This is a genomic window from Lentibacillus persicus (assembly GCF_900112705.1).
In the GTDB taxonomy this organism is placed as follows: Bacteria; Bacillota; Bacilli; order Bacillales; family Amphibacillaceae; genus Lentibacillus; species Lentibacillus persicus.
Genome location: NZ_FOMR01000002.1, coordinates 115344 through 230686 on the forward strand (window position 1 = coordinate 115344; position 115343 = coordinate 230686).

A 115343-nucleotide genomic window follows, 5' to 3' on the forward strand; every position below is an offset into this window, starting at 1 on the left:
GCGGGATGAAAGCGGTGTTACATTTATTTCAATACTGCTCATGATCAGTATCATCTTTACAACGATTCCTTTTGCGATTTACCTTGCAAAAGCTGTGAATATCGACTCAAATTACGACGCGTTATCAGTACAGCAATTTTTCAATTACTTGCGCGATGAAGTTATCTCAGCTTCCGACTTAACCATTGAACCGCGTAAACTCACCCTGGATATGGCAGATGGCTCAACAGCAACATTTCAAAAATATGATGACCGCATTGTACGTCGGCTCAATAACGGTTTTGAAATCTATTTGCGTGAGGTTCAGAATGTAAAGTTTACTCCTTCTCCCTTTGGGGTGCGTGCTTCTATAACAACAATAAATGGTGATCAATATGAAAAAACCATTGTCGCATACAATTAATCAACAAGGCTTCATCCTTCCTTATGTTCTGTTCTTTATAGCATTTTCATTAATTATTATCAGCTCCAGTGTTAACTTGTACCAAAATGAAACGCATATAACGCATAATCAGACCGAACAAATTAAGATTGAATCATTATTTCAAATGGCACGGATTCAAGCGAAAGAAACGATCCGTGACAGGATTGAACCGTATGATGCCATTTCATACTCCTTTCCGCAAGGGGAAGTCGTGGTAGAATACGGAAAACTGAATGAACACGAATACAGACTCATCTTTACCATTGAAACAGACTCAGGTGCAATCACTGTCCTGAATGATTACTTTCATTACGAGGCAGAATAAAACAGTCATTTCGTGTTAACCTAATCGTACAGTCATATTGTGTACAAATTTCAACAATCAGAGGCAAACCACCAATTGTTCATGAATTTTCACTATAATGGAACTATCATGATTGCGAGGTGGTTCTGATGGAACAAACGTTAAAAGTAACCGGCGTACTTAGTGACCCAACCAGATTCAACATTTATCAGTATATGATCAAACATCATCAGGAAGTTTCCGTTGCCAGCATAGCTAAAGAATTTAATATACATCCCAACGTAGCACGGCTGCACTTATCTAAGCTTGAAGACATTCATATGGTGGAATCGTATTCAGAAAAAACCGGAAGAGGCGGCCGTCCCAGCAGACTTTACAAACTCTCAGATGAAGTAATTGATCTTCATTTTCCGCATCGGGATTACAAACTGCTTTCCTCAATAGCACTTGAATCATTTATTGAACTGGGAGAACCCGGCAGACAAGCGCTTTATCAGACAGGTTATAAGTATGGTGCCAAAATGATTGAGCAATATCAGCGTATACCTTCAATCAACTTGAACACCGAACAGAAACTGAAGATACTTGAAGATGCTGGAACAATGCTCGGTATGTACCCGGAATTTCAGTACGATGCGAAAGACAACAGTGTTTCATTCCAGATTAATAACTGTCCTTTTAAAGAAATTATTGATAAAAACCATGCTATGGTCTGCCGCATGCACCATGCCTTTATAAAAGGGATGTTCGAAGCCTTGTTTGATGATATTGAATTAATGGAGACTGAAAACATGTTTAACGGCTGTGAAAATTGCTCATACGTGGCAAAACTTTCAATTGTTTAGTGCGATTTGTTTACATTATTCATTAGCTCGTTTATAATAACACCTATAAGGTAACTAAAAGGAGGGGAAAATGATGGATCGGATGTTTAGGGTCCTTGCTTTTTGGACGGGTATATTTACAGTTATGTTTTACGTTGGAGAAATGGTTAACGTGGCATTGCTGTTCCTTGTTCAAACAGCATTTTTCCTGGCAGTAAGCTATCTGAAATTATCTGAACGCATGTATATGTATTTATTCGGAGCTTATTGTACCATTTTTATGGTCGGATTCACTTGGTATTCTGAGTTTATACTGGTACCGGGATTCGGGCATTAATAAGTTAATCAGTACCAAAAAAACCCTGCTTACATAAAATTTACAGGGTTTTTTTATTTTTTGGTTAACACTGTTGACATAGTGTTAACTAAATGTTTATACTAAAGACAGTAGCTTAACTTTTATCCCTAACCAACAAAAGAGCAGAGCACATCCCCCCTAAAAAGTCAGCCATTAAGAATGGCTGACTTTTTTATATTCTAAGCTTTGAAAAAAGGGTTACTTTGTTTTTCATTCTCAATAGTAGTTTCCGGGCCGTGACCCGGGTACACTGTAAAAGACCCCGGAAGCTGATACAACGAATCGCGGATGCTCCGTTCCAGCTTATTAATATCTCCGCCCGGCAAATCTGTTCGGCCGATGCCGTTATTGAATAAAACATCGCCACTCACAATACATGCGTGCTCATGAAATATGAAACTGACGCTCCCCGGCGAATGCCCTGGCGTATGCACAATCTCCATTGGAAAACCGCCTATTTGTTTATTGCCCGGAGTTAAAGATTGCTCTGCAGCATCAGTTGTAATCTCCGTCCCCATAAACATGGACGAACCGTTATATTGAGAATTCTCCAGCCATGAGGCCTCATTATCATGAAGGTATACGTCAATATTGTAATATGTTCTTAATTCGCTCACACCGCCAATATGATCAAAATGTGCGTGTGTTAAAAGAATAGCTTCAGGTACAATGGATTCAACAGTCAGATACTGAATAATTTTTTCAGGATCTCCTCCCGGATCAACAATCAGTCCGTATGTATCTTCATGCAGAATATAACAATTCGTTCCCAGCGGGCCTGCCTCAATTCGTTTTATATTAATTACGAACCCCTCCGTTTATAAATAGTTACTCATTAAACTAGGTTATATCTCGACAAAACTCATTTTATACTATAAAATAAGTATAGAAAACAGTTGATTACATAACAATACAAACAAGTTGCACGCGCTACAATAAGGAGGATGTATTTCAAATGGTTTTGGCACTTATTTTTTTGCTTGTAACACTGCTGGCAATCGTTTCTGTCATACGTCAGCTTAAAATTAAAAATTTATTCGCACTTGGTTTTTCAGCAGTAAGCGTTCTGGTTTTCGGATTCTTTTCGATTGCCACCATCATAACAGAATTAGGCAATATGTAATAAAAAAACTAACTATTATAGTTAGTTTTTTTATTTATTATTCTAATATACAAAACTGACCCTATATCGGGCCAGTTTTGGGCGTGCTTATTCATTGCTCGCTTTCTCTCCGGGAAAATCAACAAACCTGAATAAATCACCGTATATCAGTTGATCAGATAGTTCTAATTCCTTTTCGACTTGCTGTTTGATTGGCATGCATGGCGATCCTTCTTCATGTCCGGGCTGATTATTTGCTTCTGCTTCAGACTTACGATCTGTTGAAGCGTTCTTTTCTTTTTCTGTTTTTACTGGCGTGCCAGTCTCTCTGTTGTAACAGACACCACTGGTTGATACATATTCCTCGCTGATAAAATCGCCGTTTCTCAAACCGATATACCCTTTACGGTCATTAATGAACATACCATTACCGAATTGAATATCCTCTTCGGCAGAGACACCAAGCAAATTTAATATGGTCGGTTTTACATCAATCTGTCCCGTCACCTTCGACATAATTTTTCCATCTCCGTGACCTGGAATGTGGACAAACATTGGCACACGCTGCAATTGCACGTGGTCATATGGTGTGATTTCATCCTTTCCTAAAAACTCACTCATAGCTTTGTTATGGTTTTCACTTATTCCATAGTGGTCTCCCATCATAACGATGACAGAGTCTTCATAAAGGCCGGATGCTTTCAATTGGTTAAAGAATTGCTTAACTGCCTCGTCCATATAGCGAACGGTTGGAAAGTAATTATTCAATGTGCTTGAATTTGAATCATATTTTTCAATTGAGCTATCTTCGTCACTAAGTTCAAATGGAAAGTGGTTCGTGAGTGTAATAAATCTCGAATAAAACGGCTCTTCCATTGATTGCAAATACTTAATTGACTGTTCAAAGAACGGTTTGTCTTTCAAACCCCAGCCAACTGAGTTTTCATTATTAATTTCATATGCTTCTTCTCCATAAAAATGATCTACACCAAGACTTTGGTACATTTGATCACGATTCCAGAAGCTCTTGTTGTTAGCATGAAAAACTGCTGAATTATAACCTTCCTCACCTAAAAACTCCGTCATGCTATGGTACTCATTTTCTCCATGCGTAAAAAAGACAGCTCCCCGTGACAGAGGGTATAGTGAGTTCTCAATCAAAAACTCAGAATCTGACGTTTTTCCCTGCTGTGTCTGATGATAAAAATTCTCAAAATAATACGTACTATCATCACCGACCAGGCTATTCAAAAATGGTGTAATCTCTTCCCCATTCACTTCATTGTTGATAACAAAACTTTGGATCGATTCAAGCGTGATAAAGATAACATTTTTATCTTCGGCGATACCGTGCAATGGCGATTTTTCATCACTTTCTACTTTTTTATCCACATAGTCTTTTATTTCAGGCAACTCATTTCCATCGGCAAAAACCCGTTGTGTTTTAACCCGGGAATGGACGGCTGCATCATAGATGTGATAGTTAAATAATCCAATATTTTTCACAAGATATTCACGGTCGAATGCACGGGTAAACAATTGCGGACGTTCCATTTCGGCAAGGAAAAAGTTTCCCGCCAGCAACAAAAATGACATGGCTAACGCAAAGACTTTGCCGCTTTTTTGATAGCTCACTGCCATTAATTCCGGTTTTTTCTTGCTTAAATACCATATAAGCGCAATATCGAGGAAGAATAAGAGATCATAGAATTCAATCAATGTCAGGATACTTGAACCCAAATCACCCATATTGCTTGCCTGGAATAATTGCGGCATTGTAATGAAATCGTTGAATGATCGATAAAACACAAGATTAAAGTATAAAATGAGTGTTCCTATTAAAGCCGTATAGCGCAAAAATGCCATTTGACGCGACTGTTTCTTAAACCAGACACTGACTGCAAAAATTAGAAAAGCAGAGACGAATGGGTTTATGAGCAGAATAAATTCCTGCATTTGGTTTTCCAATTCCATATTGAAAGCAAAGCGGTATATTATATACGCTTTAACTCCGAATAAAAGTGTGGCAAGGATAAACAAAGGTATTTTGAACTTTTTAAAGTCCATTTTAACTTCCTCCCCGAACGACCATTTGACCTTGTATCACAAATGATTGCTATATTAAAAATTCCCAATTTAAATAAATTTAAAACATACCGTTACCCTTCACTTATATATGACGCATTCCATCAATAAATGTTTCACATAAAATTATAATGTTAACGAAATGTTATTTTAAAGAATTTTCTCAAAAAAATAAAGCCTAGAAAGTCCTATTTTCGATATTTTGTTCGACTAAGAAAGCAGCGCCTATAATCCCTGCATCATTGCCCAGTTGGGCCGACCTAAGTTCACAGCCTTCACTGACACGTCTTAACGCATACCGGCGAAAAGCCTCTTCAATAAGCTGAATGAAATCATTACCTGCTTTTGAGACGCCACCGCCGATAAGGATTTTCGATGGGTTTAGAATTACAGCAGCATTTGCAATTGAAAATCCCAGGACATCAGCAGTATATGCCATAATATCACTGCATGATTTGACGCCATTCTTTGCAAGTTCAACAATATCGCGAGTCGTAATAGATCCATTCAAACGGTATCTTTCAGCCAGCTCACTTTCAGGATTCTGTTCAATTTTTTCCAACGCTTGCCGGACCATACCGGTAGCTGAAGCAATTGTTTCAAGACATCCTCTTCGGCCACAGTTACAAAGATAACCATCAGGAAAAACTGTAGTATGACCGATTTCACCTGCTGTGCCGTTCGCACCGTCTAAAATGTCTCCATTTACGATCACACCTCCACCTACACCGGTGCCCAATGTCAGAGCAAAAAGGTTTTTTGTCCTGTTGCCGGACCCTTTCCAGTTCTCACCTAATGCAGCAACATTCGCATCGTTTGCAGCATAAACTGGAAGCCCGGAATATGAGTGCATTTCGCTCGACAAATCTATATTTTTCCATCCAATATTGACGGCTTCATAAACATGGCCGGAAGTACTGTCAATAAAACCGGGCGCTCCTATCCCAATACCTTTTATGGTACCTTTATCAACATTGCTGCTGATCGACTTCCATATATCCGAAACGATGAAAGTGCCGTTATCAGCTTTATTAGTGGGTATCTCCCACTTCGATATAATGTTTCCTTCATGATCGATGAGGCCCATTTTCACAGTCGTGCCCCCAATATCAATCCCAATGATTGGCTTTTCCATTATTATTCTCCTTTGGCCTCACGCAGACGTCTAGCCTCTCCTCGAAGCACCAACAAAGCCTTTTGATAGTCTTCAGACCCGATGAATTGCATCTGGTACAATTCTTTTATTTCACTTTCCATTAATTCAAGGTCTGCCCTTCTGTCTCCAATGTAAATAATTGTACCGAATCTTTTTAGTAATTGCCGCACATCATGTACCGTTTCCATATAAAATCACCAAATTATATTATACCAAATAAAGAGGAATTAATGAATAACTAAAACTGTTCTGCCAGTTTCTCAGTGGTCTTCCGTGTCAGAAAGGTTATAAACCCATGCTGGTCACACGATAAAAAGACCGCTGGCCTCAACGGTCAGGGTCTTTTGGGTTTAAGAAAATAGGTCTGCGATTTTTTAACGGTATTGGCGATCGGATCAAAACATCACGGAATGCTCTAAATGAAAACGGAAGCAACGGCCAAAAATAGGCAATCCCAAACGAAGACATCCGCATGATATATAACAGCCAAAGCGTAATTCCCGCGACATAGCCGGTCATACCAAACATCGCGGTCATCAATAAAAGAAACATTCTGATGAGACGGTTTGCCAGACTAAGTTCATAGCTTGGCGTGGCGTATGTCCCAATCGCAGCAATGGACAGATATAGGACTACTTCATATGAGAACAGACCCACTTCGACTGCAACTTGACCGATTAATATTGCTGCAACCAGACCAAGCGCTGTCGCCAGAGAAGAAGGCACATGGACTGCAGCGAGCCTTAACACATCAATGCCTATTTCCGCCAACAGAAACTGCACAATCAGTGGAACTGTCCCTTCTTCGTTTAAGCCGATGAATGAAAGTTCAGCCGGAAGATACTCGGGATGAACCGCGAGGAGATAGTACAACGGAAGTACAAATATTGAGGCAAAAACCGCAAAATAACGAATGAATCTTAAATATGCACCAACTAAAGGTTTCTGCCGGTACTCCTCCGCGTGCTGAAGATGGTGCCAGAACGTGGCGGGAGTTATCATCACACTTGGCGATCCATCAATAATTATCAGCACGTGCCCTTCAAATAAATGTGCGGCAGCCGTATCAGGCCTTTCGGTATAACGGACGCTCGGATACGGGTTCCAATGCCGGCCGCTTACATACTCCTCAATTGTTTTTTCCGCCATTGCCAGGCCATCTGTATCGATCTTCTCCAATACTTCTTTTGTATCGTCAACACGTTTCTGATCTGCAATGTCTTCCAAATAGCAAATCGAAATATCAGTCATCGAACGCCTTCCAATTTGCATGTACTCCATTCGCAACGAACGATCCCGCACGCGCCGTCTGATGAGCGCCGTGTTAAATACAATTGTTTCAACAAACCCATCTCTCGAACCTCTGACCACTCGTTCAAGGTCAGGTTCTTGTGGGGAACGGACAGGATAAGTCCGCGCATCAATCATGATTACTTCGTCAATACCTTCTACGATTAATGCTGCCGGTCCGCCAAGCACAAGATCTGAAGCTTGATTCAAATCTTTAACATGATCGACCTCGATATAAGGAATATAGGTTTTTAACAATTTTTCAAGTGGAGCAGGTTCCAGTTGTTCTGGTTCCAATTGTGCCAGAATACGCATTATATAATGCAAAATCTCATCCTTGGCAAAGCCATCAACCATAAATAGTGCCATATTTCGGCCCGCATACTTTAAATCCAGATGGATGATATCAAAACTTTTATCAACAGCCAGCCGTTCCTTTATGTATGACACATTTTTTGTATATGAAGAAAATAATGGTTTTTGTTCTTTTTGCATTCGATCACCTTTTTATAAGAAGTCACTCATAGTCTGGCTGAACACCTCCTTTCTATTCAAAAGGAGACATATTGGGACAAACAGTTTCATACATTATTGTGAAAAGCCATTCATATAAGACTGTGTACTAAAAAATTATTGTTTGTGACACAACATCCATAAACTGCGAACTAGTTAGTGCCTCGTCCGCCGCTTCGGAAATACACTCCGCTTTTCGCGGGCGGCTGGTGAGCCTCTTCGTGCTGGCGCACTTCAGTGTCTCACCTATGCCTTTGCTCCCGCAGAAGTCTCCGTGTATTTCCTTCGCTATGGTTGGCTTGGTCGCATAGTGCTACAGAGACAGTAAGCATCCCCAGCGTAGGCAATATGCGTAGACTCCTATGGGAACAGCACGTGTCCGAAGACCCCGCAAGAAAGCGGTCTTTGCTTTCTGAGGAGGCTGAGGCCGTGCCCATGGAAAGCGAAGTATATTGCCGGAGCGGATTTCAGCACTTACTGAAATCAAAAAAAGAATTTTCACTGGTTCGCAGTTTACTTCAACTAGAGATTAAAGAGCTGCTAAATTTGTGAAAGCCATTCATACAATGGAAGTTAAAGCTTAAAGGATGGATAAGGATGAAGAAGTATGTATTAGTTTTAATTGTGGTCAGCACATTCCTGCTACTATATTTATGGGAAGATGACGCAGCACCGGCCATTACATATTTTCCCGAAGATGCAACTGTAGACTTTGATCAGACCAGTACAGTGCTGAAGCTGATTTCTGAAACAACGCGCGACTCTTATGAAATGCTTTGGAAGAGCCAATCCGTTAGTGAACAAAAGCTTTATCTCAGACAGGACGCCTCGTTATTATACAAAAACGGCCAGCTGATGGGAATACGCAGCAAATGGAAGGAAAATACCGATCTTATTAGTATTAAAGAAAAATTCAGCGGTGAAGACAGCAATTTTTTTCAGTCAATTTCATTTCATCACGGTGAAGTTCATTATCCTGATGACCAAATTAAAAGCATTCACCAGATGACTTACGACCAACTGTATGTCATTGACTCACCAGGTACACGTCTTAAATCATTTAAATCAGCCGCAGACGATGCGGAAAAAGAATGGGCTGAGCTTTTAAATCATACGACAGAACAACAATTAAAACATCATTGGAAACAGCTTATGGAACATTATACTATTGATGAAAACGCCTACTGGAAAATTCCTCTGAGCGATCTGAACAAATTCAACAACGAGCCACTCCCTTCTCTCACTCAAGAACAAACAAACCAGATTATGGGTCAGCTGTGGGAAGGCCTTTATAAAAATTATATCCTTAAGCTCTCAAATACTGATGCCAAAAAAGTAAACAGTTTTATACCCCTGATATTATTTGATAAAAATAAAGATCATTTATTGGTGTTATTTGAATGGAACGGAAAAAAAGAAAGGTTGATTCAACAATATCCCGACAAATTTTCAAATTAAAGAGCTCCGCCTTTATTGATAGAACGGAGCTTAATCGTTTTAGTTAGGTTTATTACCGGTAATATGCTCATACAGTTCATGAAAATCTTCATTTTGGGGATTTAGTTCATATGCCTTTTCAATATGTTCTTCAGCGTTCGTTGAATCATTGTTATCGCTGTATAAAACGGCCAGGTTATAATGCGCTTCCGCTAATGAACTATTTAATTCAACCGATATTTCCAAGTCCGCTATTGCTTCTTCAGTATTTTCTAATCTGATTTGACTATAGGCACGCTGGAATAACAAATGACTTTTCAAATCACTTTCTGATCCATCTGAAAGCTGGAGACCTTCTGTTACAACAGCTATAACTCTTTCATATTGCTCCTCTGCAATCAACTGCTCAGCTTTCATTAATTGGTATTCGGCACTGCTTTCATTATGTTGAACGCCGTAGACAGCTAACCCGACGATCAAGAGACTATACACAATGAAAGCCGCTGTTTGAATAATAAGATTCTTTTTTTTCGGCAAATACAAAACAGCGGATGCAACAAATCCGGAAATCAACCCGCCCATATGGGCTCCATTATCCACTTGGGGAACACTTAATCCAAACACAATATTGATTCCTATAACAATAAGTAAATTCATCCCCATTGTCTGAAAAAAAATCCTTCTATGAATACATCCGAAAAATAATAGGGCGCCGAATAAACCAAACAGCGCGCCCGAAGCGCCTGCGGATACATTGGTGGTGAAGGCAAAACTCGCTAATCCCCCACCTATACCTGCCATAAAATAAATCACAATAAACCTGAGGGAACCATAGATCCGTTCTACCGCCGTTCCCAGATAGTATACAGCCAGCATATTCAATAGGATATGAGCAATGCCGATATGCAGGAACATAGACGAAATAATTCGCCACCATTCGCCGTCCTCGATGATAGCCGGATTATATTTCGCACCAAACTCAATCAACCTTGCGGGGGAGGTACTATCGCCGTTCATTTCAAGCAAAAAAAATAATAGAATATTGACCGCCAGGAGAATATACGTTAATAAAGGCTTTCCATATGAAAATATATCTTTGATTTCGTTCTCTTTCTGCTTGATTTTTCCTGTTAACTTTTCACGAATCTGATTAACTTCTTCTTCTTTTTCTGCGTTATCTGCACTTTGTTCAGCCGGTTCAAAAGTTCCTCCTATTGCTGTCAGAAACCTGTTCAATTCCTCTTCCCGGTCTTTATCAGATAAATAATAAACTTTCATACTGATTGGATTTTTTTCGTTCAATTGCATCTTTTTTTTCAGGATTTCCCAGTCGTCTATTGGCGTATGAGAATCAATGTAGACATTATGCACTTCAATATGCTTGCTGCGAAAGTATCGTTTCATGGCCTTTGCTTTTTGAAACGTCTGCCCGATATCTTTTTTCATATGATTTTTCCAATCAAAACCGCCATGAAATAAGCGGGCAACCCGGGACGTTTTCCCTTCAAATTTTTCCAGCCATAATTCACCGTTCTCATTTATATGTACTAATTCAAACTTATCATGTTCGATGAGATGCCATGCCAGTTTGTACATTGTATAACTTTCATCCAAATACATCTAATCCCCCCCACATCGCCATGATATCAAAAAAGAGGCGCTATTTCCCGTTAAATCGTCTTGAAACCTGCGTTTATTACGAAAGTTAATGTCTCGTGTAAATAAAAAAAGAGCTGCTACCTTACTATAACAGCTCCTTTCCATACGACTATTTAACTGTTCACCGCTGAAATAACCTAGGCATCAATTTTTCACGAATGGCTGGCATATTCATCGATAGCATAACGATCGCCTTACGCAGAAAACTGACGGCGAGAAGTGTATTCATAATTCGGAACCGCCATTTAAAAATAACGACAGCAAGTGTTCCCGCGATTGATAACAAAGCAAACATTCTCATTCCTGACACCCTTTTCTCATGTAATGTCAATTATAGTTATCTGCGGAATGGCTAAGATTATGCATTACGAACCAATATAACGGTCATACAACGTTCTTGCCTGAACAGGATCTTCTGTGCCCTGAACAAGCACACGCCCGTCCTTAAACAAAACCAGGTCCACCCCTTCATCAACTGCCGCTTTTAATAAAAATGGTGTGCGCCTCACACGGCCAATTTTCATTAATTGGCTTTCCCATTTTTCCAAATTTAATTGAGAAGTTCGATGTATTTGAACCGTATCCCGTCCGCATAAGACGGTTTCTTCGTTCTGCGCATTCTTTTTTAATGCTGGAAACGTCTCCTTCTGGCAGGTTGGACAACCAGCTTTCGGTGCTGTCAGTTTCATATCATAGTGACGATTGTACCACATATCAATCGTTTTTAACGTATTTCGCAATGCGTCTTGATTATTTGTTAAGTATTTTAACGTCTCGGTCACTTCAAAGGAAGCAATTATGTCTACTGCCGGGGCAATCACACCCACTGTATCACATGTTTGACCGTCACCTTCCCCTTCTTTTGTTATACATCTTAAGCAAGGGGTTTTCCCCGGTACGAAAAAAGCTGTCATTCCTCTTGAACTGACGACACCACCATATGAGAAAGGGAGCTGATGCTTAAAACATGCATCATTCAAAAGGTAACGGGTAGCAAAATTATCCGTGCCATCAAGCACGACATCGACGTCTTTTATTAAATCATCGATGTTTTCAGCAGTTACATTGCCAATGATTGCATCAATTTCCACTTGACTATTAATTTTTTCCAACTTATTTTTAGCTGCAACGGCTTTTGGCATTGCATCCTTAACATCCGTCTCATCAAACATTATCTGACGCTGCAAGTTGCTGAGTTCTACATAATCCCGGTCAATAAGCCGAATTTTTCCTATTCCGGCCCGCACCAGCTGATTACTTATAACTGTTCCCAGAGCACCGGCGCCCACCACAAGTGCCGAACTTGTTGACAGTGCCTTCTGCCCGCTTTCCTGAATTGGCTGAAATAGCATTTGTCTCGAGTAACGAGCAGTATCCATATTACTTCCCTCCCTTAAGCAAGAACCCGTCTTCTGTTATGACGTTATCCACTGGTATATCAAAAGATTCTGCCGGCAGTTTTTTAACTAGTTGGAGGTTTGCGGCCAATGATAATGTTCGGTTTGGAAAGTCACTCAAAAACCGGTCATAATAACCGCCGCCAAAACCGAGCCGGTAGCCTGATTCATCAAATAGCACGCCAGGCACAATGAGTAAATCTATCTTGTTTTTAGGTATTTCTTCAGTAATTTGAGGGTTGGGTTCTAAAAGGTGATGGTAAACGATTTCAAGCTGGTCAAAGTGAATAAGCTTATAGAAACTCATCTGACGTTCTTTTGGCAAGCATTTGGGAACACATACTGTTTTTCCCTCACACCACGCGGCTTCGATTATCGGTTTCGTGTTCCATTCAAATCCGTGTGAGACCGTTATGCCGATACTGTCGGATTGCTTCCATTTATCTGAGGCCATGAGGTGTTCTGCCAGTGCTTTCTCAATAGTGATCCGTTCTGATGCCGATAAATTCTTTAATTGCTCTATCATATTTTTCCGAAGTTCAGTTTTTTGCAATTCATCAACCCCTTGGCGCATGATATCCCTCCAACACATTAATAAGAAAGCTCTTGCCACATTGACAAGAGCTTTAAGCATTCACTGCATTATTTCGTCTCACGATGCAAGGTATGTTTTTTCAATCGTGGACAATATTTCATAAGCTCCAAACGTTCCGGGTTTGTTCGCTTATTTTTTGTACTGATATAGTTACGTTCGCCTGTTTCTGTACAAGCCAATGTAATGTTTACGCGCATTTTGTTTCCCTCCAGACAATAGAAAATACAATTTTAAAAGAAATCATTTATAACATTTCAGACCTTTCCTATAATAGCAGATGATTAAGGAACATTCAAGCTGACAGATTAGAAAAAATTGATTATTTCTCTTTTTTATAATCTATGTTATAACTGTATTGATAGGTGAATGGAGGGAGAAATATGATATATGCAATCATTTCCATTATCGTCATCGCAGTAGTCCTATTAATTTTATCGTTTTTTATGAACGATAAATTTGACGATTTGGAAAGCGAAGTTGAACAACTTTCAATATCAACCATGCAGGAAAACTATCAAATGAAGAAAAAAATAAAGATTTTGGAAGAAGAATTGCTGACAGACGACTTCTCCAATGACGCATTACATAATTCCGATAAATAGACAGAAAGTTAGGGGAAAAATATGAAACAAACCATTCGTTCGTTTGCAATTGGTCTGTTGACAGCCGGTCTTGTGATGCTCGGTATTTTTTACTTCGGAGATTATTCACAATCAGACGCTCAAGGCAATTTAACGACCGAAGAGATGATTAAAACCGTTGAATCGGAAGGTTATCATGTACTGACAGAGTCTGAATACATTTCCGCCTCAGTTCAATCAGAGGATAGCGCAGAAACAAATGAGGGTGAAGAGAACACCCAGGAAGACTCTTCTGATGAGGATGAGAATACTGACACAGATGGTGAGCAAGAAGAAAATTCCGGGAATGCTGAAGAAACTGAACAGACGAGCTATACACTGACAGTAGAGTCTGGTGTCATCCCATCTGAAATCAGTCAAACGCTCGAAGACAATGACATTATTGAAGATGCCGGAGCATTTACGTCATTTATGGAAGACGAAGGCTACAGCCAATTAATTCAGCTTGGAGAATTTGACCTTTCAAGCAACATGGATCATCACGAAATAGCCGAAACAATAACAAATTAACAGGCTGGGACATAACTTATATATCCAATATAAAAGACGAACTATAATCAAGGTTAGCGGAGGAAAAATGCGGAGACTCCTGCGGGAAGAGAGGCATAGGTAAGACAACGAAGTGCCTTGGCACGAGTTGGCTTAACAGCCGCCCGCGGAAAGCGAAGCATATTTCCGGAGCGGCGTATCCCGCTTCCTTTCCTAATTATCGTTCGTCTTTTCATTTATCTTTAAACCTTTTGTCCCAGCCTCTTTTTTCATTTGTCAGTATTCAATTGTTTAATTTAGTTTGTACGATTCACCTTTTACGAGATATAAAATATTTTCACCGATATTCGTGATATGGTCGGCGAATCGTTCGATGTAACGGGCACTGAAAGCCATTTGCATCACGTACTGAATTTTTTCGGGGTTTGTGGCCGTTTCATTTAAAATATCCTTGATAACCCACTCATATAATCGATCAACATTATCATCCATTTTCGACAGCTTACCGGCAATCGAAATATCATCATACTCGAACGCTCTCATTGCAATGTTATTCATTTCAACTGCCATATCCCGCATTTCCTTTATTTTTGGATGAACCGTCAGGCGATGATCTTCCCCTAAATGAAGAGTTGATTTGGCTATATTTTTTGCATTATCTGCCATCCGTTCAATATCAGTTGTGATCTGCAAAGCGATGACTAACCGGCGTAAGTCCGTTGCAACCGGCTGCTGTTTTGCAATGAGTAAGATCGTTTGTTCGTTGATAGCAAGTTCTTGTTTGTCGATCGCCTTATCTTCATCAATAATAGTGTTTGCCAATGCCAAATCCTGGTTATATAGCGCATCAACTGCTTTAAACAGGGCGTTCACTGAGGCATTCGACAATGATATGATGTCTTCCTTTAAATTGCTTAAATCTGCTTCAAACTGCTCCCGGACTACCATTAAAATCCCCCTTACTATTTAGCCAAAACGGCCGGTAATATAGTCTTCAGTACGCTTATCATCAGGATTTGAGAAAAGTTTATCTGTATTGCTGTATTCAATTACTTCTCCATTCAAGAAAAACGCTGTTTTATCTGAAATTCGCGCAGCCTGCTGCATGTTATGCGTGACGATCGCGATACTGTAATCCTTCTTGAGATTTTGCACAAGTTCTTCAATTTTAGTGGTAGAAATAGGGTCTAATGCTGAGGTCGGTTCATCCATCAAAATGACATCAGGTTCAATGGCAAGACATCTGGCAATGCAAAGACGCTGCTGTTGACCTCCTGACAATCCGAACGCATTCTCATGCAGCCGATCCTTCACTTCATCCCATAAAGCTGCTCCTTTAAGACTCTTTTCAGCAATCTCATCAAGCACTTTCTTTTTCTTGATACCGTGGGTTTTGGGTCCATAGATTACATTTTCGTAAATCGACTTCGGAAAAGGGTTCGGGTTTTGAAATACCATACCGACATTCGTTCTTAAATCTTCCACTTTATACTTCGGACTGAAAATATCTTTATCATCATATTTAATGCTTCCGCTCATTTTAACCGACGGCACTAATTCAACCAACCGGTTTAAAGCTTTGATGAATGTCGATTTCCCGCAACCGGACGGTCCAATAATTGCTGTCACTTTATTCATGGGGATATCCATTTTCACATCATAAAGCGCCTGATTATCGCCATACCACAAATTAAAATTATCCACCGCGTAAATCGTTTTCGTTTCTTCCTTATCCGGTTCATTCGTATTGAGAATTGATACATGTTTACTCTCTGATGCTGCTTGCATGATAAAAACCTCCCAATTAGTAGCGTTTTGAAAATTTATTTCGTATTAAAATTGCAACGGAATTCATGAGAAGCAATATAACCAGTAAAACAATAATGCCCGCTGAAGCCACCAAATGGAATTCTTCCTGTGGTCTCCCGGTCCAGTTGAATATCTGTATTGGTAAGACTGTGAAACCGGACCAAATATTTTCAGGCAAGTAAGCAATGAACGATAACGCTCCGATCATTAGTAATGGAGCTGTTTCGCCAATTGCCCGGGATAACGCCAAAATACCACCTGTTAAAATACCGGGAATAGCAGCCGGAAGTACGACGCGCCGAATTGTTTGCCATTTGGTTGCACCCATGGCAAACGAAGCTTCATATTGATTTTTGGGAATGGATCGTATCGCTTCCTGCGAAGATACGACAATAATTGGCAGTATCAATAGGCTCATGGTCAGACCGCCCGCAATGACACTTCTTCCCATTTCCATCAGGCGCACAAAAACGGTTAAGCCTAACAAACCAAAGACAACAGAAGGTACACCTGCAAGGTTAGAGATATTCATTCGAATAAACCGTGTAAATTTGTTCTCTTGGGCATATTCTTCAAGGTAAATCGCTGTTCCGACTCCAAGTATCAGCGAAATTGGAGCAGTAACTGCCATCAGCCAGATAGAGCCTGCAATGGCCGCCTTTATACCGGCTTCTTCAGGGAAACGTGAGGCAAAACTTGTTAAAAAACTCAAGTCTAAATACGGCAGTCCTTCCGAAAAAATACGATATAGCAATACGGCAAGAACAACAATGCCAAATACTGAAGCTAAAAAGAACAGCTGGCGCATAATCCGATTACTGATAATCCGCTTATTCATTTTATTTTGAACGACTTGTTTATCGACCAGATTCATGTTAGTAATCCTCCTTAAAACGACGGGAGATATATTGTGACAGGAGATTCATAATTAGTGTGAAAACAAAAAGCGTCATACCCACCGCATAAATGCTGTAATAGGTCGTGGACCCATATGAGGCATCACCCAGTGTCACCTGAACAATATAACCGGTCATCGTCTGTATCGATTCGGTGACATCGGTCGTAAGTTTTGGTGTTGAGCCGGCAGCGACAGAGACAATCATCGTTTCACCAATTGCCCGGGAGACCCCCAGAACAAATGAAGCTATTATTCCGGACAATGCTGCGGGAACAATGACTTTAAGAGCAACTTCCAACCTCGTGGAGCCCATCGCCAAGGCACCTTCCCTTATTGAATTGGGTACAGAACTCATCGCATCTTCCGACAGTGATGCAATCATCGGGATAATCATAATACCTACCACAATTCCAGGGCTGAGTGCGTTGAAAATTGGCAAGTCATCAATGGCGATTTGCAGCATTGGTGTCACAAAGGTCAACGCGAAGAAACCATAGACAATTGTCGGAATTCCGGCCAGAACTTCCAGAACAGGCTTGACAACTTTCCGCACTTTCGGTGGTGCAAATTCACTTAAATAAATAGCTGAAGCCAGACCAATCGGTATCGCCACAATCATTGCAATAACTGTTATCAGCAGTGTACCGGATATTAACGGAAGAATACCGTAACTGGCATTTTCTCCAAATGGCCACCATTCGGTTCCTGTTATAAACTCTACAAATGATACACGATTGAAAAACGTGATCGTTTCCACTAATAACGTAAGGATAATACCAATCGTTGTCAAAACAGATATAATCGCACACAGCAGGAAAAATACTGGTGCAACTTTCTCCAGGATACGGAGAAGATGCTGATTTGATTTCTTCTCATTCATCATTTCTTTAACATTGACCGCCATGACAATACTCCTCTTTTATATACTGGACAGTATAAACCTTGCGATAACCATCAGACTTATCATTGATACTCACATACTACAAATAATTAAACGCAGGAAAGTGAGGAAAGCCTGTCAAATCTTCCCTCACATCCATTAGTCAATTTGGAAACTTGTCAGCTTGCAATTTATTTCCCTGCAATCTCATCAAGTTTGTTTAACGCTTCTTCATAAGCACTGTCAGGTTTCGCTACATAGCCGACTGATTCAGCCATTGCACCTGCATTTTCCAATGCATATTTTGCAAAGTTGTAAACAGACTCATCTTCGAGCGTTGAATGCTTTACATAAACGAATAATGGTCTTGCGAAAGGATTATACTCACCTGACTGAACGGTTTCCTGATCCGGCTTAACGGCTTCGCCACTGTCATTAACAATCGGTACGGCTTTTAGTTGATCATCGTTTTCAGCATAATAAGCATAGCCGAAGTAGCCGATAGCATTTTTAGATCCTGTTACACCTTGTACAAGAACGTTATCATCTTCAGATAATGAAGCATCTTGACGAATATCGCCCTCTTCTCCAAAGACGACCTCACTAAAGTAATCAAATGTGCCGGAATCTGCGCCCGGGCTGTAAAATTCGATTTCTTCTTCAGGCCATCCTTCTCTGACATCCGCCCAAGTCGTCACATCACCATCTGCTGACCACATTTTATTCAGTTCTTCAACTGTTAGCTGGTCAACCCAGTCATTTTCTGTGTTAACCACAATGGATAAGCCATCAAGTGCGATTTCAAATTCAGTATACTCAATACCCGTTTCTTCAAGTGCCTGTTTTTCTTCATCTTTTATCGGACGGGAAGCATTTGAAATGTGTGTTTCACCTGCTGCGAACTTTTCAAATCCGCCCCCGCTTCCGGAGGTACCAATGTTAACACGGGCATCAGGGTTTTCTTTTTGATATTCTTCAGCAACAGCTTCCATTACCGGGAATACTGTTGATGATCCATCGACCACCACTTCGGTCATTTCACCTTCAGATTCACTGCTGCCTTCTGCACTTGTATTTTCTTCTGTATTACTATTTGCCTCTTCATCGCCACCATCTTCACTGCCCTCTGCGTTACCGCATGCTGCTAAAACAACCAGCAGCAGAGAAATCACTGCTAATAGCCATAATGATTTTGACTTCATGCTTTTGCCCCCTAATGGTTAGTGTTTGTCAGAAAAGATGTTATGTTGTCTTCCCTGCAATTCTTATAATAACCAATGAGTGTTAACTACCTATTAATTCGATGTTAATATTCTGTAAAGTTAATAGATTAATAAGGCTTTGTTTAAATCGATTAAATAAAAAAGCCTGAACACTTTAATAAGCGTTCAAGCTTTTTACGCGATGAAATTAATTTTCGTTGTCTTCATTTACATCAAAATAGGCATCCAGTATTCCTTTACCAATATTATGATTAATCGGGTAATCACTGCCTGTTCCTGTAAACGGGACATTAATCGCAAAAGCAACTTCTGGTTTTTCATGTGGTGCGTAGCCTACCAGTGATAGGTTTTCAGTCGAAGCCTTAGTGCCATCTGAGTAATATTTGTCATATTCAGCTGTTCCGGTCTTACCGGCCGCATCATATGGTTTATCAGCAAAATGGTGGTCGGCGGTTCCATTAGGTGATTGGAAAACCCGTCGGAAGCCTTCCTGGACACGGTCAATTTCACTAGTGGACATTTGCAGCTGATTCATCACATCTGTATTAAAACTTTCGTGAACAGGACCAAGGCCTTCTTCATGCGGAATAGGATTGCGGATCTCTTTCATGAAATGTGGCCGTACCCGGCTGCCGCCATTGGCGATCGTTGACACATATTGTGCCAGCTGCATCGTTGTATACGTATCATACTGGCCAATCGCCAAGTCAAGTGTACCTCCGCTCCCGTTTGGCCCCGTAAAACCTGTTGACTCCTGAGGGAAATCGATACCGGTCTCTACACCAAGACCAAACTGAGCGTAGTAATTCCGCATTTCATCATACGTACCACCTTCAACCGGCATTGGTTCATTTGGCTCATAATTAAAATAGCCACCCATTCGCATGGCGATATAGAACATATACACGTTGGATGACTGTTCCAATGCTTCGTAGTCATTGACCCACCCCAGATTTGTCCAGGAACTTTTAGGAGGTGTCGAAGCAATATTAATCGTCGTATCATAAAATTGCTGTCCCGGCTCAATCACACCCGATCCATATCCAGCCAACATGGTTGCACCTTTTATAGAAGACCCGGGCTCACTGGCATTGAAAATGGAAATCGTTTCGCTGGTGGTAAATTCATTTTCCTTATCATCATACCGTTGACCGCTTGCAGCCAAAATCTCCCCGGTATTTGGATCCATCACAACCGCTGTTGCATATTCCATATGCTTATTTTCACCCGGCTCTTGTGTGATTGCCGCTTTCAGTTCATCACGCAAAATCTTATCGAGTTCCTGCTGCAGTTCCATATCAACTGTCAACACAAGGTCTTTACCCCGCTGACCGTCCACCACAACCTCCGAGTCAACAACCGTTCCATCACTATTTGTTGTGTACTGAATTTTTTCTTTGCGTCCTCTCAGGACACTTTCGTATTGCTCTTCCAGTCCGCTATTTCCGACCCGATCATTTCGACTGTAGCCCCTGGTCAGATAATAATCCTGCTGATCAGCAGGAATGCCTTGAGTTTCGGACGTAATGGAACCCGCAAAGTCACGGAACGTATCCTCATAAGGATATTCCCGATTCCAGTCAGTCGTGGCGTTAACGCCAGGCAGCTCATCCAAATGAGCAGACACGCGTGCAAATTCTTCAGGTGACACATCTTCATTTTTAATGACTTGAGGTGTCAATGACATTGCTTTATCCATCTCTTTTTTTATCGCCATTACTTCAAGCTGCTGTTTTGAGTAGTCATCAACTTTTTCTTTATCGATACGCTTTAACGTTTCGTTGTACACTTCACCGTTATCCATTTCCTCTGTTTCAGCTTTCGACAGAAGACTTTTGGCTTCTTCTTGATTATTTAAGTACCAATATTCACGTTTGTCACGGAGTGTGACATTATCCAAATCATCTTCCGAATCCATCGAAATGTATTCAGCCAAATTCTCGGCCACTTCCAGTCTGTCTTCAGCCTGAACCCCTTTCTCAGGTGTATATGTTATGGAATAAGCGGCATCGTTTCCCACAATCAACTCATGGTTGCGATCATACATTTTACCACGGGGGACGGATACCTCTGTAAAGTCATTCGTTGTACGGTCAATTTCGGCCTGGAATGCTTCGCCATTTAAAATTTGAACAACCCCCAACTGAAGCACTAACGCCGAAAACAATAGAAAGACAATAAAAAATAATATATTCAAACGAAAGGGAAGCTGTGCTCTTTTCTTCTTTTTCTTTTTGGAAACCATTATTCCTCCCCCAATTTTTAAAGCAATTGTATCTTTTTATTATATCATTTAATGCTTGTATTTCTAAGAGGAATCAACGATTTTTTTCATCTGTAACCGGCTCGTTTGTAATCGACTGATTGTTCCCTGCGCTTCCCAAATAAATATTTCTTACAAACAAATAAATAAACAAATGGCCCAACCCGAAGAATGCAAGTAAATATGGGATAACAATTTCGGCTCGAAACAATGTAATGGCAATAAGAAAAACAGCAATCGATGTTACCCTGCCCACGTTTACAAACAATTCTCTGACAACAATATATTCAACCCGCAGTTCTTTGGCTTTCCGTGCTTTCCCGATAACATCAAATGTCAAAGATGCATATGGGACGTTTACAATCGGGTAAGCGATACCAATGAGTACAGCATAAATCATCAGCTGTGTATAGCCTAAATCAAACAAGATGATATAGACAGCAAAGTATAGGATTAGCGCACCGGTGAGAATGGCTTTTTTACGCAAAGAAGGCTTGATCCATTTTGTCACGACGAAATATAAGATAAGCGATAAGCCTGACAAAAACAGATTAAACATACCCAGTGCAAACTCACTCTGTGTCGTGACAAACACCCAAATAGAAATCACAAATAAAAAGATACCTTCGCGTACCCCCTGTGAGATATGGGCACTTAGAATTCTTTTCCAGTTCTTGTTGTGATTCCACTCCAATAATACGCGCTTAAAATGAAACAAGCCTTCAGCCTGCCGCCGTTTCAGGAAGAAACTGCAGACGACCGCAGCGATGAACAACAGAAATGAAATCGTGAAAATAACGCTATAGCCAACATTCTCCTGCATACCGGCAATGATGGTACCCGCCAGTAAAGGGCCGACCATACCTGCAAAAGACTGCAGCACACCAAGAAATCCATTAAAAAAATCCCTTGATTCCGGCTCGGTTATCTCAAACGTCAAAACATTAAATGCAAGCCAGTAAAATCCAAAGCCAATCCCCAATACACTTCCAAGCAGAAAATTATATGTGGCAGCCTTTTCAGCAATAAGTAACACACTCAAAAAAAATAGAGATAAGAATATTACCCCTAAACGCAAAACAACTACACGATCAACTTTCTTAGCTATTTTCCCTGCCAACACAAACGTAAGCGGCTGAAATAAATAAATTCCCAAATTGTAAAAAGCAATGGTAATATAATCACCTGCTTGCTTCCATAAATATATATTCACAAACGTATTGGACAGAAAAATACTGAGGGAGTACAGTCCCCCAATTACCAGCAATAAAATAAGATCGCGGCTGATTTCAATTTTACCTGCAAATTTTTCTAGGGCTTTATGCATATCGATTGCTCCTTTTCGTTCGTTTATAGTGTGAACGAATTAAAGCCATCTATGCAGTGTAAAAACCTCGATTTCCGCCGCAATCTTTGTGTTAAATCTGTTTATCAACCATTAAAAAGGCACGGGAATAATCCCGTGCCTTTTGTCACTTAGTTTATTTTGCTTCTTCGTAATTTTTTGCTACTTGCTCCCAGTTAACCACATTCCAGAATGCAGCAACATATTCAGGACGCTTGTTTTGATACTTCAAGTAGTAAGCATGCTCCCAAACGTCCAGACCCAAAATAGGTGTTTTGCCATCCATTAAAGGTGTATCCTGGTTTGGTGTATCGGTAATTTCCAGCTCGCCGTTATTGACTACGAGCCAAGCCCATCCGGAGCCAAAACGCCCTTTTGCAGCAGCTTCAAATTCTTCTTTAAATTTGTCAAAGCTTCCAAATTTATTGTTGATTTTGTCAGCTAGTTCACCTGAAGGTTCACCGCCGCCATTTGGTGACATAACCTTCCAAAACAAGCTATGGTTCGCATGGCCCCCGCCGTTGTTGCGAACAGCAGTGCGAATATCTTCAGGAACAGCATCGAGATTACCTACTAAGTCCTCAAGTGATTTGTTCTCAAGGTCTGATTTGCCTTCAATTGCAGCATTCAGTTTTGTTACGTAGGTATTGTGATGCTTCGTGTGGTGAATGTTCATTGTTTCTTTGTCGATTGTAGGTTCTAAAGCATCATATGCGTATGGTAGTTCTGGTAGTTCAAATTTTGCCATTTTTAATGTCCTCCTTTAATTTTATTTACTAAAAGGATTGAATATTCACCCTTTATAATCAAGGCTATCAAAGCCTTTATGGTCATGCAAGTTAAATGCACTAAAGGAATGTGAATGATTTAACCTCTTTTATTTCTATTCCCGGAGATATAATTTATAAACGTTCACATATAAAAAAACAAGCCATCAGCTTGTTTAAAAAAGTGGCTCGGGACGGAATCGAACCGCCGACACACGGATTTTCAGTCCGTTGCTCTACCGACTGAGCTACCGAGCCATATCTGGTTTTCATTCTAACCTTCTTTTTGCATACCGAGTGTAACTTCTCATTCGGACTTAATCAAATTATGTATGGAGGAGGTAGAGGGATTCGAACCCCCGCGCGGTTTGACCCGCCTGTCGGTTTTCAAGACCGATCCCTTCAGCCAGACTTGGGTATACCTCCGAATTCAATGGTGGACCCTGCAGGATTCGAACCTGCGACCGATCGGTTATGAGCCGATAGCTCTGACCAGCTGAGCTAAGGGTCCGTATTAAATTTACATAAGATTATGGGGCGACCGGTGGGGATCGAACCCACGAATGCCGGAGCCACAATCCGGTGCGTTAACCACTTCGCCACGGCCGCCGTCAAGATTTATTTTTGGTGGCGGCGGAGGGGATCGAACCCCCGACCTCACGGGTATGAACCGTACGCTCTCGCCAGCTGAGCTACACCGCCAAATGGCTCCACAGGCAGGATTCGAACCTGCGACCGATCGGTTAACAGCCGATAGCTCTACCACTGAGCTACTGTGGAATAATAAAAATTCTGTTTCGAACGAGTGGTTTTTAATCAGCAACGAAATATAATTTACCACGTCCGACAAAATCTGTCAATAACCCTGAGACAACGAATTTTATGTAAAACAATCAAGGCATAACCAAACGAGCGACACTAAATACTATAGCATGTTCGTAAATTGTTTTCAATATGAAATTTACTTATTATAAAATTTTTTAGATTAGAAGAAAAAGGGTGCAAGAAGAATGCACCCTTTTTAGTAATTATTCACCTAAAACAGACTCTGCAATATTTGACGCGTGATCGCCTATTCGTTCAAGGTTGCTGATAATATCGACAAAAACAATTCCTGCAGAACCGGTACACAGCCCCTCGTTCATACGAATAATATGTTTTTTACGGTAATTGCGTTCCATTCTGTCAATTTGCTCTTCTTTCTGGACAACGGCAAGCGCTTCTTCACGGTCCATGTTGTCAAGCGCCTTTACTGCCTGCTTAACCGTCATAATGGTTAAATCAAACATATTATTCAAATCTTCCTGCGCCTGTTCTGTCAGATCTACTTTGTTGGAGATTTTATAGTCAATTAATTCGATGACATTTTCAAAATGGTCACCCATCCGCTCTATATCACGAACAGAATCCATTAATACTGTGTGCTTGGCACCTTCTGCCTCGGTCATTGATTCACCGGACATTTCGACTAAATAATCCGTAATTTCACGGTCGAGATTATTTAATGCACCTTCAATTTGCATTGACATCTCGGAATGTTTTTGATTTTGAGTTGTTAAATACAAGTTCGTTTCTTCCAAGCCTTTAGAGGCATAACCGCCCATTCGAATAATCTCTGCTTTTGCTTGATCCAAAGCCAATGTTGAAGATTGTTGGATGAAAATCGGATCCAAATGCTGCGGTTTATATTCGATTACTGTATCTTCACCAGGGATCATTTTGGTCACAATCCATGCCAGTGCACCGATAAACGGAAATTGAATAATAAGGTTTGCCAAGTTAAAGCTCCCGTGTGCAAATGCGATTGTCATTTCCGGATTAAGGCCCAGAGCAGATTGCAAATATTCAACATACTGTGTAAATAAACCAAGCAGTAAAATGACAACTATGGCACCTGCAAGGTTGAAAATCACATGAACATATGCGGTGCGTTTAGCTGCAACCGTGGCCCCGATTGAAGCCAGTACAGCTGTAATCGTGGTCCCGATATTATCACCGAATAATACCGGCAGAGCCGCCTCCAGGCTAATGGCGCCTTCAGAGAAAAGCCCTTGAAGAATACCGATTGTCGCTGATGAACTCTGAACAATAAACGTAAATAATGTACCAATCACAACACCTAATATAGAGTGTTCACTCATACTGAGCGTCAGATCCTGAAATGCCTGCACTTCACGCAGCGGTGACATACCACTGCTCATAAGTTCCAAGCCTAAAAACAAGGCACCAAATCCGAAGACGGCTTGTCCTACATTATTTATTTTCTGGCTCTTAAAGAAAAACAGAAGGAAACAGCCGACTGCAATAATAGGGAGTGCATACTCGCCAAGATCAATACCAATGATGAAAGCTGTAACAGTTGTACCCACATTGGCACCCATTATGACACCAATCGCCTGCCTGAGTGTCATAAAACCGGCATTGACCAGCCCGACGGTCAAAACAGTCGTCCCTGAACTGCTTTGAATTAAGATTGTTACAACAATTCCTGCCAGCACACCAAGAAATGGATTACTGGTCGTTTTGTCCAAAATATTACGGAGACGATCGCCGGCAGATCGCTGTAAGCCTTCTCCCATATATTTGATTCCAAGTAAAAATATACCCAGACCGCCGATAAACTCAAATATCAGTGTCTGCACATCGATATCCAAAAATAATTCCACCCTTCGAACCATGCTGAAATTTGTCGCATTCCTTCCCCATTATTAATGCTCGATTGACTTTTTGTAAAGACCATTGGTAAAAACTTAACATAAAATTTACATTCATTTATAGATCATTTATTAGTTACCCTTCCAGGCGACATTTCATTCTTAAACCGGTCACTTAAATAAACTATAAAAAACTCATGAACCTTTATGATTCATGAGTTTTACCTTGCTTATTTATCTTCCGTTTTTTGAACCAGTATTTTTGTTCCATCAACGTGAATGACTTTAATACTGCTGTTCCTCGGGATCCATTCAGCATTAGAAATGGCACTGTAATTCTTATTATCAATCCTTATTGTCCCTACAGGCCGCATATCGCTAAGTGTCATGCCTTGCTTGTTAATGAGCGCTTCATAATTCTCATTCATGCTATTATAACCTTTGTCTTTTGTCAGCTGATCATGCAGCGTTATTTTTGACCACATTTCCCTGTGTTTGAATACCTTTAGAAATAATAAAGAGGAAAACCCGCCAATCAGTACGCCAACAACAGCGTATAAGCCCGCAAATAAGTTAGGTGCAGCAAGAGCTACCGCCAGGAGCATACAGGATGCGCCGATTGTGGCCAATGTGCCGTCATTAATGACCTTGCCATCAATCATAATGAGTAATATTCCCACAAGGTAAATAATAAGCATAATAATAAATGAGCCTGTTTCAAGATAAGCTGCAAAAAAGACAACGATAAAGCCCATTCCGAGTATCCCAAAAAGCCCCCGCATATTGACGAGCAACTCACCAATAAGAAATAAAGTACCCAGACCTGTCAAAACAAAACCGATCCAATCTGATGAAAATATCTCCATTCCGACTCCCCCATTCCCTTACCACACTTATACGTATTAAGTTAAATGTTAGTTTCATTTTAAGGGGGGAAGAATATGAACACAATTAATAAAGTAATTCTCTATATATTTTTATTCCTTTTCCTTTTAAGTGTCCACCATGATCTGACAGCCGGCACTTATGGAAACAACAAGCCTGAGGGGCCAAATAAAACGCAAACCCAGAGGATGATGAAAGAGGAGCAAATTGAAATTTTAAAAGTTCAGGCAGGCCATGGGGACACCGTATTATCCATAGTAGAGCGAATAAATGAGGGACACAGCGAAAGTTTGGATATTTCCCGGATTATGAAAGACTTTAAATTGTTAAATAACGATGTTAAACCGACAGAAATCCAAGCAGAAGAATATTATTACTTTCCGTTATATAAGTGAAAATAAATAATTGCGATATTGATAAAGGGGCTGAATTAATATTCAGCCCCTTTATCTCTCTAAACGTATGGAAGTATAAACAGTGTGATCAAGATTGAAATGGCACCTGCGATAATCGCGGTATTACCCAGTGTTTCCGCACCTCGGTTTCTGGATACAAATCCCATTATAATCCCTGCGCCGCCAAGAATAATCGGCATCATAAAATATGAAATAATGGACAGTGCCACCGCAATCCATCCAAAAGCACCGTTCACTTCCATGCCACCTTCATCAGTATCTGCTCTTGCTTCAACATCATCAGCGGTCATTTCATTAGCAAATTCCTCATCCCGCCTGCTTTGGGTTTCTCCTATACGTGACTGGGCACCATCAAAGTTGGTGGCGACCACATCATTTGAATCAGTGTGAGTTTCCGGTTTTGGAGCATTTTCTGCGCTTTCCAAACGGTTTTTATCTTCATCCATCAGCATGACCTCGCTTTCGTTGGTGAGGTGCAATTATAGTTTATGGATGGTCTGTCAATATAAAGCTGGTAGTTAATGGGAAAATTTAAATCTTAATAGCAGTTAATATTTCCTCCTTCCCACATATAATGGAACTAATAATTGTTTGAAAGGGACTGAGTGAATGTCAACTATTCTTAAACAGCTGATTAACAAAAAATTAAAGCAACTTTCTTCCGAGGACCTCCTTCGATACGCGCATCAGTACGGTTTTTCAATCAATCGTAAACAAGCTAAAGAGATAACAGCTTATATGCACAAAAATCCAATCAATCCATTTGAATATGAAGAGCGGATGAAAATGTTTAAGGAACTTGCACGCATCACCGATGAAAAAACAGCTGACAAAGCGCAAAAATTATTTGTGGAAATTATTAAGTCCTATGGCTTGGAAGGTTTGTTCAATTAAATAAAGATTTTTTTGGATTTGACTGTTCGTGTAAAATGTAGGGGGTTAAAATACTGAGAACAAAAGCTTCTGGACGTAGAGCTTTTTGTTCTCAGGTAACAAGCAATTACTGGTTCATTATTTTTTCTTTTAGGTCATTATCAAACTCACCATTCTTGATCATCTCAATTTCAAATTTATATGGCGGTTTTTTGTTTTTCTTATCTTCTCCTACAAAAGGTGTTTCCAATATCTTAGGCTGTTCCTGTAACTGCGGGTGGTTAATAACATAGTGCAATGCTTCAAAGCCGATGTGCCCGAACCCTATATTTTCGTGTCGGTCCTTATGTGCGCCCCGCTCATTTTTGCTGTCATTAACATGCACAACCTTAATTCTGTCCAGTCCAATAATTTTGTCAAATTCATTCAAAATACCGTCAAAGTCATTTACAACATCATAGCCGCCATCATGAACATGGCATGTATCCAGACAAACCGAAAGTTTTTCATTATGTGTTACCCCATCAATTATCTGTGCCAGTTCATCAAATGTACGACCAATTTCCGAACCTTTTCCTGCCATGGTTTCAAGTGCTATTTGTACATCCTGATTTTTGTCGAGTACTTCATTCAATCCTTCGATAATTTTCTCAATTCCCTTATCAGCTCCTGCACCAACATGTGACCCTGGATGCAATACAATCTGATTTGATCCAAGCGCGGCTGTTCGGTCGATTTCATTTCTTAAAAAATCAACGCCCAGTTCAAATGTTTCAGGTTTTGTCGTATTGCCGATATTAATGATATACGGCGCATGTACGACAAGATCAACGATGCCGTTTTCTTTCATATGGGCTTTTCCTGCTTCAATATTTAATTCATCGATTGACTTTCTTCGTGTGTTCTGTGGTGCTCCCGTATAAATCATAAATACGTTGGAATCATACGATACTGCTTGTTCACTGGAGCCCTGAAGCATTTTTTTTCCACTCATTGATACATGTGACCCAATTTTCAGCATATCCTCACCCCGTCATTATTTTCGGCGTTTATTTGATTTCGACGCCATTTGCTTTTTTATTTTTGCTTGGTCATTTTTCATTTTCTTCTTATAACCTGGTTTTACTTTCTTCGGTTTTTTAACTTTCTTCCATGCTTCAGAATCCGTGCTGGAATCTGTTTTTTGGCGATTTTTTCGTTCATTCCAAGCCTTGGCTTCTTTCCATTCTCCATCTTTCACTTCCCGGAACGAAAATGAGAGCCCTTTTTGTTTTAATTTTTCCAGAAGATGGTGATCGTGCTCATCATATAAACTAATCACTGTGCCTTCCATGCCGGCACGCGCAGTCCGGCCTGCCCGATGCAGGTAAAAATCTTCTTCCTTGGGGAGCCGGGCGTTAATAACATGACTGACGCCTTTAATATCGATGCCCCGTGAAGCGAGATCGGTTGCTACAATATATTGGTAGCGAAGGTTTTGAATATCTTTCAGTGTTCGTTTTCTTTCTCTAGGTGAAAGCCCGCCATGAATGACCCCAACATCAAGACCTTTCTGCTGTAACGAAGCCGTCAGATTGTCTGCTTCATCTTTTCCATTTGCAAAAATGATGCTTATATAAGGATGCATGGTTTTTGAAATATCGATGATTAAATCGGAAGCTTCCCGATGCCGAATCGGTACCATCACGTGTTCCATTTTTTCAGGGGCCAATTGATCGTCAATTTTGACATGCAGCGGATTTTCAAGATATTTACGATAAAATTGCTCCAACTGCTGTGGTATGGTAGCAGAAAAAGCCAGGATCTGAATCGTTTCATCTATTCGCAAAAGTAATTGGTCAACTTCCCGAATAAAACCCAGTTCCAGCATTAAATCAGCTTCATCAATTACAAATGAAGAAGCACTATAAATTGAGATTGCCTCTTCTTGGACCATATCAAGTATTCGTCCCGGCGTCCCGACAATAATGTGGGGTGGTTCTTTTAATTTATCCATCATTTTTTGTTTATCGGTTCCGCCAACCAGCAGCTTCGCAATCCATGTTCCCTGCATTCCTGCATAGTCAATAACCTTTCTGACCTCGTCATAAATTTGCCTGGCAAGCTCCCGGGTAGGCGCCGTCAGCACCAATTTGACTTCACGTTTGGTTGCATCCAGCTGGTTAAAAAGCGGCAATAAATAGGCGTGCGTTTTTCCTGAACCAGTGTGCGATTGGCCTATCACGCTTGTCCCTTTCAGAACGGGGCGAATCACCTGCTGTTGAATCGGCGTCGGAGTTTGAAATTTTAATTGCTCAATCACAGCTTTTATTTCAGGCTGAAATGAAAATTCATTAAATCGATGACTCATTAGATTAATCTCCTTTTAAATGCCGGCTAAACGATTGCTAACACAGTCTCTTCACGGTTTAGCATTAAATAAATTGAAACGGATCGGTGTTTGATTGGGAAACTGCGATATTTAAGTTTTCTTCAAAAAAGTCATCCAAAAATGATTTCGTATACGATGTCATTACTTTTTCAGCATAGTGGCCGGGATCGATAACTGACAGCCCCATTTCAGACGCATCCTGGGCTGAATGGAATGTCATATCACCTGTAATATATACATCGGCCCCCATGTGTTTTGCCTTTTTAATATATTTTTCGCCGCTGCCACCCAATACAGCCACCGTTTTGATATTTCGGTCCAAATCCCCGGTCACTCTGATATTTTGAACATCAAGTTCGTTTTTAACGCGCGTGCACAATGTTTTTAAACTAATTTGTTCATTCAATGTGCCAATTCGTCCGACCCCGTATACATTACCGCTGTTTTCAACCGGGTAAATATCATACGCTGCTTCTTCATACGGATGCGCCTCGATCATAGCATTAATAACAGGTGTCATTTTGGCTGCAGGAATGATTGTCTCGATTTTGACTTCATCGACAAATTCCAATTCTCCCTGAGCGCCAATATAAGGATCTGAACCTTCAAGCGGTTTAAACGTACCCTGCCCCTGCGACTGAAACGTACAATGGCTATAATCACCGATATGACCGGCACCTTTCCGACTCATGGCGTCACGTACCTCATCAGCATGGCTCCTTGGAACAAACACAGCAATTTTCACCAATTTCTCGGTATAGTTTTTATCAAGTACAATCGGGTTATTAATTCCGAGTAAGTTGCACATAATATCGTTCATGCCACCATCTGCCGCATCAAAATTCGTGTGAGCTGCATAAACAGAAATGTCATATTTCATCAACTTTTGAATGATGCGCCCTTTGGCTGTTTCCAAATTGATTTGGTTTAATGGTTTAAATAATAACGGATGATGCGCGATGATCAAATCAATATTATTCTCGACAGCCTCATCCACCGTTGCTTCCAATACATCCAACGTAATCATTATATTTTTTACAGGTTTACCAAAGGAACCGATTTGCAATCCGACATTATCCCAATCATAAGCAAGGTGTTTCGGCGCCCATGTCTCCATAGCTTTGAAAACCTCTGCATTACGTATCTCTGCTGCCATCGTGCAAAACCTCCTCTATCCAGTCTAATTCATTTTTGAACATATCAAGTTTGCCATAATTTGGCGATTCTGCCCGTTTCATCTGTTCGATAACCCGCATACGTTTTTTATATTCATGGTTCCACTTTATTTTAAACAGGTCCGTCTTCGCGTTCAAGAGACATGGACCGAATAATAATTGCCTTTCCGTCAGTTCCTGAGAAACATCATGTTTATCAGCGATTATTATTTCGTAAATATGCCCATTTTCTTCGATTATCTTTTCCTTTGAAATCGAATAACCATTCGTACTGAACCAATAACGAACATTCCGTTCATCAACATTCGGCTGAACAATTATTCGCTCTACACTGCCTAAACGGGATTTGCCTTCTTCCAATATTGTCTTTATCAGTGCGCCGCCCATACCGGCAATAACCACCAGGTTCACTTCATTATTATTTAAGATTTGAAGTCCGTTTCCAAGCCTGACTTCAATTCTATCTTGGAGATCAAAACGCTGCACTGCATTTTGAGCACTTTGCCAAGGCCCTTCATTCACTTCACCGGCTATCGCTTTTGCGTGCTTATCGTTTAAACAGACAAAACAAGGAAGATATGCATGGTCTGAACCGATATCAGCAAACTTAGTGCCTTCCGGAATAAACGCAGCGACTTCTTGCAGTCGCCTGGAAAGTTTAACTGTACTAGTCATGGGAGTCTCCTTATGAATCCATACCTTTATAAGAGCATAAAAGAGCAAGCCTGCTGCAAGTCCAGTAAGCTTACTCTTTTAGCATTAACATTAAAATTTATTGTCTCATGATTATTGCTGCTCGGACAGCCATTGTGCTACAGCTTCAGCGTCTTCACCCTGAACCAGACCTGCAGGCATTCCGGCATCAGGGAAGCCATCTGCAATAATTTGCTTAATCTCATCTTTGGAATAAGTGCTTCCGACCGAATCAAGAGCTGGTCCGGCGCCGCCGGATAAGTCTCCTCCATGGCAGCTTGCACAGTTATTCTGATAAACTTCTTCACCGTTTGCAGCTGTTTCACCGTTACCGGAACCGTCACCATCGCCGGATCCGTCTTCTTGCTGTTCGTTCTGTTCTCCGCCGCCGCTTTCTTCTTCTTGAATAGCTTCTTGCTGATCAAGACCGACAACTGACACGACAATAACTAACAGAATGCCTATGCCGGCAATCAGAGCATATGGTATGACTGCATTTTTACCCATCGTAGTTCCTCCTTATGTATAATCCTTTTCAGTTAAAAATGCATAACTATTTATAGTTTACTCCAAAAACAGCTATAATGAAAGCAAAATATTTATAGCATTTTTAATCCCCATCTTTTTAATGGCCATCCATATTATGTATGGTAGTCATTGCACACAACGATTGTGTTCAATGACTGTAAAGACTATTCGAGAAAATCTTTCAAACGCTTGCTCCGGCTTGGGTGCCGCAGTTTTCGCAATGCTTTGGCTTCAATTTGGCGAATTCTTTCGCGTGTGACACCAAATACTTTGCCGACTTCCTCCAATGTCCTTGTTCTTCCATCATCAAGCCCAAAACGAAGACGCAACACATTCTCTTCCCGATCGGTAAGCGTATCGAGAACATCTTCCAATTGCTCCTTCAGCAATTCATACGAGGCGTGGTCTGAGGGTGACACGGCTTCCTGATCTTCAATGAAATCACCCAAATGTGAATCATCTTCTTCCCCGATTGGTGTTTCCAGTGAGACAGGCTCTTGCGCAATTTTTAGAATTTCCCGCACTTTGTCCGGTGAAAGCTCCATTTCTTGTCCAATCTCTTCAGGGGTTGGTTCCCTGCCAAGATCCTGCAGAAGCTGCCGCTGAACACGGATAAGTTTGTTTATCGTCTCAACCATGTGCACCGGTATTCTAATTGTACGTGCTTGGTCCGCTATAGCACGTGTAATGGCCTGACGAATCCACCAAGTAGCATACGTACTGAATTTGAATCCTTTTCGGTAATCAAATTTCTCAACAGCTTTAATTAAACCCATATTGCCTTCCTGAATCAAGTCAAGAAAAAGCATGCCGCGGCCGACATAACGCTTGGCAATACTGACAACAAGGCGCAAGTTAGCTTCTGACAGCCGTCTTTTTGCCTCTTCATCACCGTTTTCAATACGCGTAGCCAAATCGATTTCTTCAGCAGCCGATAATAAATCGACCCTGCCTATTTCCTTCAAATACATTCGAACAGGATCATTTATTTTGATGCCAAGCGGAACACTGAGATCATTTAAATCAAATTCTTCCTCTTTGGCAATTTCCTGCATTTTCGGATCCTCTTCTGAATCACCGATAATTTCTACACCTTGCTCTGTCAGGTACTCATAAAATTCATCCATCTGCTCTGATTCAAGTGCAAAAGCAGACAGACGATCTGCAACTTCTTCATAAGCCAATGCGCCGCGCTTTTTCCCCATTTCAAGCAATTGATCTTTCGCTTGCTCAAGGGTTAATTCAGTATTATTGTTTTCTTTTGTCTGTGAGGGCTTATTTTCAGCCATGAGTCCCCCTCCTTTCCAACTGCAGTCATTTTATCTTCTTCCATTGCTTTTGAATTTCAATAATTTGCATTGCTATCTCAGCAGCTTTTATTGGGTCATTTTGTTGTTCTGCAATTTTTTGGTGCTCTTTTAGTGTCTGAATATCCTGCTTCTTGTAATTTTCAGCAAGAATTGTTTTAATATAATCATTAATCTCTTCGTTTGTAATACTATCCTGTACGGGCATCATTGCAATTTCTGTAACCAGCTGTTTAAGCCTGTCATCATTCAGCATTTCAAGAAACATGCTCACATCAGGCTCTTGGTGGGCTTCAAAATAGGCGTATAAATTAGTTGCAATGATTTTATGATCGTCCATATTAAAGGACGCACCTATTTCCTCCTGCACTTTATCAGTAATAACCGCATCTTGCAACATATATGCAAGCAGCTGTCGTTCGGCGTTTTGAAAAGCCGGCAGCAATTTTTTCATATAATTATCATTTGGTGCCCTATTAGTATATCTGTTCTTATTTATCTTATCCTTGCCAGTTCCCAACTTTTGGCGGTAATTCGCTATTTCCTGTGTTAATGAATCCATTGATACACTAAAGGAATCACTTATCTCTTGTAGATAATATTCCCGTTCAATGGAGCTATCAATCGTTGCAAGAAATTCCAGTACTTTTTCAATATATTGGATGCGGTCTCCTTCAAGTGTCAAATTGTAGTCTTTCTTAAGATACCGCATATAAAAGTTAGTGAAAGTTAAGCTTGACTCGATAACTTCTTTTTGGAATGCTTCAGCACCAAACGCCTTAATAAAATCATCGGGGTCCATGTTGTCGCGCAAGTTCGCTATCTTAACGTGACAACCAGTCTTCTTAAGCAAAGTCGCAGCTTTATAAGCCGCTTCATTACCCGCACTGTCAGCGTCATAACAAATAATAACTGTATCGACATACCTTCTGAGGAGTCTTGCCTGTGCTTCTGTCAGCGATGTGCCTAACGTAGCTACAGCATTTTTAACGCCGGCCTGAGAGGCTGATATAACATCCATATACCCTTCAAATAAAACAGCTTCACTTTGCTTGCGAATATGCTTTTTGGCTATATCAAAGTTATACAGAAGCTTTCCTTTTTGGAAAATTTCACTTTCAGGACTATTTAAATATTTTGGTTCCTGCTCCGTTATGGATCTTCCGCCGAACGCAACTGTTTTGCCAAGATGATTCCGGATTGGGAAAATAACTCTGCCACGGAATCTGTCTGAAACAGTATTGTCCTCAGATAACGATAATAGCCCTGCTTTAACTAAAAGTTGCTGGTGAAACCCTTTTTTCTTTAGAAATTCAGCAGTAAAACCTTTAATGTTCGGCGCAAAACCAAGCTGAAATTCATCGATGGTCGCATCTTCTATTCCCCGGTCCTTAAAATACTGGTAGCCTTCTTTGCCATCTTTTGTGAAACGGAGCAGATGATGGTAAAGTTTTGCAATCCATTCGGACGCTGAGAGAATACTTTGGCTTTCCTGGGAAGCAGAGGATTCCCGCTGATCAGACAGTTCCGGCAACTCAACACCGCTCTTGCCTGAAAGCAGCCTTAAAGCCTCATAAAAAGAGTAACCTTCTATTTCCATGACGAATGTTATGACATTTCCGCCTTTTCCACATCCGAAACAATGAAAAATTTGTTTTTCCTGTGTAACCGAAAACGACGGTGTCTGTTCGCCATGAAATGGACAAAGCCCAAAAAAATTACGACCTTGTTTTTTCAATTGGATATACTCACCAATGACATCAACTATGTCGTTGGAACGACGAACTTCTTCTATAATCTCTTCAGATACCTGATTGGGCATTTGTACCACCATGCTTATATTATTCGATATTCAGGAAGAAAATCCTTCATGTTTCGACAATCTTTTTGGCAAAGTCGAAAAAAATTCCTCCCATTGGTAAGAATAAAATAGTCTGTCCGAAATTTTCGGCTCCCTGATTAACCATTAGAAGGGCGTTATACTGTATTATTGTACCTCTGGAAGCACTTATATAAACGTACTTTGCGAGCAATTACCCACATACCTTTTATTCTACATTGCTGCTGGTTATTCCTCCTTGGGAAATAATGTTTTATTTTTCTGAATTGTGATCTGTGGAAAAATGAACGATTAATACATTTTTTACACAAATTATAATTATAATATAAAAGCCTGAAATATGCCATGAAAATGTAATGAGAAAAAGGAGATTTCCAGAACACTTCTGTTTCAAGACAAAATCCATAAACTGCGACGTACTTTAAATAGAAGTTGGGTCTTCAGCTACCGCTCCGGAAATACACGCCGCTTTCCGCGGGCGGCTGGTGAGCCCACGGAAAGCGACGAGCAAATCTTCCACCGAATCCGCTACGAGTTGCGAGGAGTGCTGCGTACAAAAGAGCATGCAACACGACGAGCACCATGTATATTCCAGCTGCGTCGCTCGAGAGGCTAATTAATTTTCACTAGTTCGCAGTTTACATCAATTGCGTAATTGCGCCGATTGAGGATCGGTCGTTTATTGGAAAGCGTACCAAAGCAAAACATCCCGCGTTTACCTGCAGGATGTTTTGCTTTCTTTGGTCAAGATTTATTCTTAATCATGCGCATAATTGTGTTGGCTGTCTCTTCCACAGCTTTATAGGATACATCGACAACGTTGCAGCCAATTTTTTCAACAACTTTATCAAAGTATTCCAATTCCTGATGAATACGTTCCAGATTGGCATAAGATGCCTGATCGCCAAGACCTAAGGCCTTAAGGCGTTCTTTTCTAATATCGTTCAGTTTTTCTGGATTAATCTTGAGTCCAATACATTTATCAGGGTTTACTTCATACAGTTCTTCAGGAGGCTCAACTTCCGGCACGATTGGAACGTTGGCAACTTTCAACCGCTTATGAGCCAAATATTGTGATAAAGGTGTCTTAGAAGTACGGGAGACCCCGATTAAAATGATATCTGCTCGATTAATACCTCTGGGGTCCCTGCCATCGTCGTACTTAACCGCAAATTCGATAGCTTCAACCCGCTTGAAATAATCTTCATCGAGCTGGTGCACAAGCCCTGGCTCTAATCGAGGGCTCCTGCTGAAAGCACGCTTCATTGCATCCATCATCGGGCCCATAATGTCAATAGCTTCCATACTCATTTTACTTGCCTGACGATTAATATACTTTCGTAATTCAGGGTCGACAAGGGTGAAGCCGACGACTCCCTGTTTTTCTTGAGCAAGCTGCAATGTTTCATCGATTGTTTTCTTATCTTCAACATAAGGGACCCGCTGAATTTGATATTCCCCATCATTAAACTGACTTAAGCCTGCTTTAATGACTAATTCAGCCGTTTCACCTACCGAATCGGAGAGAACGTAAACGAGTTTTTTCTCTGCCATGGCTAATGCTCCTCCTCTTAAAAGTGCTCCTCCATAATAAGTTCAACAAATATTTTAGTGATTGTTGTTTTGGTTATCCGGCCGACAATCTCAGTACCTTTTTCTGTATCTTTGACAACCGGAAGACCATCAATTTGATTATCCATCAATTTCTTGGCAGCTTCAACAATCAGGTCATCACGATAGCAAACAGTGATATTAGGCATTCGGGTCATTATAATATGTACCGGAATGGCGTTTAAGTCCTGGTTGCCAATGCTAGCCCGCAGTAAATCTTTTCTGGAGAGAACACCTGTCAATCGCGAATTTTCATCTGTAACAAAAAGCGTACCTACATCTTCCAGAAACATTGTCGAAATAGCGTCATAAACTGACGCGCCTTCTTTAACAACAATGGGTACTGACTGATATTCATAAACTTTAAATTTCTTAATTGTCTCAGTAAACAGCTCTGCCCCGGTCTTCCCTGTGTAAAAATAACCAACACGGGGTCTTGCTTCCAAAAAGCCTGCCATTGTAAGAATAGCTAAATCAGGACGAAGTGTAGCCCGTGTCAAATTTAGCCGTTCTGCAATATTTTCACCGGTTATCGGACCATTTTCTTTAACAATTCCGATAATCTGTTCCTGTCTATTTGATAACTCCACTTTTCCACCACCTGCAAGCTAAATGTGTCATACCACTTTCCAATATTATACACGCTATATGGTGAAAAAGAAAATAATGATAACATTAAAAATGTTGTTTCCATTCAATTGCCGATAGATCTGCATAATCATAAATGAGTGATGCAATGTTATGAAGTAACGCCAACCGATTTCTTCGCACCGCTTCATCATCGGTCATCACCATATTATAATCAAAAAAGTCGTGTATCGGCTGTGCAAGACGACCTAGTTCATCAAGTGCATTTCTGGCTTCTTGCTGCTGATTAATTTTTGTATAAGCTTTTTCCACGGATAGATACGTATCATATAGCTTTTGTTCAGATTCTGTTTTGAAAACCGATTCAGAAATTGTCATTTCCTCTGTCTTAGCCGCCAGATTCAATACGCGGACTAATGCTTCCTGAACTGGCTTAAAATCGGGATTATTCCGCTCGTAGGATAATAGTTCAGCTTTTTGCGCTGTATAAGGAATTACGCCAATCTTATTATATAACACAGCTTCTATAACATCTTGTTCAATCGAAGTTTCTTTTAAAAGATATGTGACACGGTGTCTGAAAAACTGTGCCGTTTCTGTTCTTGCTTGAACTTTTTCTGTTTCACTGAACTGATCATACTGCTGTTCAGCCAAATCGAGCAAAGACTCAACGCTAATATCCCATTCATAAGCGTTAAGAATTCTTAAAACACCGGTTGCTTGCCTTCTCAGTCCATATGGATCCTGAGAACCCGTTGGAATTAATCCTGCTGAAATACAGCCGGCTATCGTATCCAGCTTATCAGCAACACTGACAATCGCGCCTTCAACTGTTTGTGGAAGCTCTCCATCAGCCTGAACAGGCAAGTAATGCTCAGCAACGGCTCTTGCAGAAGCCTTGTTTTCACCCGCGTTCAACGCATATGTTTCACCGATAATCCCTTGCAGTTTCGTAAATTCGTTCACCATATTTGTCGGCAAATCAAATTTGCAAATTTCAGCTGCCCTAATAGTGTTTGACAGCGTTTCGCCATCCAGCTCAAGCATATCAGATAACGCTTTGGCAATCGCGGTAATACGGCGCACTTTATCAGCAATCGTCCCCAATTTTTCCTGAAAAACAATCCGTTGCAACTTTTCCAAATAAAAGTCAATGGACTGTTTTTGATCTTCTTCATAGAAAAACTGTGCATCCGACAACCTTGCCCGAAGAACCTTTTCATTCCCTTTGACAACCGTCTGGAGGGCATAATCGTCCCCGTTCCGAACACCTGCAAAGTACGGAAGCAGCTTTCCATCCATTGATTTGACAGGAAAGTAACGCTGATGCTCTTTCATCGATGTTATCAAAACATCCGGCGGCAAATTGAGATAGGAAGGGTTGAAAGAACCAATGAAAACTGATGGATATTCCACCAGATTTGTCACTTCCTGCAGTAATTCACTATCTTCAGGGATGTAAAAATCATGATTACTTGCTGCCGCTTCCATTCCATCGACAATCATTTGTTTGCGTTTTTCCGGATCGGCGATAACAGACTGCTTTTCCAACGCAGCTTCATAATCAGCTGGTACTTCCAATGTCACTGCCTCGCCGAGAAACCGGTGGCCAAACGTTCTATTACTGCTACTGACGCCTGCAATCTCAAAAGGGATAATCTCGTCCCCAAATAAAGCAGCCATCCACCGTATAGGCCGGGCATAGCGCAGTGTTTGTTCGCCCCAGCGCATACTTTTCGAAAATTGAATGGATGTGATTATTTGACTTAACTCTGGCAATAACGCTCTCGTTGGTTCGCCGATAATCTGCTTGGTAACAAAAATATATGAAATTCCTTTAACATCCTTGATGTAAATATCATCTACTGTTTTACCCTGGCCTTTTGTAAAGCCAATTGCGGCTTTTGTCCAATTGCCTTCTTCATCCTGAGCAATTTTTAACGCCGGACCTTTAATTTCTTCTTCAAGTGACGTCTGTTTCTCAGCGGCCTCTCTGACAAGTACGGCCAGTCTGCGGGGCGTTGAGAAGGACAAAATCGACTCATAAGCTATCCGTGACTGATTAAACCATTCTTCCGTTTTGTCAATCAGCTGTTTTTCTGCGTTGTTTACAAAACGGGCCGGAAGCTCTTCCAGGCCTATTTCAATGAGTACATCTTTTGCCATTATTCTGCCTCCTCCTTCTTCAGCATCGGAAACCCTAATCGTTCCCGTTCTGCCACATAAGTTTTGGAAATGCTTCTGGCCAGATTACGGATTCTCGAAATGTAACCTGTCCGTTCTGTTACGGATATGACGCCTTTTGCATCCAGTAAATTGAATGTGTGCGAACATTTCAATACATAATCGTACGCAGGGAAGACCAATCCTTTTTCCATCGTCTGTCTTGCTTCATTCTCATACATCGTAAATAATTGAAAAAGCATATCAGTATCGGATTCTTCAAACGTATATTTCGAATGCTCATATTCCGGCTGAAAGAAAATATCGTTAACCGTGACGCCGTTTGTCCACTCCAGATCAAAAACATTTTCTTTATCCTGAATATAAGAAGCCAGTCGTTCGATTCCATACGTCAGCTCAACCGAGACGGGATTTGCTTCAAGTCCGCCTATTTGCTGAAAATAAGTGAACTGAGTGATTTCCATCCCATCAAGCCAGACCTCCCAACCGAGACCGGCTGCACCGAGCGTAGGGTTTTCCCAATTGTCCTCAACAAACCGTATATCGTGTTCCAATGGATTAATTCCAAGTACCTTAAGCGAATCCAAATACAAATCTTGAATATTATCCGGTGAGGGTTTCATAATGACTTGAAACTGATGATGCTGATACAACCGGTTGGGATTTTGCCCGTATCGCCCGTCTGCAGGCCTTCTTGATGGCTCTACGTAAGCCACATTCCATGGTTCCGGTCCTAAACTTCTGAGCAGTGTCATCGGTGACATTGTCCCTGCTCCCTTTTCCACATCATACGCCTGCATCAGTATGCAATTCTGATCTGACCAATGTTTTTGCAGTGCTAAAATCATTTCCTGAATTGTCATAATTTTATCCTCCATATCTTTGGAAATAAAGTGAAACTCCAATCAGTGGGGTTAAAAAGGAACAAAGGCTAAGTTCGTCATGTCAATAGCAGCGCCTTTGTGACCCGCATTCGCAGGCCCGAAACGAATCGGACATTTACTGGCACTTAGCTTTCGTACTTTGAAAGATTAGTACCAGTTAAACGCGGGATAAAAAAACCGTCCCTATACCGGTATGCTGCCGGTATAGGGACGGAGAATAATCCGCGGTTCCACCCTACTTGCTCCTTTTATGAAAGAGCCACTTTATCGCAATTGCTCCGGAGCGCCGTTCCTTATCTCCTGTTATCCGGCTCCCACCATTCCGGATTCGCTTTTAACATGACCAATAAGTACTCTTCTCCGTCAATGCAACTGATATTTGTTAATTATGTATCAAAATATTACGATACGCGTGATCAGTTGTCAAGAAAACAAATCTACTTCAATTTATCCAGCTGCTTCAAAAATCGTTTTGATTTTAAATAATAGCCGCCATAACGATCATAGTAAGCATCTATAATATCACGCAGTAATTTTTTATTTTCTTCCTTTACCGAAATGGTCCCTACCCGTTCCAGCCCGATCTCTGAAAAAACATAAAATAAACGCGCCATTTTATCAGACAGTCCAATCGAACCTGAATCAATTTGCCGGCAATTCACACAAAGGAGACCACCTTCTGCTATCGAGAAAGCAAAAGGCGTTTCCCTGCTTCCGCAGTTGACACACCTGTCAACAGCAGGGGCAAATCCGCCTTTTTTAAACAATTTCAATTCATACATAATAATCGGTATGTCAGCATCAGTATTATCAGCTATCCAGTTCATCGTCCTGTACAGCTGTTCAAACAAATAATAATCAGCTAAATAAGCATCGGTCAGCTTATCTGTCAATTCAGCAATATAAGAGGCAAAAGCAGTTTTAATGATGTCTTCGCGGATGTTTCGGAATGAATCGATAACGTCACCCTGCTGGATGGTGCTCAGCCCTGATTTCAGGTAGACAAAAAAGTCACCATATATGAATGGCTGCGTAACAGCAGCCATTCGGCTTTTCGGTTTTTTTGCACCTCTGGCAATTGCAGTAACCTTTCCTGCTTGTTTCGTAAATATCGTAACAATTTTGTGTGTTTCACCATAATCTTGCGTCTTTAAGACTACACCCTGCAGTTTCTCAAGCAAACAGTATCACCTTCTTACAGGTTACAAAAGGTATTCTAAGATTTTATATTGAGCGATGTACGCCCATTCAGCTGCTGGTGATTATCATCAGCTTCTACTGATTCGTTCTTTTCCAGTTCTTTTAATAATAAATAGGTTTCAATGTTTCCTGTCTGACTAAATAACTTCCACGTAAAGTCGATCACAAGAAACCCCGCCTTTCTTTGCATGATTGTAATGTAACCTTCATTATTAGATTTTCCATAAGGCACTGAATGAATGAGTATTAAAATTTACCAAGCGTTAATACTCATCATGTCGGAAGCCGAATTCATGCAGCTGGGATTCTTTATTGCGCCAATCTTTTCGCACCTTAACCCATAGTTCCAAATAAACTTTCGAACCAAGCAGTGTTTCAATATCTTTACGGGCATGTTTTCCAATATTTTTCAGCATCGATCCTTGTTTTCCAATAATAATACCTTTTTGTGTTTTTCGCTCGGTCACGATTGTCGCCTGAATCAAGATTTTCTCTTTCTCTTTTTCTTCAATGTTTTCAATAACAGCTGCGATTGAATGGGGAACTTCTTCCCTTGTAAATTCCAGCACTTTTTCACGAATTAATTCACTGATTATAAATCGCTCCGGGTGATCAGTCACATGATCTTCAGGGTAATATTGCGGTCCCTCCGGAATATGCTCTTTAAGCTTATCAAGCAAATTTTCCATATTATTTCCCTCAAGAGCTGAAATAGGAAAAATTTCTTCAAAATCATATTTATCCTTATATAAATCAATTAAGGGCAACACCTCTTCCGGTTGAACAAGGTCGGTTTTGTTAATGAGCAAAAACACAGGCCGATTGACTTGCTTAAGCCGTTCCAGTATGTATTGGTCACCTTTGCCATAGCCTTCCTTCGCATTGACCATAAACAGGACGGCATCAACTTCATTCAGTGTATCCTCTGCGACCTTAACCATAAAATCACCTAAACGATGCTTTGGTTTGTGGATGCCCGGCGTATCAATAAAAACAATCTGGGCATCATCGGTCGTCAAAACACCCTGTATCCGGTTCCGGGTAGTTTGTGCTTTATCGCTCATAATTGCAATTTTTTGACCAATCATTTGGTTCATAAATGTTGACTTCCCAACGTTCGGCCTGCCAATAATCGCAATAAATCCTGATTTAAATATATCTGTCATGCTTTTCCTCCGATGTAAATTACGAGTTATATTTTTTATCATACTATAAACCCAGGCTTGTTTCATGCAATTAGACAAAACTTTTAAAAAGAACTATCATTTCAGCATAAAGTGACATAAACACTTAAAACCCGTTGATCCAACGAAAAAATTCCGGAATAAAAATAAGAACACCAACAGCTGCAGCAATTACGGAAGCAATCAAAACCGCGCCAGCAGCGATATCCTTAATCTCTTTGGCTCGCGGGTGTATGTCCGGTTTTACATAGTTAATCATTTTTTCGATGGCTGTATTTAGAAATTCAGCCACGAGTACAAGTCCTATTGCCAAAATGATAACCGTCCATTTTATAATTGATAAACGAAAGATAATACCTCCTGCAATAACGCAAATCGAGGCTAAAACGTGTAACCTTAAATTCCGTTCACTATTTATTGCCTTTTTAACCCCATACCAAGCATGGGCAAAGCCAATCAAAGGTTTTCCGTTCTTATCGTTCAAGTCCGAATTCTCCCAATATCATATTTTGTCGACCAAACATCTCGGCTTCATCCTTTTCGTTCATATGATCGTAGCCGAGCAAGTGAAGAAACCCGTGCACCGTTAAGAAGCCAAGCTCCCGTTCCACTGAGTGCCCATACGCTTCGGCCTGTTCGTATGCTTTATCGACAGAGATAACAATATCACCAAGAATAAGCGGCAGATCCTCACCAATTATTTCCGGTTCTTCACCAACTTTTTCCTGCATTGCAAAGGAAATAACATCAGTCGGTCTGTCCTGTTGACGATAATTTCGATTGATTTCTTGAATTTCCTGGTTGTTTACAAATGTAACAGATACTTCAGTTTCACTTGATATAGCTTCTTTTTCTCCGGCGAAAATAAGTAACCGCTGCATTAAATCAATGTAATCCACCGGTACGGAATTGGTCTGATCATGAAAATCGATATGCATTATTTAGCCTCCTTGATTGGGTATTGAATTCTTGAATGAAACATGCCTTTTAAGGTTTCACAGATTGTTCGATGTACCTTATCCAAATCCTTCAACGTAAGCGGGCATTCACTAAGCTGGCCATCCATCAGGCGGTCTTCAACAATCGATGCAACAAGCTCATCAATTTTCCTTTCAGTTGGTTCATTTAAAGATCGGACTGCAGCTTCCACAGCATCGGAAATACATATAATGGCAGCTTCTTTCGTCTGCGGCTTAAGTCCTGGATATCTGAAATCCTCCTCCTTCGTGTGTTTATTTTTGTCCTGTTCTTTATAATAGAAATACTTTAATAACGACGTGCCGTGATGCTGCTCGGCAATATCAATAATCGGTTGGGGAAACTTATGATTTTTTAGAATATCTGCGCCTTCATACGGGTGGCTGATAATAATTTCAGCACTTTCTCTTGGCTGTAACCTATCGTGAGGATTAGTTGCGCCCATTTGATTTTCAATGAAAAAATGAGGTCTTGCTGTTTTACCGATATCATGGTAATAAGCCCCGACTCGTGCTAACAATCCGTTGGCACCAATTGCATCACATGCTGTTTCACTGAGATTCGCCACCATAATTGAATGATGATAAGTCCCCGGAGCTTCAGTCAATATTTTACGGAGAAGCGGCTGGTTTGGTTTTGCAAGCGACAGTAATCTGTAATCGGATAGTATGCCAAGCCCGGCTTCAAAGAACGGCATCAGACCGAATGTTAATACCGCTGATAAAAATGCTGCTATCACCCCATAACCGGATTGCATAAATATGTCTGGAATGGAATATTTTTCGCTCGATAGGAATAGAAATGTTAATATAGCAACGATATTTACGGCGCTCATGCCAATCCCTGCTTTTAATATAGCCAGCCGGTCTGTCGAACGGCCAAGAAATATTACAGCTGCCATCTGAGAGAAAAAGAAATAAGTACCTGCTTCCACATTCAGCGAACCGGGAATTTGCCCATTAAATAAGATGGAACCAAGTATGGCATAAATCACTGACAGCACAATCGCCAGTCGTTCGTTAAGAAGTAGTTTGACAAGCAGTGCTCCTGTAGCCGCGGGCACTGCAAAATACAGCTGATTCACCGAGGTGGTGTACAAGCTCCCGGTTTTCATCACTATTAGGATAATCAAACTGATAAAAAAGATCGCACCAAGCTTGCTTTTATCCACGCCATTATTTTTCTTGAAAACGCCGATTTCATGATTCGTGACAACCATCATCAGTAAAATAATGAGTGCCAATCCAATGATTGGGAACTTATTATACTTACTGTCCAAAACACCGACAAGCGCCAACTCTTCATACGTTTCAGTTGTAATCGTCTGCCCCTGTTGCACAATCACTTCACCTGCGCGTATAACGACAGGTTCAACATTGCTTGCAGCCTCTTTGCGTGCCTCTGCTGTTTTTCCTGCATCAAAAAAGGAATTCTCAGTAACAGCAAAACCACTTAACTCAATCAGCGATGATTTTAAGTCATTGTCAAAGGAAGAAAAGTTAATTGTTTGTTCCACTTCATCCCGGGCTCTTTCAATGTTTTCAGCGCTAACGCCATTTTTCATAATCCCCTCTACAGACTTAATCAGTAATTCTTTGCCTTCTTCAAGTTTTTCAACATCTGTATTAAGCAAATCATAAAGAACGCCATCGCTGATTGAATCAGTGATTTCCGGACTGAGCAGCTTGTTGAGCTGGGTCAGCTGTTCCTGGGAGGTTGGTGGGGCGTCCGGATCTTCATCAAGCGTCCTTGAAGCATTATTTGGCTGCTGGGATTGCTTCATTTTTGCTATTGCCTCAAACACTTCTTCAATATAAGCGGTCTGTTCGTTCGTGATTTCGTTTGATATGTTAAAACGATCTTCCACCGATTGGATAACTTCCCGGGTTTTACGTTCAGTTTCTTCTTCATTTTCAATTGTAACCGGTGAGCGGATTGTTTCAGCGGCATCGGAAAACTGCTCAATTTCATACGTTTTAGGCTGAACGTTGCTAAATGCCGCAATAAAAAACGCAACGCCCATCATGCTGACAAGAAATAAGACCATCAGCCTTTCTCTCGAAACATTTTTTAAGTATATGTAAGTATTGCGCAGCCATTTCATAAGCCCACCCCCGCCCCCTGTTTATATAGAAATAAGACCCGCTGTCTTTGGGGTCTTACATCGCTGAATCACTACTTAGCTTTATCGTAGGCATCAATAATTTTCTGTACCAAAGGATGGCGCACCACATCTGCTGCACCTAAATGGATAAAAGAGATACCCTTTACTGATGCCAGAATCTGCCTGGCTGCTTGCAGCCCTGATTGCACACCGTTTGGTAAATCAATCTGGGTTATATCACCATTGATGACCATTTTTGACCCAAAACCGAGTCGTGTTAAAAACATTTTCATTTGCTCCGGCGTCGTATTTTGTGCCTCATCGAGAATAACAAACGCATCATCAAGTGTCCTTCCCCGCATATAAGCTAATGGAGCAATTTCAATCGTGTCGCGTTCAATGAGCCGCATTGTATGCTCACTGCCGAAAACATCGTGAAGTGCATCGTACAAGGGACGTAAATATGGATCCACTTTTTCCTTAAGGTCCCCCGGTAAAAAGCCTAAGCTTTCACCGGCTTCTACTGCAGGGCGTGTTAGGATTATCCGTTTAATCTCTCCGTTTTTCAGTGCATGAACTGCCATAACCACTGCGAGATATGTTTTCCCGGTTCCTGCAGGCCCTATTCCAAAAACGAGGTCATTTGCTTTAATCGCGTCTGTATAATATTTCTGTCCAACTGTCTGTACACGAATCGACTTGCCTTTTGCATTTTTGGTAATTTCATCTTCAAAAAGGGTTTCAAATTGAGCAATTTCACCTTTTTTACCAAGTTCAACTGCATAAACAACATCACGTTCAGTAATGTTCAGTCCTCTTCTTACAATCGACAATAGGGTCAACAAGATTTCTTCTGTAAGAGCGATTGTCTCATTGTCTCCTGAAACGCTTACTTGCTCGCCTCTTGTAACAATTGAGACCTGAAGTAATTCTTCAATTTGTTTTAAGTATTTATCATTAGTGCCAAATAAAGCCAACGCTTCGTTTGGACCAGCAAGCTGTAACTCGATTGTTTTCAAGTTATTCGGCATAATCAATCTCCTTGGTCTAATGGTTCATGTTTGACAATATTTTCTTCCACAGCAATATATAAGATTAATTTAACTTTACCATTCTCGGTTGTTTGTTGCAAAATATTTTCAGAAGTAATTTCAGCGTCCGGTGCAAGCCGCAACCGGAGTTCTCGTTTAGCTTGTTCTATACCGACTTCAACAGCCTCCTGCCTGCTCCGTTCATTCTCAAAATACTGTTTTTCATTGAGGGTTGTCTTCATTAATGACAGAGGAAGCTTCCATTTAAAAAAGTATAAATCCTTTTCATGTTGTTCCCGATAAACATCAGTATAATCCGGATCGCCAAAACCCCATATGGGAATTTGGATGTCACTGATTTTCAAATGATATTCAGTTTCATAATCACCGGTTAATTGTTCATAATTAGCTTTTAAAGGTATGCTGACTTCCGTTTCATACCATGTTTTAGCGATAACCTCTCCCTCTGCTGTAACCAGTTCATATCGATCATTTTTGTCATCATCTTCAGCTTCATCGGCAAACTGTATTTTCCCCGACACCAGAACATCTCCCTGCTTTACGTAATCATTTACGTTGACTTGTGGAAGCCCTTTTGAAACATACATATTTTCAATAACGCCTTCCTTGGCTGCTACAAGGTTTCTCGGTCCTTCAATTTCTTTTTTTTCAACGATTGACTTTTCGACACCTTCCAGTAAAAAGCTTGTCCCCTTTTGCTTCACACCAACCCATAACAGTTCAGGTATATCATTAATTAAGTTTTGCTGAATTTCACTTGGTGAGTCGAGCGTCAACGCCCATGCCCCCTGATGTACACCGTATTCAGACAGCTTATCAGTGATTTTCTCTTCAATATCCTTAGGTACACCCGCGATTTCAACCTCCCATATAACATTAGAAAGGAAAAAAACAAGCATCAAGCTTAAGATGATACCTATCAAAAACTCTTTTTTACGAATGAACTTTTTCATCAAAAAGGGATAGCCGTGTTTATCTGTAAAAGAAAGCTTATAATGTGTCCCGCGTTTAAGACGTCTTAAGCTCGCAATATCCTTTAATTTAACATTGCCGGTACATTTGTCGTCAGCGTGTTTTTTAATATTCCAGACAACAATGTTTTGCTCAGTACACTTTTGAAAAAAAAGCTCCGGCCGTGCTCCCTTTATCAGAACAGTTACATACCCTGTAATTGAAGTCCCTTGAATATGTTTCATTTCTACCTCCCTCAGCAGCTTTTAATCAGGTATAAACTTAATCTCCTCAATATTTCCTTCCAATAATATTTCCTCAGGCAGCATCATTTTCAGCACAAATGATGAACCCGTAATTTGAATATAACCTTTATTGGATTTAAGCTTTAATTCTTTTTCCGAGTAGACACTTAAACCCTGATGATTCTCAATATATACATGCAGTTGACCAATCATGGTGACTCTCGGAAGCTCCATCATGACATCTGAAGGCAGTGAAAAGTATTTTGATAGCCATGGTGCAATTCGCAGTTGCCACTTTTTCACTTACGCAGCCCCCTCTCATCATATCTTTATGAATAAATCAACCGGATAAGAACAAAAAAAGAACCAACATCAGGCACTTATCATGCTCACCTGATATTGGTTCTTAACACATTTATTTATTTTTTGCGTTCAGCGATAACACTTCGGTATGGTTTAACGGCCCGAGGTGATCCTAAAACCTCTGACATAATCACACCGTTGATAACGCCGGTGCGGGTCAGGTTATTGTTCATTTGTTTTTTAGCTTTTCGCTGTTCCAAAGAAAGCTCGTTTTCCGGTTCTCTTACATCATGCCGTTTGATTGCATCATGCTCCCCGGCATTTTCTTGTTTTTCTCCAGCCGTGTTCATTCGTTCAGCCAATTGCCTCCGCTGTTCTTGCTGCTGCTCTTCAATTGTGGCTTGAGCGGCTTGCGGCATCTCCTGCTGCTGATCCTCACCGCCGGTGTGCCTGTCGGTTGATGGGGCCGGTGAAGGCCGGGGCTGTTGCTTGCCTCGGCCGGGCATTCTTGTGTCAGGCCCCGGATTATCATCCTTATCTTTGAAAAATCCTGAAACCGACGCAATGATCGCCAGAATAATGAAGATTATTTCCATTCTAACCCTCCTCGTTCACGAAATGAGGTGTTATTGATTGTTTTGATCATCACCATTATCATCATTATCTTGGGTCAGTTTTCCAATAGTGTCCCGCATGTCTGTGTCAGCATCAATATTCTTATAATTCATGTAATCCATCACACCCATATTGCCTGATCGCAAAGCTTCTGCCAGGGCACGTGGCACATCAGATTCTGCTTCAACCACTTTCGCACGCATCTCTTCAACACGTGCAACCATTTCCTGTTCTTGTGCAACCGCCATCGCTCGTCGCTCTTCCGCTTTAGCTTGTGCAATATTTTTATCAGCTTCTGCTTGATCCGTTTGCAGAATTGCACCAATATTTTTTCCAACGTCAACATCAGCGATATCAATTGAGAGAATCTCAAATGCTGTACCTGAATCCAATCCTTTTCCTAAAACATTATGGGAGATCGAATCAGGGTTTTCCAAAACAGCCGTGTGCGCTTCCGAGCTGCCAATTGTACTGACAACGCCTTCACCAACTCGGGCTATTACGGTATCTTCACCGGCACCACCGACAAGGCGGTCAATGTTAGCGCGAACGGTAATACGGGCTTTAGCTTTCACTTCAATACCATCCATTGCAATACCAGCTATGAAAGGTGTTTCAATTACTTTTGGATTAACACTCATTTGGACTGCTTCTAATACGTCCCGTCCTGCTAAATCAATAGCGGCCGTCCGCTCGAAAGACAATTCAATATTAGCACGATGTGCAGCAATCAGTGCGTTAACCACTCGATCGACATTTCCCCCTGCAAGGTAATGGCTTTCGAGTTGATTCGTTGACACATCCAAACCCGCTTTGTGCGCTTTGATCAGCGGGTTAATAACTCTTGCCGGCACAACTCTCCGCAAGCGCATTCCAACAAGTGTGAAAATCCCAACTTTAACACCTGCCGCCAATGCGCTGATCCACAGCATTACTGGAATAAATGTAAATAATACTGCCAGAACGATTATAATGATTGCGATAATTATTATCGGCATCAACTGTTCCAAAGTCATGTAAATTCCTCCCTATTTTCTAACAACTAAATTTCCCTGACGACTATACGAGCGCCTTCGACTTTAATAATTTTTACCAATTTATCTTTTTCTATAAACCCTCCCTCGGATACGACATCAAGCCGTTCATCATCAAATATAGCACTACCTGCCGGGCGCAAGGGGGTGAGTGTTTTTCCTTCCAAACCGATTAATTCCAGACGGTTTTCCGTTGAAACGTAACCCTGTTCAGATGACGTTTGATCTGTCAGCACCATACGCCGCAAGAAACTTCTGTTTCCTCCCATTGACTTGAATAAAATAACCGCCGCAATTATTGTCACAAGTATCGCTATACTGATACTCATAGCCATTTGCCCTATATCCTGTCCGGACATTATAAGTGAACCGATAACCGCGGCAACTCCTGTTATACCTGCAATTCCACCCGGCAGAAAAAATTCTGCTACAATTAAACCGACACCCAGTACTAATAATATGATTGCCTCCATCCCGGCAAGGCCGGCAACTACATGGCCATAGAAGAAGAGTATGAGGCTTAAACCTCCCACTATACCAGGAATACCGAATCCGGGCGAAAATAATTCCATCATTATACCGATACTGGCAAGGGAAAGGAGGATTGGCACCACGACCGGATTTGTAATAAACCGGGCCACATGTTCAGAGATCGTTAACTCAGCCACGGAAACGGTAGCACCCTCTAATTCCAGCGCTTTCAATAATGCTTCACGACTGTCAACGGTGCCATTTGAATAACCAACTTCCTCAGCTGAACTCGGCCCGAGTGTTAAATATTTGCCCTCACCAGCCGCATACTCAGGCATGTCGATACTCGAATCAGCCATAGCAGCAGCATACTGCGGGTCTCTTCCTTTTGATTCGGCCGCGCTTTTCATAGCAGAAAGCCACGCTGATTGTGCTTTTTTATCGGCGGCCGATCCGTCCTGATTAATAACTCCGCTTGCCCCCATAGTAGCTTGGGGTTTCATGTAAATATTATCAGTGTTTAAGGCCAGATAAGACCCCGCTGAAAGTGCCCGGTTTACAATATATGAAGTTGTTTCAATATCAAGATTCTGGAACAATTCACCGATTTGTTCAGCTGCCGCTACTGCCCCCCCGGGAGTGTCTATTTCAAAGATAATATGGTCTGCGTTTTCAGCTTCGGCCTCTTTGACTGCACGATTGAGAAATGCCTCCAGGCCTTTCTCCACTTCATTTTCAATTGGTATGACATGGACGATTTTCTCACTGGCGTTTTCTTCAGCATTAACCGGGGAAACCAGCAACATGAAAACCAGTGTGACAGGCAGTACAAAAACTAAAAATGCTATACGTTTGCGTCTGTCAGCATTCAAAACTGTCCCCCCTTCCACTTTCACAGTCAGTTTTACGTATGTAAATATCAAAAAGTTTCATTTCATATTTAAATCGTAACATACCCCACAAAAAGATGATAATTCTATATACGGTTATGTATAAAACTGATTCAACTAAAAAGGCCTTGCCGAGACCGACAAGACCTTTAAAATTTAGCTTAAATGTTTTTGGACCAGTTTATTAATCCGTGCACCGTCAGCTTTTCCTTTGATTTTGGGCATAATAGCGCTCATAACTTTGCCCATGTCTTGCTTGGAAGATGCGTCCACTTCTTTAATAGTGGACTTAACTACCTGTTCCAGTTCGTCATCTGTCAGCTGCCGGGGCATATATCCTTCAATAACATCGATTTCGGTTTGAAGCTTATCAACAAGATCATCACGACCTGCTGCTTTAAACTCTTGGAGGGAATCTTTCCTTTGTTTCAATTCTCTTGAAAGTACTGTTAATTCCTCGTCTTCCGAAAGATTTTTATTGCCAAGCTTTATCGATTCATTTTGCATTGATGCTTTTACCATTCGTATAACAGCAAGTCTATCTTTTTCCTTGTTTTTCATTGCTTGCTTCATATCCTGGTTAAGCTGGTCAATTAGTGCCATTAGCTTGCACCTTCTTCACTATCTGCGCTTTCTGGCAGCTTCAGACTTTTTCTTGCGTCGAACGCTTGGTTTTTCGTAATGTTCACGTTTGCGGTATTCCTGCAAAGTTCCATTCTTGGATACGTTGCGTTTAAAGCGACGAAGAGCATCTTCAAGATTCTCGTTTTTACGAACGCGAGTTGAATTTGACATGCTAATTTCCCTCCCTCCGAAGCACAAAACAATATAAATAAAAGCAAAGACATGTATATTATAGATAATAGTATGTCATGTCTCTGCTAATTATAATATAACCATCACAATGGGTCAACTTAAATATAGCTTTTATGACAAATTTTAGTCATTTATTGATAAGTTGTCGGTTTAATAGTCAGATTTTCCATCCCGGCCTGCTAGTATCTCAACGCCAGCGCTTGCACCAACGCGAGTGGCACCTGCCTCAATCACTTCGTTCGTTGACTTCAAATCCCGAATGCCGCCGGAAGCTTTAACACCTAAATCGTTCCCAACTGTTTCACGCATTAACGTAACATCTTCTACAGTTGCTCCGCCGCCGGAAAAGCCAGTGGATGTTTTAACAAAATCTGCTCCTGCTGCTTTAGCGAGCTCGCATGCACGAATCTTTTCATCACGGCTAAGCAGTGACGTTTCGATGATAACCTTTACCAGTGCCCGATTTTTCGCTGCTTCTACAACTGCTTTGATATCCTGCTTGACTGCATTGTCGTTGCCTGATTTCAACTCGCCGACATTGATGACCATATCTGCTTCGGTAGCACCATCTTTAATGGCTTGTTCAGTTTCAAACACTTTAGCCTGTGTGGACATTGCGCCTAATGGAAAACCAATTACGGTACATACTTTTACATCAGTGTCTTTCAAATTTTCATAACAGTATGGTACCCAGTATGAGTTAACACAGACTGAAGCAAACGTGTGCTCACGTGCTTCATCTATGATCTCTTTTATTTTTTCTTTTGTGGTATCTGGCTTTAATTGTGTATGATCAATGTATTTTGCAAGCTCTTTACGCATGTTTTTCCTCCTACACTAAGTTGTTCGTACATCTTCACCTGCAGTAGTATGTTTTCAGCATTTTTACACCCTCGGGATGAGCCGGGAATCAGGATGACATCTCGACATTTTCAGTCGACGTGTTGTCCATCACTCGTACGAAGGTCCCTTCATTATAAGGATAGCCTGAACGATTAATTTTGACACGGACAATCTGGCCAATTAAGTTTTTAGGTCCATTAAACCGCACTTTTAAATAATTATCAGTGTAACCTTCAAGAGTATCTGTGCCAGCATCTTTTACATGTTCTTCAGGTATGACTTCCAAAACTTCATCCTCATATTTTGAGGCATACTCTTTTGCAAGTTGATTTGACAGTTCAATCATCCGATTAACACGATCGTTTTTAACGTCAGCTTCAACTTGATCATTCATTTTGGCAGCCGGGGTGCCGGTCCTTCTTGAGAACGGAAAAACATGGAGTTCCGAATAGCCAATCTCTTTTACGAAATTATAAGTCTCCATAAATTCTTCTTCGGTTTCACCCGGAAAGCCGACAATCACATCTGACGTGATGGCCAGTCCAGGCAAAGCTTGCCGGATTTTTTCCACTTTTTGTTTATAATAGGCTGCAGAATACTTCCGGCGCATGCGGTTAAGAACACTGTCAGAACCTGCCTGCAGTGGGATATGCAAGTGGCGTACAATTTTATTGGACTTATCAAGCACCTCAATGACCTCATCGGTGATTTGGCTTGCTTCAATAGAAGAAATTCGGATTCGCTTCAGCCCTTTGACGTCAGTCTCAAGCTGGCGAAGCAGCTTAGCAAAATTATAGTCATTCATATCCTCGCCATATCCTGCCGTGTGAATGCCTGTCAGAACAATTTCTTTGTAACCGGCGTCCACAAGGTTTTGAGCTTGTTTAATAACATTTTCCGGCTCTCTTGAACGCAGAAGACCCCTTGACCATGGAATAATACAAAATGTACAGAAATTATTGCAGCCTTCCTGAATTTTTAATGATGCCCGCGTTCGGTCGGTAAACTCAGGGACATCCATTTCTTCAAACACGCGGTTTTTCATAATATTTGACACACCGTTAATCGGCTCGCGCGTTTTTTGATGTTCTTCAATATAATCAATCATCTTTTTTCTGTTCTGCGTTCCCACAACGACATCCACACCGTCAATTTCCATAATCTCACCGGGCGATGTCTGGGCATAGCAGCCTGTTACACAAATAACAGCTTCAGGGTTTTTACGAACTGCGCGGCGAATTACCTGCCGGCTTTTCTTATCACCAGTATTCGTCACGGTACATGTATTAATAACATATACATCAGATTGCCGGTCAAAATTCACCCGTTCATAACCGCTGTCTTTAAACATATTCCAGATTCCTTCAGTTTCATAATGATTCACTTTACAGCCCAATGTATGAAAAGCTACTGTTGGCATTAACGACACCCCAATTCTTCAAATTGATAAGATATACTTGCCAATGCGTAAAGCGCGGCTGTTTCAGTGCGTAAAATACGCGGCCCCAATCTCACAGGCAAGAAATTATTCTGTTTTAGCAATGTTGCTTCCCGCTCCGAAAAGCCGCCTTCCGGACCAATGACGATCATTACTTTTCCCCCTGGCGCCAAACTTTGAACATGCAAGGCAAATGACTGAAATTTTTCTGTTTTGGCTTCTTCTTCATAGGCAAACAGTTTCAAATCGTATGTATCGCTTCCATCGAGCAATTCATTAAACATGGTGAGCGGCTGAATAAGCGGTATTCGGTTACGATGACTTTGCTCGCTTGCTTCCTTTACAATTTTTCTGTAACGATTCAATTTCTTTTCGACTTTTTTATCGTCCCAGGAAACAACTGCGCGATCTGTCTGAACGGGAATAAATGCGTATGCCCCGAGCTCTGTTCCTTTTTTAAGTACAAAATCCATTTTATCACTTTTAGGCAAACCCTGGGCGATTGTTACTTCTATTGGTAGTTCAGCTGATTCATTTAACCATTCATTGATGTCAGCGGCCACATGGCTGCCTGTGATTTCTGTTATTCGACAGATTGCTGCCTCTCCGCTCGGGTGATTGCAAATAATCTTATCTCCCGGCTTTGAACGCATAACTCGACTAATATGATGGGCATCATCGTGCGCAATAATGACTTTCGCCTTTTTCCAGTTTTCCTCAGGAACAAAATATCGCTGCAAATCAGGCACCACTTTCTTTATTAATCTTTTGAGCCACAATAACTGCCCAGTCTTCCTTTTCATTCACTTCTATGATTTGAAACCCTGCTTGTTTAAGCTCATATCTTACCATTTGCTCTTTTCGTTTAATAATACCGGACGTTATAAAGTAACCGTTTGGCTTCAAGTTTTTCCAGGCATCAGACACAAACGATACTATAATTTCAGCCAAAATATTGGAAACGATAAGATCTGCCTGCATATTCACGTCATTCAGCAAGTCATTTTGCTTTACCTTAACTTTGTTATCTATATTATTTAATTCACAGTTTATTTTGGTGCTTTTGACAGCAACACCATCCAGGTCAAATGCATGGATTTCGTTTGCACCAAGTAATCCTGCAGCAATGCTTAAAACACCGGAGCCACATCCTACATCAATAACGCTATCGCTTTCGCCTATGAACTGTTCGATTGCCTGAATACTTAAAACCGTCGTAGGATGGGTCCCAGTGCCAAAGGCCATGCCCGGGTCAAGCTCAATAATAACTTCATCTGCTGCATCTGGTTTATAGTTTTCCCAGGTAGGCACGATTGTTATTTTTTCAGAAATTTTAACAGGTTTATAATACTTTTTCCACGCTGTAGCCCAATCTTCTTCTTCTAATTTATTCAGCGTTATCTCATAATCACCGATATCTATTTGGAACCGCCGCAGTTGATTAATAGCGTTTTTTATCTCATTTACCTTTTCATCCAGCATATTGTCTGACGGTAAATACGTTTTAATAACAACACCCTCCGCAGGGTACTCGTTTTGGTCCAATTCATAAATCTCACCAAACTGCGGATGTCGCTGTTTTATTAAATCAGCAGGGTCTTCAATAACAATGCCGCTTGCACCTGTTTCATGCAACACATTGGAAATGGGCTCCACAGCTTCGTTTGTTGTATGTATTCGTATCTCAGTCCAGTTCATGTTTACCGACTCATTTCTTGGGATGGAATAAAAATTATGTAAAAGGTGCTGGCATGCAGCACCTCACAGTTAGCTTTTAAAGGCATTTTTAAACCGCTGGAACAATGAACCTTGTTCGTCGGTTGCCTCGTTTCCGCCTATTTCGTTAAATTCCCGCAGAAGCTCCTTTTGACGCTCAGAAAGCCTGCTAGGTGTAACAACCCTTATTTGCACGTGCTGGTCGCCGTATCCTGCTCCCCGCACGTTTGGAGCACCCTTTCCTTTCAGACGGAAAACCTTGCCTGTTTGTGTGCTCGCCGGAATTGTCAGCATGACTTTTCCATGTACAGTCGGAACTTCTACCTCATCTCCTAAAGCAGCTTGTGTAAATGTTATTGGCAGCTCGCAGTAGATGTGGTCGCCTTCACGTTCATAAAATTCATGTGAACGTACTTGAATAACAACAAACAAATCACCTGGCGGGCCGCCATTAACGCCGGGCTCACCTTTGCCCGCAACCCTGATTTGATGACCTTCATCAATACCTTTAGGGATGGAAATGTGAATGCTCTTATTCTTTTTCACTTTTCCGCTTCCCCCGCACGTATTACACTTCTCAGGAATAATTTTGCCTGAGCCTTGACAATGATGACACACACGGCGATTGACCACCCGGCCAAATGGTGTATTTTGCTCCATATTTAACTGGCCTGAACCCTGACAATGGGAACACGTTTCAGTTTTCGTTCCAGGTTTGGCTCCCGAACCGCTGCATGTGTCACAGTTTTCTTCCATTGGAATATTGATATCGGCTTCTTTTCCAAAAATAGCTTCTTCAAAGTCCAGCGTCATTGTATATTGTAAATCGGCACCCTGTTGAGGTGCGTTCGGATCACGCCGGCGTCCGCCGCCAAAGAACATATCGAATATATCGCCAAAGCCGCCAAAATCTCCAAAGTCTTGGGCACCGCCAAAACCGCCTTGACCTTGTGCCCCAGCATGGCCGAATTGATCGTACTGCGTCCGCTTCTGCTCATCGCTTAATACTTCATAAGCTTCCTTTGCTTCCTTAAACTTTTCGGCCGCATTCTCCTCTTCACTGACATCCGGGTGATATTTTCGCGCCAGTTTACGGTACGCTTTCTTTATTTCATCTTTTGAAGCGCCCTTTTCTACGCCCAGCACTTCATAATAATCGCGCTTACTCACTTGTGAATCACTCTCCCGACACTATTGCATACATTTTATCATATCATTAGCATTGTTAGGATAGCAAACAAGAAACAGCCTGCTACAGTTTCAAAATTCTAAATGACGTTTTTTTCTTTTAATCCTAGAAAAAAGTCAAAGTCAAGAGAGTCCTGACTTTGACTTTGGCTTCAGTTACAGGTCCGTTCGGATGTTAAATTCAGATGGTATTCAGGCCGAACTTACCTTTCACTTATAAAGTGTTATTTTTTCTCTTCTTCGTCATCATCTACTTCTTTATAATCAGCGTCAACGACATCGTCATCAGAACCTTGTCCTTCACCTTGCTGTCCTTGCTCAGCCTGCTGTTCCTGAGCCATTTGTTCATACATCTTAACAGAAAGCTGCTGAACTTGTTCCTGCAATGCGTCTTTTTTCTCACGAATCTGCTCGAGGTCATCAGATTCGATGGCGTTTTGTAACTCTTCTTTAGCTTCTTCAGCCTTTTGTTTTTCTTCTTCCGTTACGTTTTCACCAAGGTCTTTGATTGTCTTATCCGTTGTGAAGACAAGCTGATCGGCTTCATTGCGCAGGTCCGCTTCCTCACGGCGCTTTTTATCTTCTTCTGCATTTTCTTCAGCCTGTTTTACCATTTCTTCAACCTCTTCATCGGATAAACCGGAAGAAGATTTAATTGTGATAGATTGTTCTTTGTTGGTGCCCTTGTCTTTTGCACTGACATTCACAATCCCATTAGCGTCAATATCAAACGATACTTCGATTTGCGGTACACCACGTGGTGCCGGCGGAATATCAGTGAGCTGGAAGCGTCCAAGCGTTTTGTTGTCTGCTGCCATTTCACGTTCACCTTGCAGAACATGAATATCAACTGCTGTCTGATTATCAGCTGCAGTAGAGAACACCTGTGAATGACTTGTTGGGATCGTCGTGTTCCGCTCAATCAGTTTCGTAGTAACGCCTCCCATTGTTTCGATACCCAAGGATAATGGTGTAACGTCGAGAAGCACAACATCTTTAACATCGCCCTGGAGAACACCACCTTGGATTGCTGCACCCAGCGCCACTACTTCGTCAGGGTTAACGCCCTTGGAAGGCTCTTTGCCCGTTTCGCGTTTGATCGCTTCCTGAACAGCCGGGATCCGCGTTGAACCACCAACCAGAATAACTTTATGAATGTCATTTGAAGAAAGGTCCGCGTCTTGTAATGCCTTACGCGTTGGCTTCATAGTACGTTCAACCAAATCAGATGACAATTCTTCAAATTTGGCGCGTGTCAGATTCATTTCCAAATGTAACGGACCACTTTCCCCAGCCGTGATAAATGGTAAAGAGATTTGTGTTTGTGTGACACCTGAAAGATCTTTTTTAGCTTTTTCAGCAGCATCTTTTAAGCGTTGTTTTGCCATCTTATCTTGTGATAAATCAATTCCATACTCTTTTTTGAATTCCTGAACCATATGATCCATAATCACTTCATCAAAGTCATCACCACCCAAACGATTATCGCCTGCCGTCGAAATAACTTCAAATGTGCCATCGCCAATATCCAGGATGGAAACGTCAAATGTTCCGCCGCCTAAGTCGTATACAAGAATTGTCTGGTCCTGATCTTCTTTATCGATGCCATACGCTAATGATGCTGCAGTTGGTTCGTTAATGATACGCTCAACTTCAAGACCGGCAATCTTACCTGCATCTTTTGTTGCCTGACGTTCAGCATCATTAAAGTATGCCGGTACCGTAATAACTGCTTTTTCAACAGTATCTCCCAGATAATCTTCGGCATATGATTTAAGATACTGTAGAATAATCGCTGAAACTTCCTGAGGTGTGTACTCTTTGCCTTCGATTTCAACCTTATAGTCTGTTCCCATATGACGTTTTATTGATTGAACCGTATTTGGATTAGTGATCGCCTGACGCTTAGCCACTTCACCTACTTGACGCTCGCCATTTTTGAACGCTACAACGGATGGTGCCGTCCGATTCCCTTCAGGATTTGGAATGACAACCGATTCGCCGCCTTCCATTACTGCAACACATGAATTTGTTGTCCCTAAGTCAATTCCAATTATTTTACCCATAATCAAGTTCCTCCTTCACTGCTCTTATCTTTACTTATTTACTTTAACCATTGCTGGTCGTATTACACGGTCTTTTAAATAATAGCCTTTTTGCAATTCTTCTGTAACGGTTTCGGATTCAGCATTTTCATCTTCAACTTGCATAACTGCATGATGAATATTCGGGTCAAACGGCTGACCGACCGATTCGATTTCTTCAACACCTTGTGTTTTCAGTGCTTCTTTAATTTGACTGTAAACCATCGATACGCCGTCCATAAAGCTTTTCGTTTCATCGGTAACCTCTACTTGCAGTGCCCGCTCGAAATTATCTAGGGCAGGCAATAATTCTTTTACAACATCTTCTGATTTATATTTTCGTTCTGATTCTTTTTCCTTTTGTGAACGTTTTTTAAAATTGTCGAATTCTGCCTGTACCCGCAGAAGACGCTGCTGCATATCATCTCTTTCCGCTTTCAGCTTTTCAATTTCAGCTTCATGCGGATTGCTCTCAGCCTCATTTGAATCTTGCTGTTCTGAACTATGCTTATCGTCTGCATCAAGCACTTCAGTGATGACTTCTTCCTGATCTTTTTCTTCAGGCTCTTCATTTGTTTGGTTTTCCTGGTTTTCCTCTGCCATCTCTGCCACCTCCTATTTCTAAAATCACCAAGATAGAATATAACATGATTCAAGCGATGAATAAAGTGAATCTTCAATCAGTTACATGCGGGATAAATCATTTAACATTCAAAAGTTTTAATACCATTTGTATAAAACATTTGTCATCTCTGTTGATAAAGCATTCAACAGCGCAATAACTTTCTTATATTCCATTCTTGTCGGACCGATTAATGCAATTGTTCCAAAATGTTCCTTATTCAAATCATAGGTAGCTGTAATCAAGCTGCAGTCTTTGATAGCATCGACTTTATTTTCGTGTCCAATGGAAACCTTGATGCCGTTCGTGGCATCTTTCAGCAATTTGGCTATCTCATCCTTCTCTTCAATCATAGAGTAGAACGAGCGGACTTTATCAATATCATTAAACTCCGGTTGCATTAAAAGGTTTGTCTTGCCGCCAAAATATAATTTTACCGGGTTTTCACTGAACAATGCCCCCTTCAAATAATCATACGACATTTCAGAATCCGTCACATATTTGTCCATCAGACTGACAACTTCGGTATTAAGTTTTTCATGCAGTTTATAAATAGGAACCCCATATAATCGGTCATTTAAAATATTAACCATTTTTTCCAGATCTGATGGGTTGATTTCCTCAGGAACCGAAAATGACCGATGCTCTACATGACCCGTATTCGTGACTAATATAGCCACAGCCGTGTGCGGTGTGAGTGATATAATCTGAAGCTGTTTTAGTTTAGTCTCGAATACTTCGGGACCTAAAATGATTGAGGTATAATTGGTTATCTCCGACAGTATTTCGGCAGAACTTTGGACGATTTGCTCAAACTCAAATAGTCCTTCCTGCATTATACTGCGAATAATACGGACATTGCTTTCAACATCCTCAGGTGTTACCAAATGATCGACATAATACCGGTAACCTTTCTCTGATGGTATGCGGCCGGAAGAAGAATGGGTTTTCTCAAGGAATCCCATTTCCTCCAAGTCAGCCATTTCATTGCGTACAGTGGCTGAACTGTACATGATCTGGTCCTTCTTGGCAATAGAGCGCGAGCCAACAGGCTGTGCCGACTCGATGAAATCATCAATTATGACTTGCAGGATCAGCAACTGTCTTTCTGTTAACATGATGATCACCTCTGTTAGCACTCAACCTTCCCGAGTGCTAATGCTAATCATAAACTATCAAATCCTCATTTTTTTGTCAACGGACAAGCACCAGGTCCTCTTCATCCAATAAAAATTGAGCAAATACATCATTTCCAAACAGAACACCCTCATCCGTCAGTTGTATTTGCTTGCCGCGTTTTTGCAGCCACCCTTTGCTGATCAGATAAGAAAGTTCGTCTTTGTACAATTTCTCGCACGAAAACCCGAATCGCTCAGTAAAATCATGCGTGTTCACACCATCAAGCTTCCTTAATCCGAGAAACATTTCCTCCTCGACCATTTCTCTCAAACCGATTGTTTCGGTATTAAGAATAGGACTGCCATCTTCATTCGCTTTTTTTATATAAGCCGGAAGCGGCCGGATATTTCCAGTTCGTTTGCCGGGCAAGTAACCATGTGCACCTGCGCCAAAACCATAATAATGTTCATTTGACCAATAAACCAAATTATGACGACTCTCCTTGCCGGGTTTTGCAAAGTTACTGATTTCATACTGTTTCAGCCCTTTGGACCGCATCGTCTCTTTTAACATGTCGTACATTTTCACTTCTTCCTCTTGGGGAGGGCGATGCAGTTTGCCCTTATTGTATCGCTGATAAAAAACGGTTTTGGGCTCAATTTGCAGCGCATACGTGGAGTAGTGTGGCAGATTGAAGGCTACAGCCTCATTTAATGAGCGTTGAAATTGCTCCAAACTCTGGTTAGGCAAAGCATAAATAAGATCGATACTTATATTATGGAAACCATTTTTCTGCAGTAAATCAATCGTGCGATAGACATCCGATACTTTATGCAATCTGCCAAGCTCTTCAAGCATGACGTCATCAAATACTTGAACGCCTAAAGAGATCCGGCTGACGCCATAAGCTTTGAGCAATTTAATTTTCGCTTCATCAAAATCCCCCGGGTTAGCCTCGATTGTAAACTCCAGGCAATGTGCAACATCAAACTTTGTATCAATAAGCTTTAACAGATCACGCAGCTGATTCAGGTTCAATGCTGTGGGTGTTCCTCCCCCGATAAAAATCGTATTAACTTGATTTTTAGTGCCGGGTATATTTGTATTCACTTCATTTGTGAGTGCTTCAATGTATTCCGTTGCCAGCTTCTCGTCGTAAAAAAACTTTGTAAAATCACAGTAATGACAAATTTGCTGACAAAATGGAATATGGATATATACAGATTGAGCTTCCATTTTAATCTCCTCTATGCAGAATAAAAAGGGAGCAAAAGTTGAACTTACTCAGCTCCCTTTTTATATTTATTTAGTCATCGTTCATTTCCAGGACGGCCATGAATGCTTCCTGGGGCACTTCGACCGATCCCACCATTTTCATGCGTTTCTTACCTTCTTTTTGTTTTTCAAGCAGTTTCCTTTTTCGCGAAATGTCGCCGCCATAGCATTTGGACAGGACGTTTTTTTTCATCGCTTTTATCGTAGACCGGGCAATAATTTTATTTCCGATCGCTGCCTGGACAGGCACCTCGAATTGTTGCCTTGGAATAAGGTCTTTCAATTTGTCGACAATATGCTTCCCGCGTTCATATGCGAAGTCTCTGTGAACGATAAATGACAGCGCGTCAATCGTGTCACCATTAAGCAGAATATCCATCTTAACAAGCTTTGATGCGTGATAGCCGATTAGGTCATAATCAAACGATGCGTATCCTTTAGTTTTTGATTTTAACTGATCAAAAAAGTCATATACTATTTCGGATAAGGGAATATGATAAACAATATTGACCCGGACTTCATCCAAATATTGCATATCTACAAATTGTCCGCGTTTTTTTTGAGCGATTTCCATTACAGCCCCGACAAAATCATTCGGAACCATAATTGTTGCCTCTACATACGGCTCCCGAACCTCTTGTACAAGCTGAGCATCCGGCATTGTCGATGGGTTATCTACTTCAATCGTTTCGCCGTCTGTTTTTTCGACTTCATAAATAACAGAAGGAGCCGTTGTGATTAAACTAATATTAAATTCCCGCTCAATCCGCTCCTGGATAATTTCCATGTGCAATAGTCCGAGAAATCCGCAACGGAAGCCAAAGCCCAGTGCCTGTGAACTCTCGGCATCGTACTGCAGTGATGAATCATTAAGCTCGAGGCGTTCCAGTGCTTCCCGCAAATCATTGTATTGATTTGAATCCACCGGAAACAACCCGCAAAACACCATAGGGTTCAGCCGCTTATATCCGGGAAGCGGCGATTCTGCCGGATTTTTAGCAAGCGTAATTGTATCCCCGACACGTGGGTCAGCAACATTCTTGATTGAGGCAGTAAGAAAACCGACATCACCTACCTTCAACTCATCCTTTGGTACCGGGTTTGGTCTGAAAACACCTATCTCATTAACCTCAAATTCCTTGCCATTCGCCATAAGTCTAATTCTGTCCCCGACTTTTACGGATCCTTCTTTAACACATATATACGTGATAACACCGCGATAAGGATCATATAACGAATCGAAAATGAGCGCTTTCAAAGGGTTTTCAGGATCGCCTGAAGGAGATGGAATATCGGATACAATTCGCTCCATAATTTCATCAACGCCAATATCATCTTTGGCCGATGCCAGAATAACGTCGTCTTTATCTATTCCGATAACATCTTCCAGCTCTTGAGCAACCCGCTCAGTATCAGCATTCGGCAAATCAATCTTATTAATAACCGGGATAAGTTCAAGGTCATTGTCAAGCGCAAGATAGACATTGGCAAGCGTCTGGGCCTCGATCCCCTGGGCCGCGTCTACAACTAAAACCGCGCCCTCACATGCTGCGAGGCTGCGGGATACTTCATATGTAAAATCGACATGACCGGGGGTGTCAATTAAGTGAAACAAATAATCTTCATCAGCCGCATTTTTATAATTTAATTGCACGGCATTTAGTTTGATGGTAATTCCCCGTTCACGCTCCAAATCCATTGCATCGAGAAATTGCTCTTTCATCTCACGCTGGGTCAACGCTTTAGTTTTTTCAAGAATACGGTCTGCAAGCGTTGATTTCCCGTGGTCTATATGAGCAATAATCGAAAAGTTCCGTACGTTTTCCTGTTTGATCATAATCGAAGTCCACTCCTACTCTGTCCTGCCATTTTTATATACAGGTCAAGACATAACTAGGATTGATTATAGCAATTGCACTGCATACATTCAAGAACGGCGGTGTATACCGTATTCAGAAAAACACCTCTGCAAGCTGATACGCCATATTGACGACTAATTCAAAAAACCCCGTCACAGCTGATTCAAGCAATCCTGCTGCTTTTTGAGTGAGATGAAGTGCTCCTGCAGGTTCTTCAGTATTATTGGTCGGCGCTTCTTGCTCTATAACTACCGTTTCTTCTTCAATTGTTTCGGTATCAGAAACCTCTTCCGCAGTATATGTGTCTCTGTCGTTCTCCTGCTGTGTGCGGTCCATGCCCGTTATTAAACCTGTCAGAAAAAACACAATTAACGACAGAAGTACGACAAGGGTACGCATTTTAGCCCTCCTATCAATTCGAATTCACCTTCTCGGCATCCCAGTAATAATCACTGAATACCTCTGCGACAGCATCTGCGGACCTGTATAATTCGTCCAATGAATTATGGACACCGCCAAATTCAATCAGCATTGCATTAGGTGAGAGATCCTGATTATAAACACCATTGCTTCCTGAACCTTTTTTCTTTATAACCCCTCTGCTCAAACCCGGATATTTTTCTTGAGTCAAATTATGCAGTTTATTGGCAAGCTCCAAATTTTTATCGTAATCTGCATATTCAGCTCCGACAACAAACATTACTCTGGCATAATTTTCACCATTGATTTTTTTCGTCGTTTTATCTCTTGCGATCGCGTCACGGTGAAGATCGAATGAATACGTGATGTCTTCACTCGAAGCGAAGGCTTCCCGGACGACATCTCTTGAAGCTTGATACGACTCATGGTAAGCCATTCCCTGTTGTTTCAAAACACTCATGATATCAGTTTTATCCACCTTTGCTCCAATCCCGTTTTTCTCCAGCGCGTCAGCAAACCGCTGGCTGACTTTTCCTATGTTCACTTCCCCATGCTGGGCATCATCAGGGTTATCGGTGTCAGGCAAATGCGGCAGAAACGATTCCCTGTTATGCGTGTTGTAAACAAGCACAACATCCCGTTCGCCTGTATTTAGCTGTTCTTCTTTTGGCTTTTCCGTATCCTCTTCTTCATCGTTTTCATCAATCACTGCGTCCCGATCCTTTAGAACATCATCAAGCGGCGGTGAGGATTCAACAGGCAAATTCGTATAATCAGTACCTTCTCCTGCTACGATAATTTCATTTTGAAACGTTAAAAACCCCGGAAGTTCTTGGCCTAACAAACTCCGCGTATCACTCGGTCTTATATTTGTAGCCATTTCAAATATAAGATTGGAAACTTCGGGATGCGCTTCATCTTCCGGCACCGCGTTACGAAATGACTTATTCTCCATTCCCAATAAATACAAGAAAAATGAACTGTCCAGATCCCCCGTCCAATTCGTAATAGTGGTGGATGACACGCGATAAGCCGGGGAAACGGTTGTGAGAAAGCCAACTGTTATAAATAGGACAGCAACACAGATAATATAGATACTGCTTTTTTTATAAATGTGGGTTATCTGCCTGTTGTGTTTCACGCGTTTTGGATCAAAATACATGGTTCCACTCCTCCGAAGAATTATCCGATAATAGAATCTATGAAATCTTCTTGGAAGCTAGAACCTGATTCTTTTAAATATTAACGATTAATAGAGTTAACCGTTGTGAATCATCGGGTGTAGGCAGCCAGGTTTTCAACTGTGACGTTCTCATGCAGCGCAGCATTCACGCCGGCGGCAATAACTGTGGCCATATCCTTCATGAAACCATCCACTTCTTTAGGCGTTACCATCAAGTTATGACCAAGCGGGGTTAAAACTTCCTCAATCAAAGATTTTTTTTCATCTTCAGACAGACCGCCGACAATGCCAAGAAACGTGCTGCGTTTTTCGTCGTCAGGCAGGTCTTCTTCTGTCAATTTTTTTTCACCAAAACTGAGCCCTGCAGGTGTCAATGATTTTGATGGTTTATCTTTTTCCCTGAGTTCTCTTCCGAAGTGCTTGAGCATGAAGTCGATTGTGTCGCTTGTAATCGTTACAGCATCTACAACCGTCGGTACACCGCACGCAAAAACGGGCACACCGATTGTCTCCTCACTCAACTCTTTACGTTTGTTGCCGACTCCCGAGCCGGGGTGGATGCCAGAGTCTGAAATTTGGATTGTCTCATTAACGCGTTCAATCGATCTTGAAGCAAGGGCATCAACGGCAATCACAAAATCGGGCTTAAACTTTTCAACGATACCAAAAATCATATTACTTGTTTCTATACCCGTCACCCCCATCACACCCGGGGTAACAGCTGCAACAGGCCTGTAGCCTTCAGACACCGATTCATGCTCCATTTGAAACAAATGGCTGGTAACAAGCACTTTTTCAACTGACATAGGTCCCAACGCGTCTGGTGTAACATTCCAGTTCCCAAGCCCTACTATCAGACCGGTTCCGTCTTCAGGTACGTTATTTTTCTTCATTAATTCTTCCAATTCTCTGCCAAATACTCTTGCTGCCACTTCCTGTTTTTGTGTATCCTGTTTCTTAACGCCATCTGCATAGATTGTTATATAAGATCCTTGTTTTTTCCCGAGACGTTCTTCACCTTCAGCATCTATATCCACGTATGTGACAGCTATATCATCTTCTTTTTTTTCCTTAATTGTGACGCCTTTTACATCCGGCTTTTGTTCATTCTCTTTTTCAACATACATATCTTTGGATTCAACTGCCAGGTCCGTCCTTACACTAAATTGTTTGTCCTTGTTCGTCATGATTGTCCTCCTTTTAGCATGAAAGAAACTGTATTTACAGGCTTTACTAATTTGCTGGAATTCATGCAACAGACCCATAGCAGTTGAAAAGCACCGGCTCGTCTGGTAAAATAACTTTTGCTGCACTTTGAATAATTTGTTTTCTCAGTGCCTGGACTTTAATTGTATACGCTGGAGGTGACTTAATTGGCTAATATTAAATCAGCAATTAAGCGTGTTGAAATTAACCAAAAGAAACGCACGCATAATATCAAATTCAAATCAGATATGCGCACTCATATCAAACGGCTGGAAAAGATGATTGAACAAAAGGACGTTGATGGAGCAAAAGCTGCTCTTCCGACAACATTCCACAAAATCGACAAAGCTGTACAAAAAGGCGGTATTCATAAAAATGCCGGCAACCGTCAAAAATCCCGTTTAACTAAAAAATTAAACGAACTTCAGAGCGCATAACGTAAAAAACGATCCCATTTTAGGATCGTTTTTTTAGTGCTGCTATTGAGCGAGGTCATATAATAATAGTTCAAATGCGAGCCCTTTTTCCATTTTTCCTTGCTTAATTACGGCGTCTGTTTGAGTTAACCTTTGAATTATATGTTTAAGTCGTTCCACTTTAAACTTTCTTTCGCGCTGTGCTGCCATTTTAATAACATATGGATGAGCGCCGATTTGTTTTTGCATCTGAAATTGGCTGTAACCTTTTTGAGAAAGTAATTTCACACTTAAGATCGTCCGGAACTGAAAAGCAAGCAATGCTATCAGCGCTATTGGTTCCTCATTCATTTTCTCCAAGTCTTTATATATCGAAATCGCCTGATGGAGCTCTCGATCGATCACAGCGTCCACCAATTTAAATGAAGAGCTTGTTTCGGTGTGAGAAATTAAATTATCTGCTATCTCTTTTGTTACAATTCCATTTTCCCCGACATATGCAGCAAGTTTTGCGAGTTCATTCCTTAATTGGTTCAGATTCGTCGACATTTCCGATTCAAGCATGTCGTAAACGTCATCCTCAATCGTAATCCTCATACTGCCTGCAAGGTTCTTAATCCAGCTTTTTAATTCGTATTCTTTAATCGGGTTGCATTCGGCCGTAATACTGTGTTGTTTCAAAGCTTTACTGACTTTTTTCCGTTCGTCTATTTTTTCATAATAGGCTGTAAATATAAGTACTGTATAATCTGCAGGCTGGTTTAAGTACTCAATGAGAACGTCAAGACTATGCTCAAACGGCAATTTATCAGGTTTTGTTTTTAAAAACGAAGGGTTATTGGCAATGATGAGTTTAGAACCGCCGAATAAAGGAAACGTTTCTGCATCGTTAATAACCTCTTGAACTGGGGTTTCCTCTAAATCATAAACCGACAAATTCTCCTCTTCGGTTCCTTCATCCATTACGGCATTTTTGATGTGTTTTGTTAAATTTTGTATAAAATACGATTCCGTTCCATACAATAAATAGACAGGGGCGACTTGCTTTTGCTTTACCTCTTGCAAAATCTTTTCATACGTCATTTGGTTCACTCCATAGAAACGATATAATTAATCGTAAAACGTAAATCAACGAATCGCAAGTGCTATTTTATACAATTAATTTTCTAATCACTGTGATTTTGCAGGATTTTTCTTTGGGTATGCACTTGAATTAAGAAGAGGGAAATGCTTCTCCATTTCCCTCCAGTTATCTATATAAACGTTTAAAAACCCAGCCCTAGGAACTGATTCTTAAACGGTGTTTGTAGTTATAGCGTAACCGTTATAGATGAAAGTATAGTTGTTAACTCTTGCTAGTCGGTCGCGGAAAACGTTATAATCTTTTGCAGTCAAAAGTGGATTTTTTTATGTATTTATTTTATACTTGGACTGTATAGGAGGGGTAAAAGTGAACGATTTTGAAAATGATGTCCAGTCAAAAAATAATGATGTAGTTGATTCCATTAAAGGATTTGGCTTTTCTTTTGTTTTCTTTGTAGTAATTTTTGCTATTGGTGCAATCGTCAACGTTGTTGGCTCCTGATTACTAATCATCGGCTTATACCTAAAAAGAGACTGCTTTGCACAGTCTCTTTTCGTTTTCTATACAGCCTATGGCAAATAAGTCGTAAATGTTCCTTCACCGCCCTTAAACGTATATTGCACAGCACCGCTTTCATCAGTTCTTAAAATAACTGTACCCGTTTGCTCGAGTGATTCAATGACGCCACTGTGCGGATGACCGTACGGATTGTTTTGACCGGCGGAAATAAGACCATATTCAGGCCTAATCTGATCCAAAAATTTCGGGTCTGTTGAGGTATTGCTGCCATGATGGGCAACTTTCAGCACATCAGCAGTCAAACCCGGAAAATCATTTAACACCGTTTTCTCAGTTTCCGTTCCTATATCCCCGGTAAAGAGCCAATCTTTACCACCAATCTCCGCATACAGAACAAGCGAATTTTCATTGCTGTCCCGGTAATCCTTTGCGGGTGAAAGCACATGGATTAACTGTTCGCCAATTTGAATTGTCTCTCCAGGTTCAGTACGGACCACAGCCGTGCCGTTATCTGCCAGACGTTGAGCCGCTGGTTGAGCAAATGTGTAATAATGGCTTACAAATACATTGCTAATCGGTATGTCCTCAGACATATACATTAAGCTTCCCATATGATCAGTGTCGTCGTGAGAAATAAAAACAGCATCAACTCGAGATATACCGCGAGAATATAAGTAAGGTTTGATAATATCTGTGTAGACGTCCTCGGATGGGTTGTCTTCTTCAAAATTTATTTCAGCTCCAGCGTCAACTAACATCACACCTTTCCGATAAGGCAATTCAATAACAATCGCATCGCCCTGTCCTATGTCAAGAACCGTCACATTCCCCTCCGGCGAAAGATATGGTCTTAAGACTGCCAGCATAATTAATGCTGTCAGAAAGCAGCCATACTTAAATGCCTGACCAACTTCATGAATTTCGAGCTTTTTCATCATTACCAAAAAAAGCCCATAATAAGCAGCAGCACCCGCCAAAGGAAATGAACCAATTACCCAGGGAAAGTAAAACATCTGGTCAATGAACTGAAGACACGATAGCACAACATCATGGACGAAAAGAAAATACTTGTCGATAAACGAAGTCACCAGACTCGATACAGGGGTCAGGAGCAGAAGTAAAAACATACATGGTATGACAAATAATGAGAAGTACGGAACAATGATAAGATTTACTAAGATCGAGAGTGGTTGAAACGTATAAAAGTATTCAACCTGAAGGGGCAAAATCATCATTTGGGAAACAAAACTGATGTTAAGAACGGTAAAGAAGGAAACGCTTGTTGCTGCAAGCCAATTTTTGGACAAAAGCAAACCCAATGTTACACAAAAGGATAATTGGAACCCGACGTGATATATAATATAAGGATTCATAAAAATCAAAAGCAGAAATACAATGCTGATAACATCCGTAACGCTGAACTTCCAATTCATCTTTCCCGCGATTATAAATAACAGAACCATCATGCTTGCCCGCATGACTGATGGTTCACCACCTGCAAGCAGGGCATATAAGGGCAGAAAGAAAATAACGACCCATTGGGCTTTTTCTTTCGTCATAAGGTTCAATTTAACAAGCAGAAAGTATAAAAACCCAACGACAAGACCTACATGCAAACCGGAGATTGCCATTAAATGTGTCAGATTCCATCGCTGAAACAATTCAGTAATGCCCACGTCGATTTGTCCATCATCACCAAGCACGAGCGCATTTAACCATGCAGACGTTTCAGGGCTTATGTTTGCTTGTACATATGCAAGCAGGTCATGCCGCAGCTTATAAACATTAGTCATCGGTGACGAACCGGTACAATTAATTTCTTCCAGCGAGTCAATGACAATTTGATATGTTATACCTTGTGTGAGCAAGTAATTCTGATAATCAAACTGGCCTGGATTTCTCGCCGGATCAGGCAGCTCTGGCCTGCCGGCAATTACACATTCTGCTCCATATTTTAGATGATGTTCAATAGTGTGATCTTCTTTGAAGTGAACAATTAGATATGCTTCGTCAGACGTTTCCAATGTAAATTCAAAAGCAATTCGCGATGGCGTTTCGGTAATCGGACTCGTAATTTGGCCGGCTGATTCTGATAAAGCAATCGTTTTTTCATCTGAGGTTTTTTCCAACTCGGGGATATAATTGTAAGCAAGGATGGAGAAGGTTAAGGTTACAATGGCAACCACTGTCCCTAACCTTTGTTTCATATACAAATACAGTAACCAGAACGCGAAAATAATAACAAACCATTTAGATGTAAATATGACTGCCAGAAAACTCGCAGTAACACCAAATGCCGGAAAATGCCAATAGCCTCTCATACCAGCACCCTATAGGTTAAACAGTGATTCAGCCTCGGCTTTTAAGGCACCGTATTTTTCAGTATTTCCGGTTTGTGCTTCCAATTCATTTAAAAGTCTTCTTATGTAGGCTTCTTTTTCTTTATAATGATAATCTACAGCCAAATCGGTTAGTTCTACTTTTTTCGTTTCGATACCTGCCTCGCTGAATAATTCAACAGCATAAGGATGGTTCCGATAGTCTTCCGCATAGTAAAGTGTTCTGATGCCCGCTTGTATGATTTGTTTGCAGCATTGCAGGCAAGGAAAGTGCGTCACATAAATTTCAGCGCCTTCAGTCGGAACGCCAAATTTAGCACATTGCAAAAGTGCGTTGGCTTCAGCATGAATCGTACGAACACAATGCCCGTCAATCACATAACAACCTTCATCGATACAATGGATACCGCCGGAAACACTCCCATTATAACCGCCGGCGATGATGCGCTTATCCCGGACGATCGTAGCACCGACCATCAGTCTGGTACACGTGCTTCGAAGTGCGAGCAAATGACTTTGTGCCATAAAGTATTGGTTCCATGAAATTCGTTCCATAATTTAACCACCTTTAACATCTCTTATTTAAGTTTACAATCAGGGGACAAAAGCCGTCAATTATATCAGGGAACTTGTATGTCTTCTTGAAGTGATTCCAGCGTTTTCTCACCAACACCGGGAACATTCAGAAGGTCCTCTTCAGACTTAAACAGACCATTTTCCTCTCGATATTGAATGATGGCTTCCGCTTTAGAAGGACCTATTCCATTTAACGTTTCGATTTCTGATTGCTCCGCATAATTAATACGTACTTTGCCGTCTCCGTTGCTTTGCGTGATGGATCCGGACGCTTCACTGCCTGTTTCAGGGATAAGAATAACCATTTCATCCTGTACTTTTTGTGCGAGGTTAACCATTGTTTTATCCGCTTCGTTTGTAAAGCCACCGGCCATCTGAATCACATCATTCACACGGGAGTCGGAAGCAATTTCGTAAACACCTGGCGATGTCACTTCACCTTTCACATCCACCATTACTATTTCTGGTTCAACCTGTTCTTCAACGACCTTTTCCTGCGGTTCACTGATTTCTTTCGTTTGAGAAACGACATTTTCGTTATCATCCGGGTTGAAAAATAAAAAAACAGCCAAGAGTACAATTATAATAAGAGGGAATAGATACTTTTTGAAAGGTTCAAGCAAATTAGGGTCACATCCTTCGAGGAAATCAATTTTTGACGGAGGCAAAGCGCTTGTACGCGGCAGAGGCAGCATGGTGAAGTGTTAAAAGAACAGGTATAGAAAAGCTGGCGTTGAACATAACGCTGCATTAGTTATATATTCGACATCGGTCGGCAAATTCCTTCTAAAAAATAAAAGATCGGAAACAATTATTCCGACCGTTTTACCGCAGTTATAAATAGTCTCTCTGCATCTTCATCAATTTTTTTGTTGAGAGAAAAATCCGCTGCTAAATGCTGAACCGCTAACCCATTTTCTTGTAATAAACGCCTATATAATTCAACGGAGAAGGTACGCTGGTGGTGAGTTTCATCAAAGCGGGAATACTTGTCCCCATCTGATGCGAAAAATGTTAAATCATGATACATCTCTCCATCCTGTTCCCCTTCGAAACAAAACCATATGTACGAAATATCCTCATAAACTTCAGCAAACGTTTCGTTCACCAGATTATGCCTGACATGATTCAGTGAATGAACATCAAAAATAAATAATCCACCTGACTTCAGTGAATCTGCCGCATTTTTAAACAATTTACGCAGTTTATCTTCTTCAGTTATATAGTTCACAACATCACAGTAGCTTATCGCCATATCCTGATTTTCAACGCCTGATAATGACAACAAGTCCTGCTGAAGCCACTGAATTTGAAGGTTTTCCTTGGCTCCACGCTGCTCAGCAACACTAAGCATATCACTGGAAAAGTCCACGCCGGTCATTTGATAGCCGGACTTGGCAAGTCTTGTAGTGATCTCCCCGGTCCCACAGCCTAAATCAACTATTGATTCGACAGATTGTCCAGCCTCCCTGATCATCTCATTGGTAAAGTCATGCCATTTATCATAGGGGGCATCACGCATTAAAAAATCATAATAATGGGCGAGCTGGTTGTATGCCATCTTAATCACCCGTTCTCGTTCACATAAAGGTCGACTCTTGATGCATCGCCCCATAAACGTTCCAGATTATAATAGTGTCGTTCGTCTTTATGGAATATATGGCAGACAATATCGTCCAGGTCAACTAATATCCAACGTGCCTGTTCAAAACCTTCCATGCGCTTAATCTGCACATCGCTCTCATTCATTGTATCCTTTATACCTCTTGCGATAGCTTGCACTTGCCGCTCATTGCTGCCATGACAAACAAGAAAATAGTCCGCCATTAACGAAACATCCTGCATATCCAGTGCCACGATGTCTTCTGCTCTTTTGTCATCACAAGCCCGTGCAATTAGTTGTACGAGTTCTTTACTGTTCATGAATGTGATTACCTCCCATTTAATTGTACTGTTAAATTATTATATGCATTAAACGTATCGGGGTAGACGGTTGCATGTTTGCCAACAAGAAAATGAATCGTATTTCTGAGTGCCATCCATGCAGCACGATCTAAATCAGTTTGGGCTGTATCTCTCACCTCTTGGACACCGGGGAAAGACCTTCCCGGCTCGATATAATCTGCAACAAATAAGATGGTCTCAAATGTCGTCATGCCTGCCCTGCCCGTTGTATGGTACTGAATAGCATTTCGTATATCAGTATCGCTTACGCCATGTTTCTCATATACAATAACGGAAGCAGCAGGTCCATGCCATAATTCATGGTGAAAATGCAGCAAGTTGTTTGGGAGTTCGCTGTTTTTTATAATATTCTTCATTTTATCAAGCGGAAAGTATTTGGCATAATCGTGTAAAATCGCTGCAAGTCGGACCTTTTCAATATCTGCATCATACTTCGCTGCAAGTTCAGCAGCGGTTTCCGTTACTCTGAGTGTATGATCAAACCGCTCCTGCTTTAAGTGAGGCTTTACAATATCGATTGCTTTATCTTCGTTCATATAGATGTTTCCCCTTCAAGTAAGATTCAACGTCCTCAAGCACCATATACTTAATTGACTTATTTTCCATAACCCTTTTTCTAATTTCGGTTGAAGATATTTCGATTACTGGAACATCCACTTCCACTACAGGGTATTTGCTTTTAAGAACATGCCCTTCCCGTTTAACTCCTATAAAGGTTATCATGTCCATCAGTGCATTCACGTGTTTCCAATGCGGCAGATATTCCACCATATCTGCACCAATTATAAAATAAAAGTCCGTGTCAGGATGCTCTTCTTTTAACAGCTTCATTGTATCAAATGTATATGATTTCCCTAAACGATTCACTTCAATTCTTAGTACACTGAAATGAGGGTTCCCGGCAACAGCCTTTTCAGTCATTGCGATACGATCTGAAGCATCCGCATTCGCATTTCGTTTATGGGGGGGTTCATGTGATGGCATAAACCATATCGCATCAAGGGACATTGCAGTCCTGACTTCTTCAGCTATGATTAAATGGCCAATATGCGGCGGGTCAAACGTGCCCCCCAATATGCCTACATGTTTCATGCCAGCCTCCTTTTTTACGGCAGCTTAATTTGTTGATTTTCCTGCGATTCTTTATAAAGCACAATCATGTTGCCTATAACCTGAACAATTTCCGCGCCTGTTCCTTCAGAAAGCTGTTGGGCAACAGTCTCCTTATCTTCCATACAATTCTGCAAAACATTCACTTTCAGTAACTCTCTTTTTTCCAGCGCCTCGTTGATTTGCTGTACCATATTCGCATTAACCCCGGTTTTGCCCACTTGGAAAATTGGTTTCAAATGATGAGCCTCGGAACGCAAATACCGTTTTTGTTTACCTGTCAGCATAATTATCTTCCTTCCAATATTGATTGTAATGGCTGTTTTAACGCATCAGCCGGCACTTTTTTTGACGTCCAAATTTCAAATGCATATTGCGCCTGATACAACAACATCGTATGGCCGTAATGCACGGCTGCCCCTTTTTGTGAAGCCTCCAGTAAAAATTTAGTCTCAATCGGCTGATACACGATATCACTGACAATACTCGCATTATGAATACGATCCAGGGAGATAATGGCTTCATTAATATTTGGCTTCATTCCAACATTTGTCGTCTGAATGATCAGGTCATATGCATTGAGTTTAGCTTCAGCCTCTTTCAATGACAGAATCGATGTCTCCGTTTTTTGTTTTCCCGTTGAGACGATATTCTCTGCAGCCGATTGCGTCCGGTTGGCAATATCAATCTGACTGAAACCAGCTTCTGCCAATCCATAAAAGATACCTCGTGCAGCACCGCCGGCTCCAATTATTAATATGTGACACTGTTTATCTTGAAATATAGAAGGATGTTCACGTCTCAGGCTGGTCACAAATCCGGTACTGTCAGTATTGTAGCCAATCCATTTTCCATTCTGCTGGACAACCGTATTTACAGCGCCAATCATGCGGGCAGCGTCATCCAAATCATCCAAAAAAGGTATAATTTGCTTTTTATACGGAACAGTTACATTAAATCCATCGAAATGATTCTTTTTAATACGATCCAATTCATTTTCGAATGATTCATTCGGCTCAATCTCAAGCAGCGAATAACTGCCTGTCAAACCAGCTTTTTTCAAGAATTGCTCATGAATCCATGGTGACAGGGAGTTTGTAACAGGATAACCAACCAATCCTAATTTATAATGCATGTAATTCCTCTCCCCCTAGGTAAATGATTTTCTTAATGAGACTTGGACACCTTTGGGACTATGTGCCGTCACAGTAATATCGCCACCAGGCACTGTAACCCAGCCGAGCCCCGGAAATACAATATCAGTTTTTTCCGCTTCAAGACGAAACGCATGAGCTATGAGTTGAGGTGTCTTTTCCATTGATTCCGGTCCGGGGGGCGACAACAGACCGCCTCTGTGCTCCTCAAAGAGCTTATCAGCTTTATCCAGCTTTGTCCGATGGATCGTTAACTCATTTGAAAAATAACAAACAAATGACTGCCTTTCTCCTTTAACAAAATCAAGGCGTGCTAGCCCTCCAAAGTAAAGGCTCTGCTCGTTATTAAGCTGATAAACCCTTGGCTTAACCTCTTTTTTTGGCGTAATTACTTTCAAATCACTATCAGAAACGTAATGAGCCATTTGCTGACGGTTAACGATCCCCGGTGTGTCGATTAATGCGTTGTTATCATCTAACGGGATTTCAATAAAGCCAAGCGTCGTACCTGGAAAGTAAGACGTTGTAATAGCATTTGATGTACCTGTTGTTCTTTGGATCAGTTTATTGATGAACGTTGATTTACCCACATTTGTAGTCCCAACGATATAAACATCTTCTCCCTTTCGGTAATCTTCAATTGCTTCAGTCAATTGGGACATGCCATGCCCTTTCACTGATGAAATCAGGTAAACTGCTTCCACCGACACGCCTGCCTCTTTCGCAGCAGTCCGAAGCCATTTAGTCAATTTGTTTCGGTTCGTCGACTTTGGCAGTAAATCCATTTTATTAGCCGCCAAAATCACCGGCTTATCACCGACAATTCGCGGGAGACTCTTAATGATCGTCCCATCAACATCAAATATATCGACCAGGTGAACAACCATCCCTTTCTTATTGCGAATTTGACTCACCATTGACAAAAAGTCGTCATCCGTCATCGAAACATCCTGTATATCATTATAATGTTTCAACCGAAAGCAACGCTGACACAATAAAGGTTCTTTTTCAATTGCCGATTCGGGTGTATAGCCGGGCTTGTCGGGTTCAGAGGTTTGTATAGTGGCACCGCAGCCTTGACATACCATCGCTTCCATTTTCATTCCTCCCACGTTATCTTACCTTTCTTATGCATATAATTTAAAATTCGCCGTTCAATCTTTCGGTTAAATTGGGTTATTTTTTCATCCGTCTGAACGATAGGCACGACCAATATGGTATGAAAACCGGCCAGGTTGCCTCCTAATACATCTGTTAAAACCTGGTCACCGATAACGACGATCTCATCCTTATTAAGTTTCATTTCCTCTGCAGCTCGTTTAAAAGCATATCGCAAAGGCTTTCTTGCACTAAAAACAAAGGGTGTATCGATCGGTTCGGAAAAAAGTTTCACACGTTCGCGTTTATTGTTTGAAATAATGGTCACTTTTATATCATATTCTTTCATTTCCCGAAACCACTCAATAACTTCCGGGGTGGCATCAGCAACGTCCCAGGCTACCAGGGTATTATCAAGATCGGTGATAATACCTTTAATGTGTTTTTTTCTAAGTGATTCAGGCCGTATATCAAAAATGCTTTTGACATGTTCGTTTGGCAGGAAATAGTTCAGCAACTGTTCCACCTCTTACGCTTAAATTATCATTAAGGTTTGCTACATCAGACAAGTTATCATTATAACCTAATTTTATAGTATCTTTCCATTATAGAAAAGAATTTCCACCTAAAAGTTAGCGAGCCAGCTGAGATTATGCCAAGAAACGTTCGACATTTTCTATCATTTTTCGATGTGTGGATAACTTTATGCACATAATCAACAGGGAAATATCAACACTTTTCGCCCTAATATTAATTTTATGCACAAGTTATCTACAACCCTCTGTTGATTAATGACATCTTGTTCTCTTTACTGATTCGTGATAGATTATTATCCACCAACACAAACAAATCGATGCTTCTTTAACAATTAGGAGGGGTGTATTCATGGAACGTTTATCCGACGAATTGCTGCTGGAATCCTACCGGAAAGCAAATAAATTAAACTTGAACCCCGACTTCATAAATTTAATTGAAAAAGAAATTAAAAGAAGAAACCTGACGGACACGAGTAAAATTAACAATTAAACGTAGCGAAGCCTCTCCTTTTTCAGTCTGCTGAGAAAGGGGTTTTTTATTTTATAGAGCATTTAATTTATGGTAAGCTATCGTTGGTAATATTATAATTCATACATACTTGATTTGAACGATACACTTAATGAGTCGTTTCCCGAATATTATGGGATACTATCTGCTAACCAAACAGGAGGATTGCAAACAGATGATATTTACCGTACTAATCCCGCTGCTAATCGCTTGTCTGATTCCATTTGTCAGTCTTTACAAACATAGAATACATACAGGTATCTTCGTATTTTTTGTCCCCTTTACAATATTTATTTACTTTATTCAATTTATCGGAACAGGATTCGAGCCAGTACGCCATACTTACAATTGGATTCCTTCGCTCGGTATCAATTTTGATTTTCACCTCGATGGTCTTAGTCTTTTATTTGCCCTTCTAATAAGTGGTATCGGCTCACTGGTTGTCCTATATTCCATTTATTATCTTGAACGGAACGAACGACTTGGTCATTTTTATGTCTATCTGCTTATGTTTATGTCGGCTATGCTCGGCATTGTACTTTCCGATAACGTTTTTGTACTCTATACATTTTGGGAGCTAACTTCCATTTCATCGTTTTTATTAATTGGTTATTGGCATTTTAAAGAAAAATCACGCTACGGTGCCTTGAAATCAATGATGATCACCATTTTTGGTGGTTTGAGCATGTTCGGCGGTTTTATACTATTAACTGTCATTACCGGTACAGCAAGCATTCGGGCTATGGTGGCAAATGCTGACATTATTATGGACAACCCGTATATGCCGCTTGCTCTTGGTTTTATATTAATTGGTGCGTTTACAAAATCCGCACAATTCCCTTTCCATATTTGGCTGCCCGATGCAATGGAAGCGCCGACCCCTGTGAGTGCTTATCTCCACTCAGCCACAATGGTTAAAGCCGGAATCTATTTAATAGCACGTTTCTCGCCAGTGTTTTCCGGTTTTGAATGGTTCTTTATCATTGTGAGTATCGCAGGAATTTTGACACTATGCTGGGGTTCTTATATGGCGGTCCACCAGACCGACTTGAAGGCGATACTGGCCTTTTCCACAATAAGTCAGCTGGGCATGATTATGGCGATGCTTGGATTTGGAACAGAAGCGGCTATTTTCGCTGCGGTGTTTCATATTTTGAACCACGCTACATTCAAAGGAAGCTTGTTTATGGTTGCCGGTGCAGTTGATCATGAGTCCGGCACACGTGATATACGGAAATTAGGAGGGCTGGCAACATTAATGCCGATAAGTGCTACCCTGGCACTGTTTGGCACGTTTTCCATGGCCGGTATCCCATTGCCGTTTCTTAATGGCTTCTACAGTAAAGAGTTGTTTTTTGGATCCGCCATTGATTTGGGTGAAGGAACGAGTGCCCTTGCAAGCTTTCTGATTGAGGTTATTCCTTACCTGGCAGTGCTTGGCAGTATTTTTACATTTGTTTACTCAATGTATTTTGTTTTTGGTACATTCTGGGGTCCGAAAAAACTTGATGAATTACCGAAAAAACCGCACGAAGCTCCAGCAGGTATGCTGGTAGCACCGGGAATCCTGGTGCTTGGTGTTATCTTAATCGGCTTATTTCCAGGTGCCATCAATGGTACTTTCATTGCGCATGCTGCCGAAGCAGTAAATGGGGAAGCGGTCGCCAAAGAGATTTATTTCTGGCATGGATGGGACTCAACTGCCTTTCAAATGTCGCTTGCCGTCCTGGGCATCGGTGCTGTTCTGACAGTGACCAGGAAAAAGTGGCACGGTGTCTATCAAATCCTCCCAGGAAGGCTGAGTGCCAATAAAGTCTATGATTGGTTGATGGCGAAAATCGATATCTATTCCGGAAAGATCACTAACGCATATATGACTGGCTCTCTCCGGCATTACATGATTATCATTTTAAGCGCCATATTAATTGCAACGACAGGATTCATGATTGCTACCGGCGGGTTCACAATGAATTTCCAGAACTTAGCATCAGTAACCATCATTGAAATGGCAGTTGTTCTTGTTATCGTTGCCGCGGCGGTCGCAACAATATTTATCAATAACAATGTGGCAGCCATCTTAATTACAGGTATAACCGGGTATGGTGTCGCACTGCTGTTTATTATTTATCGGGCACCTGACCTCGGGTTGACACAACTAGTCGTGGAAACAATTTCAGTAGCCCTGTTCCTGCTTTGTTTCTACCATTTGCCAAACCTGAAAAAACGTCAGGAGTCGTTAACATCAAAAACAACGAATGGTCTTGTGTCCATCGGATTTGGCGCGATGGTAACATTGATTGGCATTTCAGCACATAGCAGTGACTGGTTTGGTACAATATCAGATTACTTTCTGGAAACCTCGTATTCACTGGGCGGCGGCGATAACGTTGTAAACGTCATTCTCGTAGACATGCGCGGGCTTGATACACTATTTGAAATTGCGGTTCTGGGTATTGCTGCGCTTGCTATATACACTCTCATTAAATACAGGTCAGATAAGGGAGGAAGATAATTGGAATACATCATATCAATTCTGGCTGGGATCTTATTTGCTACGGCTATCTATAATTTGCTGCAAAAGCAGCTGCTCAGACTTGTCATCGGGTCATTACTTCTTTCGCATGGTGCACACTTATTTATCCTGACTATGGGTGAATTAAAAAGAGGCAGCCCGCCAATTCTGACTGATGGTGTCGAAGAATATGCAGACCCATTACCACAGGCGCTAATCCTGACATCGATTGTCATTAGTTTTGGTATTACAAGTCTTCTCCTGGTTCTTGCCTATCGTACAGCAAATGAAAACAACACTGATAATATGGAGCAATTAAGGGGTAACGAAAATGAGTAATCTAGCAGTTTTACCAATCATCATTCCATTAATGGCGGGGATTATTCTCGCCTTTTTTCCAAAAAAATTAACACTTGTCCGGCTACTGACCAAAGTTTTTATCATTGGCAATCTTGGCGTCGCAGCCTTTACAGCATGGCTCGTTTTCACTCAAGGACCGATTATTTTGGAAACAGGTGACTGGCAAGCACCTTATGGCATTATCATTGTCGCTGATGAATTATCGATTCTCCTTGTATTAACAACAAATATCGTAGCGGCAGCATGTGCTTTTTATGCACCTTACACATTACCGGATAAAAAAGAGCGCTTTTACTTCTATTCTTTCTTTTTCTTCCTGATTTCTGGTGTCTCCGGCGCTTTCTTAACCGGTGATCTCTTTAATATGTTTGTTTTCTTTGAAGTGCTGTTAATGGCCTCTTATGCTTTAATTGTACTTGGCGGCGATAAAGTACAGCTTCGGGAATCAGTGAAATACGTATTTATCAACCTTTTTTCGTCTATGCTGTTTGTTACAGCAATTGCCTTTATTTACGGAACGCTTGGAACAGTCAACATGGCTCAAATTGCCCAGCGCGTTCAGGAGGTTGAACAGCAAGGGATACTGACAACAATCGGTATACTTCTGTTTTTCGTGTTTGCAACAAAAGCAGCGCTGTTTCCTTTATATTACTGGATGCCTAAATCTTATGCTGTTCCAAATCCGGTTGTTTCAGCATTATTTGGCGCCCTGCTGACAAAAGTTGGCATTTACGCCATTATCCGGGTATTTTCCTTGATCTTTGTACATAAAGTCAGTCTGACTCACGAAATGTTTATTTGGATTGCTGGATTGTCAATGATTTTTGGGGTAATTGGTGCTTTGTCGACCAATAATATTAAGTTGATTATTGCTTATAATATCATTCCATCGATAGGCTTTATGTTGATGGGACTTGGTGTATTTAATCAGGATGCTCTCAGCGGTTCCATTTATTATTTAATTCATGACATGGTCATTAAAACGATTCTGTTCCTTCTTGTAGGTACGATTGTGTATGCTGCCGGCACCTCTGATTTACGTAAATTCAAAGGACTTATTCATTATTACCCCGTACTCGGCTGGATGCTGTTTGTTTCAGGTTTTGTCCTTGCCGGGATTCCGCCGTTCAGTGGTTTTATCGGTAAATTATTATTACTCACCGGTGCATTGTCAAGTGAGGAGATCGTCATTGTTATCATCGCACTGATGAGCAGTCTGCTGATTCTCTACTCAATTATGAAAATCTTTATTCAAGGTTTCTGGGGTGAGAAAAACGAATCATTTGAATACAAACCGGTTAAAGGAAGAATGGCACCCGTCGCTGTTCTGCTGGCAATATCAATATTTATGGGGGTCGGTGCAGAATTTATTTACCCTTCTATTGAATTAATTTCTGCCTACTTGCTTGAACCGGAAAACTATATAAATGCTGTTATGAAGGAGTAGTGTTGTATGCCGTTTCAAATTGTAATGAACCTTATCATCGCTATTATGTGGATGTTTCTCAGTGAGAGTTATACCCTTCCGAGCTTTATTACAGGGTATCTGATCGGTATTTTTCTGCTGCTTCTTTTAAACCGCTTTATCCCTGATACATTTTATTTAAGACGTTTCTATAAAATTTTAGCCTTAGTTTACTTGTTCATAAAGGAGTTAATCACATCAAACATTGATATTGTCAAACTCGTCTACCAACGCAAACCAGAATTTGAACCAGGGATATTTGCTCTGCCGACGGATTTAAAAAGCAACTGGGAGATTACACTTTTAGCCAATCTTATTTCACTGACACCTGGTACCTTGTCGGTTGCCGTGTCACAGGACAACACCCACTTATATATACATGCAATGAATATCGACGACATTGACGAAACAATAAATTACATTAAAAGCACATTTGAGAATGCGATTATGGAGGTGACACGATGAATGAATTGTTAAATTTAACGGAAGCCCTCGTTACCGTCGCCACTCATATCAGTATCGCTGGAATTGGCATTTCTCTTATTTTGCTTGTATTTCGTATTGTAACTGGGCCTACAAACGCAGACCGCGCTGTGGCGCTGGATGCATCAGGGATGAACATGATGGGTGTAGCAGCTCTGATGGCCGTCCTGATTCCGACTACGAGACTAAATGATGTTATATTATTAATTGGCATTCTTTTATTCATCGGAACGATCGGAATAGCGAAATATCTGGAAAAGGGTGTTATAATTGATCGAAACTTGGATTGACATCATATTCAATATAATCATTGCGATTTTTCTTTTATCAGGTACCTTTTTCCTGATATCAAGCTCGATTGGTCTTATTCGCTTTCCTGATGTTTATACGAGGCTGCATGCAACGACAAAAGCTTCCACTCTGGGTATTGCAGGGTTGCTAATCGGCGCATTTCTCTTCTTATTTGTTGAGCATGGCATCATTAGTGGTAAATTGTTGCTGGCAATAGTGTTTACACTCCTGACCGCACCGCTGGGCGCCCATATGATATCAAGGGCTGCACACCGTGTTGGCATCAAACCTGTTACGAAGCAACGGTCCGATGAATATGAAAAAGCCATACAAAAAGAAAAACAACAACAAAAGTGACTCAAACGGGTCGCTTTTTTATTATGGGCTGTTGTCGTAAACTTTGTGGTACTTTACCCCGCAGTTGATGTAAAGTGCGACGTAATGAAAATTCTTCCTTCTGATTTCAGGAGTGCTATGCCACCGCTCCGGAAATACACGCCGCTTTCCGCGGGCGGCTGGTGAGCCTCCTCGGGCTATCGTCCAGCGGAGTCTCACCTATGCCTTTGCTCCCGCAGGAGTCGGCGTGTATTTCCTACGCTATGGTAGACTAGATCACATAGCACCACAAACAGTAAGTCTCCCAAGCTCAGGCAATATACGAAGACTCCTATGGGAATAGCACGTGTCCGAAGACCCCGCAAGAAAGGTTCAAAGGCTAAGACCGCCACGTCCTGTGGCAACGCCTTTGTGACCAACATCGTGTTGGCCCGAGGCCGTGCCCATGGAAAGCGAAGTATATTGCCGGAGCGGCTTTAAGCACTCAATTGTATTTCCGAAGCGGTGGAACACACCAACTCAAAATTAGAGTTAGTTCACTGTTTATGAATGTTGTGCAAGAACCTACAATCTTTAGCCTTTATTAATTTTTCCCTGTCCCTTTTATCAGTAAAAATAATGGTGCGTTTTTATTTTCGGACAGACACAAAAACACACTTACCTTCATACAGATAACTATATGGGCGAAAACCCAACCGTTATCTGAAGGAGGTGCATGTGCTTGTCAGGCGTTTTAAGCTTTCTGGGTCTATTAATAAAAGAAGCACTGTTCTTTGTCTCTTATGTCAAAAACCATGCTTTTCCCCAGCCATTATCTTCAGAAGACGAAGCTAAATACATTAAGCAAATGCAGGAAGGTGTTGAAGAAGCCCGGAACAAATTGATTGAACACAATTTACGTCTTGTAGCACACATCGTCAAAAAATTTGAGAATACCGGCGAGGACATGGAAGATCTTATTTCTATAGGAACGATTGGTCTAATTAAAGGCATCGAAAGCTACTCCGCGGATAAAGGGACAAAACTGGCTACTTATGCGGCCAGGTGTATAGAGAATGAAATTTTAATGCATTTGCGGGCTTTAAAAAAGGTTAAAAAAGATGTGTCGCTTCACGATCCCATCGGTCAGGACAAAGAAGGCAATGAAATCAGTCTGATTGACATTCTGGAGGCTGAAAACCAGAATATCATCGAATACATCCAATTAAATATGGAAATTGAGAAAATGAATGATTACCTATCGATTCTCGACAGCAGGGAAAAAGAAGTTGTGCTGTATCGCTACGGCTTAAACAACTATAAAGAAATGACTCAGCGGGAGATTGCCAACATGCTTAATATATCACGGAGTTATGTATCAAGAATTGAAAAAAGAGCACTTATGAAAGTTTTCCATGAATATTACCGAAGAGAGTACAGAGGGGGGTAAAGCTTAGTTGAGCTTTGATACCCTCCGCACTATATAAAAACTTTACGCCGAATTTTAAGCCAATTATAAAGTTCGTACAAACGCCATAATTAAATTGGCCGCATTTTTTGCCGCTGTCTCCAAAAACTCATCAAACGAGACTGAAGAATCCTTTCCGGCTATATCCGATAACGCGCGAATAATAACAAAAGGCGTCTCGTAATGAAAGCATACCTGGGCAACAGCAGCAGCTTCCATTTCAGCCGCCAGCATGGCAGGAAAGCGCTCCCTCGTACTCGTCACGGCTTCCGGGTCCTCCATAAAGGCATCACCCGTGGCAATCGTCCCTTCACGAAAAATTATTTCTGACTCGCCGGCTGCCTGGCCGGCTTTAGCAACTAAATCAGTACTGGCAGCGAACATAGCAGGCAGCTCAGGTACTTGGCCATAAGCGTAGCCAAAAGCTGTCACATCCACGTCATGATGTACAACGTTTGTAGAGATAACGATATCACCCACATTTAAATCTTCTGCAAAACCGCCTGCCGAACCTGTATTGATAACTTGCGACGGGCGAAAAACTTCATGCAGGATCGTAGTTGCCATTGCTGCATTTACCTTGCCAATTCCGGACTTTGTTAACACTGCTTCGCGTCCCTGCAATTTGCCTTTTATAAACAAACAATTCGCGATTTTATGTTCCTGCCGATCTGTCATCTTCTCTTTTAAAAATGTAATTTCTTCATCCATTGCACCGATAATGCCTAATGTCATCGCTTACTCCTCCGATTATTGTTATTATTTACTCGAACCGCCATTTTTGATCATTTTCTTTTAATTTCTCGACTTTAGTCGGCTGCCACCCTTCATCGGGTACCCAGGTATTGTACACGCGATATAACTCAGATTCATCGCTGCTTGATACTGTATTAATAACCCGCTGATCACCATTTCGCTTAATCCACCACATTATGAAACGTTCTTCATCCAATCCTGTAGCAGCTGCAACTGCTTTGCGCATTTCTTGTCTGTCTTGTGATCCTTCACTGTAATTAACGGTATGCGGCTCAGTCTGTTCGGTTCCAACAGCCTGCCAATTACCTGTATATGCTTCAGAAACATTATCATCGGATGGTTCGGTTTGTTCCAGGTTAACATCCCCATTCATCTCTGAATCATTTTCAATATTGGTTTCTTTCGCCAGGCTATTTTCAGTTGTGTCGCTTTTATTAACAGCAGTGTTTTCATTTTCTTCTGTCTTGGTAACGGATTCGTTTTCAGGCAAGGGGTCCTTTGTTTCGGAAGCTTCATCGCTGCCTCCGAATATAATCAAACCTAATAACACAATTGCTAAGACGCTGCCTGTTGCACTCAAAATAGATATCAGTTTTGTGTTTTTTCTTCTTTTTTCGTATTTATTAAGGCGTGAAGCCGGCATACAATCCCCTCCAACCTAACTGCCAATCTGCGTCGGTTATTTTTGGGCATCAAGAGAGTCAACTCATTACCAATAGCCACGTACATTTATTAATTTCTTTCACGATTAATCGTATCATATTATATAGTGAATGCTACATATTTAACGATCTAAGAAGGCGATCGCCAGCATATAAAAGGAAGCTATAAATGGTGATATAGCTTCCTTAATCATGATGACATTAAATCCTATTCAACGTTTTCAATTCTGACCATAATATCCCCGCCAGGTGTTGTCACAGCAACTTCTGTCCCTTTTTCCTGACCAATCAGACTTTTTGCCATTGGTGAATCGTTAGAGATTTTCCCTTCAAATGGGTCAGCTTCTGCACTTCCTACAATGGTGTATGTTTCTTCATCGCCTTCAGGAAGTTCTTTAAATGTTACTGTGCTGCCCAATGATACAATATCAGGATTTTCATTATCGTTTTCAATAATAACCGCATTGCGTATCATTTTTTCCACTTGAGCTATGCGTGATTCCACAAAAGCTTGTTCATCTTTTGCAGCATCATACTCGGAGTTCTCAGAAAGATCGCCAAATCCGCGGGCAACTTTGATTCGTTCCACGACCTCAGCCCTCTTGTCGGTCTTAAGATATTCAAGTTCTTCTTCCAGTTTCGCTTTCCCCTCTTCAGTCATATAAAAACTTTTTTCTGTAGCCATTCACAATACACTCCTTTTATCTTCAATCCTGCAGTTAGACAGATTCAAATAACTTAATACTAAAAACTACTATGGCAGATTCGATTTAAATTTTCAATACATTTTCATTTTATTTTTGATTGGTTCCTCGACAGAATTTTTTCGATTTTTGTCGCCATTATATCAATAGCTACATGGTTTTGACCGCCTTCAGGTATGATAATATCGGCATAACGCTTTGTAGGTTCAACAAATTGCAGATGCATCGGTCTTACATTATTTTCATATTGGTCAATGACTGAATCCAGCGTTCTTCCCCGTTCCTTGATATCCCTGGAGAGTCTTCGAATAATCCGTACGTCTGCATCAGTGTCAACGTAAACCTTAATGTCCATTAAGTCCACCAGCCGGGGATCTTCAAGTATTAAAATTCCTTCGAGAATAATTACTTCTTTTGGTTCTACACTGATTACCTCATTTGACCTGGTATGCATTTTATAATCATAAACGGGCTTTTCAATTGTCTTATGATTGAGCAAGTCATGAATATGACTGATTAATAAATCATTATCAAATGCCAGTGGATGGTCATAATTTGTGTTAAGTCTTTCTTCAAACGGTAAATGGCTCTGGTCTTTATAGTAGTAATCTTGTTCAATAACAAGTATCGTTTTGTCCTGAAATCGTTCGCAGATAGAGCGTGTAACTGAAGTTTTACCACTCCCGCTCCCGCCGGCGACACCGATTACAACCGGTTTTTCAGCCATTCGATGAAAACTCCCTTCCTTCATCTTTTATACTCATTGCAATACCGTCTCCGACCGGCACAATTGTTGTTTGGAAAGTTGGATGAGTTATTAGCCAATCATTATAATTTCGGATTTTCTTTGCTATTTTTTGATATCTCGGATTCGGTTTACTTTCATCTGCAACATACCCTTTAAATAAAACATTATCGGACAAAACGGTTCCATTGGATTTCAACAGTGGCACGGAACGTTCAAAAAATTGCCGATATTGTCCTTTAGCTGCATCGATTAAGATGAGATCAAATGATCTTGATTGCATTTTGTCCAGATGTTCAATCGCATCACCAAGCAAAGCCGTAATATGCTCCTGTTTGCCCATTCGGCTGATATTTGCTTTTGCCTGGTAATATCGCTTTTCATCTTTTTCAATCGTTACGATATGTGCTTGGGGATATGCTTCGAGCATTCTTAACGCAGAATAGCCAATTGCAGTTCCTATTTCCAGAATCTTATTAGGTCTTTGCAGCCGGATGATTTGCTTAACAAAATTCATGCTCAATGGGTCCATAATTGGGACATTCTCAAGTTCTGCTGCTTGCTCGAGTTGAGTTACCCATGTTTCATCTTCAGGCAATACACTTTTTAAATAATTCGATAATGTTTCATCCATAAGATCGTCCTCTTCAATACGCTTATTTTAATCAGACAATAATAAATGTTATTTAATATACTTCTCCCTCAATTTATTGTGCTCTTTGTTTGTCTCAGAAAAATGGATATTACCCTCACCGTCATGCAAAAAGTATAAGTAGTCTGATTCTTCCGGCGCAACGGTCGCTTCCAGCGAAGTTTCAGCAAAATTGGAAATCGGGCCAACCGGGAGCGAATTAACATGATACGTATTATATGGCGACTCAACTTCCAAATCATCATACGTTACTTGCTCTTTATGGTCTCCAAGAGCATAAAGCACAGTAGGATCTGTTTGAAGCGCCATACCCTCTTCAAGCCGATTATAAAATAGGCCCGCGATCTTCTTCCGTTGGTCGTCAGAGCTTGATTCGTTTTCTACAATCGACGCCATTGTTAATGCTTCATGGACCGTTAAATCTTGACCTGCGATTTCATCCAAATAGGGTGTCACCACATTTTCCGTTTTTTCGAGCATGCGATTTACCACTGTTTCAACTGAAGGATTTTGACTGTAGAACTGATAGGTTGCTGCAAATAAATACCCTTCCAGCGGTGTCCTGATTTCCGGATCCAGAATATCGTTTGTTAAAATATTCGGGTAAGAACTGATTAATGTTTCAATATAATCAGGGTCATTTACCTTATTCAGAAAGTCTTCTTTGCTGAACTCAAGGTTCTTCCCATATGTTTCGGCAATTTGGTCAATCGTCCAACCTTCTGGGATTGTAATGTTATGAACGGGTTCTTCCATGACTTTTCCATTCTGAAGAGCTTCCAATAGTTCGTCGACGTTCATAGAGGGAGAAAAAGTATAATCACCCGCTTGAAATTCAGTCACATTCTTGAATTTTGTATAAAACTGGAAAATCGTACCGTCTTTAATAATACCATTTTCTTCAAGGATTGATGCAATATCAGATGTGGAAGATCCCAGCGGAATCTCAACATTAGTGTCTTCGTTGCTGTCAGGGTCTACCGGCTCCAATGCAGAAGTGATATATAAATACCCTGATATACTGCCAATAATTAAAATCAGAGCAAGTGAGATAATAATAACTGCAGCAATTTTTCTTACAGCTTTAGCATCTTCGCTCCGTCGCTTTAAATTTTCCATATAACTCCCTGACATTTTCTTTTTCGACATGCTTCTCCCCCTTTCATCCGGTATATTATACTAAAACCAGCGATAATAATCTATTATGTAAACAATTCATTCCACAATAATTATTTACGGCATAATGGAAAAGCTGATACCCATCAAGATATCAGCTTTTCTATACCGATATAATCTTCACTCGCCGTTTTCTTCATCAATCAATGTGTGTAGTACTTCTTCAACCATTTCCCATTCGTCATCCGAATCGATTGGGAAAAGTGAAAGATCATCTTCGTTCTTTTCTTCTTCTTCATACCTGAATGCGTATACTTCGACTTCTTCATCTTCCTTTTGTTCGGCGGGGACAACCGCTAAATAGGAATGACCCGTCTTATCAACATCGAAAGTAAACAATACTTCAAAAAGATGCTCTTCGCCATTCTCATCAGGGATAATAATTCGCTCATTTTCTTCCAGTGCCATGATTACACTCCTTTTATTTTGACTGATCGAGATAAGTTTGCAAGATCATGACTGCTGCCATTTTATCGATGACTTTTTTACGTTTTTTCCGGCTCATATCAGCTTCGAGCAAAACGCGCTCTGCAGCGGCAGTTGTCAATCTCTCATCCCATAGGATAACCGGTATGTTATGAACTTTTTCGACGTGTTCCGCGTAAGTCATAGAAGCTTCCCCGCGTTCGCCGATTGAACCATTCATATGCTTCGGCAACCCTATTACAGCTTTCCCGACAGCATGTTCTTCTATTATTTGTTTCAGCTGTTCATCAGCTGAAGACACTTCTGCTTCGTCCCATTTGATTGTTGTGATGCCTTGCGCTGTCATACCCAACAAGTCACTCACTGCAACACCAATCGTTTTGGAACCGACATCCAGTCCAACTATTTTCATTTAATCTTCCTTTTGCTGTTCTTCAAGGTAAAACTTTACAAGTTCTTCAATAACTTCATCCCGTTCGACTTTACGAATTAAACTGCGTGCATCATTATATCTAGGGATATATGCGGGGTCACCTGATAATAAATAACCGACGATCTGATTAATTGGGTTATAGCCTTTTTCTTTCAGTGCGTCGTGGACTGTCAGCAGAATGTCTTTAATATCATGATCAAATGGTTCCTCTGAAAAATTAAATTTCATTGTTTTATCAATAGAGCTCATCGTGACACCTCATTCCACATGTTTTCCTTTGTTCTCTATTCTAACATGTTTATCGTTCATATTATATCTTTTTTGATAGATAGAATGCAGGTTATTTATTCATCTACATGGTTTGTCACATATTGATTTGCTGCTTTTAAGGCTTCACTGATTTTTTCCGGGTTTTTACCGCCGGCTTGAGCCATATCGGGGCGACCGCCGCCTCCGCCTCCGCAGATTTCAGCAGCCTGTTTTATTAAATTACCGGCATGCAATCCTTTTTCAGTAAGATCTTTCGTCACCCCTGCAGCCAATTGCACTTTTTGATTGTTTTCGGATGCAAGCAGGATGACAGCAGAATCAAATTTTTGTTTTAACTCATCAAGCATATTGCGCAACTGATTCATATCCTTCGCACTGACTTGCTGTGCCAGAACGGTAACACCATTAATTGATTCACTTTTATCGACAATGGAGGACGCTTCCTGATTGGAAAGCTTCGCGTTTAATGATTCATTTTCTTTTTGCATTGTTTTTATCTCTTCGTATAGTCCTTCAATTCGTTCTATAATATTCTCATCGGATGTTTTCAAAAACTTGGCGGTCTTTTGCAGTGTACTCAGTTTCTCATTGACGTACCAATAAGCCTCCATGCTTGAGACGGCCTCAATCCGTCTTGTGCCGGCTCCGATACCAGTTTCTGAGGTAATCTTGAACAGCCCGATCTCATCGGTGTTGTGGACGTGACAGCCGCCGCACAATTCAATGCTGTAATCACTAATCTGGACAACTCTTACAACATCCCCATACTTTTCACCGAATAAAGCCATTGCGCCCATTTCTTTTGCTTCTTCAAGCTTTTTATAGTCAATTGCAACCGGGATTGACGCCCAAATCTTTTCATTTACCTTTTGCTCAATTGCTGCAATCTCCTCCTCAGTGACAGAACTGAAGTGTGAGAAGTCAAACCGAAGCCGGTCAGGTGCTACCAGCGACCCCGCCTGGTTGACATGATCACCCAGAACATCTTTTAACGCTTGGTGCAGCAAATGGGTAGCTGTATGATTTTTAACGACACGGTTACGAAAAGCACTTTCAACTGCTCCCCAAACCTCTTCATCGGCGCGGATCTCGCCTTCCTTTACTTTGACCTTATGCACATGCTGGCCATTCGGAGCTTTCTGAACATCTTCGACATAAGCTGAGGCATTATTTGTATAGATCCAGCCATTGTCTGCAATCTGTCCACCACTTTCAGCATAAAATGGTGTTTCTTTCAGAAATACATATGCCTCCTCCCCGGCTGAGGCGCTCTCGGTTAAATCATTTTCTTTTACGATTGCTTCAACAGTGGTATTCACGTTCAACTGTTCATAACCGATAAACGTACTCTCGGTTTTCACATCACGCAAGATTCCGTCCTGAATTTGCATGGAATCAACTTTTTGTCTGGCGCTTCGGGCACGTTCGCGTTGCTTCTCCATTTCCAGTTCAAAGCCTTCTTCATCGATTGAAAATCCATAATCGGCAATATACTCGTCGGTCAGTTCTTTTGGAAAACCATACGTGTCGTATAACCTAAAAACCTCAGCGCCCGGGAAGACGTCACTTCCTTTTTGTTTTTCTTTTTCTATAATGCTGTTCAGTATTGAAAGTCCATCGTTAAGTGTCTCATGAAACCGTTCTTCTTCCGTTTTTACAACCGTTTCAATATGTGACTGCTGCTTAAGCACTTCCGGATAATAATCCTTCATTATCTCCCCAACAATCGGGACAAGCTTATACATGAATGGCTTATCAATGCCCAGCTGTTTGGCGAAACGGACGGCACGACGCAAAAGTCTCCTTAATACGTAACCTCTCCCCTCATTTGAAGGAAGCGCTTTGTCGCCAACTGCAAAGGACACAGTTCGGATATGGTCGGCAATTACTTTAAAGGCTGTATCGTCTGATGAACTTTGGCCGTATTTTTTACCTGAAATCTCCTCAGTCTCACGGATAAGCGGCATAAATAGATCAGTGTCAAAGTTAGTCGGAGCATTTTGAATAACTGATACAACACGCTCAAGCCCCATACCGGTATCGATATTTTGCTTTGGGAGCGGCGTGTACGTATCATCAGGGTTATGGTTAAATTGTGAGAAGACAAGATTCCAGATTTCCAAATAACGTTCATTTTCACCGCCCGGATACAGTTCAGGATCATTAGGATCATTGCCATAGTCTTCCCCGCGGTCATAAAAAATTTCCGAGTTAGGTCCGCTTGGGCCCTCGCCAATATCCCAGAAGTTTTCTTCCAGTCGAATGATTCGCGCTTTCGGGATCTTTATATCATGCAACCAAATATCATACGCTTCATCATCTTCCGGATGCACGGTCACCGACAATAATTCCGGGTCGAAACCAATCCATTTTTCACTCGTTAAAAATTCCCATGCATACGCAATGGCTTCTTTTTTAAAATAGTCACCAATCGAAAAGTTGCCAAGCATTTCAAAAAACGTATGGTGCCGAGCTGTAAATCCCACATTCTCTATATCATTGGTTCGGATTGATTTTTGTGCATTAACGATGCGCGGGTTGTCTGGAATAACCCGTCCATCAAAATATTTTTTGAGCGTTGCCACACCACTGTTAATCCACAGCAATGTTGGATCTTCGATAGGTACAAGGGACGCACTTGGCTCTACTTGATGACCTTTTTCCTGGAAAAAGTCCAGAAACATTTGCCGTACTTGTGCTGATGTTAACTGTTTCATCATTTAACCTCCAACTTTTTTATATGGCTGTTTTCTGAATGATTTTGCAATTTATTTCTGACAATAAAAAATCCCCTCTCTACAATTCCTTAGAGACGAGATCCGCGGTACCACCCTAATTATGAATGGAGAAACCCATTCATCACTCAGCCTGATAACGGTTTGGTACCGACGGGGATTAGCCGTACTCCGGTTTAGCTTTCCATGGTCTTAGCGTTCAGGATTTCTCTCAGCCCAAGGAAACCCCTCTCTGAAGTGTCTTTCGCATTCTGGACACTGTTGAACAAAGATCCATGTACTTAGAACCTTCAACGTATTACTGTTATTAATTTGCTGATAGTATAGTCAACTTTTTCTTAAATGTCAATTATGTACTTCGGACTGATACCAGATGCTCTATAAGAACTTTAAGCACAAATAAAAGAGGAACTGCTAAAACAAGACCAATTACACCGCCTATTTTACTTCCCAAAAGTAAGGCAAAAATGATCGCAGCCGGATGAATTCTGATACTTCTGCCAACAATATATGGCGATAAAAAGTTGCCTTCAATAACTTGTATAATAAAAATACTCGCTAATCCAATCAATACAAGCTTGCCGGAAATAGTTGCCGTAATTGCAATCACTGGCACGGCGCCAATAATCGGGCCGAAGTATGGAATGATATTCGTGATTGCCATAATAATAGCCAATAACAAGGCATATGGAATATCTATAAATTTGAATACTGCAAATGCTGCTGCCCCTACGAAAATTGAAACGAGCAACTGTCCTCTTATGTAACTTCCAAGCCCATCATCGATCGCCTGCAGGAATGTCTTTGTCTGGTGATGATACTTTTGCGGAATCCACTTCTTAAAATAAGATTTGATTAAATCAAAGTCTTTCAAAAAATAGAAAGCGAGAACCGGGATCACTGTTATAATGACAATCATGTCGAAAACTTTTGTAAAACCCCTGACGATATCAGCAAGCAATTCTTCAATATAAGTTTCGGCTTCAAAGATAAGTTCGTCCATTTTATCATGGAACGTTTCGGGCAAAAAAGCTGTATATTCATACAGACTGTAAATAAAGTCCCGGTATGCTTGTACGAGCTGAGGCAGCTGTTGCTGGAGATCATTCAGCTGCTGAATGACTGCCGGATAAACCCGATAGCCTAAATAACCGGTCCCGCCAAAAAAAAGCAGATAAATCAAAAGAACCGCTGCACTTTTCGGAATGTTATGTTTGTGCATTTTTTCTATGATTGGATACAATAAATAAGCAATCAGAACAGCGCTTAAAAATGGAATCAGCAACTGCCACAGGAAAGAAAGTACAGCACCATAGAACGGAAAAAGTTTCACAAGTAAATAGATAAATAAAAAAACAAAAATACCGGTTATAACCCAGAACAAAAAATTCAAAGGTTTATTGTATATGAACATGCCTGCACCTCCCGGAGAAAGCAAGCTCGTTTATATGAAGAAACATTACCATTGAATTTTCCGTTCATTTTCGGTAAAAAGATCATCCAACGAACTCAAGGAACCATCCGGCTCAACCTGATGAATTGTAAACTTATCATTAAAAACAGAGAGTTCAACAAAACAATTCCAGCAATAGAACTGCTGAGAACCTATTTTACCAATATCTTTTTCTCTGCAATTCGGGCATACCAACATCATTAAATCTCCTTTTCATCCCGCATATAACGAACAATTAATGTCCGATTCGGTATGAAATGTCACTTTATTTGTCTATGCTTGCCCATTAGCAGACAAAATATACGTGCCGATTACATAAAATCGTATGGCGTCATGTCTTCTTCCTCTATGACTGGCTGTTCGCTTTCATCAACAGTGGTCAAACGTTCATGGAGCTGTTTCTGAAGTGTTGTATAACGTCTGTTTGAATCAAGGGTCTGGGTCCCCCGCAAAAAGGCTTGATATTGACCGCAGATAATAAGTGACTTTTTACTTCTGGTTATGGCGGTGTAAAGCAGGTTTTTCTTCAGCATGCGGTTGTAAGCCGAAACCACAGGCAAAATAACAATTGGAAACTCACTCCCCTGCGACTTGTGAATCGAGATACAATATGCATGTGTGATATTCGCATAATCTTTTCTTTCATAAACAACTTCTTTGCCTTCAAAATCCACTACAAGTTGTTCGATGTTATCAACGTTCTCATCTTCCTCAAATATAGCAACCACTTTGCCAATATCACCGTTATATATATTATCCTCCGGTTGATTGACAAGTTGCAGCACCTTATCACCAACACGAAAAACAGCATCTTTCGTTTTTATTTCCCGCTTGGATGGCGATGCAGGGTTTATCAGGGCCTGCAATTGCTGATTAATCATCGTTATCCCCGCTTCTGAGCGATACATCGGCGCCATAACCTGAATATGTTTTAAATCCACACCTTTCGCCCTTGCTCGTTCAATAACTGTTGTAACTGCTTCAACTACTTGATGTGTATTGCAATGAATAAAACTAAAATCTTTATCATTTTTTAATGCTTCCTGTTCACACGCATCCTGTTTGATCAGATGAGCCAGTTCGATTATTTTAGAACCTTCCTTTTGCCGATAGACATCCTGAAGACTGATATAGGGGATCAATTCACTGGCAAGCAAATCCGCCAGTACTTGTCCCGGTCCGACCGATGGAAGCTGATCCTCGTCCCCGACCAGCAGTACTTGCATATCGTCGGGAATAGCTTTGAATAAATTATTGGCAAGCCAAATATCAACCATTGAGAATTCATCGACGATTAAATACTTTCCTGTCAATTGTTCATGTTCATTTTTCTCAAAGCCATTTTGGCCATCCCATCCTAATAATCGATGTATTGTCACCGCTGGCAGACCGGTCGACTCGGTCAGCCGTTTAGCTGCTCGTCCGGTAGGTGCTGTTAACGTAAAAGGATAGTCAGAGGAGGAATTGTAGTCAGCCGGGTTTAAAGAAATATTATGAATTTCAGCATATGCATTCAAGATACCCTTCACTACTGTTGTCTTGCCCGTCCCGGGGCCGCCTGTTAATATCATCAGTTTTGATTGTAACGCCTTCTGTATCGCTTCAAATTGTTCTTTGCCATAACTGAGAACTTCTTCTTCTTCAATCTCTCCAATGATTTTTAATAACTCCGCGGTCAGTATCTCATGTTCAACCGGTTTGGAAATTAACCTTTTAAGGTTTGAAGCGACACCATCCTCAGCGTAATATAGCGACGGCAAGTAGACATTGCCATCCATTAAGATAATACTCTTTTCTTTATTTAAGGCTTCAAGACGCTCAATAACCATTTCATTTGTTACCTGCAAATCGGGGTGCAGAAGCAATCGTGAGACCTCCACAGCACACAATTCAACCGGTAAATACACATGGCCATCCTGAATATTCTTCTGCAAAACGTAAATACACCCAGCGCCGATTCGGCTTGGGTGTGATAACGACAGACCATTAGCACGTGCTATTTCATCAGCAGTCTGAAAACCAAATCCTTCAATATCAAAAACGTACTGATAAGGATCTTCCTGCAGTATGCTGATTGCTTCATCTTTATACTGTTTATATATCTTTTGAGCCATTTTCAAACCAATTCCATATTTGGATAAATGAACGGCAATGTGCTCAAACCCTTGATTTTCCTTTAAGGTTTCAACGAGAGACCTGGCTTTTTCCTTCTTTAAACCAGGCACTTGAGACAACACATTTGAATCGTTTAATATTTTGGAAACAGCATTGTCTCCCAGCACATCAACAATTTTTTCAGCTGTCTTCTTTCCGATGCCATAAAACATATCACTGGAGAGATAAGCAATCAGCCCTTCTTTCGTATCAGGAACAACTGTCTCGTAAGATGTTACTTTGTATTGCAGTCCAAATTTCGCATGCCGCTCCAAAATTCCATAAAAGTTATACGCGGCTGTTTCCTGCAAATCTGAAAAGTAACCTTTTATAACGATGTCCTTGTTAGAATACTCTTCATTGGTAGCAAGGACTTTAATTTTAGCAATGGAAAAATTCTCCTGCTCATTATGAAAAATTGTGTGCAGCAGTTCGCCTTTTATATACCCGCTTGTTTGAGGGTTTTGTTCATCCGCAGCCATACGAATAACCTCACGATCTTACTTACCTGAATTATTCCATACTTCCATGATTTGATCCTTTGCATTCTTTGCCAGAAGATGCTCAGGCTGAATTTCCAGGGCCCTATTGAAATGATTTAATGCCCCCTCAAGGTCCTCTTCATAAAGGGCTATGACCCCGAGGTTATAGTGAGCATCACTGTGGTCCTGTTCAAGTTCCAATACATTTTGAAAAACAGGTTTGGCATCCTTGATATGCTCGCTTTGAGCCAAAGACATTCCATATTGAAACAAGAGTTCGGTATTATCCGGCTCCAATTCCGAGGCCCGCATCAGATAAGGGATGGCTAATTTATATTCCTCTTGATGGAAAAATGTCATACCGAGCAAATAAAATACGTCCGCTTCTTCGAGGCCAATTTCGATCGCTTTTAAAAAGTTTTGTTGCGCTTTTGAAAAATCCTGTTTTTCATAATATAGATTACCCAGGCCATAAAAAGCCGTTGCTGCCTGTGAATCCAGTTCAATAGCCCGGCGGTAAAAACGCTCCGCTCGTTCAGTATCATTAATATGAAGCAATAAATTCCCGAAATTTATATAACCTACCGGGTCTTCAGGATCTGCCTCGATAATGTCGTTAAAAAGTTGTGCCGCTTCTTCATATTTCTGCTCTTTCATAAGCTGAATTGCCTGCTCATTTTTATTCATTGTTTCACCTCATCAATCGTTCAACTGCAACATTTTACTAGCCAACATAATCAAGGCGGGATTCATTTTTTATAACCTCATCAATGGTCCCGCCGCCGAGACATACATCACCGTCATAAAACACGACCGCTTGTCCCGGAGTTATGGCCCGCTGTGTTTCGTCAAAAGCGACATAGACATTTCCATCGTCCATTTTAGTAACTGTAACCCCGCTGTCTTTTTGACGATATCTGAATTTAGCAGTACATGTGAATGATTCCGCAACCGGGTTGATCCAGTTAACTTCTGAAGCAATCAAACCATCCGAATATAATTTATCGTTGTGGAACCCTTGTCCGACATATAATATATTTGCTTTGAGATCTTTTCCTACAACAAACCATGGCTCGCCTGAGCCACCGATACCAAGCCCTTGGCGCTGACCGATTGTATAGTACATCAAGCCTTCATGCCGTCCTTTTTCAACACCATCAAGAGTTTTCATTGTACCTGGCTGGGCCGGCAGATACTCACTCAGAAATTCTTTAAAATTCCGCTCGCCAATAAAGCAAATCCCCGTACTGTCTTTCTTGGAAGCAGTGACAAGATCATGCTCCTGAGCGATTTGACGGACCTCACTTTTATTCAGATGACCAAGTGGAAACATAACTTTTTCAAGCACTTCGGCATTCAACTGATTTAGGAAGTACGTCTGGTCTTTGTTGTCATCAATACCGCGCAACATTTCGAAGGTGCCGTCGTTATTCCTTACTTGCGCATAATGACCTGTAGCCAGGTAATCCGCGCCAAGCGACATGGCATGGTCAAGGAACGCTTTAAATTTAATTTCTTTGTTACACATGACATCAGGATTTGGCGTTCTCCCTGCTTGGTATTCATCAAGAAAATACGTAAATACTTTCTCCCAGTACTGTTTTTCAAAATTAACAGCGAAGTAAGGGATATCCAGCTGGTTGCATACCCTCACAACATCGTCATAATCTTCAGTGGCTGTACAGACGCCATTCTCATCTGTATCATCCCAGTTCTTCATGAAAATGCCCACAACATCATAGCCTTGTTCTTTTAAGAGCAACGCGGCAACTGACGAATCAACACCGCCGCTCATTCCAACCACTACACGTGTATCCGAATTTGATTTCATGTGATCACCACCTTGTTTATTTTGTTAAGCGCTCCACAATATGAGCAACACGGTCTGCAGCTTCCATGACATTTTCTTCGGTGTTGAACAACCCAAAACTGAATCGGACCGAGTTGGTTGTCCGATCAGAATCCTTCCCATACATTGCACTGAGCACATGAGAAGGCTCCACTGATCCTGCAGTGCACGCGCTGCCGCTTGATGCCGAAATACCGCTGAGATCAAAGTTTGTCAAAAGCGCTTCAACATTTGTACCCGGGAAACTGAGATTGACGATGGTTGATATTGTTTGTTCCGGAACGCCGTTTATTTCATAATTAATTCCATTCTCTGACAGCCGGTTTAAAAATTGGTTTTTATATGCGGCATAAAGCTCGCTTCGCTCAGCCTTATTTCGAACGGCCAGTTCAACTGCTTTCTTGAAACCGACAGCAGCAGCAACGTTTTCCGTGCCCGGGCGGCGTTTTCTCTCCTGCTCACCTCCGAATTGCAGCGCTTCGATTTTCACAGCGTTTGACACGTACAAAAAGCCGATCCCTTTTGGCCCGTTTATTTTATGGGAAGAAACCGTCAATAGGTCAATACCCAACTGTTTAACGTCTATTTCCAATAAACCAAAAGCCTGGACTGCATCAGTATGAAAATACGCCTGGTGATCTTTTAAACTATCGCCAATCGCTTCAATTGGCTGCATGACCCCGGTTTCATTGTTCACATACATTATGGAAACTAAAATCGTGTCGTCTCTCAATGATGCAGTCAGATCATCCACATTGACGCAACCTTTATCATTAACAGGAAGATATGTCACCTCAAACCCCTGTTTCTCCAGATTTTCAGCTGTATGCAGTGCTGCATGATGCTCCTGCACAGTTGTGATGATATGGTTTCCTTTAGCCTGGTTTGCCAAGGCAGTTCCAATCATTGCCAAGTTATCTGCTTCCGTGCCGCCGCTTGTAAAGACAATCTCTTTCTCATCGGCATTAATGCTTCCGGCCATCACTCGTCTCGAATCATCAAGATATTGTCTGGCTTTTCGGCCAAACGAATGAACACTTGACGGATTGCCGAATATATTTGTCATCACCGGATTCATGGCCTCAACAACCTGACTGTCCATCGGTGTTGTTGCTGCATGGTCCAAATAAATATGATTCATTTTTACTACCCTTCCCAAATATATACTAAATTGCTGCAGCGTACTCCAGCTGTTTTAAACAACACTGTTTGCAATACAGCTTAGATATAAAACATATAGGCATCTTGTACCTGATCGTTTTCATGCTGCTTCAGATCTTCCAGCGTTGTGGTATCAAGAACATCTTTAACCGCATCTCTTATTCTTATCCATAATGCCTGTTTTGCAGGCTCTTCATTTTCGATACCTTCCACAGGCGATATAGGCCCTTCAAGCACGCGAATAATATCCCCCGCTCGAATGTCCTTTGGCTCTTTCGCCAATATATAGCCACCATAAGCACCACGAACACTTTTAACCAGTCCTGCATTCCGCAATGGCGATGCCAGTTGTTCCAAGTAATGCTCGGAAAGTTCTTTTTCACGGGCGATTGTCTTCAGTGACGTCGGGCCGTTCCCATGTTTTCTCGCCAATTCGAGCATAATCGTAAGCCCATATCTGCCTTTAGTTGAAATTTTCATTTAAAACACCTCATGATTTTATAAAGTGAAACTTCAATCAGCGGGGTGGTTTTGCCCGCTGAATGGTAACGTTCTTTATTACAATACAAGATATTATAGCACGAATCACTTGTTTCTTGCATTTTAACACATTCGGGATTACGCTTTTATATAGACTGCTTATTATTTTTTTAAAAAGGACGATCAAAATGACTCAGCAACCACTCGCCTATCGCATGAGACCTCAACATATTAATGATATTATCGGCCAGGAGCATTTGGTTAATGAAGGGAAAATACTTAATCGAATGATACAGGCTGAACGCCTGTCTTCAATGATTCTGTTCGGTCCTCCCGGTACAGGAAAGACATCCCTTGCCTACGCACTTGCCAAAAGTCTCGCCATCCCGGTCAAGATGCTTAATGCTGTTGTTAATAAGAAAAGAGACATGGAAATCGTGGTGGAAGAAGCCAAAATGACCGGACAAGTCGTCCTTGTACTCGATGAAGTACACAGGTTGGATAAAGCAAAACAGGATTTCCTGCTTCCGCATATCGAAAGTAATCTGCTGACGCTGATTGGCTGTACGACGAGTAACCCTTATCATTCTATCAACCCGGCCATACGAAGCAGATGTCACCTGTTTGAGCTTCACTCACTAAATATCGACCATATTAAAAAGGCCGTAAAAAGGGCTGCTAATGATGAGGTGAACGGTGTCGGGTCCAGAAATGTTGACATCACAGATGAGGCACTCGAACATTTAGCATTTGCTGCAAATGGGGACATGCGGGCTGCTTTGAACGGACTTGAGCTTGCCGTTTCATCTACACCAAAAGATGATCACGGCAAAACTGTTATCACCCTGCAAGCTGCCGAAGAATGTATGCAGAAGAAAAGCTTTTCCCATGACAAGGACGGTGACGCTCACTACGACGTTTTATCAGCCTTTCAAAAATCGATTCGTGGCAGTGACGTTAACGCAGCTTTACATTATCTTGGAAGACTGATCGAAGCAGGCGACCTTGACAGTATTGCCCGGCGTATGATCGTATGTGCCTATGAAGATATAGGTCTCGCCAATCCCCAAGCAGGACCGAGAGCCGTATCTGCTGTACAGGCAGCAGAGCGTCTTGGCTTTCCCGAAGCACGTATCCCGTTAGCCAATGCGATTGTCGAGCTGGCACTTTCACCGAAATCCAACACAGCTTATAAGGCACTCGACGAGGCACTTGCAGACATACGAACTGGAATGAGCGGAGACGTTCCTGCCCATTTAAAGGACACACATTACCAAGGCGCCCAACAAATGGGACGGGGCATTGAGTATAAATATCCGCATAATTATGAAAACAGCTGGGTCAACCAGCAGTACTTACCTGATAAAATTAAAAATAAAGATTACTATAAACCTAAAGACAGCGGCAAGTTTGAAAAGCAGCTGAAAAATGTCCATGAGAATATCCAATCTAAAAAACAATACTAGATTTTAGAAGTATAATTCCTTTTTCAAGCGGTCACACTAAACATTAAAGGAAAAAATCTATGAGTACCGTTATTGAAAAAGGAGTTGACTATATTGGCTAAAGTAAGACAAGATGCCTGGAGCCATGAGGATGATTTATTACTTGCAGAAACCGTGCTGCGGCACATCAGAGAAGGCAGCACACAACTGCATGCATTTGAAGAAGTAGGCGATAAGCTGAACCGCACTTCCGCCGCATGCGGTTTCCGCTGGAATGCCGAAGTGCGAAACAAATACAACGATGCGATAGAACTTGCAAAGCGACAACGAAAAGAGAAAAAACGCGCGGAAGCCAAAGAAGCTAAGCAACCTGTTATTGCAATCCCGGAAACTAAAAATATCAATAATGAGGCAACGGGCGCTGATACATCATATAATGAACCACCACAAACATTGACCATTGATTCTGTCATTCAATTTCTGAAACAGTTGAAAAAAGACTATCAGGCTTCCAATCAATCAAAACAATCACTGGAACAAATGAACCGTGAAAATGAACAACTGAAGCGTCAGGTTAATGAATTAGAGAACAATTTGCAACAGACGGCAAAAAAGCTGGAGACAGTCCAGGAAGATTATCAAGTGTTCATGCAAATTATGGATAGAGCACGCAAGATGACTGTATTTGATGATAAGGATACATTACAGGCGCCATCATTTAGAATGGATAAAAATGGGAATTTGCAGCAAGTTGCTGATGGGCCTTCCAATCAATGATTGTTTTTAAAAGATAAATTGAGCGGAACCTTTGGCTCCGCTCAATTTTATTTGCAATGTTAGTTATGTATCCATCAATCCCAATTGTGCCGTCTGTTTTGCTGTTTTGATCCCGCTCCAGGCAGGTGGGTGCCCTGTTCCATATACTGTTGTGCTTCCCCTTTTCCAAGGCTTGCACGCAATATGAAAACCTATTCAGGCTCCCAAATATATAAGTGTTCGGTCAAAACGAATGTAGCAGACGTACACATCAGGATTGATTGGTGTTTTTGATTTCTTCTAGTCTGTATGATTATGTTACCACACACACATCGATTTATCAATAATTACTTTAACAAAAAATGCATTCTGATTGTAACAAATTTAGAACAAGTGATTACTAGGCTCACTCTTTATGATTGATATGAATAGACAGTTCATTCAGCTGTTCATCGCTGACCGTATTTGGTGCATCTGTCAGCAAATCTGAAGCAGAGGCAGTTTTTGGAAATAGAATTGTATCTCTCAGATTCGATCTGCCAGCAAGAAGCATCACAAGTCTGTCAAGCCCCAATGCTATTCCGCCATGCGGCGGCGTACCGTATTGCAATGCCTCCAGTAAAAATCCAAATTGATCTTCTGCTGCTTCATCAGAAAACCCGAGCACTTTAAACATTTTATCCTGCGTTTCTTTTCGATGGATACGAAGTGACCCGCCGCCAAGTTCATAACCGTTTAACACAAGGTCATAAGCATTGGCATGAACATTTTCAGGTTCGGTATCCAGTTTACTCATGTCCGCTTCAACAGGCATTGTAAAAGGATGATGCGCGGCAAAATACCTTTCAAAGTCTTCATCATATTCCAATAATGGCCAATCCGTAATCCAGAGAAAGTTAAATTTGCTTTCATCAATTAAATCCAGTTCTTTGCCTAACTTGAGCCGTAATGCTCCTAAACTGTCATAAACAATGTCTGTTTTATCGGCACCAAATAACAGCAGGTCACCATTCCCGGCTTCAGCTTTTTTGACAAGACCGTCTTTTTCCTCATCGGTGAGAAACTTAGCAATTGGCCCTTTAACTTCATCATCCTCAATCTTTAACCATGCCAATCCTTTAGCACCATAAACTTTTACGAATTCGGTCAGTTTGTCAATCTCTTTTCGGGAGTAATTTGATGCCTGTCCTTTAACATTTAACAGGCAAACTTTTCCGCCTTCATCAAGCGCGCCCTTGAAAACCTTAAAAGAGGAGTTTGCCAGAACATCTGAAACATGAATCAGTTCCATCCCAAACCTTGTATCTGGTTTATCCGAGCCAAATCGTGCCATTGCTTCGTCATATGGCATTCTTGGCAATGGCAAAGCAATATCAATATCTTTAACTTCTTTCACAACATGTTTCATCATATTCTCGGTCATATCCATTATCTCATCACTTGTCATGAAGGATGTTTCAATATCGACTTGTGTAAATTCCGGTTGACGGTCAGCACGCAGGTCCTCGTCGCGAAAACAACGGGCAATTTGATAATATTTTTCAAAACCGCTCATCATTATCAACTGTTTAAACAATTGAGGCGATTGAGGCAGAGCGTAAAATTCACCCTCATGTACGCGGCTCGGCACCAAATAGTCCCGCGCTCCCTCGGGAGTACTTTTAGTCAGAATCGGTGTTTCCATTTCCAGAAAGCCATCATCGTTTAAAAAGTCTCGTATCGCCTGAGTCGTTTTATGACGCATTTTAAATGTTTCCTGCAAAGTGTTGCGCCGAAGATCTATATAGCGGTATTTCAAGCGCAAATCTTCAGCAACATCGGTTTCCTCCTGGATGAGAAATGGCGGTGTTTTAGCTTTGTTCAGCACTGTAAGCTCTGTAGCCATCACTTCGATTTTTCCTGTCTCCATTACCGGGTTAACTGTGTCTGCCGCCCGCTCAACGACAGTACCCTTTATTTCAAGAACATATTCTGTCCTGACCGCTTCTGCTGTCTCCAAAGCAGCCTGGGAATGATCCGGGTTGAAAACAACCTGAACCAATCCGGATTTATCACGCAAATCGATAAAAATCAATCCGCCCAAATCACGTCTCTTCTGTACCCAGCCCTTAAGTAAAACAGGCTGATCAACATTGTCTAAACCCAACGTGCCTGCTAATGTTCGTTCACTCATTATCATTTCCTCCTGACAACTTCCCTTTCAAATAGGTCACTAATTGTGGGAATGCGACTTCATCCTGATTCCCTGTTGCCATTTCTTTAACATTGATGCTTTGCTGATTGAGTTCATTTTCTCCCAACACAAGAACGTATTTAGCCTGATAACGATCTGCAGCCTTAAATTGTGCTTTCGTTTTCCGGCCCTGATAATCTCTGTCAGCCTGAATACCGCTGTTGCGAAGTTCATGGATAAGCTTGACAGAATGCTTATTTGCTTCATCTCCTACAGTAACGATAAAACAGTCAAGGTCCTGTGAGGCAGGTATCTTAACATCTTCTGCTTCCAACGCCATCAACAAACGCTCGAGTCCCATACCAAAGCCAATCCCGGGTGTGTCAGGTCCGCCAAGCTCTTCAATCAGCCCGTTGTAGCGTCCTCCGCCGGCAAGTGTCGTAATCGCCCCGAAACCTTCTGCCTCACTCATTATTTCGAATGCAGTGTGGTTATAATAATCAAGTCCCCTTACGAGATTCGGATCGACTTCATAATCGATTCCCATCAGTTCCAGATACGTTCTGACTTTATCAAAATAGTCGATTGAATAATCGTTTAAATACTCGAGGATGGAAGGCGCTGTTTTCATAGCCGGATGGTCCCGGTCTGTCTTACAATCGAGAATACGCATTGGATTTTGCACAAGACGGGTTTGGCAGTCACTGCACAATTCATCTTTGTGCGGAGTGAAATGATTAATCAGTGCCTGGCGATGATTCTCACGGCTTTCCTTATCACCAAGTGAATTGATAACAAGTTTCAATGACGTGAGACCGAGTTCACGGTAGACGGACATAGCCAAATCTATTACTTCCGCATCTACAGCCGGGTCGGAGCTGCCCATCGCCTCAACACCAAATTGATTCAGTTGCCGCATTCTTCCCTTTTGCGGGCGTTCATACCGAAACATCTGTGCAAAATAGTACAATTTAACAGGCTGACTTGCATTGCCATGCATCTTATGTTCAACAAATGAACGTACAACCGAAGCTGTACCCTCCGGTCTTAAAGTCAGGCTTCTTCCGCCGCGGTCTTCAAAGGTATACATCTCTTTCTGTACGATGTCGGTTGAATCACCTACGCCGCGCTGAAAAACCTCGGTATGTTCAAAGAGCGGTGTCCGTATTTCATTAAAATGATACCTTCTGCACACATCTTTAATTTTATTTTCAATGAACTGCCATTTTGCTGCTTCCTCAGGTAAAATATCAACTGTGCCCCGTGGAGCTTTCATACTCATTATTAAGTACCCCCTATTCAATTTACATATAAGAAATGCCAGGCGCATGTGCCAAAGCCGTTCCTATAAGGTTGTCCGCATTTACAATTTTTGACGTTACAAAAAACTCCCGTCCCTTATATAATAAGGGACGGGAGTTTACCCGCGTTGCCACCCTGGTTGATGTATTATAAAACATCCGCTCTGCACAGTTAACGCCTGCAAGACGTCCATACCTACTAAAATCCACCGGAAAGAAGAAGCTGATCGCTTGTTTAACCCTATATCAACATGCTTTCCACTATCTGCTTTCACGCCTCTGTTCAGTACAGAACCTGGGGAATGTCGTTCATCAGAGCTTATGTGAAAATGTTTCCAGCCCGTGACATTTTCTCTCTGGTCATAAGTAATCTGACTACTGTTTCCTTCAATGGTTTTTATGCCTATCGTATTGAATGATTACTATCATAAAGTTTTCCAGGTTTGTTGTCAAGTACGCATTATTTTTTTCTTCAGTCGATTAACTTCACTAAGTGAAACACCTAATTCTTCAGCTATTTCTATATGATTAAACTGGTCATCCAATTCTGCAAAACGATGAAAATCAACACCGAAAATATCTTTATCTGTGCTGGAACGCCATTGTTTCTCGTTCATACGCATCATAAGATCCTCCTTTGTTACAATCAGTTTTGCCTAAATACAAACTTTTTATTAAAATGAAAGGTATGGAAGTATACGTTAGGAGGACCTGATGTGCATTATAAGAAATCAGCAATTTTAATCATTGTGATTATTTCTTTACTTTTTGCACCTGCCGTACAAGCCGAAGAGGCATTTATTACCACCGATAATCTAAACGTCCGTGAAGGACCCGGTACTAATTTCAATCGTATTGATCAAGTAAACACAGGCGATAGATTTCCGATTCGCTCACAATCTGAAGCCTGGATTGAGATAGAAATAGACGATGGCCGAAGCGGGTGGGTTTCATCCGAATTTGTTACGATAGACAATGTTGCTGATAATGATGCTGTTAGCACCTCCGAAAAAACAATAACGATTAAACATAAAAATACCCATCTGCGAAAAGGGCCCTCTTCTACCTATGATATTGCAGGATATGCGAATGCAGGAGAAAAATTTGACGTGATAAATGAAAATGAAGACTGGCTCGAAGTCACGAATGAGGAACAATCGGGTTTTTTATTTAAAGGTTTGATTGAATCTCAATCGCAATCCAATACACCGGGCATCGAGAATAAAACAATTGTCATTGATCCCGGTCACGGCGGCGTAGATGTCGGAGCTATCGGGGCGAGCGGCACATATGAGAAACAGTTTACTAAACGTACCGTCCAAGAATTGGAAAAAGAACTGACAGTATTAGGCGCTGACGTTGTATTAACGCGACATTCTGATCATTACATATCGCTAGCCAGCAGAATAAGCCTGTCAAATATAACGGCGGCGGATGCTTTTATAAGCGTGCACTACAATAGTTTCCCGGAAGCTCCTGACGTCACAGGCGTTACGACATATTACAGCCATGAACGTGACCAAGGACTTGCTTCTAAGATTCAACAGGCTCTTATCAGCCAAACTTCAGCTGAGGATCGTCATATTAAACATGAAGATTATTATGTCATCAGCCGAAACATGCAGCCATCTGTTCTTGTTGAACTGGGATTTATTTCGAATGCAAAACAAGAAGAACTTTTTCAGACGAACAGTTACCAGAAAAAATTAGTCTCAAGTATCATCAAAGGTCTCAACAATTACTTCTCAGGTCAATAGATACAGTTTAACAACCGTCCCATAAAGCAGCATACATTGTGACATATAATTCATATAATGCGCCATAGTGACAGGATTGATTTCCGCTGCGGGCAGTCGCTTTCCGCGGGCAACGCTTCAGCTTCCTCGGAAGCAAAAACCGCTTCCTGCGGGATCTTCAGCTGTTGCTTTTCCCGCAGGAGTCGACTGCCCTCCGCTCCAATCAAACACCACGCCAGCGTAGGAAATACACGCCGACTCCAGCGGGAGCATAGGCATAGGTGAGACACCGAAGCGCGCCAGCGCAAGGGGGCTCACCAGCCGCCCGCGGAAAGCGGCGTGTATTTCCGGAGCGGTGTCATAGCACTAACTGAAATCAGTAAGAAGAATTTTCACTGGTTCGCAGTTTACATCAACTGTGAACATTAAAAAAAACATAAAAAACGGGGTGCGCTTTTTTGCCACCTCCGTTTGAATCGTCCCTTCCATTTTTAACCTTAGCCGGTTATTTTTCATCACTGTCCAAAATTATGGTAACAGGCCCGTCATTTGTCAGCTGCACTTGCATCATTTCACCAAACTGGCCTGTTTCAACTTCAACACCCTGTTGTTCAATCTGCTCGTTAAAATACTGGTAAAGTTCATTCGCCTTATCAGGTTTGGCAGCGTTCAAATAATTTGGGCGCCGGCCTTTCCGTGTATCACCATAAAGTGTAAACTGCGAAATGGATAAAACCTTCCCGGCAGTATCTTTTAATGCGTTATTCATTTTGCCGTTCTCATCATCAAAAATCCTCAGGTTAACAATTTTTTTCGCCAAGTAATCGGCATCTTCCACAGTGTCGTGATGTGTTACACCCAGAAGGACAACCAGCCCATGATTAATCTCACCAACTGATGATCCCTCAATGGCTACGCTCGCTTCTCCTGAACGTTGAATCACAGCTTTCATAACGTCTTGACTCCTTTATGCACGCGTTTAACTATTTGTTGTTCGTGTTACCGTATAAACATCTTTAATTTGTTTTATTCGGTCAACAATCCGTTTCAAATGACCAGTATTGTGAATAAGAATGGTTATATGAATCACAGCCATCCGGTTCCGGTCTGAACGGCCATTTACATAGATAATATTTGTCTTTGTCTCATTAACGGCTTGTAATACTTCATTTACGAGGCCACGGCGATCGTACCCGGATATTTCCAGATCAACATGATATTGTTTTTTGTCGGTTTGTCCATTTTCCCATTCAACATGCAACAGGCGTTGTGCCACTTCCTCAGTCTGCACATTTGGGCAGTCTGCTCGATGAACTGACACACCCCTGCCTTTCGTAATATAACCGACAATTTTGTCTCCCGGCACCGGATTGCAGCATTTTGACAAGCGGACCAGCATATTATCTACGCCTTCCACTTTTACACCAGAGTCTCTTTTTTGTTCTTTCTTCTTTACCGTTTCATTTTGAACTTCCTCTATTGTTTCCTCAAGATTTTGTTCTTTTTGCCTGGCTTCTCTTACCTTATCTGTCAACCTCGTGGCAATCAATGCTGCGGTGATTCCCTGATAGCCGACGGCAGCGTACATATCATCCTCATTGGAAAAGTTGAATTTCTCAAACACACGTTTTAAATTATCGGAGGTTAAGACATCTTTCGGTTCAATGTCAAGCGCCCTTATTTCTTTTTCAACAGCTTCTTTACCTTTACTTATATTCTCTTCGCGGCGCTGTCTTTTAAAGAATTGCTTAATTTTACTTTTAGCCTGCGAAGTCTGTGTAATTGTAAGCCAATCCTGAGAGGGGCCGTATGAATGCTTTGATGTCATCACTTCTACAATATCGCCGTTCTTAAGCTGATAATCGAGTGGTTCCATTTTGCCGTTAACTTTCGCGCCAATTGTCTTATTGCCTACCTCCGTATGGATCCGATAAGCAAAGTCAAGCGGTACCGACCCGGATGGCAACTCAATTACATCGCCTTTTGGCGTAAACACATAAACCATGTCTGAAAATAAATCGACTTTCAATGTTTCCATGAACTCTTCTGCATCATGCGTTTCATTCTGCCAATCCAAAATTTCACGGAACCACGTTAGTTTATCTTCAAACACTTTGCTTCCCTTTGAAGGCTGCTTTCCTTCTTTATAAGCCCAGTGTGCCGCAATCCCGTACTCCGCAATCTCGTGCATTTCTTTCGTTCTGATTTGGACCTCAAGCGGATCGCCTTTAGGACCGATAACAGTCGTATGCAGTGATTGATAAAGGTTCGGTTTCGGCATGGCAATATAGTCCTTAAACCTGCCGGGCATTGGCTTCCAGCATGTATGAATAATTCCAAGAACGGCATAGCAATCCTTAATGCTATGAACGAGAATTCGCACTGCCAGCAAATCATAGATCTCATTGAACTGTTTCTTCTGCTCAGCCATTTTTCGGTAAATGCTGTATAAATGCTTTGGTCTGCCGGATATATCGGCTTCAATATTGACGTCCTTTAATTGACTTTTCAGTTCGTCGATAACTTCATCAATATAGGATTCCCGCTCATCGCGTTTTTGCTTCATTAGCTGAACAATCCGGTAATACTGCTGTGGGTTCAAATAACGCAGCGCTGTATCTTCTAATTCCCATTTAATCGTAGATATACCCAGCCGATGTGCCAGTGGTGCAAATATCTCCAATGTTTCATTCGAAATCCGACGTTGTTTATGCGGCGGCAAATGTTTCAATGTCCGCATGTTATGAAGACGATCAGCTAATTTTATCAGTATGACGCGTATATCCCTTGCCATCGCGACAAACATTTTCCGGTGATTTTCTGCCTGAAGCGCTTCTTTTGATTTATACTTTATTTTTCCAAGCTTGGTCACGCCATCGACAAGCATTGCTAATTCATGATCAAAGGAATCTTCCAGAGATTCCAAGGTTACGTCTGTATCCTCAACAACATCATGCAAAAAGCCGCCTGCTATCGTAACCGGATCCATCTCAAGGTCTACCAGAATTCCTGCAACTTGCACAGGATGAACGATATAAGGCTCACCTGATTTCCGATACTGGTCCTTATGGGCCGTTTCGGCGTATTTATATGCACGATAAAGATAATCCGCATCTTCTTTGCTAAGATACGTACGCGCTTTATTAATGACATCTTCACTTGTTAATATTTCTTCTTTAGCCATAAGATCACCTGAATTCACTTTAACAATACTCTTTATCCTTTAGCCCGGTATTCCGTTTGTTCGCTTTCTCGTACATTTCCAAAGTGGTAAATAATCGTTGTATTGTTTATAGTATTAAAAATTTTCACTGGCATGTAAAGGAAAAACCGTTGATTGTTTTACATCTTTTCAATAATAAGAGGTCTGACGAATGTTTCGTTCAGACCTTTACCCTATAATGTAAAAATTAATAGCTCATTAATGTGAGCACATCATATCCTTCAAGCTTTTCCATACCATTCAAATAAGATAATTCAATCAAAAAAGCACAGCCGGCAACAACGCCTCCAAGCTGCTCAACTAATTGGATTGTTGCCTCAATCGTCCCGCCTGTTGCAAGCAGATCATCAGTGATTAAAACACGCTGGCCGGGTTTGATAGCATCTTTATGAATTGTCAGCACATTTTCGCCATATTCAAGACCATAATCGACCTTAATCACTTCGCGGGGGAGTTTTCCTTCTTTCCTGACAGGGGCAAACCCGGCTTCCAGTGCATAGGAGACGGGACAACCAATGATGAACCCTCTTGCTTCCGGTCCCACTACCAAATCAATATTTTTCTCACGGGCATATGCCACGATTTCATCTACTGCTGTTTTAAATACTTTTCCGTTGTCCATTAAAGGTGTAATATCTTTAAACTGCACACCTTTTTTTGGCCAATCTTCAACAATTTGCACGTGTTTTTTATAATCCATTTACAAGTTCCTCCTCAAGCGTATGCCTATCGTCCATACAATTAAACAACCATGATTTCAATTCATCATATGTTGAATAGTACAACACCTTTTCTATTTCAGCCTTTTTCAGGCGTTCCTGGTATACAGCAGACTCTGATAAATCTTTTTTCAAAGGATTTGAACTCAATTGCATAACATCATTTTCTATTTTAACAAAATCAAGATCAAAAAACACGTTTGCCATAAACATTATCTGGTCATATGTCCAGGCTTTTGCTTCCATGATCATAGCCGCTTCCTTTTTGATATCAATTTTTTTCCGCTTAGCGAGATGGGCATAAAGCCATTTGAAATCTTCTCGTGATGGAAATGGTTTCATAAAAGCACTGTCATCTATTTGAAAGCACACATGTATATTTTGCGGGTTTAGCTGCTGAACTAAAGCTTGCAGTGTCGCCAGGTCTGATGGCAGATCATATAAAAATAAATTGTGGACATCGCTTAAATGCTTGTTATCTGTATCATATCCGACAAAGTGAACATTATCAGGGAACGCGGAACTGTCTGCGGCAGCTTGTTTAACCACTGCGTGTTCCCCGCTTAACGAGACGTAAGGCATCACATCGAATTTTTTCGCTCCTCTGTGATCGAATAATTGCATCTCGTCAATTTTCATATCCTGCATTACCATCTGAACTTTTCGGAAACCATTCCACTCATTAATGTTAAGCTCACCAACGATCGAAACGTCTGTTTTGGGCGATAGATGCGCATACAACTCTCCAAAACCAAAACCAATCCCGTCAAGTGTTTTAGTGTTATCTTTGAATTGCATCTTTAAATGGTTTTTATTCGCACCTATTTTTCTGGCGTCTGCGGGAAGTGCTTTAATGTGAAAAACAGGTTTGGGGTTGCCCATGCCAAAAGGCGCCAGCTGACTGATTTCTTCAACCAGTGCCTCATTTATTTCAGGCAGGGCGATTGTTTTGGTCACTTCGATCTCCTGTGTGAAATCTTCATCACTAAGCTGTTCATTAATGATTGAGTTAAGTTCAGTCATCAGTCGTTGCAGATTATCGAGCGGAAGTGTCATCCCGGCAGCCTGGGCGTGACCACCGAATTGTGTGAATACATCCCTGATCTTCATACAACCCGAAAATAAGTCAAAAGCCGGGATGCTTCGGGCAGAACCTTTAGCTACACCTTCCTCAGGCATTATTGACAAAACGATGGCCGGACGGTCGTATTTTCGTACAAGATTTGATGCCACAATCCCCAATACACCCTGGTTCCATCCTTCTTTAGCAGCAACAATAACCCCTTGTCCTTCTGTGGGCGCTGCCATTTCCTCAGCTTCCTTTACAATGTCGCTGACAATTTTCTGCCGTTTTTGGTTGATTGAATGCACTGTTTCAGCCATTTGATC

119 protein-coding genes, 6 tRNA genes, 1 other RNA gene and 2 other annotated features (3 of these 128 running past the window's edge) are annotated in these 115343 nt (G+C 41.2%); of the genes, 24 read left to right on the forward strand and 102 right to left on the reverse strand.

All coding sequences use genetic code 11. From position 1 onward, the window contains the following. Positions 1–9, forward strand: partial view of a competence type IV pilus minor pilin ComGE gene (gene comGE / locus BMZ22_RS02830; RefSeq protein WP_177183337.1) — the 3' portion only. It extends 333 nt beyond the left edge of the window; 9 of the gene's 342 nt are visible here — the last part of the coding sequence; its start codon lies off the left edge, out of view; it ends in the stop codon at positions 7–9. Further along, on the forward strand, positions 1–403 hold the 3' portion of the coding sequence (locus BMZ22_RS02835) for a ComGF family competence protein (protein WP_090080994.1). The gene continues 44 nt to the left of window position 1, outside the view; only the last 403 of its 447 coding nucleotides appear in the window; its start codon lies off the left edge, out of view; it ends in the stop codon at positions 401–403. Before comGE ends, BMZ22_RS02835 begins: the two co-directional genes overlap by 53 nt. Then, positions 375–749 (forward strand): competence type IV pilus minor pilin ComGG, encoded by a 375-nt coding sequence (gene comGG, locus BMZ22_RS02840; protein ID WP_090080999.1) that lies wholly within the window; start codon positions 375–377, stop codon positions 747–749. The genes BMZ22_RS02835 and comGG overlap by 29 nt, the downstream gene beginning before the upstream one ends. Positions 750–877: 128 nt before the next feature. Beyond that, the gene (locus BMZ22_RS02845) at positions 878–1573 is read left to right on the forward strand and encodes a helix-turn-helix transcriptional regulator (RefSeq protein ID WP_090081002.1); all 696 of its coding nucleotides are present in this window, start codon (positions 878–880) and stop codon (positions 1571–1573) included. Positions 1574–1646: 73 nt separating this feature from the next. After that, on the forward strand, positions 1647–1889 hold the full coding sequence (locus BMZ22_RS02850) for a DUF2626 domain-containing protein (protein WP_090081006.1): 243 nt from the start codon (positions 1647–1649) through the stop codon (positions 1887–1889). 200 nt (positions 1890–2089) lie between these two features. Here the strand turns inward: BMZ22_RS02850 and BMZ22_RS02855 are convergent, their stop codons facing one another. After that, entirely contained in the window at positions 2090–2713 is a 624-nt protein-coding gene (locus BMZ22_RS02855; RefSeq protein ID WP_090081009.1) for an MBL fold metallo-hydrolase, read from the reverse strand. A 152-nt stretch (positions 2714–2865) separates the two neighbouring features. On the opposite strand from BMZ22_RS02855, the gene BMZ22_RS02860 reads away from it, so the two are divergent. After that, positions 2866–3033, forward strand: a complete 168-nt coding sequence (locus tag BMZ22_RS02860) for a DUF2759 family protein (protein WP_090081014.1) — start codon at positions 2866–2868, stop codon at positions 3031–3033. Positions 3034–3120: 87 nt separating this feature from the next. Here BMZ22_RS02860 and BMZ22_RS02865 read toward each other — a convergent pair whose 3' ends face one another. From BMZ22_RS02865 to BMZ22_RS02880, 4 genes are all read right to left on the reverse strand, one after another. Then, positions 3121–5079, reverse strand: a complete 1959-nt coding sequence (locus BMZ22_RS02865) for an LTA synthase family protein (RefSeq protein ID WP_090081019.1) — start codon at positions 5077–5079, stop codon at positions 3121–3123. A 196-nt stretch (positions 5080–5275) separates the two neighbouring features. After that, complete coding sequence (locus BMZ22_RS02870) at positions 5276–6232, reverse strand: ROK family glucokinase (RefSeq protein ID WP_090081024.1); 957 nt, start codon at positions 6230–6232, stop codon at positions 5276–5278. A gap of 2 nt (positions 6233–6234) precedes the next feature. Then, complete coding sequence (locus BMZ22_RS02875) at positions 6235–6441, reverse strand: YqgQ family protein (RefSeq protein WP_090081027.1); 207 nt, start codon at positions 6439–6441, stop codon at positions 6235–6237. A 139-nt stretch (positions 6442–6580) separates the two neighbouring features. Then, a complete protein-coding gene (locus BMZ22_RS02880; RefSeq protein ID WP_090081031.1) occupies positions 6581–8038 on the reverse strand; it encodes a spore germination protein in 1458 nt (485 codons plus the stop codon). Positions 8039–8653: 615 nt separating this feature from the next. Between BMZ22_RS02880 and BMZ22_RS02885 the strand changes: the two genes are divergently transcribed. After that, a complete protein-coding gene (locus tag BMZ22_RS02885; RefSeq protein WP_090081036.1) occupies positions 8654–9514 on the forward strand; it encodes a hypothetical protein in 861 nt (286 codons plus the stop codon). Positions 9515–9553: 39 nt separating this feature from the next. On the opposite strand, the gene BMZ22_RS02890 is transcribed toward BMZ22_RS02885, so the two are convergent. The 5 genes from BMZ22_RS02890 to rpmG form a co-directional block, all read right to left on the reverse strand. Beyond that, positions 9554–11113, reverse strand: coding sequence for a rhomboid family intramembrane serine protease (locus BMZ22_RS02890; RefSeq protein ID WP_090081040.1), 1560 nt, complete (start codon positions 11111–11113; stop codon positions 9554–9556). A 160-nt stretch (positions 11114–11273) separates the two neighbouring features. After that, on the reverse strand, positions 11274–11453 hold the full coding sequence (locus tag BMZ22_RS02895; RefSeq protein WP_090081043.1) for a hypothetical protein: 180 nt from the start codon (positions 11451–11453) through the stop codon (positions 11274–11276). A gap of 64 nt (positions 11454–11517) precedes the next feature. Then, positions 11518–12531, reverse strand: coding sequence for a ThiF family adenylyltransferase (locus BMZ22_RS02900; protein WP_090081047.1), 1014 nt, complete (start codon positions 12529–12531; stop codon positions 11518–11520). Position 12532: 1 nt separating this feature from the next. After that, positions 12533–13123: a 5-formyltetrahydrofolate cyclo-ligase gene (locus BMZ22_RS02905; protein ID WP_245745180.1), complete on the reverse strand. Its 591-nt coding sequence runs from the start codon at positions 13121–13123 to the stop codon at positions 12533–12535. 68 nt (positions 13124–13191) lie between these two features. Next, positions 13192–13341, reverse strand: a complete 150-nt coding sequence (gene rpmG, locus BMZ22_RS02910) for a 50S ribosomal protein L33 (RefSeq protein WP_090081053.1) — start codon at positions 13339–13341, stop codon at positions 13192–13194. Positions 13342–13524: 183 nt separating this feature from the next. On the opposite strand from rpmG, the gene BMZ22_RS02915 reads away from it, so the two are divergent. Beyond that, positions 13525–13746, forward strand: a complete 222-nt coding sequence (locus BMZ22_RS02915) for a hypothetical protein (RefSeq protein WP_090081058.1) — start codon at positions 13525–13527, stop codon at positions 13744–13746. A gap of 21 nt (positions 13747–13767) precedes the next feature. Then, complete coding sequence (locus BMZ22_RS02920; RefSeq protein ID WP_090081065.1) at positions 13768–14295, forward strand: hypothetical protein; 528 nt, start codon at positions 13768–13770, stop codon at positions 14293–14295. Positions 14296–14565: 270 nt separating this feature from the next. On the opposite strand, the gene phoU is transcribed toward BMZ22_RS02920, so the two are convergent. The 16 genes from phoU to BMZ22_RS03000 form a co-directional block, all read right to left on the reverse strand. Beyond that, the gene (gene phoU, locus BMZ22_RS02925; protein ID WP_090081069.1) at positions 14566–15222 is read right to left on the reverse strand and encodes a phosphate signaling complex protein PhoU; all 657 of its coding nucleotides are present in this window, start codon (positions 15220–15222) and stop codon (positions 14566–14568) included. 18 nt (positions 15223–15240) lie between these two features. Then, a complete protein-coding gene (gene pstB / locus BMZ22_RS02930; RefSeq protein ID WP_090081073.1) occupies positions 15241–16062 on the reverse strand; it encodes a phosphate ABC transporter ATP-binding protein PstB in 822 nt (273 codons plus the stop codon). A 16-nt stretch (positions 16063–16078) separates the two neighbouring features. After that, positions 16079–16957, reverse strand: coding sequence for a phosphate ABC transporter permease PstA (gene pstA, locus BMZ22_RS02935; RefSeq protein WP_090081076.1), 879 nt, complete (start codon positions 16955–16957; stop codon positions 16079–16081). Position 16958: 1 nt separating this feature from the next. Beyond that, positions 16959–17885 carry a phosphate ABC transporter permease subunit PstC gene (gene pstC / locus BMZ22_RS02940; protein ID WP_090081081.1) on the reverse strand — a complete coding sequence of 309 codons (927 nt, stop codon included), beginning with the start codon at positions 17883–17885 and terminating at the stop codon, positions 16959–16961. Positions 17886–18052: 167 nt separating this feature from the next. Beyond that, a complete protein-coding gene (locus BMZ22_RS02945) occupies positions 18053–19063 on the reverse strand; it encodes a PstS family phosphate ABC transporter substrate-binding protein (protein WP_090081085.1) in 1011 nt (336 codons plus the stop codon). 208 nt (positions 19064–19271) lie between these two features. Continuing rightward, positions 19272–21329, reverse strand: a complete 2058-nt coding sequence (locus BMZ22_RS02950) for a peptidoglycan D,D-transpeptidase FtsI family protein (protein WP_090081088.1) — start codon at positions 21327–21329, stop codon at positions 19272–19274. Positions 21330–21402: 73 nt separating this feature from the next. Then, positions 21403–22674, reverse strand: coding sequence for an MFS transporter (locus BMZ22_RS02955; RefSeq protein ID WP_090081091.1), 1272 nt, complete (start codon positions 22672–22674; stop codon positions 21403–21405). A gap of 154 nt (positions 22675–22828) precedes the next feature. Beyond that, positions 22829–23440 (reverse strand): superoxide dismutase, encoded by a 612-nt coding sequence (locus tag BMZ22_RS02960; protein WP_090081094.1) that lies wholly within the window; start codon positions 23438–23440, stop codon positions 22829–22831. 204 nt (positions 23441–23644) lie between these two features. Then, positions 23645–23717 (reverse strand) — tRNA-Phe (locus tag BMZ22_RS02965). A 75-nt stretch (positions 23718–23792) separates the two neighbouring features. Beyond that, positions 23793–23885, reverse strand: a tRNA-Ser gene (locus tag BMZ22_RS02970). Positions 23886–23893: 8 nt separating this feature from the next. Continuing rightward, positions 23894–23970 (reverse strand) — tRNA-Ile (locus BMZ22_RS02975). 22 nt (positions 23971–23992) lie between these two features. Continuing rightward, a tRNA-His gene (locus BMZ22_RS02980) sits at positions 23993–24068 on the reverse strand. 16 nt (positions 24069–24084) lie between these two features. Next, positions 24085–24161: transfer RNA gene (locus BMZ22_RS02985), tRNA-Met, on the reverse strand. A 3-nt stretch (positions 24162–24164) separates the two neighbouring features. Further along, positions 24165–24239: transfer RNA gene (locus tag BMZ22_RS02990), tRNA-Asn, on the reverse strand. Between the two features lie 248 nt (positions 24240–24487). Then, entirely contained in the window at positions 24488–26113 is a 1626-nt protein-coding gene (locus BMZ22_RS02995) for a Na/Pi cotransporter family protein (RefSeq protein ID WP_090081098.1), read from the reverse strand. A 230-nt stretch (positions 26114–26343) separates the two neighbouring features. Continuing rightward, positions 26344–26979, reverse strand: a complete 636-nt coding sequence (locus BMZ22_RS03000; protein ID WP_090081101.1) for an NfeD family protein — start codon at positions 26977–26979, stop codon at positions 26344–26346. Positions 26980–27054: 75 nt separating this feature from the next. On the opposite strand from BMZ22_RS03000, the gene BMZ22_RS03005 reads away from it, so the two are divergent. Further along, positions 27055–27393 carry a hypothetical protein gene (locus BMZ22_RS03005; RefSeq protein ID WP_090081102.1) on the forward strand — a complete coding sequence of 113 codons (339 nt, stop codon included), beginning with the start codon at positions 27055–27057 and terminating at the stop codon, positions 27391–27393. Between the two features lie 59 nt (positions 27394–27452). Here BMZ22_RS03005 and BMZ22_RS03010 read toward each other — a convergent pair whose 3' ends face one another. Further along, the gene (locus tag BMZ22_RS03010; RefSeq protein ID WP_090081106.1) at positions 27453–27860 is read right to left on the reverse strand and encodes an MATE family efflux transporter; all 408 of its coding nucleotides are present in this window, start codon (positions 27858–27860) and stop codon (positions 27453–27455) included. Positions 27861–28023: 163 nt separating this feature from the next. Between BMZ22_RS03010 and BMZ22_RS03015 the strand changes: the two genes are divergently transcribed. Then, positions 28024–28308, forward strand: coding sequence for a DUF2624 domain-containing protein (locus BMZ22_RS03015; RefSeq protein ID WP_090081111.1), 285 nt, complete (start codon positions 28024–28026; stop codon positions 28306–28308). Positions 28309–28414: 106 nt separating this feature from the next. On the opposite strand, the gene BMZ22_RS03020 is transcribed toward BMZ22_RS03015, so the two are convergent. The 38 genes from BMZ22_RS03020 to gpr all read right to left on the reverse strand — a co-directional run bounded on the left by BMZ22_RS03020 (position 28415) and on the right by gpr (position 68245). Further along, complete coding sequence (locus BMZ22_RS03020; RefSeq protein WP_090081116.1) at positions 28415–29308, reverse strand: deoxyribonuclease IV; 894 nt, start codon at positions 29306–29308, stop codon at positions 28415–28417. Positions 29309–29323: 15 nt separating this feature from the next. Then, positions 29324–30637 carry a DEAD/DEAH box helicase gene (locus BMZ22_RS03025; protein ID WP_090081121.1) on the reverse strand — a complete coding sequence of 438 codons (1314 nt, stop codon included), beginning with the start codon at positions 30635–30637 and terminating at the stop codon, positions 29324–29326. 64 nt (positions 30638–30701) lie between these two features. Next, the gene (locus BMZ22_RS03030; protein WP_090081124.1) at positions 30702–31814 is read right to left on the reverse strand and encodes a Nif3-like dinuclear metal center hexameric protein; all 1113 of its coding nucleotides are present in this window, start codon (positions 31812–31814) and stop codon (positions 30702–30704) included. Further along, positions 31795–32508 (reverse strand): tRNA (adenine(22)-N(1))-methyltransferase, encoded by a 714-nt coding sequence (locus BMZ22_RS03035; RefSeq protein ID WP_090081127.1) that lies wholly within the window; start codon positions 32506–32508, stop codon positions 31795–31797. Before BMZ22_RS03035 ends, BMZ22_RS03030 begins: the two co-directional genes overlap by 20 nt. A 111-nt stretch (positions 32509–32619) precedes the next feature. Continuing rightward, on the reverse strand, positions 32620–33033 hold the full coding sequence (locus BMZ22_RS03040; RefSeq protein ID WP_090081130.1) for a c-type cytochrome: 414 nt from the start codon (positions 33031–33033) through the stop codon (positions 32620–32622). A gap of 185 nt (positions 33034–33218) precedes the next feature. Continuing rightward, entirely contained in the window at positions 33219–34343 is a 1125-nt protein-coding gene (gene rpoD, locus BMZ22_RS03045) for an RNA polymerase sigma factor RpoD (RefSeq protein WP_090081135.1), read from the reverse strand. A 25-nt stretch (positions 34344–34368) separates the two neighbouring features. Then, positions 34369–36183 (reverse strand): DNA primase, encoded by a 1815-nt coding sequence (dnaG, locus tag BMZ22_RS03050; RefSeq protein WP_090081138.1) that lies wholly within the window; start codon positions 36181–36183, stop codon positions 34369–34371. 762 nt (positions 36184–36945) lie between these two features. Further along, positions 36946–37755, reverse strand: coding sequence for a pyruvate, water dikinase regulatory protein (locus tag BMZ22_RS03055; RefSeq protein ID WP_090081140.1), 810 nt, complete (start codon positions 37753–37755; stop codon positions 36946–36948). Positions 37756–37772: 17 nt separating this feature from the next. Continuing rightward, complete coding sequence (gene ccpN / locus BMZ22_RS03060) at positions 37773–38402, reverse strand: transcriptional regulator CcpN (protein WP_090081147.1); 630 nt, start codon at positions 38400–38402, stop codon at positions 37773–37775. Positions 38403–38487: 85 nt separating this feature from the next. After that, positions 38488–40566, reverse strand: coding sequence for a glycine--tRNA ligase subunit beta (glyS, locus tag BMZ22_RS03065; protein ID WP_090081150.1), 2079 nt, complete (start codon positions 40564–40566; stop codon positions 38488–38490). Beyond that, positions 40566–41447 (reverse strand): glycine--tRNA ligase subunit alpha, encoded by an 882-nt coding sequence (gene glyQ / locus BMZ22_RS03070; RefSeq protein ID WP_090081155.1) that lies wholly within the window; start codon positions 41445–41447, stop codon positions 40566–40568. The genes glyS and glyQ overlap by 1 nt, the downstream gene beginning before the upstream one ends. A gap of 224 nt (positions 41448–41671) precedes the next feature. Beyond that, positions 41672–41844, reverse strand: a binding site (T-box leader). 61 nt (positions 41845–41905) lie between these two features. Then, complete coding sequence (gene recO, locus BMZ22_RS03075; RefSeq protein WP_090081160.1) at positions 41906–42649, reverse strand: DNA repair protein RecO; 744 nt, start codon at positions 42647–42649, stop codon at positions 41906–41908. Positions 42650–42684: 35 nt separating this feature from the next. Further along, the gene (locus BMZ22_RS03080) at positions 42685–42834 is read right to left on the reverse strand and encodes a YqzL family protein (protein WP_090081163.1); all 150 of its coding nucleotides are present in this window, start codon (positions 42832–42834) and stop codon (positions 42685–42687) included. A 97-nt stretch (positions 42835–42931) separates the two neighbouring features. Next, the gene (gene era, locus BMZ22_RS03085; RefSeq protein ID WP_090081166.1) at positions 42932–43834 is read right to left on the reverse strand and encodes a GTPase Era; all 903 of its coding nucleotides are present in this window, start codon (positions 43832–43834) and stop codon (positions 42932–42934) included. A gap of 124 nt (positions 43835–43958) precedes the next feature. Then, entirely contained in the window at positions 43959–44336 is a 378-nt protein-coding gene (locus BMZ22_RS03090) for a diacylglycerol kinase family protein (protein ID WP_090081169.1), read from the reverse strand. Continuing rightward, the gene (ybeY, locus tag BMZ22_RS03095) at positions 44326–44790 is read right to left on the reverse strand and encodes an rRNA maturation RNase YbeY (RefSeq protein ID WP_090081173.1); all 465 of its coding nucleotides are present in this window, start codon (positions 44788–44790) and stop codon (positions 44326–44328) included. Before ybeY ends, BMZ22_RS03090 begins: the two co-directional genes overlap by 11 nt. Beyond that, the gene (locus BMZ22_RS03100; protein WP_090081178.1) at positions 44790–46934 is read right to left on the reverse strand and encodes an HD family phosphohydrolase; all 2145 of its coding nucleotides are present in this window, start codon (positions 46932–46934) and stop codon (positions 44790–44792) included. The genes ybeY and BMZ22_RS03100 overlap by 1 nt, the downstream gene beginning before the upstream one ends. 71 nt (positions 46935–47005) lie before the next feature. Beyond that, positions 47006–47965, reverse strand: a complete 960-nt coding sequence (locus BMZ22_RS03105; protein WP_090081182.1) for a PhoH family protein — start codon at positions 47963–47965, stop codon at positions 47006–47008. A 2-nt stretch (positions 47966–47967) separates the two neighbouring features. Then, positions 47968–49182: a sporulation protein YqfD gene (yqfD, locus tag BMZ22_RS03110; RefSeq protein ID WP_090081187.1), complete on the reverse strand. Its 1215-nt coding sequence runs from the start codon at positions 49180–49182 to the stop codon at positions 47968–47970. Positions 49183–49203: 21 nt separating this feature from the next. After that, positions 49204–49485, reverse strand: coding sequence for a sporulation protein YqfC (gene yqfC, locus BMZ22_RS03115; protein ID WP_090081191.1), 282 nt, complete (start codon positions 49483–49485; stop codon positions 49204–49206). A gap of 116 nt (positions 49486–49601) precedes the next feature. Further along, positions 49602–50081, reverse strand: coding sequence for a hypothetical protein (locus BMZ22_RS03120; protein ID WP_090081194.1), 480 nt, complete (start codon positions 50079–50081; stop codon positions 49602–49604). Positions 50082–50111: 30 nt separating this feature from the next. After that, a complete protein-coding gene (gene floA / locus BMZ22_RS03125; protein WP_090081196.1) occupies positions 50112–51116 on the reverse strand; it encodes a flotillin-like protein FloA in 1005 nt (334 codons plus the stop codon). A gap of 26 nt (positions 51117–51142) precedes the next feature. Continuing rightward, the gene (locus tag BMZ22_RS03130; RefSeq protein ID WP_090082075.1) at positions 51143–52411 is read right to left on the reverse strand and encodes an NfeD family protein; all 1269 of its coding nucleotides are present in this window, start codon (positions 52409–52411) and stop codon (positions 51143–51145) included. A 240-nt stretch (positions 52412–52651) separates the two neighbouring features. Beyond that, on the reverse strand, positions 52652–53098 hold the full coding sequence (locus BMZ22_RS03135) for a GatB/YqeY domain-containing protein (RefSeq protein ID WP_090081199.1): 447 nt from the start codon (positions 53096–53098) through the stop codon (positions 52652–52654). An 18-nt stretch (positions 53099–53116) separates the two neighbouring features. Next, a complete protein-coding gene (rpsU, locus tag BMZ22_RS03140) occupies positions 53117–53290 on the reverse strand; it encodes a 30S ribosomal protein S21 (RefSeq protein WP_090081202.1) in 174 nt (57 codons plus the stop codon). 171 nt (positions 53291–53461) lie between these two features. Next, entirely contained in the window at positions 53462–54133 is a 672-nt protein-coding gene (gene deoC, locus BMZ22_RS03145; RefSeq protein ID WP_090081205.1) for a deoxyribose-phosphate aldolase, read from the reverse strand. An 88-nt stretch (positions 54134–54221) separates the two neighbouring features. Then, positions 54222–55574 carry a tRNA (N(6)-L-threonylcarbamoyladenosine(37)-C(2))-methylthiotransferase MtaB gene (gene mtaB / locus BMZ22_RS03150; protein ID WP_090081209.1) on the reverse strand — a complete coding sequence of 451 codons (1353 nt, stop codon included), beginning with the start codon at positions 55572–55574 and terminating at the stop codon, positions 54222–54224. Continuing rightward, the gene (locus BMZ22_RS03155; protein ID WP_090081212.1) at positions 55574–56332 is read right to left on the reverse strand and encodes a 16S rRNA (uracil(1498)-N(3))-methyltransferase; all 759 of its coding nucleotides are present in this window, start codon (positions 56330–56332) and stop codon (positions 55574–55576) included. The genes mtaB and BMZ22_RS03155 overlap by 1 nt, the downstream gene beginning before the upstream one ends. A gap of 1 nt (position 56333) precedes the next feature. Beyond that, positions 56334–57290, reverse strand: coding sequence for a 50S ribosomal protein L11 methyltransferase (gene prmA, locus BMZ22_RS03160; protein WP_090081216.1), 957 nt, complete (start codon positions 57288–57290; stop codon positions 56334–56336). Between the two features lie 69 nt (positions 57291–57359). Beyond that, the gene (dnaJ, locus tag BMZ22_RS03165; protein ID WP_090081219.1) at positions 57360–58478 is read right to left on the reverse strand and encodes a molecular chaperone DnaJ; all 1119 of its coding nucleotides are present in this window, start codon (positions 58476–58478) and stop codon (positions 57360–57362) included. 242 nt (positions 58479–58720) lie between these two features. Further along, the gene (dnaK, locus tag BMZ22_RS03170; protein ID WP_090081222.1) at positions 58721–60562 is read right to left on the reverse strand and encodes a molecular chaperone DnaK; all 1842 of its coding nucleotides are present in this window, start codon (positions 60560–60562) and stop codon (positions 58721–58723) included. Between the two features lie 30 nt (positions 60563–60592). After that, positions 60593–61183, reverse strand: coding sequence for a nucleotide exchange factor GrpE (gene grpE / locus BMZ22_RS03175; RefSeq protein WP_090081226.1), 591 nt, complete (start codon positions 61181–61183; stop codon positions 60593–60595). A 117-nt stretch (positions 61184–61300) separates the two neighbouring features. Then, the gene (hrcA, locus tag BMZ22_RS03180) at positions 61301–62320 is read right to left on the reverse strand and encodes a heat-inducible transcriptional repressor HrcA (RefSeq protein WP_090081229.1); all 1020 of its coding nucleotides are present in this window, start codon (positions 62318–62320) and stop codon (positions 61301–61303) included. Positions 62321–62396: 76 nt separating this feature from the next. Further along, positions 62397–63557, reverse strand: coding sequence for a radical SAM family heme chaperone HemW (gene hemW, locus BMZ22_RS03185; RefSeq protein ID WP_090081232.1), 1161 nt, complete (start codon positions 63555–63557; stop codon positions 62397–62399). Positions 63558–63627: 70 nt separating this feature from the next. Continuing rightward, positions 63628–65433, reverse strand: a complete 1806-nt coding sequence (lepA, locus tag BMZ22_RS03190; protein WP_090081236.1) for a translation elongation factor 4 — start codon at positions 65431–65433, stop codon at positions 63628–63630. A gap of 115 nt (positions 65434–65548) precedes the next feature. Beyond that, positions 65549–65854, reverse strand: a complete 306-nt coding sequence (locus tag BMZ22_RS03195; RefSeq protein ID WP_090081239.1) for a hypothetical protein — start codon at positions 65852–65854, stop codon at positions 65549–65551. A 13-nt stretch (positions 65855–65867) separates the two neighbouring features. After that, positions 65868–67037, reverse strand: coding sequence for a stage II sporulation protein P (spoIIP, locus tag BMZ22_RS03200; protein WP_090081243.1), 1170 nt, complete (start codon positions 67035–67037; stop codon positions 65868–65870). Between the two features lie 110 nt (positions 67038–67147). Beyond that, a complete protein-coding gene (gene gpr / locus BMZ22_RS03205) occupies positions 67148–68245 on the reverse strand; it encodes a GPR endopeptidase (RefSeq protein WP_090081246.1) in 1098 nt (365 codons plus the stop codon). A gap of 186 nt (positions 68246–68431) precedes the next feature. On the opposite strand from gpr, the gene rpsT reads away from it, so the two are divergent. After that, complete coding sequence (rpsT, locus tag BMZ22_RS03210; RefSeq protein ID WP_090081249.1) at positions 68432–68701, forward strand: 30S ribosomal protein S20; 270 nt, start codon at positions 68432–68434, stop codon at positions 68699–68701. Positions 68702–68743: 42 nt separating this feature from the next. Here the strand turns inward: rpsT and holA are convergent, their stop codons facing one another. Then, positions 68744–69763, reverse strand: coding sequence for a DNA polymerase III subunit delta (gene holA / locus BMZ22_RS03215; protein ID WP_090081253.1), 1020 nt, complete (start codon positions 69761–69763; stop codon positions 68744–68746). Positions 69764–70130: 367 nt separating this feature from the next. On the opposite strand from holA, the gene BMZ22_RS03220 reads away from it, so the two are divergent. Further along, on the forward strand, positions 70131–70265 hold the full coding sequence (locus tag BMZ22_RS03220) for a YqzM family protein (RefSeq protein ID WP_090081258.1): 135 nt from the start codon (positions 70131–70133) through the stop codon (positions 70263–70265). A 68-nt stretch (positions 70266–70333) separates the two neighbouring features. Here BMZ22_RS03220 and BMZ22_RS03225 read toward each other — a convergent pair whose 3' ends face one another. The 11 genes from BMZ22_RS03225 to BMZ22_RS03275 all read right to left on the reverse strand — a co-directional run bounded on the left by BMZ22_RS03225 (position 70334) and on the right by BMZ22_RS03275 (position 79042). Further along, on the reverse strand, positions 70334–72604 hold the full coding sequence (locus tag BMZ22_RS03225; protein WP_090081261.1) for a DNA internalization-related competence protein ComEC/Rec2: 2271 nt from the start codon (positions 72602–72604) through the stop codon (positions 70334–70336). Between the two features lie 9 nt (positions 72605–72613). After that, a complete protein-coding gene (locus tag BMZ22_RS03230; RefSeq protein ID WP_090081264.1) occupies positions 72614–73177 on the reverse strand; it encodes a ComE operon protein 2 in 564 nt (187 codons plus the stop codon). 65 nt (positions 73178–73242) lie between these two features. Then, positions 73243–73770 (reverse strand): helix-hairpin-helix domain-containing protein, encoded by a 528-nt coding sequence (locus BMZ22_RS03235; protein WP_245745182.1) that lies wholly within the window; start codon positions 73768–73770, stop codon positions 73243–73245. A gap of 239 nt (positions 73771–74009) precedes the next feature. Beyond that, positions 74010–74759 carry a class I SAM-dependent DNA methyltransferase gene (locus tag BMZ22_RS03240; RefSeq protein WP_090081272.1) on the reverse strand — a complete coding sequence of 250 codons (750 nt, stop codon included), beginning with the start codon at positions 74757–74759 and terminating at the stop codon, positions 74010–74012. 5 nt (positions 74760–74764) lie between these two features. After that, complete coding sequence (rsfS, locus tag BMZ22_RS03245) at positions 74765–75121, reverse strand: ribosome silencing factor (protein WP_090081277.1); 357 nt, start codon at positions 75119–75121, stop codon at positions 74765–74767. A gap of 8 nt (positions 75122–75129) precedes the next feature. After that, a complete protein-coding gene (yqeK, locus tag BMZ22_RS03250; RefSeq protein WP_090081282.1) occupies positions 75130–75699 on the reverse strand; it encodes a bis(5'-nucleosyl)-tetraphosphatase (symmetrical) YqeK in 570 nt (189 codons plus the stop codon). Then, the gene (locus BMZ22_RS03255) at positions 75686–76255 is read right to left on the reverse strand and encodes a nicotinate-nucleotide adenylyltransferase (RefSeq protein WP_090081288.1); all 570 of its coding nucleotides are present in this window, start codon (positions 76253–76255) and stop codon (positions 75686–75688) included. Before BMZ22_RS03255 ends, yqeK begins: the two co-directional genes overlap by 14 nt. A gap of 14 nt (positions 76256–76269) precedes the next feature. Next, positions 76270–76560, reverse strand: a complete 291-nt coding sequence (gene yhbY / locus BMZ22_RS03260; RefSeq protein WP_090081292.1) for a ribosome assembly RNA-binding protein YhbY — start codon at positions 76558–76560, stop codon at positions 76270–76272. 2 nt (positions 76561–76562) lie between these two features. Continuing rightward, positions 76563–77408, reverse strand: coding sequence for a shikimate dehydrogenase (gene aroE, locus BMZ22_RS03265; protein WP_090081296.1), 846 nt, complete (start codon positions 77406–77408; stop codon positions 76563–76565). A 15-nt stretch (positions 77409–77423) separates the two neighbouring features. Beyond that, entirely contained in the window at positions 77424–78524 is a 1101-nt protein-coding gene (gene yqeH, locus BMZ22_RS03270) for a ribosome biogenesis GTPase YqeH (protein WP_090081299.1), read from the reverse strand. A 2-nt stretch (positions 78525–78526) separates the two neighbouring features. Then, positions 78527–79042 carry a YqeG family HAD IIIA-type phosphatase gene (locus BMZ22_RS03275; protein WP_090081303.1) on the reverse strand — a complete coding sequence of 172 codons (516 nt, stop codon included), beginning with the start codon at positions 79040–79042 and terminating at the stop codon, positions 78527–78529. 368 nt (positions 79043–79410) lie between these two features. On the opposite strand from BMZ22_RS03275, the gene sda reads away from it, so the two are divergent. From sda to sigK, 8 genes are all read left to right on the forward strand, one after another. Then, positions 79411–79551, forward strand: a complete 141-nt coding sequence (gene sda, locus BMZ22_RS03280; protein WP_090081305.1) for a sporulation histidine kinase inhibitor Sda — start codon at positions 79411–79413, stop codon at positions 79549–79551. 193 nt (positions 79552–79744) lie between these two features. Continuing rightward, the gene (locus BMZ22_RS03285) at positions 79745–82081 is read left to right on the forward strand and encodes a Na+/H+ antiporter subunit A (RefSeq protein ID WP_090081308.1); all 2337 of its coding nucleotides are present in this window, start codon (positions 79745–79747) and stop codon (positions 82079–82081) included. After that, positions 82082–82420 carry a Na(+)/H(+) antiporter subunit C gene (locus tag BMZ22_RS03290; protein WP_090081311.1) on the forward strand — a complete coding sequence of 113 codons (339 nt, stop codon included), beginning with the start codon at positions 82082–82084 and terminating at the stop codon, positions 82418–82420. It abuts the gene before it with no gap. Further along, on the forward strand, positions 82413–83888 hold the full coding sequence (locus tag BMZ22_RS03295) for a Na+/H+ antiporter subunit D (RefSeq protein ID WP_090081314.1): 1476 nt from the start codon (positions 82413–82415) through the stop codon (positions 83886–83888). Before BMZ22_RS03290 ends, BMZ22_RS03295 begins: the two co-directional genes overlap by 8 nt. Positions 83889–83894: 6 nt before the next feature. Continuing rightward, complete coding sequence (locus BMZ22_RS03300) at positions 83895–84371, forward strand: Na+/H+ antiporter subunit E (protein ID WP_090081318.1); 477 nt, start codon at positions 83895–83897, stop codon at positions 84369–84371. Next, positions 84368–84679, forward strand: a complete 312-nt coding sequence (locus tag BMZ22_RS03305) for a monovalent cation/H+ antiporter complex subunit F (protein WP_090081322.1) — start codon at positions 84368–84370, stop codon at positions 84677–84679. The genes BMZ22_RS03300 and BMZ22_RS03305 overlap by 4 nt, the downstream gene beginning before the upstream one ends. Further along, on the forward strand, positions 84660–85037 hold the full coding sequence (gene mnhG, locus BMZ22_RS03310) for a monovalent cation/H(+) antiporter subunit G (protein WP_090081326.1): 378 nt from the start codon (positions 84660–84662) through the stop codon (positions 85035–85037). Before BMZ22_RS03305 ends, mnhG begins: the two co-directional genes overlap by 20 nt. Before the next feature lie 700 nt (positions 85038–85737). After that, complete coding sequence (sigK, locus tag BMZ22_RS03315) at positions 85738–86445, forward strand: RNA polymerase sporulation sigma factor SigK (RefSeq protein ID WP_090081330.1); 708 nt, start codon at positions 85738–85740, stop codon at positions 86443–86445. 63 nt (positions 86446–86508) lie between these two features. Here sigK and mtnN read toward each other — a convergent pair whose 3' ends face one another. The 17 genes from mtnN to cymR all read right to left on the reverse strand — a co-directional run bounded on the left by mtnN (position 86509) and on the right by cymR (position 102601). After that, positions 86509–87198, reverse strand: a complete 690-nt coding sequence (mtnN, locus tag BMZ22_RS03320; protein WP_090081334.1) for a 5'-methylthioadenosine/S-adenosylhomocysteine nucleosidase — start codon at positions 87196–87198, stop codon at positions 86509–86511. A gap of 28 nt (positions 87199–87226) precedes the next feature. After that, the gene (locus BMZ22_RS03325; RefSeq protein ID WP_090081338.1) at positions 87227–87862 is read right to left on the reverse strand and encodes a YrrS family protein; all 636 of its coding nucleotides are present in this window, start codon (positions 87860–87862) and stop codon (positions 87227–87229) included. A 227-nt stretch (positions 87863–88089) separates the two neighbouring features. Continuing rightward, positions 88090–88566: a transcription elongation factor GreA gene (greA, locus tag BMZ22_RS03330; RefSeq protein ID WP_090081342.1), complete on the reverse strand. Its 477-nt coding sequence runs from the start codon at positions 88564–88566 to the stop codon at positions 88090–88092. Positions 88567–88670: 104 nt separating this feature from the next. Next, positions 88671–89312, reverse strand: coding sequence for a uridine kinase (gene udk / locus BMZ22_RS03335; protein ID WP_090081346.1), 642 nt, complete (start codon positions 89310–89312; stop codon positions 88671–88673). Beyond that, a complete protein-coding gene (locus BMZ22_RS03340) occupies positions 89305–89964 on the reverse strand; it encodes an O-methyltransferase (RefSeq protein ID WP_090081351.1) in 660 nt (219 codons plus the stop codon). The genes udk and BMZ22_RS03340 overlap by 8 nt, the downstream gene beginning before the upstream one ends. A gap of 48 nt (positions 89965–90012) precedes the next feature. Beyond that, positions 90013–91131 (reverse strand): endolytic transglycosylase MltG, encoded by a 1119-nt coding sequence (mltG, locus tag BMZ22_RS03345; protein ID WP_090081354.1) that lies wholly within the window; start codon positions 91129–91131, stop codon positions 90013–90015. Positions 91132–91278: 147 nt separating this feature from the next. After that, on the reverse strand, positions 91279–91566 hold the full coding sequence (locus BMZ22_RS03350) for a DUF1292 domain-containing protein (RefSeq protein ID WP_090081357.1): 288 nt from the start codon (positions 91564–91566) through the stop codon (positions 91279–91281). 13 nt (positions 91567–91579) lie between these two features. After that, a complete protein-coding gene (ruvX, locus tag BMZ22_RS03355) occupies positions 91580–91996 on the reverse strand; it encodes a Holliday junction resolvase RuvX (protein WP_090081360.1) in 417 nt (138 codons plus the stop codon). Beyond that, the gene (locus tag BMZ22_RS03360; RefSeq protein ID WP_090081362.1) at positions 91997–92266 is read right to left on the reverse strand and encodes an IreB family regulatory phosphoprotein; all 270 of its coding nucleotides are present in this window, start codon (positions 92264–92266) and stop codon (positions 91997–91999) included. Positions 92267–92361: 95 nt separating this feature from the next. Further along, positions 92362–95004, reverse strand: a complete 2643-nt coding sequence (gene alaS, locus BMZ22_RS03365; protein ID WP_090081365.1) for an alanine--tRNA ligase — start codon at positions 95002–95004, stop codon at positions 92362–92364. Positions 95005–95371: 367 nt separating this feature from the next. Further along, complete coding sequence (locus BMZ22_RS03370; RefSeq protein WP_090081368.1) at positions 95372–96436, reverse strand: AI-2E family transporter; 1065 nt, start codon at positions 96434–96436, stop codon at positions 95372–95374. Positions 96437–96481: 45 nt separating this feature from the next. After that, the gene (locus BMZ22_RS03375; protein ID WP_090081371.1) at positions 96482–96673 is read right to left on the reverse strand and encodes a hypothetical protein; all 192 of its coding nucleotides are present in this window, start codon (positions 96671–96673) and stop codon (positions 96482–96484) included. 113 nt (positions 96674–96786) lie between these two features. Further along, positions 96787–99111 (reverse strand): SF1B family DNA helicase RecD2, encoded by a 2325-nt coding sequence (gene recD2 / locus BMZ22_RS03380; RefSeq protein WP_090081375.1) that lies wholly within the window; start codon positions 99109–99111, stop codon positions 96787–96789. An 18-nt stretch (positions 99112–99129) separates the two neighbouring features. Then, positions 99130–99798, reverse strand: coding sequence for a tetratricopeptide repeat protein (locus tag BMZ22_RS03385; RefSeq protein WP_090081379.1), 669 nt, complete (start codon positions 99796–99798; stop codon positions 99130–99132). A gap of 37 nt (positions 99799–99835) precedes the next feature. After that, the gene (mnmA, locus tag BMZ22_RS03390; RefSeq protein WP_090081382.1) at positions 99836–100942 is read right to left on the reverse strand and encodes a tRNA 2-thiouridine(34) synthase MnmA; all 1107 of its coding nucleotides are present in this window, start codon (positions 100940–100942) and stop codon (positions 99836–99838) included. A 16-nt stretch (positions 100943–100958) separates the two neighbouring features. Next, entirely contained in the window at positions 100959–102101 is a 1143-nt protein-coding gene (locus BMZ22_RS03395; protein WP_090081386.1) for a cysteine desulfurase family protein, read from the reverse strand. An 80-nt stretch (positions 102102–102181) separates the two neighbouring features. Next, on the reverse strand, positions 102182–102601 hold the full coding sequence (gene cymR / locus BMZ22_RS03400; protein ID WP_090081391.1) for a cysteine metabolism transcriptional regulator CymR: 420 nt from the start codon (positions 102599–102601) through the stop codon (positions 102182–102184). A 188-nt stretch (positions 102602–102789) separates the two neighbouring features. Here cymR and BMZ22_RS03405 point away from each other — a divergent pair, with 188 nt between their 5' ends. Next, positions 102790–104067, forward strand: coding sequence for a replication-associated recombination protein A (locus BMZ22_RS03405; protein WP_090082079.1), 1278 nt, complete (start codon positions 102790–102792; stop codon positions 104065–104067). Positions 104068–104160: 93 nt separating this feature from the next. Further along, complete coding sequence (locus tag BMZ22_RS03410; RefSeq protein ID WP_090081395.1) at positions 104161–104823, forward strand: RsfA family transcriptional regulator; 663 nt, start codon at positions 104161–104163, stop codon at positions 104821–104823. A gap of 73 nt (positions 104824–104896) precedes the next feature. Here the strand turns inward: BMZ22_RS03410 and ssrS are convergent. The 4 genes from ssrS to BMZ22_RS16860 form a co-directional block, all read right to left on the reverse strand. Beyond that, a non-coding RNA gene (ssrS, locus tag BMZ22_RS03415) (6S RNA) lies at positions 104897–105083 on the reverse strand. Between the two features lie 125 nt (positions 105084–105208). Then, on the reverse strand, positions 105209–106975 hold the full coding sequence (aspS, locus tag BMZ22_RS03420; protein WP_090081397.1) for an aspartate--tRNA ligase: 1767 nt from the start codon (positions 106973–106975) through the stop codon (positions 105209–105211). Continuing rightward, a complete protein-coding gene (gene hisS, locus BMZ22_RS03425) occupies positions 106968–108257 on the reverse strand; it encodes a histidine--tRNA ligase (RefSeq protein ID WP_090081400.1) in 1290 nt (429 codons plus the stop codon). The genes aspS and hisS overlap by 8 nt, the downstream gene beginning before the upstream one ends. A 123-nt stretch (positions 108258–108380) precedes the next feature. Next, positions 108381–108676, reverse strand: a binding site (T-box leader). 49 nt (positions 108677–108725) lie between these two features. Continuing rightward, a complete protein-coding gene (locus BMZ22_RS16860; protein WP_177183338.1) occupies positions 108726–108899 on the reverse strand; it encodes a hypothetical protein in 174 nt (57 codons plus the stop codon). A gap of 93 nt (positions 108900–108992) precedes the next feature. Between BMZ22_RS16860 and BMZ22_RS03430 the strand changes: the two genes are divergently transcribed. Next, entirely contained in the window at positions 108993–110033 is a 1041-nt protein-coding gene (locus tag BMZ22_RS03430; RefSeq protein ID WP_090081403.1) for an N-acetylmuramoyl-L-alanine amidase family protein, read from the forward strand. A 484-nt stretch (positions 110034–110517) separates the two neighbouring features. Here BMZ22_RS03430 and dtd read toward each other — a convergent pair whose 3' ends face one another. The 4 genes from dtd to recJ form a co-directional block, all read right to left on the reverse strand. Next, positions 110518–110964, reverse strand: coding sequence for a D-aminoacyl-tRNA deacylase (gene dtd / locus BMZ22_RS03435; protein WP_090081405.1), 447 nt, complete (start codon positions 110962–110964; stop codon positions 110518–110520). Between the two features lie 27 nt (positions 110965–110991). Then, on the reverse strand, positions 110992–113196 hold the full coding sequence (locus BMZ22_RS03440; RefSeq protein WP_090082083.1) for a RelA/SpoT family protein: 2205 nt from the start codon (positions 113194–113196) through the stop codon (positions 110992–110994). A gap of 226 nt (positions 113197–113422) precedes the next feature. Next, complete coding sequence (locus tag BMZ22_RS03445; protein ID WP_090081409.1) at positions 113423–113935, reverse strand: adenine phosphoribosyltransferase; 513 nt, start codon at positions 113933–113935, stop codon at positions 113423–113425. Further along, positions 113925–115343, reverse strand: partial view of a single-stranded-DNA-specific exonuclease RecJ gene (gene recJ / locus BMZ22_RS03450; RefSeq protein ID WP_090081411.1) — the 3' portion only. It continues 909 nt past the right edge of the window; only the last 1419 of its 2328 coding nucleotides appear in the window; its start codon lies beyond the right edge, outside the window; the stop codon is at positions 113925–113927. Before recJ ends, BMZ22_RS03445 begins: the two co-directional genes overlap by 11 nt.

Excerpts from the sequence above, each read along its gene's own strand:
- sda (WP_090081305.1), top strand. The coding sequence starts at position 79,411 with ATGGAACGTTTATCCGACGAATTGCTGCTGGAATCCTACCGGAAAGCA.
- mtaB (WP_090081209.1), bottom strand. The coding sequence starts at position 55,574 with ATGCCAACAGTAGCTTTTCATACATTGGGCTGTAAAGTGAATCATTAT.
- BMZ22_RS02915 (WP_090081058.1), top strand. The coding sequence starts at position 13,525 with ATGATATATGCAATCATTTCCATTATCGTCATCGCAGTAGTCCTATTA.
- BMZ22_RS02960 (WP_090081094.1), bottom strand. The coding sequence starts at position 23,440 with ATGGCAAAATTTGAACTACCAGAACTACCATACGCATATGATGCTTTA.
- hemW (WP_090081232.1), bottom strand. The coding sequence starts at position 63,557 with ATGGAAGCTCAATCTGTATATATCCATATTCCATTTTGTCAGCAAATT.
- BMZ22_RS02850 (WP_090081006.1), top strand. The coding sequence starts at position 1,647 with ATGGATCGGATGTTTAGGGTCCTTGCTTTTTGGACGGGTATATTTACA.
- BMZ22_RS02890 (WP_090081040.1), bottom strand. The coding sequence starts at position 11,113 with ATGTATTTGGATGAAAGTTATACAATGTACAAACTGGCATGGCATCTC.
- grpE (WP_090081226.1), bottom strand. The coding sequence starts at position 61,183 with ATGGCAGAGGAAAACCAGGAAAACCAAACAAATGAAGAGCCTGAAGAA.
- BMZ22_RS03195 (WP_090081239.1), bottom strand. The coding sequence starts at position 65,854 with ATGCGTACCCTTGTCGTACTTCTGTCGTTAATTGTGTTTTTTCTGACA.
- BMZ22_RS03130 (WP_090082075.1), bottom strand. The coding sequence starts at position 52,411 with ATGTTGCTGGTTTCCCCGGTTAATGCTGAAGAAAACGCCAGTGAGAAA.
- rpoD (WP_090081135.1), bottom strand. The coding sequence starts at position 34,343 with ATGGCTGAAAATAAGCCCTCACAGACAAAAGAAAACAATAATACTGAA.
- pstC (WP_090081081.1), bottom strand. The coding sequence starts at position 17,885 with ATGGCGGTCAATGTTAAAGAAATGATGAATGAGAAGAAATCAAATCAG.
- BMZ22_RS03105 (WP_090081182.1), bottom strand. The coding sequence starts at position 47,965 with ATGCCGAATAACTTGAAAACAATCGAGTTACAGCTTGCTGGTCCAAAC.
- aspS (WP_090081397.1), bottom strand. The coding sequence starts at position 106,975 with ATGAGTGAACGAACATTAGCAGGCACGTTGGGTTTAGACAATGTTGAT.
- BMZ22_RS03030 (WP_090081124.1), bottom strand. The coding sequence starts at position 31,814 with ATGGCAGCAGAGATACGTAATGCAGAGGTTTTCAAAGCTATGGAGACA.
- BMZ22_RS03010 (WP_090081106.1), bottom strand. The coding sequence starts at position 27,860 with ATGGATGAAGATAAAAACCGTTTGGAAAGCGCAGAAAATGCTCCAAAA.
- BMZ22_RS02865 (WP_090081019.1), bottom strand. The coding sequence starts at position 5,079 with ATGGACTTTAAAAAGTTCAAAATACCTTTGTTTATCCTTGCCACACTT.
- BMZ22_RS02895 (WP_090081043.1), bottom strand. The coding sequence starts at position 11,453 with ATGAGAATGTTTGCTTTGTTATCAATCGCGGGAACACTTGCTGTCGTT.
- BMZ22_RS03295 (WP_090081314.1), top strand. The coding sequence starts at position 82,413 with ATGAGTAATCTAGCAGTTTTACCAATCATCATTCCATTAATGGCGGGG.
- BMZ22_RS02950 (WP_090081088.1), bottom strand. The coding sequence starts at position 21,329 with ATGGTTTCCAAAAAGAAAAAGAAGAAAAGAGCACAGCTTCCCTTTCGT.
- rpmG (WP_090081053.1), bottom strand. The coding sequence starts at position 13,341 with ATGCGCGTAAACATTACATTGGCTTGTACAGAAACAGGCGAACGTAAC.
- aroE (WP_090081296.1), bottom strand. The coding sequence starts at position 77,408 with ATGCATTATAAATTAGGATTGGTTGGTTATCCTGTTACAAACTCCCTG.
- BMZ22_RS02920 (WP_090081065.1), top strand. The coding sequence starts at position 13,768 with ATGAAACAAACCATTCGTTCGTTTGCAATTGGTCTGTTGACAGCCGGT.
- floA (WP_090081196.1), bottom strand. The coding sequence starts at position 51,116 with ATGACTTTGGAACAGTTGATGCCGATAATAATTATCGCAATCATTATA.
- rpsU (WP_090081202.1), bottom strand. The coding sequence starts at position 53,290 with ATGTCAAATTCAACTCGCGTTCGTAAAAACGAGAATCTTGAAGATGCT.
- BMZ22_RS02900 (WP_090081047.1), bottom strand. The coding sequence starts at position 12,531 with ATGGATACTGCTCGTTACTCGAGACAAATGCTATTTCAGCCAATTCAG.
- BMZ22_RS03440 (WP_090082083.1), bottom strand. The coding sequence starts at position 113,196 with ATGGCTAAAGAAGAAATATTAACAAGTGAAGATGTCATTAATAAAGCG.
- BMZ22_RS03040 (WP_090081130.1), bottom strand. The coding sequence starts at position 33,033 with ATGGGTAAAAATGCAGTCATACCATATGCTCTGATTGCCGGCATAGGC.
- gpr (WP_090081246.1), bottom strand. The coding sequence starts at position 68,245 with ATGACGAACAAGGACAAACAATTTAGTGTAAGGACGGACCTGGCAGTT.
- BMZ22_RS03055 (WP_090081140.1), bottom strand. The coding sequence starts at position 37,755 with ATGGCAGAGAAAAAACTCGTTTACGTTCTCTCCGATTCGGTAGGTGAA.
- era (WP_090081166.1), bottom strand. The coding sequence starts at position 43,834 with ATGACAGATATATTTAAATCAGGATTTATTGCGATTATTGGCAGGCCG.
- BMZ22_RS02880 (WP_090081031.1), bottom strand. The coding sequence starts at position 8,038 with ATGCAAAAAGAACAAAAACCATTATTTTCTTCATATACAAAAAATGTG.
- BMZ22_RS03285 (WP_090081308.1), top strand. The coding sequence starts at position 79,745 with ATGATATTTACCGTACTAATCCCGCTGCTAATCGCTTGTCTGATTCCA.
- BMZ22_RS03370 (WP_090081368.1), bottom strand. The coding sequence starts at position 96,436 with ATGTTCATATACAATAAACCTTTGAATTTTTTGTTCTGGGTTATAACC.
- BMZ22_RS03350 (WP_090081357.1), bottom strand. The coding sequence starts at position 91,566 with ATGGCACTGGAAGAAAATGAGCGAATTATTATCCCTGATGAGAATGGC.
- BMZ22_RS03300 (WP_090081318.1), top strand. The coding sequence starts at position 83,895 with ATGCCGTTTCAAATTGTAATGAACCTTATCATCGCTATTATGTGGATG.
- BMZ22_RS03405 (WP_090082079.1), top strand. The coding sequence starts at position 102,790 with ATGACTCAGCAACCACTCGCCTATCGCATGAGACCTCAACATATTAAT.
- BMZ22_RS03225 (WP_090081261.1), bottom strand. The coding sequence starts at position 72,604 with ATGAGAGGCTATTGGCATTTTCCGGCATTTGGTGTTACTGCGAGTTTT.
- BMZ22_RS03360 (WP_090081362.1), bottom strand. The coding sequence starts at position 92,266 with ATGAGCTCTATTGATAAAACAATGAAATTTAATTTTTCAGAGGAACCA.
- BMZ22_RS03255 (WP_090081288.1), bottom strand. The coding sequence starts at position 76,255 with ATGAAACATGTAGGCATATTGGGGGGCACGTTTGACCCGCCGCATATT.
- deoC (WP_090081205.1), bottom strand. The coding sequence starts at position 54,133 with ATGCGTAAAGAGCTTGCAAAATACATTGATCATACACAATTAAAGCCA.
- yqeH (WP_090081299.1), bottom strand. The coding sequence starts at position 78,524 with ATGGAAGCGATGGTATGTCAAGGCTGCGGTGCCACTATACAAACCTCT.
- yqeK (WP_090081282.1), bottom strand. The coding sequence starts at position 75,699 with ATGAACGAAGATAAAGCAATCGATATTGTAAAGCCTCACTTAAAGCAG.
- holA (WP_090081253.1), bottom strand. The coding sequence starts at position 69,763 with ATGACGTATGAAAAGATTTTGCAAGAGGTAAAGCAAAAGCAAGTCGCC.
- BMZ22_RS03120 (WP_090081194.1), bottom strand. The coding sequence starts at position 50,081 with ATGGAAATAATCTTCATTATTCTGGCGATCATTGCGTCGGTTTCAGGA.
- BMZ22_RS03015 (WP_090081111.1), top strand. The coding sequence starts at position 28,024 with ATGTCAACTATTCTTAAACAGCTGATTAACAAAAAATTAAAGCAACTT.
- BMZ22_RS03005 (WP_090081102.1), top strand. The coding sequence starts at position 27,055 with ATGAACACAATTAATAAAGTAATTCTCTATATATTTTTATTCCTTTTC.
- greA (WP_090081342.1), bottom strand. The coding sequence starts at position 88,566 with ATGGCTACAGAAAAAAGTTTTTATATGACTGAAGAGGGGAAAGCGAAA.
- BMZ22_RS02905 (WP_245745180.1), bottom strand. The coding sequence starts at position 13,123 with ATGCGCCAAGGGGTTGATGAATTGCAAAAAACTGAACTTCGGAAAAAT.
- lepA (WP_090081236.1), bottom strand. The coding sequence starts at position 65,433 with ATGATCAAACAGGAAAACGTACGGAACTTTTCGATTATTGCTCATATA.
- BMZ22_RS02945 (WP_090081085.1), bottom strand. The coding sequence starts at position 19,063 with ATGAAGTCAAAATCATTATGGCTATTAGCAGTGATTTCTCTGCTGCTG.
- BMZ22_RS02870 (WP_090081024.1), bottom strand. The coding sequence starts at position 6,232 with ATGGAAAAGCCAATCATTGGGATTGATATTGGGGGCACGACTGTGAAA.
- BMZ22_RS03035 (WP_090081127.1), bottom strand. The coding sequence starts at position 32,508 with ATGACTAGTACAGTTAAACTTTCCAGGCGACTGCAAGAAGTCGCTGCG.
- BMZ22_RS03240 (WP_090081272.1), bottom strand. The coding sequence starts at position 74,759 with ATGGCATACAACCAGCTCGCCCATTATTATGATTTTTTAATGCGTGAT.
- ruvX (WP_090081360.1), bottom strand. The coding sequence starts at position 91,996 with ATGAAAATAGTTGGACTGGATGTCGGTTCCAAAACGATTGGTGTTGCA.
- alaS (WP_090081365.1), bottom strand. The coding sequence starts at position 95,004 with ATGAAACAGTTAACATCAGCACAAGTACGGCAAATGTTTCTGGACTTT.
- hrcA (WP_090081229.1), bottom strand. The coding sequence starts at position 62,320 with ATGTTAACAGAAAGACAGTTGCTGATCCTGCAAGTCATAATTGATGAT.
- yhbY (WP_090081292.1), bottom strand. The coding sequence starts at position 76,560 with ATGCTGACAGGTAAACAAAAACGGTATTTGCGTTCCGAGGCTCATCAT.
- BMZ22_RS03385 (WP_090081379.1), bottom strand. The coding sequence starts at position 99,798 with ATGAATAAAAATGAGCAGGCAATTCAGCTTATGAAAGAGCAGAAATAT.
- BMZ22_RS02885 (WP_090081036.1), top strand. The coding sequence starts at position 8,654 with ATGAAGAAGTATGTATTAGTTTTAATTGTGGTCAGCACATTCCTGCTA.
- BMZ22_RS02860 (WP_090081014.1), top strand. The coding sequence starts at position 2,866 with ATGGTTTTGGCACTTATTTTTTTGCTTGTAACACTGCTGGCAATCGTT.
- BMZ22_RS03020 (WP_090081116.1), bottom strand. The coding sequence starts at position 29,308 with ATGCTGAAAATTGGGTCACATGTATCAATGAGTGGAAAAAAAATGCTT.
- prmA (WP_090081216.1), bottom strand. The coding sequence starts at position 57,290 with ATGAACTGGACTGAGATACGAATACATACAACAAACGAAGCTGTGGAG.
- BMZ22_RS02875 (WP_090081027.1), bottom strand. The coding sequence starts at position 6,441 with ATGGAAACGGTACATGATGTGCGGCAATTACTAAAAAGATTCGGTACA.
- ybeY (WP_090081173.1), bottom strand. The coding sequence starts at position 44,790 with ATGCATATCGATTTTCATGATCAGACCAATTCCGTACCGGTGGATTAC.
- BMZ22_RS03395 (WP_090081386.1), bottom strand. The coding sequence starts at position 102,101 with ATGAATCATATTTATTTGGACCATGCAGCAACAACACCGATGGACAGT.
- BMZ22_RS03230 (WP_090081264.1), bottom strand. The coding sequence starts at position 73,177 with ATGGAACGAATTTCATGGAACCAATACTTTATGGCACAAAGTCATTTG.
- BMZ22_RS03305 (WP_090081322.1), top strand. The coding sequence starts at position 84,368 with ATGAATGAATTGTTAAATTTAACGGAAGCCCTCGTTACCGTCGCCACT.
- BMZ22_RS03325 (WP_090081338.1), bottom strand. The coding sequence starts at position 87,862 with ATGCCGGCTTCACGCCTTAATAAATACGAAAAAAGAAGAAAAAACACA.
- glyS (WP_090081150.1), bottom strand. The coding sequence starts at position 40,566 with ATGGCAAAAGATGTACTCATTGAAATAGGCCTGGAAGAGCTTCCGGCC.
- BMZ22_RS02955 (WP_090081091.1), bottom strand. The coding sequence starts at position 22,674 with ATGCATAAAGCCCTAGAAAAATTTGCAGGTAAAATTGAAATCAGCCGC.
- comGG (WP_090080999.1), top strand. The coding sequence starts at position 375 with ATGAAAAAACCATTGTCGCATACAATTAATCAACAAGGCTTCATCCTT.
- dtd (WP_090081405.1), bottom strand. The coding sequence starts at position 110,964 with ATGAAAGCTGTGATTCAACGTTCAGGAGAAGCGAGCGTAGCCATTGAG.
- pstA (WP_090081076.1), bottom strand. The coding sequence starts at position 16,957 with ATGAATCTGGTCGATAAACAAGTCGTTCAAAATAAAATGAATAAGCGG.
- dnaG (WP_090081138.1), bottom strand. The coding sequence starts at position 36,183 with ATGCCCAATCAGGTATCTGAAGAGATTATAGAAGAAGTTCGTCGTTCC.
- BMZ22_RS03445 (WP_090081409.1), bottom strand. The coding sequence starts at position 113,935 with ATGGATTATAAAAAACACGTGCAAATTGTTGAAGATTGGCCAAAAAAA.
- cymR (WP_090081391.1), bottom strand. The coding sequence starts at position 102,601 with ATGAAAATTTCAACTAAAGGCAGATATGGGCTTACGATTATGCTCGAA.
- dnaK (WP_090081222.1), bottom strand. The coding sequence starts at position 60,562 with ATGGGTAAAATAATTGGAATTGACTTAGGGACAACAAATTCATGTGTT.
- BMZ22_RS03135 (WP_090081199.1), bottom strand. The coding sequence starts at position 53,098 with ATGGCACTAATTGACCAGCTTAACCAGGATATGAAGCAAGCAATGAAA.
- BMZ22_RS03000 (WP_090081101.1), bottom strand. The coding sequence starts at position 26,979 with ATGGAGATATTTTCATCAGATTGGATCGGTTTTGTTTTGACAGGTCTG.
- mltG (WP_090081354.1), bottom strand. The coding sequence starts at position 91,131 with ATGTCGAAAAAGAAAATGTCAGGGAGTTATATGGAAAATTTAAAGCGA.
- spoIIP (WP_090081243.1), bottom strand. The coding sequence starts at position 67,037 with ATGTATTTTGATCCAAAACGCGTGAAACACAACAGGCAGATAACCCAC.
- mnmA (WP_090081382.1), bottom strand. The coding sequence starts at position 100,942 with ATGAAATCAAATTCGGATACACGTGTAGTGGTTGGAATGAGCGGCGGT.
- glyQ (WP_090081155.1), bottom strand. The coding sequence starts at position 41,447 with ATGACAATTCAGGAAATGATTTTAGCACTGCAAAAACATTGGTCAGAT.
- BMZ22_RS03100 (WP_090081178.1), bottom strand. The coding sequence starts at position 46,934 with ATGAAATGGCTGCGCAATACTTACATATACTTAAAAAATGTTTCGAGA.
- BMZ22_RS02845 (WP_090081002.1), top strand. The coding sequence starts at position 878 with ATGGAACAAACGTTAAAAGTAACCGGCGTACTTAGTGACCCAACCAGA.
- rsfS (WP_090081277.1), bottom strand. The coding sequence starts at position 75,121 with ATGAACAGTAAAGAACTCGTACAACTAATTGCACGGGCTTGTGATGAC.
- yqfD (WP_090081187.1), bottom strand. The coding sequence starts at position 49,182 with ATGAAACATATTCAAGGGACTTCAATTACAGGGTATGTAACTGTTCTG.
- BMZ22_RS16860 (WP_177183338.1), bottom strand. The coding sequence starts at position 108,899 with ATGCGTATGAACGAGAAACAATGGCGTTCCAGCACAGATAAAGATATT.
- hisS (WP_090081400.1), bottom strand. The coding sequence starts at position 108,257 with ATGAGTATGAAAGCTCCACGGGGCACAGTTGATATTTTACCTGAGGAA.
- phoU (WP_090081069.1), bottom strand. The coding sequence starts at position 15,222 with ATGGTAGTCCGGGAGCAGTTTGAAGCAGATTTAAGCAATTTAAAGGAA.
- BMZ22_RS03340 (WP_090081351.1), bottom strand. The coding sequence starts at position 89,964 with ATGGATGAAACATTATCGAATTATTTAAAAAGTGTATTGCCTGAAGAT.
- udk (WP_090081346.1), bottom strand. The coding sequence starts at position 89,312 with ATGGCTGAAAAACCGGTTGTAATCGGTGTCGCCGGCGGGAGCGGGAGT.
- BMZ22_RS03025 (WP_090081121.1), bottom strand. The coding sequence starts at position 30,637 with ATGAGTCATCGATTTAATGAATTTTCATTTCAGCCTGAAATAAAAGCT.
- BMZ22_RS03375 (WP_090081371.1), bottom strand. The coding sequence starts at position 96,673 with ATGTTGGTATGCCCGAATTGCAGAGAAAAAGATATTGGTAAAATAGGT.
- pstB (WP_090081073.1), bottom strand. The coding sequence starts at position 16,062 with ATGCAAGCAGCATCAGAGAGTAAACATGTATCAATTCTCAATACGAAT.
- mtnN (WP_090081334.1), bottom strand. The coding sequence starts at position 87,198 with ATGACATTAGGCATTATCGGTGCAATGGATGAAGAAATTACATTTTTA.
- recD2 (WP_090081375.1), bottom strand. The coding sequence starts at position 99,111 with ATGGCTGCGGATGAACAAAACCCTCAAACAAGCGGGTATATAAAAGGC.